We start from the raw sequence: 115,343 nt of genomic DNA, 5'->3' as shown, positions 1-115,343 counted from the left end.
ACTGCTATTGCGAAACAGATCGGCTTTAAAGGAATTGACCAAAATATTTCGGGTGCCGATTTAATGCAATTGTCCGATGAAGAACTGCAAGCAAAAGTGATGCAAATCAATATTTTTACACGAATGTTTCCGGAAGCAAAACTACGAATTATCAATGCATTAAAAGCGAATAATCAGATAGTAGCAATGACTGGCGATGGTGTAAATGACGGTCCGGCTTTGAAAGCAGCTCATATTGGAATTGCAATGGGAAAGAAAGGAACAGAAATTGCCAAACAAGCTGCTTCGCTAATTTTACTGGAAGACGATTTGTCTAAAATGGTGGATGCTGTCGCGATGGGAAGACGTATTTATACCAATTTGAAAAAAGCGATTCAATACATTATTTCAATTCACATCCCGATTATTCTTACAGTTTTTATTCCGTTAGTTTTAGGCTGGATTTATCCTAATATATTATCTCCGGTTCACGTTATATTTTTAGAATTAATAATGGGTCCAACGTGTTCTATTATTTTTGAAAACGAACCGATTGAGAAAAATACAATGCTTCAAAAACCACGACCTTATGGCACTTCATTTTTCAATTGGAAGGAATTAATTACGAGTATCATTCAAGGTTTAGCGATCACTGCTGGAGCTTTGTTTATCTATCAGTACTCGGTTTCACAAGGAATGGATCAAGCTCACACGCGTACAATGGTTTTCATCGTTTTAATTGTAGCGAATATTTTCTTGACTTTGGTAAATCGTTCGTTTTACTATTCTATTTTCACTACGATGCGTTACAAAAATAATTTAATTTCATTAATTATTGGAATCACACTTGCCATTACGGCACTGTTACTTTTTGTACCTGTTTTAAATAGTTTCTTTGAATTTGGAAATCTTACTGCTTACCAAATAATGATTGCTACTGGAGTAGGGTTTATCGCTGTAATTTGGTATGAGTTGGTAAAATTAAGTGCTAGAATTAAAAATAAAGTTAAGTGATGTTTTCAGCAGCTGACTTTCATAATCAAAACTTCAAGAAAAAAAATAGTAAAAAAAACTTAAAAATTGTTTCTATTTAAAATCTATATCGTAATATTGCAATATAGAATTTACGATACAATGGGAAGTACAAAATCAGAGCATTTTACAGCACAACAAAACGAAATGGCAATTCTTGCAAAAGCATTAGGTCATCCGGCAAGAATTGCTATTATGGAGTATTTACTAAGTGTAGATACTTGCATCTGTGGTGATATTGTCAACGAATTACCTTTGGCACAAGCCACAGTTTCGCAACATCTTAAGGAATTAAAAAAGGCAGGATTAATTCAAGGAACAATTGAAGGAAATGCGATTTGCTATTGCGTAAACGAAACGACTTTAGAAAAATTCAATAACTATTTGCAACAACTAACTTCTAAAATGGGAAGTAGAACGAGTTGCTGTTAATTAATACATCAAATACAATGGATACAAACGATCAGATTAAAGAAATGGTAAAGCAAAAATACAGTGAAATTGCTTTGCAAGACCAAGAAACTAATGCTTCATCTTGTTGTGGAAGTGGCGGTTGTAGTACAGAAGTTTATAATATTATGAGTGATGAATATGCTCATTTAGAAGGGTATAATCCGGATGCAGATTTGAAATTAGGTTGCGGTTTACCAACAGAATTTGCCAAAATTAAACCGGGTGATACGGTGGTTGATTTAGGGAGTGGTGCTGGAAATGACTGTTTTGTGGCAAGACACGAAGCAGGAATTACAGGAAAGGTAATTGGAATTGATTTTACCGAAAATATGATTGATAAAGCTCGAAATAATGCGGAGAAATTAGGCTTTAACAATGTAGAATTTCGATTAGGAGATATTGAAAAAATGCCAATAACTTCTGATGCTTCTGATGTAGTAGTCAGTAATTGCGTGATGAATTTAGTTCCGGATAAACCGAAAGCCTTTAAAGAAGTATTTCGTATTTTGAAAGCAGGCGGACACTTCAGTATTTCGGACATTGTTCTTACAGGTGATTTACCTGAGAAAATTAAAAATGCTGCAGAAATGTACGCAGGTTGCGTTGCCAGTGCGATTTTAAAAGAGGATTATTTACAAATCATAAAAGATGCTGGCTTCACAAATCTGACGCTTCAAAAGGAAAAACCAATCATTATTCCAACCGATATTTTAAAAGAATATTTAAACGAAGAAGAGATTACAGCTTATAATTCAAACAAAACTAATATTTATAGTATTACGGTTTATGGCGAAAAAGAAGCAGTTTGTTGTGCTCCAAATTGCTGTTAATTTTAAGTTTTGAATTTCATTGCATAAAAAAAGAGGACTTTTCTAAATCCTCTTTTTTTATTTGTATTTTATAGCATCGAACTAAAAAGTTAAAGTTCCCGCTAATTCTTTTAAATTGATTTCTGAAATTTTAGTGACATATTGTGCATTTGAATAACGAACCGATGCTTCAACATAATTTTGTTGAGCGGTTCTAAATTCAACTGTGGTAATTGTTCCAATTTTAAACTTCGCTAAAGTAATATCTAAGTTTTGCTTAGCAATTTCGATGTTTTTCTCTTCTACTTTTACCAATTCTAAGTTGGTTTGATAACTCGCATATAAAGAAGCCAGTTCCGTTTCTAAAGATAGCTTTTGCTGTTCTAAAACTAAACCAGCATTCTCCACTTGGTATTTAGCAATTTTTTCATTTTTATTTTGAAGAAAGCCATTAAAAATTGGAACAGAAGCCGTTACACCGTATACAAATCCTTTTCCTGAAGATTCCGTTACAAATCCTAATGAAGATTCTGAACGGGTGAAATTATAGCCAGAAGTTAATCGAACTGTCGGATAACGATTCCCTTTTACTTGCTTCAAATTTAAATCGGCCACCTTCTTCGTTAAGATTTGCGATTGGAGTACGGGATTTTGCTTTTGAGCCGTTTCTGTTAGTTCGGCAAAGTCTAAATTTTGTTCAAAGGTGATTTCTTCATTCACTTTAAAATCAGTTTGTAGCTCACGAATTAATAATTCGTTCATTCTAATTTTAGTAATGCGATATGCTTCTTTTTGCTTTAATAGTAAACTCAAATCGCTATTCAAATCTACTTGAGCATTTAAAACTTCTAATTTGGAAGCTTTTCCAATACTAAATCGGTTTTGAGCCGTATTCAAACGCTGATTTGAAATTACAATTGCAGTATCAATCGATGCTAAGACTTGTTGCTGTTGCACCAAATCAAAATACGTCACATAAACATCACTAATCTTATTCAAAATCGCAGTTTGCAATTCGGCTTTTCCTTGTTGTTCTAAAACGTTTAATTGTTCTTTTCGGGCAAACATACTTAAACCGTCAAAAATCGTCCAATCGAGCCCAACACCATAACTCAAGTTCATGTTTTTTGCACCGTCAACTTCTCTTACCGTTCCGTCGCCTTGTGTTTGTTTGGTATCTAAAATACTGTTGCTGTTGGTTAAATTAGCATTTAATGTTGGCAACATTCCGGCTCTAGCCAAAGAATTATTGGTGGCATCAATTTTTGAATTGTTTGTAGCAATTTTAATATCGTAATTATTTTCTAAAGCCATTTTTAACGCATCTTCTAACGACAGCACTTCTTGTGCTTGCGTTGAAAATCCTAGTAAAAGGAGTAAGGCTATTTTATATATCTTCTGCATATTATTATTTTTCTAAAGCATCTAAATTATCAAATTCAGGACGGTGTTTTCTGGCTCTTGACCAAAGCATATAAATCGAAGGAATAACGAATAATGTTAAGATTAACGAGAATAAAGTTCCTCCTACAATTACAACTCCCATTCCCATTCTACTTGTTGAAGCTGCTCCAAATGACATTGCAATTGGTAAAGCTCCTAAAGCAATTGCTAAACTCGTCATCAAAATAGGACGTAAACGTGCTACAGAAGCTTCGATAATTGCTTCATATTTTGGAATTCCTTGTTCTCTTAATTGGTTCGCAAATTCCACAATCAGAATTCCGTTTTTGGTTACCAATCCAATTAACATAATCGTTCCAATTTGACTAAATATATTCCAAGTTTGTCCAAATAACCAAAGCGAAAATAATGCTCCGGCTACAGCCAATGGAACTGTGATAATAATAATAAATGGATCGATAAAGCTTTCGAACTGAGCCGCTAAAATCAAGAAAATCAATAATAAAGCTAGTCCAAATGCGAAAGAAGTGTTAGAACTACTTTCCACGAAATCTCTAGATTCGCCACCTAAATCGGTAGTAAAAGTTTCATCTAATACTTTCGCTTTAATTTCGTCCATCGCATTAATCCCGTCAATCATACTCTTTCCTGGAGCTAAACCTGCGGAAACAGTGGCCGACATATAACGGTTGTTGTGAAATAACTGCGGTGGATTACTCTGTTCTTCAACTTCCACAACATTATCTAATTGGATTAGATTTCCATCCTTATTTTTTACAAAAATCGAAGTTAAATCTAAAGGAGCACTACGATCTTTTTGATCAAATTGACCGATGACTTGGTATTGTTTTCCATTCAACATAAAATAACCAAAACGCTGACCACTTAATGATAATTGAAGGGTTTGTGCCACATCAATTACTGAAACACCTAAACTCTCCGCTTTTTCACGATTAATAGATACGTTGATTTCAGGCTTATTGAATTTTAAGTTGACATCTACATTTGAGAACGTTTCATTTTTAGCAGCTTCTTCCATAAACAACGGAATTTTAGCTCTTAATTTCTCAAAGTTTGGTGCTTGAATAATATATTGAATTGGCAAACCACCACGTCTGTTTACAGAAATAGTAGGTTGTTCCGAAACGTTTACTTTGGCTTCTGGATATTTTTTGGTCCAATTGTTTAAGTTTTGCACAATTTCTTTTTGAGAACGTTCTCTTTCTCCCGGTGGCACTAAAGCCAAACGAACTCGACCTGAATTCACAGAAGAAGATAAAAATCCTGGAGAAGTAATTACAATAGCCACTTTTTTCTCTGGAATGGAATCATTTATTAAATTAGACAAATCTTGCATAAAGCGATCGGTATAATCATAAGTTGCACCTTCGGGCGTAGCAACACTTATAACCGCTAAACTTCTGTCATCATACGGAGCAGTTTCTTTCGGAAGAATGCTAAAAAAGAAAGCAATCAATCCAAAACAAAAAGCAATAATTGGAAAACTTATCCATTTTCGGCTTAAAAACTTAGTCAAATAATCACCATATCCTTTGTTTAAACTTACGAAGAAAGGTTCACTATAATTGTAGAATTTAGTTCTTCTTTGTTTACCGCTTTTCATTAAATAAGCATTCAACATTGGTGTTAACGTTAAGGATACGAAAGCCGAAATTAATACGGCAGCACCAATAACTACTCCAAACTCTCGGAAGAGTCGGCCCACAAAACCTTCCAGAAATATTACCGGTAAAAACACGGCTGCTAACGTCACAGAAATCGAAATAACGGCGAAGAAAATTTCATTCGAACCTTTAATTGCTGCTTCGATAGGAGACATTCCTTCTTCAACTTTCTTATAGATATTTTCGGTGACTACAATTCCATCATCAACCACTAATCCAGTGGCTAATACAATTGCTAAAAGAGTTAGTACATTAATGGAAAATCCAAAAAGATACATAATAAAAAATGTTGCAATTAGTGAAACCGGAATATCAATTAGCGGACGAATAGCAATCGACCAATCTCTAAAGAATAAAAAGATAATTATAATTACAAGAATTACTGAAATCATTAGTGTTTCCGCTACTTCAACTACCGATTGCTTTATAAATAAAGTGTTATCTAAAGCAATATTTAATTCAATATCTGCTGGTAAATCCTTTTTTAAACGCTCTAATTCTTTGTAAAATTGATCGGCAATTTCCAAGTAATTCGTTCCAGGTTGTGGAATAATCGCCACAGCAACCATCGGTTTTCCGTTCGATGTTAATTTTGTTTCTAAGTTTTCAGGCTCTAAAGCAACATTGGCAACATCGCTTAATCTTACGGTGCGATTGTCATCGGAAATAATTATAATCTCATTAAACTCTTTTTCTGTAGATAGATTCCCTACGGTTTTAACGGTTAATTCGGTATTAGCTCCTGTTAATTTTCCTGACGGAAGTTCTACATTTTGTTTGTCTAATGCTTTTTTAACATCACCAACCGTAACGCCATACGAATTCATTTTAAGTGGATCAATCCAAATACGCATTGCATATCTTTTTTGTCCCCAAATTTGAACACTACTTACGCCTGGAATCGTCTGAATTCGCTCACCAATTACGTTTTCGGCATAATCACTTAGTTCTAATACATTTTTTGTATTACTCTGAACCGTCATCGAAATTATCGCATCCGAATCGGCATCAGCCTTAGCTACGACTGGCGGTGCATCAATATCTTGAGGCAAACTTCGAATGGCTTGCGATACTTTATCACGTACATCATTCGCAGCTTCTTCAAGATTTTTTTCTAATTGAAATTCGATGGTAATATTACTAGAACCTTGATTACTCGAAGAAGTGATATTTCGAATACCATCAATCGAGTTAATTGCTTTTTCAAGCGGTTCTGTAATTTGCGATTCGATAATATCTGCGTTTGCTCCTGTATAATTTGTTCTAACGTTAATTACAGCAGGATCGATAGACGGATATTCGCGCACGCCTAAATAGTTGAACCCTAAAATACCAAATAATACAATTAATAGATTGATTACGATGGTAAAAACGGGTCTTTTTATACTTAATGTGGATAAACTCATTTGAAGTTATAATTTGTTCCGAAGCTTCGGAGTTGAAATTTTATAGTTGAATTTCCGTCATCCAATAGTGGGATTTGGAATTTAGATGTTGGGATTTTATTTTATCCTAACTTTTATGTCAGCATCATTTTTAATCGCCATTACACCAGAAACTACTAGAGTATCACCAGCTTTAATTCCGCTAGTGACCACAACATCTTTATCGGTTCGGGTTAAAGTTTCAATTTTTACTTCTTTTGCTTTTCCATTCGATGCGATATAAACTACTTTTCCATTTTGAATCGGAATTACGGCTTCGGTAGGAACTAATATTGCGTTTTTAATGTTTTTCAACGGAAGTTCCACAGTGGCGAAAGTTCCAGCAATTAATTTGTTTGAAGGATTATCCGCAATTGCTCTTACTTTCAAAGTTCTTGTAGCAATTTCAATTTCAGGATCGATGGCGTAGATTTTTGCCGAAAAAGATTCCGAACTATTTGGCATCGTAATTTTTACCGAAGTATTATTTTCAACTCCAGTAGCGTATTTTTCAGGAATCGAAAAACTGATTTTCACTTGATTAGAACTCACCAATTTTGTGATTAGAGTAGAAGGAGTAACATAGGTTCCAGGTGAAATATTTCGCAATCCGATTTTACCCGAAAATGGAGCTCTTATAGAAGTTTTAGCAATCTGAGCTTGAATCAATTGCGATTGTGCTTTCAAACTTCTGAATTCCGCACTAGCAATATCGTATTCTTCTTGACTAATTGCTTCCTTTTGAAGTAACAATTTAGCTCTTCTTTCATTTTCAGAAGCTAAGTTTTGTTTGGTTGTTGCTTGCGATAATTGAGCACGTAATTCAATATCATTCACTTTTAGTAAAACTTGTCCTTTGTTTACATTCGTACCTTCTGTGAAATAGATTTGCTCTACAATTCCAGAAACTTCACTTCTAATTTCCACATTTTCATTGGCTTCAATAGAACCAGAAAGTGATATTACATTAGAGAAATCCTTTTCAGAAAGTACAATACCGTCAACCATCGTTGGTGGTTTTTTATCACCTTTCTTGTTGTTTTTTCCCGATGCAGTGGTATTTGATGTAATTCGATACCCAATTAATCCAATTAAAATCAGGACGAATAAGGTAATAAGGATAGTTTTCAGTTTCATAATATAGAATAATACTTAAGCCTACAAATCTATGTTATACGAATTAAAAAAGCCAAAAAGTTATAAATTATTTAACATTATTTGTAGATACAAATGTTGTTTAGACTTATTTTATACAATACATTAAAAATAAATTATAAAAAAACGCTGTACTTTTAAGTAGAAGTACAGCGTTTTGTATAATGGAAATTGTATTATAAACTACTCAATACTATCAGTTATTGTAGTTGTATCAATGATTAAATCAGAATCTTTAGTTTTCTTTGCTTTGTTTTCACAACGAGTACAAAGATGATCGATGTTCTTTAATTCTCTTGCTTGAGCAACAGTTCCTTCAAAAATTTCAGTTGTTCTGTCCGAATTGATGTAACCACAATCATTATATAAATGATAACTTTTTCCTGATTTTGTCCAATAGACAAGATTTGTACCTGTTAAGTCTTTTACCTGTTCGGTTTGTTCAGTATATTGTTCCACTGAAGGCGGATTGAAATCAGTTCCTGTTATTCCAGCAATTAAAAGAGCTACAACGGCAATTCCTCCAATAATCCCTTTTTGTTTTCCATCCATATTTTTATTTGTGAATACAAAAATAACTAACGGTAGGAAAGCAATTACAGCTACGATTAAGCCCAATTGACTCTGCATGAAAAACATAAATTTATTTTTTTCTGAAGCTGGGTCTAATCGATTTGATTTTTTCCAAAAGTAAGAACCTAAAATAGCGAATGCCAAATCCACAACAATAAGCCCAATAATCCAAGGCATATTAATAGGTTGTGATAACACAAATTTTATTGCAAAAATTTGAGCCACAATAGCTACTGCCCAACTTAATAATGCAAATAATCGCAATTGGGTTGCTTTTCCTTTCGCTTCACTCGTTGGAACAAAAGTTGTTGACGATGAAGTTGAAGTCGGCGAGGGGCTGTCGCCTTCAATTTTAGTGATTTTTTTTGAGCTCATTTTTTTAGTTTTAGAATCAAGTTAATACAAACTTAATCATTTTTTTTAAGTCAACAATAGTGTGTTTTATTTTTTGCTTTGTAAGAAGCAATTCAGTTCCAATAGATTAAAAAAGAATTGTTTTGAAGTATAATTTTTGAGTTTAATTTAAAACTCATTATTTTAAAATTAGTAGCTTTTTTCTAACTAATATAATTCCAAATGGTTTTCTTTTTGCTGATTTCAATGAAAGCAACTCGCAATTTAGAATGTTCTGGTTTTTCCATCGGAGCGTCGTCTTTCAGTAATTTTATGGCGTGATGACGTGCTAATTGTAAAATATCTTTATCACGCACTAAATCAGCAATTTGAAGATTTAAAACACCGCTTTGTTGTTTCCCCATCAAATCGCCAGGACCACGTAATTTCAAATCAACTTCCGAAATTTCAAAGCCGTCATTCGTGCGAACCATTGTATCCATTCTGATTTTACTGTCGTTGCTTAATTTGTGACTGGTCATCAAAATACAATAACTTTGTTCGGCACCACGACCAACACGACCTCTTAACTGATGTAATTGGGATAATCCAAAGCGTTCAGCACTTTCAATTACCATTACCGAAGCATTTGGAATATTTACACCAACTTCAATCACAGTTGTCGCGACCATAATATTCGTTTTTCCTGCTGAAAAGCGTTGCATTTCTGCTTCTTTTTCCGCAGGTTTCATTTTTCCGTGCACAATTGAAATTGCATATTGTGGTAATGGAAAATCTCTTGAAACCCCTTCATAACCATCCATTAAATCTTTATAATCCATTTTTTCGGATTCCTGAATTAAAGGATAAACTATATAAATTTGGCGTCCTTTGGCTATTTCATCTTTCAGAAATTTCCAAACTTTCAAACGATTGCTATCAAAACGATGAACAGTTTGAATTGGTTTTCTGCCGGGTGGCAATTCATCAATCACTGAAATATCTAAATCACCATACAAACTCATCGCTAAAGTTCGAGGAATAGGAGTAGCAGTCATCACTAAAACGTGAGGAGGAATTACATTTTTCTTCCACAATTTACTTCGCTGTTCAACGCCAAAACGATGTTGCTCATCAATTATCGCTAAGCCTAAATTTTGAAATTTTACTTTATCTTCAAGTAAAGCGTGCGTTCCAATTAAGATATCTAAAGAACCGTTTTCTAAAGCTTCGTGAATGATTTTTCGTTCTGAAGTTTTAGTTGAACCTGTAAGTATTTTAATTGTGATATCTAGTTCATTAGCTAATTCTGAAATTCCGATAAAATGTTGATTAGCGAGGATTTCTGTCGGAGCCATTAAGCAACTTTGAAAGCCATTATCTTTGGCTAAAAGCATACACATTAAGGCTACAATAGTTTTTCCAGAACCCACATCTCCTTGTAGTAAACGATTCATTTGAGCGTTACTTCCTAAATCATTTCGAATTTCTTTTAGCACTCTTTTTTGAGCATTTGTCAAATCGAAAGGCAAATGATTGTTGTAGAAATCGGTAAAATAATTTCCTACTTTTTCAAAAGGCATTCCTTTGATTTTATGCTTTCGAATCAGGTTTTTGGTGATTAATTGGAGTTGGATGAAAAATAATTCTTCAAATTTCAATCGGAATTGGGCTTTAGCTAATAAATCTTGACTTTTTGGAAAATGAACGTTAAATAAGGCTTCATTTTTTGGAATCAACTTTAACTCCTCTAATAGATAATTGGGAATTGTTTCTTGAAATAAATTTTGTGTTTCTAAAAACAATTGTTGCATCATTTTATTGACCACTTTGTTGGTAATTCCTCTATTGGCAAGCTTTTCTGTACTTGGATAAACGGGTTGCATGGCAGAACGAAGACTTGCTTTATGCTCTTCTAACAATTCCATTTCAGGATGTGCCATATTAAAAGTAGCTCCAAATTGGCTCACTTTTCCAAAAATCACATAAACGGTATTGATTTTTAAACTTTCGCGAACCCATTTTTGGCCTTGAAACCAAACCAATTCCATTTGGCCTGTATCGTCTACAAAAGTTGCGACTAATCGGCCTCTTCCTTTGGCTTGTTCAACGGTTTTAATGTTGATTACTTTCCCAACAATTTGTACTTCTGAATTATTATTTTGTAATTCATTTACTTTGTAATAACGCGTTCTATCGATATATCGGTTGGGATATAAATTCAGTAAATCGCTATATTTGAAAATTCCCAATTCTTTGCGTAATAAATCGCCACGTTGTGGACCAACGCCTTTGAGATATTCTATTGGAGTTTCGAGTAAGTTCAAGTTTTGTAAATTGTAAATCTTATAAATTATATTGTTAAGCGAAGATAGTTTATAAATTGTTAATTTAGAAATGTCACCACTTGAAAATGCTTATATTCGTATCATAAATTAGAATGTATGAAAATGTTTCGTTTCCTTTTTATTGGTCTTTTCGGAATAACCGCTTTTGCACAACAAACCAATAAAGTTGATTTTATAAAATGTAATGCTTTAGTAATTCCAAATCCAGTCGAAAAATCGATTTCGGGAAGTATTACTTATGAATTTAAGTTAAAACAAGCGATTGATACTATTAAAATTGATGCAATTAATATGCAGTTTTCTGAAGTTTTTATTAATGGTATTTTGGTAAATTATAAGAATTCCGGCAAAACTTTAGATTTATTTGAAGGATATAAAAGAGGGAAAAACCGAATTTCATTCAATTATTCGGCTAAACCGAAACAGACTTTATATTTTACGGGAGAAGGTGAAAATTTACAAATATGGACTCAAGGACAAGGGAAATTCACTAGTTATTGGTTGCCAAGTTTTGATGATGTGAATGAAAAAGTGATTTTTAATCTGTCGGTTGAATTCGATAATAATTTTCAAACATTAGCAAACGGCTCTTTAAACCGAATTAGTACAAATGCCAAAGAAGGTAAAAAACAATGGCATTACCAGATGCAAAAACCGATGTCGTCTTATTTAGTGATGTTGGCGATTGGTAATTTCGAAAAGCAGTTTGAAACTTCAAAATCGGGTACGCCTTTAGAGTTTTATATTGATAAAAATGATGTCGATAAATTTGAACCCACGTTTCGCTATTCGAGACAAATGTTTGATTATTTGGAAAAAGAAATAGGAGTGAAGTATCCTTGGCATATTTACCGACAAGTTCCGGTTCGTGATTTCTTATATGCCGGAATGGAAAACACGACTTCTACGATTTTTGCACAAGATTTTGTGGTAGATCCCATAGGTTTCAATGATAGAAATTATATAAATGTGAATGCCCACGAATTAGCACATCAATGGTTTGGTGATTTAGTTACGGCAGAATCAAGTAAACATCATTGGTTGCAAGAAGGTTTTGCGACTTATTATGCCTTATTAGCGGAACGAAATTTATTTGGCGATGATTATTTCTATGATCAATTGAATACTTATGCTGAGCAGTTAAAACGAGCTTCCAAAACCGACATAATTCCGGTAATGAATGAAAAAGCGAGTTCTTTAACGTTTTACAAAAAAGGAGCTTGGGCTTTGCACGTAATGCGAGAAGATATTGGGCCGGAAAAATTTCAAAAAGCTGTTAAAAAGTATTTGAAGAAATACCAATATAAAAATGTAAATACGGATGATTTCTTGAAAATTTTAAAACAAGTTTCAGGATATGATGTGGAAAATTTTAAAAAGGTTTGGTTGGAACAATCCGGATTTGAGACAGAAATTGCACAGCGCTATTTGGACAAAAACAAATTTATTCAAGAATTCCAAGAACTTCGAAAATCGAAAAAATCATTAGCAGAATTGATAGAATTACTTGATTCATCTGCTTATTTTCCAATGAAAGAATACGTTATTTATCACACACAAAATTTACCTTTCGATGAGCGAAAAGCGTTGTTAGAAGTTGCAATGAATACTAATTCGGTGCAAGTTCGACAAGCTGTAGCTGAAACTGTAAAAGTAATTCCAATTGTTTTTAAATTACAATACGAGTCCTTATTAAATGATGCTTCATACAAAACTAAAGAAATAGCATTAGGTAATTTATGGCGAAATTTCCCTGAAGATCGCCTGAAGTATTTAGAACAAACTGAAGCAATTGAAGGAAATAATGATAAAAGTTTTAAATTAACTTGGTTGGCTTTAGCAATGAATACTGAAGATATTTCCGAACAAAGGCAATTTGAATGCTATGAAAAATTATTAGACTTCGCTTCTACAAATTATGAAAGCTCTGTAAGACAAAATGCTTTGGAATTATTATTACAGATGAATCCAAATGATGAAAAAGTAGTTGCGTTATTGTTTCAAACCACAATTCATCACAAATGGCAGTTTACCAAGTTTGGAAGAGAAGCTATCAGAAAATCACTTAAAAATGCAAAATATAGAGCGTTAGTAACTCAATTGGCAAGCAAAGCGACTGGCGATTTAAAAGAGTTGTATTTAAGATTTTTGAATGAGTAAGGAGATTTCAACTTTGTCAAAGTTTAAAATTTAAGAGAGCTTTAAATTTGGCGTATAAAAAAATCCTACATAAAGTAGGGTTTTAAATTTTGGTGGGCGATTGCTTGTGCCGATTCTATCGGCAAGGGGTTCGAACCCTCGACCCTCCCGATAGAATCGGGATGCTCTGAATAATCTGAGCTAATTATTTTATAAATCGGAAGTCGTAATCAATTCCTTTATTTTTATTTTGCTTTTCCAACTCTTAATTTGTTTTTCACGACTAATAGCATCATTTTTATGGTCAAACGTTTCGTAATATTTGAGTTCCCAATCATTAGTGGAACCTGTAAAACCTTTGCTTTTTTGATTGTGACGAATTATGCGTTCTTTTATATCAGAAGTATATCCAATGTAGAATTTATCCTTTGTTGGACTGTGAAGAATGTAAACGAAATAGTGCATATAATTTAAAATTTGGCGTATAAAAAAATCCTACATAAAGTAGGATTTTAAATTTTGGTGGGCGATTGCTTGTGCCGATTCTATCGGCAAGGGGTTCGAACCCCCAACCCTCCCGATAGAATCGGGATGCTCTTAATAAGCTGAGCTAATTATTTTATAAATCAGAAGTCGTAATTAATTCCTTGATTTTTATTTTGCTTTTCCAACTCTTAATTTGTTTTTCACGACTAATAGCATCATTTTTATTGTTAAACGTTTCGTAATATTTGAGTTCCCAATCATTAGTGGAACCTGTAAAACCTTTGCTTTTTTGATTGTGACGAATAATGCGTTCTTTTAGATCGGAAGTATATCCAATATAGAATTTGTCCTTTGTTGGACTGTGAAGAATGTAAACGAAATAGTGCATATAATTTAAATTTGGCGTATAAAAAAATCCTACATAAAGTAGGATTTTAAATTTCGGTGGGCGATGAGGGGTTCGAACCCCCGACCCCCTCGGTGTAAACGAGGTGCTCTGAACCAGCTGAGCTAATCGCCCCAATATTTTATTTGTTTTGGTTATTGAGGTTTGTTTCCCCAACCCTCCCGATAGAATCGGGATGCTCTGAACCAGCTGAGCTAATCGCCCCAATATTTTATTTGTTTTGGTTATTGAGGTTTGTTTCCCCAACCCTCCCGATAGAATCGGGATGCTCTGAACCAGCTGAGCTAATCGCCCCAATAAGTTGCTTTACTTCCGTATTGCGAGTGCAAATATAGGATGATTTTTTGTTTCTGCAAGCGTTTTTAAATAAAATATTATTTTTTCTCTATCTTTTCTAAAAGGACTTTATTGGTGTAATTGACCATTGTAATGGTAATTTCTTCATTACTAGCAGTTTTACCCTCAATAATGTAAATTTTACCTTTGCGGTAATCTTTATTACTTTTATCAAAATCAACATCACCATAGCGTAAACTGTTGCGAACATCGTCCATAGTGACTAATTTTTGATCGATTGAACGCTGAGCCAAGGTGTCAATTTCTAAAGATTTACTTCTTAAATCTTTTAAAACTCTACAATTTGGAAAATAACAAAATTCAACTCCTCTGTCAGTAGCTTTTGATTTTAAAAACCATATTACAAATACGCCTCCTAAAAACAAACCAAACATATAATAAGCTAAACGAAACTGAAACTTCATAAAAATATAATTTGTGCAAATTTACTATAAATTAAACACATAAACATATTGTTTGGCTTGTGTTTTAAAGTAATATTAGAAAACAATTAGATTAATATCTCGGTAATCCAAATTAAACCAATCAGCAATTGATTTATTAGTTAATAGTCCGTGGTAGCTGTAGATTCCATTTTTTAGGCCTTTATCGCAACGAATAGCACTTTCTATTCCTCCATCATCCGCAATTTGCAAGAGAGAAGGGGATATTATGTTACTAATAGACATCGAAGCTGTTTTTGAATAACGAGAAGGAATATTTGGAACGCAATAATGAATTACGTTATTTTTAATGAATGTTGGATTTTCATGAGTAGTTACTTCAGAACTTTCAAAACAACCGCCCGTATCAATGCTAACATCAACAATAACGGCTCCTTTTTTCATATGTTCCACCATTGTTTCGGTAACGATAATCGGTGCACGATCTTTTCCTTTCATAGCACCAATTGCGACATCACAACGGCGTAATGCCTTTAAAAGTGACTTTTCTTGAATGGTAGATGTAAAAATACGTTGATTTAAGGTGTTTTGTAAGCGACGTAATTTCGTAATTGAGTTATCAAAAACTTCTACGCTTGCTCCTAAACCTAAAGCAGTTCGCGCTGCATATTCTGCAACCGTTCCAGCTCCGATGATTACCACTTTTGTTGGCGGAACTCCAGTGATATTGCCGAATAACAATCCTTTTCCGAGATTATCTCCAATCATTAATTCAGACGCGATTAAAATAGAAGCGGTTCCTGCGATTTCTGATAAAGATTTGACTGCTGGATAAGAACCATCTTCATCTTTTATGAATTCAAATGCTAAAGCAGTAATCTTTTTTTTGGCCAATGCTTCAAAATATTCTTTTTTCTGTGTTTTTAATTGGATCGCAGAAATTAAGATGGTTTTTGGATTCATCATTTCAATCTCTGTAAGAGTAGGAGGCTCCACTTTTAAAATCATCGGGCAGCCCAATACTTTTTTGGTGTCGTTTGTAATTTCCGCACCATTATCACTGTATTCTTTGTCTGAATAACTAGAATTTGTTCCGGCTCCAGCTTCGACCATTACACGATGTCCGTGAGAAGTTAAAGATGAAACGGCATCGGGCGTTAAGCAAATACGACGTTCTTGATAAGAGGTCTCTTTTGGGATTCCAATGAACAATTCGCTTTTATGTCGTGCTACTTCAAGCTTTTCTTCTTGTGGAAGTAATTGAGAGGCAGAAAATGGACTATATATAGACATTGTGTGTGTTTTGAGCAACTAAATTAGTAATAATTTTGGGATGAAAAAAAAGAATAAAGAAAAAAGAGAATAGCAAGTGTTAATTTCTATTCTCTTTCACTTTTTATTAGTTTTTATTAGTTTTTTAAGGTCAATTCGCGCTTTCCATCGGGTAAAACTTTGATGGAAATTACTCCATGATCAATTGGAATTAAATTAGGTGTTTTTTCGGGCCATTCGATAAAGCACCAATCATCGGAATAAAAATATTCGTCTAAACCCATATCATATCCTTCTTCTTCCGAATTCAATCGGTATAAATCGAAATGATAAACAACTTCTCCATCGGAAGTTCGGTATTCGTTGACCAATGAAAATGTAGGACTACTCGAATTATCTTTCACACCTAATTCCTTCACCAATTCTTTAATTAAAGTCGTTTTTCCAGCACCCATTTCAGCGTGGAACGTAATTATTTTTTTTAAAGAAGGAGTTGCGATGATCTGTTTAGCAACCTTTGTTATTTCGTCTAATGAAAAAACTATTGTCATATAATACTCTAATTTTCTGAAAATTGATTACTAATTACTTTTTATCTAGGTTCAAAAACTAAAAACGGGATTACCATTTCTTCTAACGAAATTCCTCCGTGTTGATACGTATTTCGATAATAACTCACATAATGATTGTAGTTGTTTACGTAAGCCAAAAATAAATCGTTTTTCGCAAAAATAAAAGAACTGCTCATATTTAAAGTAGGCAATCCGATTTTTTTCGGATCTTTTACCGCATAAACATCTTTGTCTTCATACGTTAAACTTCTACCTGTTTTGTAGCGAAGATTCAAACTAGTGTTCTTATCTCCGATAACTTTTGAAGGATTCTTGCAATTAATAGTTCCGTGATCAGTTGTGATAATTAATCTAAAACCCATTTGTTGAGCTTGTTGAATCATATCCAATAAAGGTGAGTTCTTAAACCAACTCGCTGTTAATGAGCGATATGCTTTGTCATTTGATGCCAATTCTTTCACTACATCCATTTCGGTTTTAGCGTGTGACAGCATATCTACAAAATTGTAAACAATAGTCGTTAAATCGTTACTCTTCAAGGATTTGAAATTGTCAGCTAATTTTTTTCCCGAATTAAAATTGGTTATTTTATAATATTCTTGCTTTATGTTTAAACCCAAACGCTTTAATTGTTCCGTAAGGAATTCGCCTTCGTATAAATTCTTTCCACCTTCTTCGGGATCATTTTTCCAATATTGCGGAAATTTCTTTTCCATATCAGCCGGTAAAAGTCCTGAAAATATAGCATTTCTTGCATACTGAGTCGCCGTTGGTAAAATTGAGAAATAACTAACTTCTTTCTCTAATTTATAGTGATTGTTCACAATTCCTTCGAACGCCTTCCATTGATCATAGCGTAAATTATCAATTACGATGAAAAGAATTGGTTTATCTTTTTTACGGATTTCAGGAGCTACTAATTCTCCGAAAATTTCGTGCGAAAGAATCGGTTTATCAGCTTTTGGTTGGAACCAATCTTCATAATTACGTTCGATAAACTTCCCGAATTGCATATTGGCTTCAGCTTTCTGACTTTCCAAAATCTCAACCATACTTTGGTCTTCAATATTTTCCAGTTTTAGTTCCCAAAAGACTAACTTTTTATACAATTCCACCCATTCTTCATAAGTGCGAACCATCGACATATCCATCGCAATTTTTCTAAATTCCTTCTGATAATCTAAAGTTGTTTTCTCTGAAACTAAGCGAGAATGGTCTAAGTTTTTCTTCAAACTTAATAAAATCTGATTTGGATTTACAGGTTTTATCAAATAATCGGCAATTTTAGAACCAATTGCTTCTTCCATTATATATTCTTCTTCACTTTTCGTAATCATAATTACGGGAACGGAAGATTTCTTTTCTTTTATTTCTGCCAAAGTTTCTAAACCACTTAAACCAGGCATGTTTTCGTCTAAAAGTACGATATCGAAGTTCTCAGTATCAAATAAATCGATTGCATCTTGTCCATTGTTGCAAGTAGTTACGTGGTAATTTTTCTTTTCTAAAAAAAGAATATGTGGTTTTAATAAGTCAATTTCGTCATCAACCCATAGTATTTTTATTTGGCTCATTTTTACATTATTTGTGTGCAAGTTAGTATTTATTAAACGGCGTTTGTATTAAAATTAGTATAAAACTTTTCAATATTCCCATAAAAAAATCCTGAAATTATCAGGATTAAATTATTTTTTTAATAACACGTAATTTGTGTGTATGTCTGTTGGTGTCCGCGTTGTAAATTCCTAAGTGATCTAAACGGTCAATTCGAACTTGTCCAGAAGCGTGAATGATGTAATTATCTTCCATCATGATTCCGACGTGAACAATATTTCCCTCGTCATTATCGAAAAATGCCAAATCTCCAGGCTCGCTTTCTTCAATAAAACTTAGCGGTTCGCCTTGAGTAGCTTGTTGCGATGCATCTCGAAGTAAGTGATAGCCATTTATTTTATAAACCATTTGGGTAAACCCCGAACAATCAATACCAAAGGGCGATTTTCCTCCCCATAAATAAGGTGCATTCAAATACATAAATGCCGTTTTGACTAATTCCGATTTCGGTTTAGTGCCACAAACTTTCATTCCATCAAAGCTAAATTTACTGGTATTTATTTCTTCATTTTCTAAGAACGATAGGGACGAGCCTAGCGGAATTGGAAGTAAATAATTGTTTGGTGTGGAAATGTATTCGATTAAATCAGCATTTAAAACAATAGGTGCATCTTTTAAAAACGCATATTGTTCTTCAGTAATTGGATGAAATTGTTTGTTGTCAATCCATCCGATGTATCCATCAAAATCTAATTCTATTTGCGACCATTTTGCAGTAGCTTCAATAATTTTGAAATGTTCCCCAAATAACAATTGGGAAACCTGCTCGCTTTTATCGCTAGCTTCGGCTCTTAAAGGTACAATGGCTAAATTACAAATTCCAAACATAAACGGATACATAAAAAATGATGAATAATGAATTCCTTACAAATGTAATTAAAATTCAAAATTCATCATTAGTAAAAATTATAAATTATGCTCTTTCAATTACAATTGCTGAAGCACCACCACCACCATTACAAATAGCAGCTGCACCAATTTTAGCATTGTTTTGATTTAAAACATTAATTAATGTAACGATAATTCTTGCACCAGAACATCCAAGTGGATGACCTAATGAAACAGCACCTCCGTTTACGTTTATTTTAGAATCATCTATTTCTAAAATTTTAGCATTAGCCAAACCAACTACTGCGAAAGCTTCGTTAAATTCGAAATAATCTACATCACCAACTGATAAACCAGCTTTTGCTAATGCTTTTGGTAATGCTTTTGCAGGTGATGTCGTAAACCATTTTGGTTCTTGGGCCGCATCTGCATATGATTTAATATAAGCTAAAGGAGTTAATCCTAAAGATTTTGCTTTTTCTTCACTCATTAAAACTAATGCAGCAGCACCGTCATTAATTGTTGAAGCATTTGCTGCAGTAACTGTCCCGTCTTTTGTAAAAACAGGAGCTAATGAAGGAATTCTATCTAATTTTACGTTAGTATATTCTTCATCCTTAGAAACTACAATGGCATCACCTCTTCTCTGAGGCACTTCAACAGGCACAATCTCTGCATCAAATTTTCCAGCATCCCAAGCGTCAGAAGAACGTTTGTAAGATTGAATTGCAAAATTATCCTGATCTTCTCTTGAAAAATTATATTCAGTTGCGCATAAATCAGCACAAACACCCATTGCACTATTATCGTATGCATCAGTAAGTCCGTCTTTTTGCATTCCGTCTACTAATGATGTTGGGCCAAATTTCACACCATTTCTTAAATGAACATAATGTGGAATCAAACTCATGTTTTCCATACCACCAGCAACTACGATTTCAGCATCACCAGCCATAATAGCTTGTGCACCTTGCATAACTGCTTTCATTCCACTAGCACAAACTTTATTGATAGTTGTACAAGAAACGTTTTCAGATAAACCAGCATATAAAGCAGCTTGTCTAGCAGGTGCTTGACCATTTCCAGCCTGAACTACGTTCCCCATTAATACTTCATCAACTAATTTAGGATCTAAATTAATTCTACTCAAAGCGCCTTTGATGGCAGCAGCTCCTAATTTTGTAGCAGGTACACTTGATAAAGCACCCATAAAACTTCCAATTGGAGTTCTAACAGCAGAAACTATAACTACTTTCTTATTCATAATACTAATATTTTTATTTGAATTGCGAAATTACTAATTTTATTCTAATTTTGATTACGGTTTTTTATGTAATTACAATAAAATCGCAATGAAGATTTGTTTTTAGTATGTGTCCGATTTATAGTTATTTGATATGAAAAGTGAAATATTAATAAAAAATATTATTTGGTATCGTATTGAAAATAAGACGCTTTAAAGAATATTTAAAAAAATATGTAAAATAACTCTCATATTACTTGCATACTAAGGAATGTAATGCTACATTTGCAACCGCAAAAACGTTAGGATTTTGCTTGAATAAAAGGAGAGGTGCCGGAGTGGTAACGGAGCAGATTGCTAATCTGTCGACGGGTGACTGTCGCCAGGGTTCGAGTCCCTGTCTCTCCGCTTTTTATTCTCGGGGTGTAGCGTAGCCCGGTCATCGCGCCTGGTTTGGGACCAGGAGGTCGCAGGTTCGAATCCTGCCACCCCGACGAAAATAAATAATGGTTGCGTAGCTCAGCTGGATAGAGCAACTCACTTCTAATGAGTAGGTCCCAGGTTCGAATCCTGGCGCGATCACACAGAAACCACTGCAAATGCAGTGGTTTTTTTGGTTTTGATACTTTTTAAAAACTAATATTTTAGCTGAATTTTACTGAAACGTTAAAACTGTATTTATATTATATTGAAATTACTATTTCTTCAGCTATAATTCTTCTCAATAAAAAAGCTTCGCAAATTGCGAAGCTTCTTACTTTTATAATATTTGATATAATTCTTATTCAATACACTTTAAATAATCCATAAAATAACTCGCAGGATTAGAAGTTGTTTGTAGTGTTTCTGAAACTAATGAGGTCTTCAGTACATAATCTTTTGTTTCAGAGCCAAATTGAATGCGCATTAGCGAAACTGGGCTAGATTTGAATTCTTCATAGTTAGATTTTGTAAAATAATAGTAACCTGACAAAATTCTTATATTATTTTTTTCTGAAACATCATAACTTAAATCACTACAAGTTTCGTCAAATGCATTTATCAAAGTAATGAACTTTCCGTTTTCAAGTTGCAAAATGATCTTAGAACTTTTACTTACGCAAGTTATTTTAATAAAATCTTTACTTTTTTGTAATTGTTGTATGTTTAAGTACGGAACTCCATTTTCGTTTACCAAAGAAAAGAACAAGAATTCACTTGTGTTACCAAAAACTTTTTCATGCATTAATTTCTGGGGGAGGACTTTTATAGAAGTTGAATCTGTTTTGTCATCTATGTCATACTCACATTTTTTATTTTGAGCTAATGAAAACACAGGAATTAAAAGAAGTAGGGTAATTATATTTTTCATTGAATCTATATTTTGGTGCAAAGTAAAACTATTTTTTCGTTTTTTAAATTAGTTGTAAAAAAAGCAAACAGCGTGCCACCATCCTGGATTTTATACTTCTTTTTAATTTCTTCCGGTTTTAGCGGAAAATTCCGAGTGGAAACATTCATTTTTTGACTTTGAATGTATTGCTTTAAGTCGTTTTTTTGAAAAGAGATTTGTTGTATAATTTCAAATCTTCTACCTTGAAAATCTTTGATTTCATCCGATGTATAAAGGTGTGAGTGTTGGTGGAGCTTATCTATATCAAAAACCTCAGAAACGGCGTCAAAACCACCGGATTTCATTAAAGTGGCATTTGGTTCGTATAAGTATTTTTTTGGTAAACTAAAAGTTGGTCGATACTCTTTAGTCAAGTCAATTTTTGTAATAAATGGTTGCTGTTTTTCAATGTTTACGGCGAAAATATTTGGGCTTTCATTAAATCCTTTTTTAATCAACCATAAAACTTCTTTGACTTCATTGTCTACGGCGACAATATGAATTTCTGCAACATTTTTTAGCTCAACTAATCCAGCCTGAATGTCTAAAATCGGAGCTGTTTTAATTAAAATCTTGCTTGTGTATTCGTAGTAAAAATCTTGCAATTCAACTACATTTGGTAGACAATCAGCTAGTAGAAAAACTTTACCTTTCGCATTATTTCGTCTTGACGGATCGATATATATACAATCAAACGGTTGATTATTATTCTTTAATATTTCGGTGCTATCGCCCGATAAACAAGTAATGTTTTCAACTTTTAATTGCTTGAAATTATGTTGTACAATTTCCGATAGATCGTTATTAATTTCGCAATGAATTACGTTTTTAAAGTTTTTTGCAAAGTAATAATCATCAATCCCAAATCCACCAGTACAATCAATTAAACTACTACCAGATATAATTGATGCTTTGTATTTTGCCGTAATTTCAGAAGAAGTTTGCTCAATCGATATTTTTTCGGGATATATTATATTATGAGCTGAAAACCAAATAGGAAGCTTGTCTTTCGCCTTCTTTTTAGATGCAACTTGATGAATGATATCAGTATAATTAACTTCTGGAAATGGATTTTTCTTTAAAGCTAACTTTGTGGTATCGGAACTAAGATTGGTATCAATAAAATCTTGAATATCACTTTGAAGTAATTGTTTAATATCCAAATCTATAGGTTTTTTGTAAGTGCTTTAATAATTTTATTTTCGGGAAAAAATTCCTTTCCTATTACTTTTAATGAAGTATATAAAGGAACAGCGATTATCATCCCAATAATCCCAAACAACATTCCAGTAACTAAAATCACTAGGAAAATTTCTAATGGATGTGAATTGGTACTTTTTGAAAAAATAAGTGGACCGCTAAAATTATTATCAATCATTTGCACGCCAAACATTCCGATTAGGACATAAATAGTTGTTGGTAATGTTTCAGAACTAAAATCAGCTCCAGAGCCAATACTTCCGGTCATTATTAAAACACCTGCTAAAACTGTTGCTATAAGTGGTCCTATATATGGAATAACATTTAAAACCGCACACAAAAGTGCTATAATAAAGGCGTTTTGTACACCAAAAATTAAGAAAACTATAAAATATAAAACTAGAATAATAAACAACTGAAACAATAATCCTAAAAAGTACTTCGATAGCATTTCGTCAATTTTTACCAGCGAATTCAAAATTTTGTCCTTTTTATCTTCGGGAAGTAAATTCTTGATTCCTTTTGCAAAGGAATTTCGTTCCTTTAATAAGAAGAAGGTAATGAAAAGAACAGATGCTAGACCCATTCCAATATTTCCTACGGTGTTAAAGATGCCATTGATGAAGTTAGGAATAAAATGAAAGTTAGAAAAAGATGTCAATTTAGAATCATCAAGCAATTCGCTACTACTCATATTGTGCGAACTTAAATACGTTTCAATGGAATTTAATAATTGATTGTAATTACTTTCCAAAGCTTTAATATCAAGTAATGAGAGGTTTTGACCTTGTGAAATGAGTAACGGAACAAATAACATAATAAAGCCAAAAACAAACAAACTCACTATGAATAAGGTCGATATCACCGCGACGATGTTATTAAATTTTAGTTTTCTTTTAAAAAATTGAACCAACGGATAAAGTAGTAGTGTAAAAACTACAGATACTACAAGATAAATTAGCACTGCTGAGATTTGATACAAAAAATAAATAAGCACAAACGCTCCAGCTAATATCGCTACAGTTCTTAATAAGCCTTTAGATAATTCTTTCGCCGTCATTTTATTAGTTTTTGCTAAAATAAAAAAAACTCGCCAATAAATGGCGAGTTTTAAGATCTAAATTATTTTATTTAGAATTATCTGAATGATTTTCTAGGACCATTAGAGTTAAATATAGCAGCCATTCTTGAAACTTGACCTTTAGAGAACATATACATTCCTCTATCATCTGTATAATCCATATAGTTCATATACATTTCAAGTGGTTGACCTGAACAAGTACTTCTATGACCAACTGCAGGAACGCCTGAGTTTGGACCATTATGAGTAGGTGTGTCAGCAACTTGATCGTTTCCACAGTTAGCGTCTCCCCAAATATGACGTAAATTCATCCAGTGACCAACTTCGTGAGTTGCAGTTCTACCTTTGTTGAAAGGATATGTTGCACTTCCTGTTGTACCTGTATATTTAGAATCACAAACTACTCCGTCAGTTGCAGTAGCTCCACCTGGAAATTGAGCGTATCCTAAGATTCCTCCACCAATAGTACAAACCCAATAGTTTAACTTTGTAGTAGGAGATGATGCATCAATTCCACCTTGAGAAGATCTCTTCATTGCATCATTAGTTCCCCAAGATGATTTTGTAGTAGATTTTCTAACAACATTATCTAAAATAAATTTCACATTGATTGCACCTCTAACATTATTGAAAGGATTGTTTGAGTTGTAATCTGTGTTTGCTCCTCTAAAGTCAGCATTTAAAACATCAATTTGAGATTGTAATTGCGCTTGAGAAATATTTTCTGCAGCAGTTCTGTATAAAACGTTGAATACTACAGGAATTTCTAAAACACCATTAACAATTCTATTTTCAAGAACCGCTTCTTGTGTAATAGCTTCAATTTCAGCCATTTTTTGTGCTAATAAAGGATTTTCTTGTAAGTGTCTTTCATGTACTTCTTGAGAAGCACAACCTCTGTGAACTACTTCCGCTGTAGGTGCTTCAGTTGAATTTGTAGTCTCATCATTACTACATGATAATAAAAGTAGTAACGAAAACGCTGATAAAATGATTTTTTTCATAAAAATAAAATTTAGTTGAATTGTTTTTTTTACAATTAGCAATAATTTGTACATTTAATTTTTGTTTTCATATAGTAAATCAAAGTTTCTATAAAAAGGATTCTATTAAATGTTAATTTATTTGCTATTTGTTGAATTCAAAACTAAATAATTTTAATAGAAGTAGCGTTACAGATTTTCTGTACATTTACTTACTTTTTTATCAATGTTTACTGAGATCTTTCCGAAAAAGACTAAAAAAAATCAATTTCATAGATTTGAAATCCGCGAAATTGTGGAAAATCAGTTTTTAAAAACGTAATTTAAGATGTTTGCACCCATCTTAAGTGCTTTTTCTCTTATTGCTGGTGGATCATTGTGAACTTCTGGATCTTCCCAACCATCACCTAAGTCGGTTTCATACGTATAAAGCAACACAATTCGTCCTTCGATAATAATGGCAAAAGCTTGCGGTCTTTGATTATCATGCTCGTGAATTTTTGGTAATCCACCTGGAAAAGAAAATGGTTCTTGGAAAATAATATGGCTTGTAGGAATTTCTGTCAGCGGATTGTTAGGAAATAGTTTTTTAATTTCTTTGCGAACATATTGATCCATTCCATAATTATCATCGATATGTAAAAAACCACCTGATGCTAAGTAATTTTGAAGATTAACAACATCATTAGGACTAAAAACTACATTTCCATGCCCAGTCATATGTACAAAAGGATAATTTACTATTTCCGAACTTCCCACTTCAACAGTACCTATTTTAGTGTTTAATGTGGTGTTGATGTTTTGATTGCAGAATTTAACGAGATTAGGTAGAGAAGTAGGGTTTGCATACCAGTCGCCACCGCCACCATATTTACCAAGAGCGATTTCTTGGGCGAATCCCAAATGTAAAAAAAGTAAAATCCCGATTAAAAATAATTTATTCATTCAATAATGCAATTGTATGACAAGCCACTAAGGCTGCAGTTTCTGTTCGTAATCTTGTGTTTCCCAAAGTTACAGGAATAAATTGATTAGCAATCGCTAAATCAATTTCTTTTGTTGAAAAATCGCCTTCTGGACCAATTAAAATCGTAATCTTCTGCGCTTTTGTTACCTCTTTTGAAAACGATTTTCTGTCCGTTTCTTCACAATGTGCTATGAACTTTTGTCCGTCTAATTCTTTTTTTACAAATTCAGACATAGTAATAGGTTCATTGATTTTTGGTATGTAAAAATGCAACGATTGTTTCATTGCAGCCTGAATAATCTTTTCAGCACGATCAATTTTAAACACTTTTCGTTCCGAATGATCACAGATAATAGGTGTAATTTCGTGAATTCCTATTTCAGTAGCTTTCTCTAAAAACCATTCAATTCGTTCGTTCATTTTTGTAGGAGCAACCGCAATATGCGTGTAAAATGAATTGGGTTCATGAAATGTTTCTTTAGTGATTTTTACTTCACATTTCTTCTCGGAAGATAAGATTACTTCAGATTCAAATAAATAACCTAAACCATTTGTGATAAAAATGATATCTCCTTCTTTTTTGCGTAAAACTTTTACAATGTGCTTGCTCTCGTCTTTATCAAAAATGAAATTGATATCACCTTGTTTTATTTCGTAATTATAGAATAATTGCATAGTTTTTTAATTTGATTTTATCCATTTAAGCCAATCTTTTCCAACATTTTCCCAATTATAAATTTCGTGATTGGGTTCTAGTTTTTCGTTGACCGGAAAAAAATTGTGTTCTAAATCGATGTACGGTTTGAAAGTTACATTTTTCATTCCTAAATTAATGCTTTCAACATAAAATAAATCATTGTATTGTGCATTCCAATCTTTAGTTCCATAAGTAATTAGTATAGGAATTTCAAGTTCTTTCAATTGATTAGCCGGAGGTTGAGAAAAATCATAAGTAGCTTTGTAAGTATCTCCACCAGTTTATGCTAAGCTATTTTTATTACTTACAACTTTTTTCCAATAATCAATGCTATCATAATTTTTATCATAGTAAATTCCAGCTTGCAAAATGTTTAGTATTCTACCATAAGGATTTCCACTGGAATAAATTAAATGTGTTACTTTTTTATTCTTTCGTGCTAATTTTGCAGCAATCGTACTTCCTTTAGAATGTCCTGCCAAAACTAATTTGTTTTTAGCAACCCATTTTTCTTTTAGAAGTTTTTTAATAATGAAATCATTTCGATCTACATAATAATCTAAATAATGGTTATCAGAATAAATTTTCGGAGCACTATCCTTGTTAATTAAATATTGATAGTCCTTACCTAAATCATTTACATCTGAAATTACTGGAATACCGGGTTTTCCAATAATAACTAAATGATAATCTGTTAGAAAATCATTTTCATCGAAAGGAAAAGTTCCATACAAACCACTGTCATTATATTTTAAAACAGTTTGAGGCATACTTCCTTGACAGAAAAAAAATAATGGTTTTTGAATATTTTCCTCACCTATTTTAGATTTTACGATCACATTAACTTCTAATTTTTTATATTCGAAAACCAAGTGTTTGTAACCAAAATCTTCAGGCTTTTTTTGAGCAAATACAGTTAATGTTAAAAATAAAAATAAAATATTTTTCATAGGAATTAAAATTCAATTCTTGCTTTAGAAACAACGGCAGCTTCACTAAAATTTCCTTCTAAAAAGTTATAATAACCTACAATTCCTATCATTGCAGCATTATCTGTTGTGTATTCAAATTTTGGAATATAAGTGGTCCAACCATATTTCCTTTCAGCTTCTTTTAAAGTAGCTCTAATTCCTGAATTTGCTGAAACTCCGCCACCAATCGCAATTTTATTAATTCCTGTTTCTGCTACAGCTAATTTTAATTTGTCCATTAAAATTTGGACAATAGTATGTTGGATCGAAGCGCAGATGTCCGCTTTGTTTTCTTCAATAAAATTTGAGTTTATAGCAACGTTTTTTTGAATAAAATATAAAATTTGGGTCTTTAAACCACTAAAACTAAAGTCTAATCCTGGCATTTTTGGTTTGGTAAAAGGAAAAGCTTTCGGGTTTCCTTCTTGTGCAAATTTGTCAATTAGTGGACCACCAGGATAGGGAAGACCCATTATTTTCGCACTTTTATCAAACGCTTCACCAACTGCATCATCTGTCGTTTGACCAATAATTTCCATTTCAAAAAAACTTGTCAATTTTACAATTTGCGTATGACCGCCAGAAATTGTCAATGCTAAAAAAGGAAAAGTTGGTTTTTCATAACCTGCTTCATCAATGAAATGTGCTAATATATGCGCTTTCATATGGTTAACCGCAATTAATGGAATTCCTAATGCCATGCTCATTGATTTTGCAAAGGAACCGCCCACTAATAATGAACCCATTAATCCTGGACCTTGTGTAAAAGCAATGCAATCTAAATCTTCTTTTGTGATGCCTGCTTTTTTAATGGCAACATCCACAACTGGGACAATATTTTGTTGATGTGCTCTTGAGGCTAACTCAGGAACTACTCCTCCATATTCCTCATGAATAGCTTGACGCGCCACGATATTTGATAAAACTTTATCATTGCAAAGTATCGCCGCAGAAGTATCATCACACGAACTTTCTATTGCTAACGTATATATTTTTTTTTCAGTCATAATTAGGCATGAAATTTGAGTGAAAGATATTGCTAATATCGCACAAAAAACCTTATTTTTGTTCGGTTGCACTCATTCTATTAATTTTATGCAAATTTAAAACAAAAGACCGTATCAAAAAATTTAAAAAAATACTATTTCGCACCATAATTGCATTATTGTTGTTGTTGCTCTCTTTAGGGATTCTTTTGTCATTGCCATCCGTTCAAAGTTATTTAGGAAAATATGTTACAGATGAACTCAATAAAGCGTTTGGCACCAATCTTTCTATTGGTAAAATTGCGATATCTCCTTTCGGAAGTGTTAAACTTGGCGATTTAGTAATAGTAGATCATCACCAAGATACTTTGCTTTATGTTAAAAAACTAAATACGTCTATTTTAAGTTTTAAGAAAATTTACGATTCTGGTCATCCCTATTTAAAAGATGTAATCATGCATGGATTAGATGTTAGGATCGTCAACTACAAGGGTGAAAAAGGTACAAACTTAGATCGTTTTATTGAAGCATTTGACGATGGTTCTCCTTCCTCTGGAAAATTTAGAATGAAAGCAAATAAAATGACTATCTATAATAGTCGTTTTCAGTACATTGATCACAATTTAACAACGCCTAAAATGTTAGATTTCACCAAATTAGATGGTGTAATTGAAGATTTTTTCATCAAAGGAGCAACAGTTACCACTTTTATCGATGAGATTTCGTTTCATGATCATAGAGGTTTGGATGTAAAACATTTAACAACTGATTTTACTTATACAAAGCAAAATATTCTATTGGATAAATTGGAAATGTTTACCCCAAATTCTGAAATGAAAGGTAGAGTAGAATTAAAATACGAAAGAAAAGACTTTTCAGACTTCAATAATAAAGTTGTTTTTGATGTGCAGTTTGATAAAGCGTCGCTTGCTTCAAACGATTTAAATTATTTTTACAATGAATTCGGTAAAAATAATCATTTTTACATCGACACACATTTGACAGGAACGTTAAATAATTTCACTACTCACAATTTAAAACTTGTTGATAAAAACCAATCTGAAATCATTGGTACAATTAATTTTAAAAATTTATTTGGCAAAGGAGAGCAACGTTTTTATATGAAAGGTAGTTTTGACCGAGTGAGTTCTAATTATGAAAATTTAAAGAGCATTTTACCTAATATTCTAGGAAAGAGCCTTCCTTCAGTATTAGGGAAATTAGGCGATGTGATTTTGTCTGGTGATGTGGAATTAACTCAGAAATATATAATTACTAAGGTCAATTTGTTATCAAAATTAGGAATTGTAAACGGTGATTTAGCCATTCAAGACATTGATAATATAGATAATGCATCGTACAAAGGAAATATAAAACTCGATGATTTTGATTTAGGAACTTTGCTTGCGCAAAGTGAATTGCAACGAGCCACTTTGGATTTAGATGTGGATGGAAAGGGTTTTACTCAGAAATTACTTAATACTTCGATCGTTGGTTCCATTAATAAATTTTATTACAATGGCTATACTTACCAAAACATTACGGTAGATGGAAGTATGAAAATGCCTTATTATAAAGGATATTTTAATAGTAATGATCCCAATTTAAAAATGGATTTTGATGGTATAATTGACTTGAGCAAAAAAGCGAATAATTACGACTTTAAGGCCCAAATTGATTATGCAGACTTATATGTACTGAATTTTTACAAGAAAGATTCTCTAGCAATTTTTAAAGGAAATATTAATTTTAAAGCTAACGGAAATTCAATCGACAATTTAGTTGGAAAATTAGAAATTAATGATGTCTCCTACCAAAACAGTAAGGATTATTACTTTTTTGACGACTTCGAAATTAATTCCACTTTTGACGCGGCTAATGTTAGAACAATTACTATAAATTCACCCGATATTATTAGTGGTGAGATTGTTGGAAAATATAAAGTAAAAGAAGTTCAAAAAATTGTAGAAAATGCTTTGGGTAGTTTGTACGCCAACTATTCGCCAAATAAATTGGCACCCGATCAATTTTTAAATTTCGATTTTACGATCTATGATAAAATTGTAGAAGTTTTTGTTCCAGAAGTATCTATTTCAGAAAACACACGTTTAAAAGGTAGAATTAATGCCGATGAAGGTAAATTTGTGCTTGATTTTAAATCACCTGACATTGATGCATTTAAAAATCATATTCAAAATGTAAAAATTGAAATTGACAATAAGAATCCTTTATATAACGCGTATATTTCTGTTGATACCATTCACACAAAAAGTTATAAAATTGCAGATTTCAATTTGATTAATGTAACGCTTAATGATACTTTATTTGTTCGATCTGAGTTTAAAGGAGGTTCGAAAAGTCAAGATAGCTATGATTTGAACTTGTACCACACAATTGATGAAGAAAAGCAATCTGTAATAGGATTTAAAAAGTCGGAAATTGCTTTTAAAGAATATACTTGGTTCATCAATGAAAATGAAACAAATGATAATAAAATTGTCTTTGATAAACTATTTAGAGACTTTGATTTCCAAAAGATTAGCTTGTCGCATAACAATCAGAAAATGGATTTTTATGGAACGATGCGAGACTCAACATACAAAGACTTTCACTTGACATTTGAGGATATTGATTTAGAAAAAGTAACACCTAGTTTAGATAGTTTGTCCTTCGGTGGAAAGCTAAATGGAACGGTACAATATAAACAAGACAAAAATATTTACGATCCTATTTCGGACATAACGATTGATAATCTTGAAGTGAATCGAATATTACTAGGTGATTTAAAATTCGCGATAAAAGGAAATGAAAACTTCAACCAATTCAGCGTTAAATCGGGTATTAAAAAAGATGGAAGAGAACATTTCTTTCTAAATGGTGATGTCAACTTCGTGGGACAGCAATCGAGTTTAGTCTTAGAAGCAGGTTTTGAAAAATTTAATATGGCTCCCTTTGGACCTTTACTAGGAAATGTGCTTTCAGATGTGCGTGGAAATGCAACGGGACGAGCAACCATCAGAGGCTCTCTATCTGAACCTGATATTGATGGAAGATTATATTTAAATGATGCTGGAATGCGCGTTCCTTACTTGAATGTGGATTATGCTTTTGAGAAAAATGCTATTGTGGATCTGACTGAACAACAATTTGGTTTAAGAAAAATTGAAGTAACCGATACAAAATATAATACAAAAGGTATTTTAGATGGAAGTATTCGACATGAAAAATTTAGCAATTGGCAATTAAACTTACATTTAGATTCTAACAATATTTTAGCATTAGATACGGAGGATACAGAAGATGCCTATTATTATGGAACTGCTTTTATGAAAGGAGGCGCCAGCATAACAGGATCAGTTAACGCTTTAAATATTAAAGTTTCGGGCGAATCTGAAAAAGGAACTTCCATTAAAATTCCAGTGAATAATAGTGAGAATATTGGCGATAATTCCTTCATAAAATTTATGACGCAAGACGAGTATAAAAAGATGAAGGAGGGAAATGTAGTAGAAACTAATAAATACCAAGGAATTGAATTAGTATTGGATTTTGATATTGATCAAGATGCGAATATTGAAATTATTTTGGATCGTTCTTCGGGTCATGCCATGAAAGGCACTGGATATGGCTCTATTCTAATCGAAATTAATACCTTAGGTAAATTCTTAATGACAGGAGATTTCCAGATTGTTGATGGAGATTATAATTTCAAATATGGTGGTTTAATTGATAAGAAATTTAAAGTTGAAAAAGGAGGAACTATTCGTTGGGATGGAGATCCAATGGATGCGGTTTTAGACTTAGTTGCCACTTATAAAACTACAGCAAATCCTGGCGTTTTATTAGAAAGCTCTTCTTTTAATAAGAAAGTAGATACGAATGTTTCTATCCTATTAAATGGAAATTTACGAAACCCAGAACCCGATTTTGATATTGATTTTCCTAATGTAAGTTCGGTATTAAAAAGTGAAGTAGATTATAAATTGCAAGATAAAGATACTAGACAAGCACAAGCATTTGCTTTATTAGCAACAGGAGATTTCGTAACTTCTGAAACTGCTGGAAACGCTGCGTATGGACCTTTATTTGAACGTGCGAATTCTATTATTAATGGTTTGTTTGCCGATGAAGATAGTAAGTTGCAGTTGGGTGTGGATTATTCGCAGGGAGATCGTTTGAACGAAATTTCGGATCGTGTGGGTGTTACTTTAAGTACTCAAATCAATAATAGAATCTCGATTAATGGAAAAGTGGGAGTTCCGGTTGGAGGAGTTACCGAATCTGTAATTGTAGGAAATGTTGAAATTTTAATTCAATTGAATGAAGATGGAAGTTTGAATGCACACGTGTTTAATCGTGAAAACGACATCAATTATATAGGAGAAGGAATTGGCTATACGCAAGGTTTGGGCTTAACATATAATGTAGAATTCGATACTTTTAAAGAAATGCTTCGTAAGATTTTCAATAAAAAGAAGTTAAAAGAATCTACAAATTCGAGTAGTGATATCCCAGATTCAGATTTACCACCTGATTTTATGGACTACATAAACGATAGAAAGTCAAAGAAAGCAGAAACATCAAAAGAACAACCAGTTAAAGTTCCAGATGTAGATTAAAACTTCATTTTTTGCTGATAATTCAAGATTTATTGACGAAAATGTTTCAAATTGTTGCTAAGGTTAAATACTTAGTAAAAAGCGTCTTGTTTTGGCTTTTCGTTTCATAACTTTACATAAACAAAGAATATTTATATGACTTCAAAGATTAAAAAAATAGGTGTTCTAACTTCTGGAGGTGATGCTCCTGGAATGAATGCTGCTATCCGTTCTGTTGTTCGAACTTGTGCTTATCATAAAATAGAATGCGTAGGAATTTATAGAGGTTACCAAGGAATGATTGAAGGAGATTTTAAAGAAATGGGACCGCGATCTGTAAATAACATTATTAACAAAGGCGGTACAATTTTAAAGTCGGCTCGTTCTAGTGAATTTAGAACAGATGAAGGACAGCAAAAAGCATACGATAATTTGGTTGCTGGCGGAATTGACGCTTTGGTTGTAATTGGCGGTGATGGAAGTTTTTCCGGTGCTCAGTTTTTTAGTAATTCTTTTAATTTTCCCGTAATGGGAATTCCGGGAACAATTGATAATGATATTTTCGGAACCAGTCATACTTTAGGATTTGATACGGCTTTAAATACAGTAATTGATTGTATTGATAAAATTAGAGACACGGCGAGTTCGCACAACCGTTTATTTCTTGTCGAAGTAATGGGAAGAGATGCTGGACATATTGCACTAAATGCTGGAATTGGAGCAGGAGCAGAGGAGATTTTAATTCCTGAAGAAGATTTAGGATTAAAACGCTTATTAGAATCGCTTGAAAAAAGTAAAGCATCTGGAAAATCTTCAAGCATTGTAGTAATTGCCGAAGGAGATAAAATAGGTAAAACGGTATTTGAATTGAAAGATTACATTGAAGAAAACTTACCTGAATATGATACTCGAGTTTCAGTTTTAGGACATATGCAACGAGGTGGTTCGCCTTCTTGCTATGACAGAGTTTTAGCGAGTAGACTTGGTGTGAAAGCCGTGGAATCGCTTTTGGAAGGAAAATCTAACTTTATGGTTGGGATGATTAATGATAAAGTAGCTTTAACGCCCTTGATACAAGCAATTAAAGGACATACCCAAATCGACAGAGAATTATTGCGCGTTTCAGATATCATGTCGACCTAAGAGCGATAGTTTGCCAAAAAAAGTATACAGAGAAAATAAATATAACGGCAGGAGCGAGGTGCTATTTGCCAAAAAGAGAAAAAAATGTCAAAAGTAAAATTAGGAATTAACGGTTTCGGAAGAATCGGGAGATTAGTGTTAAGAGAAACGCTAAACAGAGATAATGTAGAAGTAGTAGCAATTAATGATTTATTAGGTGTAGATCATTTGGCTTATATGCTAAAATATGATTCTGTTCATGGACGTTTCGCTGGAAAAGTAGAAGTAAAAGAAGGAAAATTATACGTTAATGAGCGCTATATTAGAGTTACGGCAGAAAGAGATCCAAAACTAATCAACTGGGATGATAACGAAATTGATACAGATATAGTTGCAGAATGTACAGGTTTGTTCACAACTTTAGAAGCGGCTCAAGCTCATATTGATGGTGGTGCCAAAAAAGTGGTGATTTCTTCACCGTCGGCTGATGCACCAATGTTTGTAATGGGTGTAAATCATATGACTGCAAAAGCTTCGGACAAAATTGTTTCTAATGCTTCTTGTACTACAAATTGCTTAGCACCAGTCGCTAAAGTAATTCACGATAATTTCGAAATTGTAGAAGGTTTAATGACTACAATTCATGCGGTGACGGCAACTCAATTAACAGTTGATGGTCCTTCTAAAAAAGACTTCCGCGGAGGTCGTTCTGCTTTATTAAATATGATTCCATCTTCTACAGGTGCTGCAAAAGCAGTTGGAAAAGTTATTCCAGAATTAAACGGAAAATTAACAGGAATGTCAATGCGTGTTCCTACGGCGGATGTTTCTTGTGTAGATTTAACTGTAAAAGTTGCTAAAGAAACTACTTATGGCGAAATTATGGCAGTGCTGAAAAAAGCTTCAGAAAATGAATTGAAAGGCATTTTAGGATATACCGAAGATGATGTAGTTTCTCAAGATTTTATTTCAGACCCAAGAGCTTCAATTGTTGATTCGAAAGCTGGAATTGGCTTGAATTCAACCTTCTTTAAAATTATCGCTTGGTATGATAACGAATATGGTTATTCTTGTAAATTAATCGATTTATCAGTACATATTGCTGGTTTAAAATAATATTGTTTTTGAAAAATCCCGTTACATTTGTGTGCGGGATTTTTTCTATCTAACCAAATAAATACTAAATGAAATTAATTGTTGACAGTGGCTCTACAAAAGCCGATTGGATTGCTATCGATGCTAAGGGGACTGTGCTTTTTACAACCGAAACCTTAGGATTAAATCCAGAAGTTTTAGAGACAGCAGAAATACTCAAACGTTTAGGCGATAGTACGGATATTTTAGAGAATAAAGATAAAGTGACACATTTGTTTTTTTATGGCGCCGGCTGTGGCACAGATCGAATGAAAAATTACCTTACCGAACTTTTTCAAAATTATTTCACGAATGCAAAAGTGGTGGTGCAAGAAGATACTTATGCCGCAGTTTATGCTACAACACCAAAAAATGAAAAGGCAATTGTATGCATTTTAGGAACGGGTTCAAACTGTACTTATTTTGACGGAGAAGTATTGCATCAAAGATTTCAATCTTTGGGCTATATCGCTATGGATGATTGTTCGGGAAATCGTTTTGGTCGTCATTTAATTCGAGGTTATTATTTTAAGAAAATGCCAGCCGATTTGGCTACGCAATTTGAAAAAGACTACGATTTAGATGCTGATGTTATTAAGCAAAACTTATACAAAGAACCAAATCCTAATGCTTATTTAGCACGATTTGCCCAGTTTTTAATTCAGCACAAAGACCATCCGTATTGTAAAAAATATATTGATGAAGAAATGGAAGCTTTCGTTACTTATTACATTGAACAGTTTGAAGATTGCAAGGAAATTCCAGTTCATTTTATTGGTTCAATTGCATTCTATTTAAAAGATGAATTGACTGAACTTTTATCGAAAAGAGGCATTCATATTGGTAAAGTTTTGCGACGACCAATTGATGGTTTAATTGCATATCACATTTTGAATTAATTATTTTTTTATCTTATTTAGAAAGCACAAATTTATGGAAGTAGCAATTATTGCACACGACGGAAAGAAGGCAGATATAGTTCAGTTTTTAAATAAAAATAAAGCCATTCTGCTGAAAGAAAATATTAAAATTGTTGCCACCGGAACAACTGGTGGAAGAGCAGAAGCAGCCGGATTTAAAGTTAAGAAAATGTTATCTGGTCCACAAGGTGGCGATGCCCAAATTGCAGCAAGAGTTGCAGTTGGAAAAACGAAAATGGTTATCTTTTTTAAAGATCCAAATTCGAGTCACGCGCACGAAGTGGATATCAATATGTTGATCAGAATTTGTGATGTTCACAACGTGCCATTAGCTACCAATGAAGCTACTGCTCAGCTCTTATTATTAGGATTAGAAGATTAGTCTCGATTACTAATTTCAATTTTAGTATAAGAATTTCTTATCGCCATTTCAATCCAAAAAGTAAATATTTACGTAAATTTGAGAAAATACCAAACTATGAAAATTGTAATATCTCCTGCTAAATCATTAAACTACGAAAGTAAGTTACCAGTTGCAAACTATTCAGAATCAGCATTTATAAAGGATTCAGAAATTATTCAGAACACTTTAAAAAAGAAGCAACCTAAGGAATTAATGGAGCTGATGCACATTTCAGAAAAATTGGCAGATTTGAATTGGCAACGCAACCAAGAATGGACAGTTCCCTTTACAAAAGAAAATGCTAGACCAGCAGTTTATGCTTTTGATGGTGACGTTTATTCGGGATTAGATGTATATTCTTTATCTGCAGATAAAGTAAAAGTTCTTCAAGATAAATTACGCATACTTTCCGGTTTGTATGGGATCTTAAAACCTTTGGATTTGATGCAACCATACCGTTTAGAAATGGGGACGAAAATGCCAATTGGAGGCCACAAAAATCTATACGAATTTTGGAAAGAAACCATTACTGATTCCTTGAATAAAGAAATGAAAGCTGACGAATTATTTGTCAATTTAGCCAGTAAAGAATATTTCAGTGCAGTAGATACCAAAGCTTTAAAAGTGCCGGTTATTACACCTGACTTTAAAGATTACAAAGATGGAAAACTTAAAATAATTAGTTTCTACGCTAAAAAAGCGAGAGGTCAAATGGTGCGTTATATTATTGACAAAAATGCAGAAACAATTGAAGATTTAAAAGGATTCAATTATGACGGTTACGCTTTCGATGCCAATTTAAGTAAGGGAAATTCTTTAATTTTTACGAGATAGTTTTTTATTCTAAATTTAGAATTCCTTCTACCATTATTTTAGCATTACTTATTACTTCAAGTTCTTTATCGTTTACAATTTTAAGTTGCATTGAACCGCCACGTTTTGAAGCTTGAAAAGCAACCATTTCTTTTTTATTTAGAATCTTGCTCCAATATTTAGCTAAAATTGAATGCGATGAGCCTGTGACTGGATCTTCATCAATTCCAATCCACGAGCAAAAACATCGGGAATAGAAATCGTATGATACATCTTCTGACTTTGCAGTAACGATAACGGCTTTATACCTTTTTGAAGTATTTGCTAATTGTGCGAAATCAGGTTGTAATTTTAGTAATGCATCTTTATCAGCTACTTCAATTACTACCATATCTAATTCTTTTGCATATTTCGTTGCGACAGGATTAACAATTCCCAAAGCGTCATACAAATCTTCATTTGGACTATAAGCAACAGAATCATACAAAGGGAAGTTCATTTCAATAGTTGCACCAGAACTTTTCGCACTAATTTTTAAATTGTGAAGTGTCGTGAAGTTAACTTCTGAATTTCCCGTTTTCTGTAAAATAACTTTAGCTGCAGCTAATGTTGCGTGTCCGCAGAAATCTATTGGAACTGTTGGCGTAAAAAAACGAATTGAGTAGTCACTTTCGCTATCGTTGAACCGACTTATAAATGCCGTTTCTGATAGGTTTAGTTCGCTTGCTATAGATTGCATAGTTTCTACCAAAATTTCATCTTCTACGATACAAACTCCAGCCGGATTTCCTTTAAAAGCTTCTGTTGTAAAAGCGTCAATTATATATACTTTCATGATTTGATTTTAAGTTTTATCTGTTTTTATTCATTACACTTTTAACAGCTCTTAATAAATAGTATCTTCTTTCTTCTTTAAGACTTGAGCCAAATGAAATCCTTTTTGCTCCCTCCAAAACTAAACTAACTCCTTTCCCTCCAGGATAACGTAAATTAGCTTGACCTTCTTTTATAGAAGAAACATCGCTCCATAAAAAATGTTTAGTTATTCCGATAGTGCTAATTCCTGTAAATACTTTTCCACCTTTATTATCAAGCGATACTTCCACTTTTCCCCAAATGGCCATTAATGCCAAACTCCAGAAAAAAATAGAGCCAATTATAAAAGGTATTCCCGCTAGTGTCAATAGTAAATTAAATTCACCATTTGTAATTTGTGAGCCATAAATTCCGCCTAATGAGCCTCCCGACCAAACCAACATAAAAGGAACTAGAAAAAAAGCTATTGGAGAACGTGTTGACGCACCGATAATTGTTTTGTTAAAATCTGATTTATACCAAGTTCCATTTGGTTTATTATTAACAATAAAGTTATCATCAATAACATCCTCAATATTTTCTGATATTTTAAATATATTTTTGCATTTATTACATTGAGCAATATCAGCTTGGATATTTATGTTTTCTGTCTGTATTTCTGAATTACATTTTGGACATTTCATTTGGTATATTTTATAAATTTTTCGAAAGAGTAGACTACATTTTATCCGCTGTAATGATTCGGTTTGTAAAAGAATTGATTGTCAATCTGACCTTTTTTGTGTGATTTGTAATGTAAATGTTTTTACCTTTTTTAATAAATTCTGAAGGAGCTGTTTCGCTAATAATTTTAAGAATTAATTCTTCAATTTCAGGATTCGAAAGTGTTAAGTTCAGTTTCTTATTAATTCGTCCATAAACCAAGTCAGTATAACAAAATTTGTTTAAAATAACTTCTTTAAAATTGTTCATATGCAGCTGTTTCCTATTATTTTGACAAGTAAATATATCTTTTATTCTCCTTCTTTCTTAATGCATCTTCCTCTGGGTTCATCGCCTTCGTGAAGTACAATTTCAGAATGTAGGAATTGTGCTGCTGCTGCCGAATCTTTTACTTTTTTTGCACTTCGTTCTAACATTGCCGCTTCGAAATCAGTTAATATACTCGCTCTTAATCCTGCTATTTTCCAATTAGACAAAGGTTGGCAACCTTTTGAAATCGCTCTTGCTAAAGCTAAAGCATCTAATAAAGCTTGATTGGCACCTTGTCCTTTAAACGGACTCATGGGATGAGCTGCATCGCCAATTAATATTGTGCTTCCTGCTTTTTCGAACACTTCTGGTTTTAAAACTTCACGATCATAAACCGGATATCCAGAAACTTGTGCTTCCAAAGTTGCTTCTAAAATCTGTGGAATAGGAGCGTGCCAATTCGTTCTTCGGCAAGCTTCTTCTTTTAAGGCTTTTGGACCTTTGGCACTTAAAAATTTAGCCTCTACTTCGGACATTGGAAAGCTCAATTGCCACATCACTGAATCCGAATCGTAGGGCATTATGTAAATTCGTTCTTTACCATTTGCGGTTTGAAATACCGTAGCAGAATCGAGTAATTCACTTGAAATATTTTCCAGTTTACTCAAAGGACAAATTCCCAAAATTACAATGCAATCCAAATAACGCAAAGGATAAATGTCATCGCCAACTAGTATTTTCCGGACAGCACTACGAATTCCGTCTGCTCCAACGATAAGATCAGCTTTGGCATTTTTAGTCTTTCCGTCGACTTGAAAAGTTAAATTCATACTTTTATCTTCGGAGGTTTCAAAATTAACTAATTGATGTCCCCAATGAATGGAATCTTGTCCGCCAAGTTGTTCTACCAAAGCCAAACGCAAAGCTTGTCTTGCAATATGAATATTGGTACGTTTTGGATTGGTTTTTATTTCGGAAGGCAACCATTTTCGGATTCCCCATTCGCCAATTACTTTTCCTTCGGTCGTATGAACCAAATGTCTGGTAGAAATTACGCCTTTCTCTAATGAAAAAATTCCTAATCCTTCAATGGCTTTGCTGGCTTGTTGCAAAGTGAGTCCGTAACCTTGAGATCGCTCTTCAAAACTGTTATCGCGTTCATATATTGTGAAGGGAATTCCGCGATGCAAACAAGCTACAGCTAATGCAACACCACCAATTCCGCCACCAATAATGGCAACATGAGGAAAATTCTCATTATCGATTAAAGGTTTTGTTGTAGAATGAACTAATCCAGAACCCGAACAATTTAAGCACGAAGACAAATGTCCTGAAGGTCGAATTGGTGCTCTTCCTTCGGATTTTGATGCGTCAAACTGAGCTAATTCTCTTTGGTAATTTAGTCTTACTTTCTTTTGAAGACGTTGTTTTTTTTTGCCCGATCCTTTACATTCGGGGCAAATCGTCCAACAAAATTCTTCATTCTTTAACTTCTTCACTTCTTGTTTATTTTGCAAATCGCACTTATTAATTTCAAATCAAAAGTAAAGGTTTGATTTTACTTATTAGGTATAAAATTATTTAAAATACGACTGATTTAGTTGTTGTTTTAAAGGTTTATTATTTATTCGGATAATTCAGCTTGCCAATAATAAAAAGTTTTGGTTTCGCCTGTGTCTAACTTAAAATCGTGTGATATTTTAGTAATTCCAGAAATTTTGAAGTCGACTTTCGCCTTAAATAGTGGTCCATCATAAGCTAAGGAATGATATTCGCCGTTTTCTCCACAAATATCTAAACCTTCTGGATACGATTTTACGAAATCTTGATTGATGATTTTTCCAATATACTTGCTATCTAATTTAGACGCATCGGTCACGATAATTTTTGTTTTAATTCCCGAAAGTAAAAATTCATTCATTATTTGGTTCGAAGTTTTATCCCAAAGCGGTTCGATGACTTCAATTCCTAAAGGATTCAATTTACTTTCACGATACGCTTTTACATCAGATAGAAAAATGTCACCAAAAATAAAACTGCTAACATCTTGTTTTTTGAAATGTGTTACAACTTCAGCCATTTTCTCATCGTAGTTCTTTAATTCTTTAGAAAATGTTGTGGTATGCAAGGGAATTCCAAGACTTTCTGCTTGTTTCCGTAAGATTGCCAAAGGAATGGAATGCATAGAAGACTTTTGAGTTTCTTCATTTAAAGTGGTGAAGAGTGAAATTACTTCGTACTTATTTTCTTCGATTATTTTATGAAGTGCTAAAGCCGAATCTTTTCCGCCACTCCAATTAAATATTGCTTTTTTTCGTGTCATTATATTACTTATTTCAGCTTTAAATAATTCTTTAAAATTATGGATTAATTAATTGCAAAATCTAGTGTTCAAATATACTTAAATTTTAAATTGGGAGGTAAAGACTCATTTTTATCGTTTCAGAAAATTGTAATCTGTTCTAAAACTTCGGACAGAAAACACTTTGTAAAAACCACTCCTACGTGATAGTTTTATAACCATTTATAGTAATTGTGTAAAGCTAAAAGCAAGGTAATCGCGTAATTTTGTTTACAGATAGTATAAATATAAATACCAAAATAATGGAAAATTATAAAGTAAACATACAATCAATTCAAAAAGTAACACCTGACGTTTTGCGAATTGTTACAAATAAGCCTGATGGATTTGACTTCACACCTGGAAAAGCTACTGAATTAGCGATCAATAAAGTGGGCTGGGAATCACAGAAAAGACCTTTTACGATGACAAGTTTGCCGAAAGGAGATAAGTTAGAATTTATGATTAAAACTTATCCAAAGCGCGAAGGAGTTACGAATGAAATGCTGGACCTAAAACAAAATGACGAGCTATTAGTGGGAGATGTTTTTGGTGCAATTGACTATAAAGGTGAAGGCGTTTTTATCGCTGGTGGAGCAGGAGTGACGCCGTTTATTTCTATACTTCGCCAATTGAAAGCAAACAAAGAAATGGGTCATAATAAATTGATATTCGCAAATAAAACAAAATCGGATATTATTCTCGAACAAGAGTTTAATAGTTTATTAGGCGATTCATTTATTAATATTTTGTCTGACGAAGATGAAGAAGGTTATGCTTTCGGAAGAATTACCGAAGAATTCCTAAAAGAGAATATTCAGAATTTAAAACAGCATTTTTATTTATGTGGACCGCCACCAATGATTACTGCGATTGAAGCAATATTAATGGATTTAGGAATTGACGAGAAATTAATTATTAAAGAAGAATACTAAAAACGAAACAATATGGAAACTGAAAAAAAAATAAACGAACTAATTATAAACATAACAAACTGCATTCATAAAAATTATCCTGAATTAGTGGAGTATTTAGATGAGATGCCAATAACACTTCCCGATCAAAAACATCCCGAATTGACTGTTAAATCGTTAACTTCTTATTACAATTCGTTAGTAAATGTAGTGGAAGAATATGAAGAAAATCATAAAGAAAACGTGATGTGTGAGAGATTTGAAAAACTTTCTACCGAAGAATTTACAGAATTCGATAAACAAAAATCGCATCAAGATATTTACATAAATATTAATGATTTTAAAATTTCATACAACGATGTAGGAGAAGGAACTGTTCCAATTATATTTCTACATGGTTTTCCTTTCGATAAATCAATGTGGAACGGACAATTAGAGAGTTTAAAAGCTAACAATCGCGTAATCGCTGTTGACATTCGTGGTTTTGGTAAATCAGAGGATGAAAATACACATTTGAGTATGGAACTTTTTACTGAAGATCTACTACTTTTTATGGAGGAATTAAACATTGAACGAGCAGTTCTTTGTGGTCTCTCAATGGGAGGTTTCGTTGCGTTAGATGCAATTAAGAGATTTCCAGAACATTTTGATGCTTTGATTTTATGTGATACGCAATGTATTGCTGATACTTCAGAAGTTAAAGAAAAAAGATACGCTGCAATTGACGAAATTAACCGTAATGGAGCAGGAGCTTTTAATGATAAATTTGTAAAAAGTGTATTTCACACGGAGACATTAACTAACAAACCTGGATTAGTTGACGAATTGAGAGCTGTTGTAAATGCAAATTCTGATCGAATAATTAAAGCAGGTTTAGTAGCTTTAGCTGATCGATCTGAAACTTGTTCGATTTTGGAAGATATAACTGTTCCAACTTTGATTATTTGCGGAAGACAAGATGGAGTAACGCCGTTGGCTCAATCTGAAGCGATGCATAAAAGTATTCAAAATTCGGAGTTGAGAATTATTGATAATGCTGGTCACGTTTCAAATCTTGAGAGTCCAGTGGAATTCAATAGTTACATTAATGAGTTTTTAACAACATTAAGCGATTCACAAACTGTTGTACCAAATTCTGAACCATTAAGTCCGAAAATTTAACAAGATCATAAATTCGGTTTTTAAATAAAAAATCCAGCTATAAATAATTTGTAGCTGGATTTTTGTTTTTAATATTTTTTCTCTTTTGAAGAATAACCGAACTCGATACCAGCACATTCTTTATTTTGTTTAATATGAACTAATGTGTCGTTTTTTAGATAAAAAGCTTCATTACTAAAAATTTCATATTCGATTTCTGGGTCAGCTTGACAGTCTTCTATATTTTTTTTACGAGCTCTTTTTTTATCAATTTCTTCTTTCGTTTTACATAAAGTTCCAAATTCAGTCAAATAAAAGCAATCTCGTGCTGGAACACTATGTAAAATCAAGGTGTCATTTTTTAATTTCCCAAGTTCCTTCACTGAGTGACCTATAAGTGCAAGCACCACTAAAATATTCGAAGATATTATTTTGTTTAATCTTTAATTCAGATTGATAAGGATAGCCTTGAATAGTGTTGTACCAGCTATTAATGAAGTTAGAAGTATCTATTTTCAATGCTTTCACTTTCTCGCCACAACTCTTAAATAGTATCGTTAATAGCAATAAAAACAAACAGCTATATTTCATATTGAATTATTTACACTCGACTAAAGTACATAAAAAAAAATGTTGCTATTTCTTTTTACCATCACCAACCATAGCTTGCAATAAACCTTCTTTAATATTGATCCATAAATAGTTAAATACTGATTTGTTTTTAACCCTTTCAACATCTGATTTTGAGCCTTTTCTAAAATCATTTGAAACGTCTTCACTGTCTTTTGAAACAAATATATTTACGATGGTCGATAGTAATTTATTTTTCTTTTTCGTTTTGTCTTTTAAAATAATTACGTCAAATTCATCATATTTAATTTGTAAATCGATGTGAGAAGTATTGTCAGTTCCATTTATGGTGAAATAGGTTTGTTTAATAGCACCTTCCAGCTGAATATTCAAGTTAGGTTCCATAAATTGATTCATACTTTCAGCATTCAATCCACCCATTTTTGCTTTAAAAACAAATGAATCTTGCAAGTTGTTTACATCAAAACTCCAATCCACGTCTATTGGCGTGTTGTCCATAAAAACTGCCTTCACTTTTATTAATGTAATACTGTCTTTCGATTTATAAGTATTACTTAGATTTTGTATTTCCGCATTTAATTTCGAAAATAAAATTTTGCCACCTGAAGTTTCTTCTTTTGTTTTTTCGGTATAAACGATGGATGTATTATTTATGAAAACATTATTTAAAGTCAAGTCAAAGCCTAACTCTCTTAACATTTTGCTATAGAGTGGTTTAATACTCATATCATCCGTCACTAATTTGTTTCTGTAAATTTTAAAATTAGGCTGATAAAAATCGACACGTTTACTTTTGAAGTAGAAAACAGAATCTTGTTTAAAGCCAAAATCTTGATTTTTAATAGTGATGGAATCAATTGCCAAATCATAATGATCACGCTCCACTTTAATCATTTGAGTTAAAGCGTGTTTTGAATATTTCGTTTTTAGTTTAACTCCTGAAAATTTAGAACGGTCTGAACTAACATCCATACTTTCCAATAGTAAGTTTTCATACTCACCCAAACTATAAAAAGTGGAATTTGAAGTTAGTTTAAAATCTTCATAACTTACTGGATTCTTCTTTTTTGCTGGATCGATTTTAATACCGTCGAATTTGAAATTCAGATTGTCAGATTTCAGCATTAAACTGTCATTCGAACCATCAAAAATTGTAACAAAAGCTTCTTTCATTTCGATAGATTCAATTTGTACGATTTGCTTCAACTTATCGAATACATTTTTTGAACTATCTGATTTAGGAGCTTCATTTTTATAGTAAGTGATTTTTGCTTGCTTGAAAATAATGTCATCAACTGCAATTTTATCCTGAAATAAGTAATTAAAATAACTAAATCCTTCCACAGAAAATTTTTCTAATTCAATTGTAGCTGTTATCTTTTTTGTTTTTTCTTGGAAAATTGAAATTCGAGGTTTAACAAATTTCACATTACCGCTTAAAGCATTCACAGAAATAGTTTCGTACTGAATTTTAAGATGTTCCGGCGATTCAGCTATTTGTTTTTTAAGCTTGTTTTCAAGAAAATAATTAAGTCCCAAAAGCCCTAAAAATAGAACGACTGCGATACCAACTATTATAAGTACTATTTTTTTTGATTTTTTGTTCATATTTTAAAGATATATATTCAAATAATTTCAAACAAATAATATTGAATAATTGGTTTAATAAATAGGGAAGAAGGTAACTAAACTATGAATGTATAAGCTTACTTCAATACTTCTACAGGTACGATTTTTAAACCGTTTAATAATTTTCTAAAATTAACGATATCAGTTGCATCCATATCTCTTTTAGGAATAAGGATCGCCGACAAATTATTTTGGTACATTAAAAACCAATTTGGCTTTTCCACGATTTTAAATAATTTTTCCCACTCAATTTCCATATAATAAGATTCACCATTTATCTTTATCATTTCTGGTGCTAGCTCTATTTCTAAGTTTTCACTCAATTGATTGCTAGAATTATAATTACGCCAAATCGTTATAAATATAATCGCTGGTTGAGCAATTGCAATTAACGATAAGGTGATATATTGATAAATTAAAGGTTTTGGAAGATCGAAAACGTCAAAATTATAAAATAGAATCCAAAGCAAAAGTAGTAGCGCCACTAAAACTAGAAGTCGCAACATCGTTCTTTCATAAGCTAAACTGTAAAGCAACTTTACATATTCTTTAAATCGGATTTTAGTTTTTATAATCATTTGGTAGGCGGTTTAAGTATAAATGATGATTCAATGAAATCAACAAGTAACTGTTATATAATTCTTAAGTTTTCAAATATAACTAAAATTACACCTGTAAATTTAGAATCTTATAATCTTATAAAACAAATCGAAAATCTTACAAAAAAGAATAAGTTATAAAGTTGAAACCATTATTTTAGTTCAATTTTATCTAAAACGAGTTTAAAAGATTCTTTCTTTTTATTACCGAGTAGGAAAACAATTTCTTCAAACGAATTACTATTAAAATTAGGTAAATTTAATTTCTGACCTCTAAAAGATGGATATAAATCGGTTAACTTAATTTCAATAGTTTCCCATTCTCCCGATGTTTCAAATGTTGTGATATAAGAATAATAGGAATCAAATTTATCTTTTATCCGAAATTGATATTGTTTTCCATCGCCTTTTAATCGGATAATAATTTTACTGTCTTTATTAGTTAGTATTTTGTCAAATTGGTATCGTACAGACGAAAATCCTCCATTATTTTCTAACGAGATTGTTCCATAAAATACCCCATTTCCGTCGGAATCTATTAAGAATTCTCCTTGCGAAATGCCGCCCATAACGCCATCGTCAATTATGCGCCAATCTCTTTTTGAAGATTTCTTATTAAAATCATATATAATTGTTGTGTTCATAGTTGCCAATAGTATTAGTATGAATAATTTCATGTTATTATTATTTGTCTTCTAAATATAAGACAATAATAAATTGCATTTTAAGTATTTAACAACTGATTATTAACTGTTCAAGCTGAAGTTTAATACGTTTGAAATCTTAGTATCGAATTAATCCATTGAACCAATCATATCTTCTGGTTTTACCCATTTATCAAATTCTTCATTAGTTACTAAATTTAATTCTAAAGCTGCTTTACGTAATGTTATGTTTTCGGCGTAAGCTTTCTTCACAATTTTGGCTGCATTTTCATAACCAATGTGCGTATTTAAAGCGGTTACCAACATCAAAGAATTTTCCAGATGTTCTTTTATGATTGGTAAATTTGGCTCAATGCCGATAACACAATTCGCATTAAATGAAGCACAAGCATCGCCTAATAAACGAGCTGATTGTAAGACATTTGCGATAATAACAGGTTTAAAAGCATTCAATTCGAACTGGCCATTTGAACCACCAATAGATACGGCAACGTCATTACCAATTATCTGTGCACAAACCATTGTTAAAGCTTCCGATTGTGTTGGATTTACTTTTCCTGGCATAATTGAAGAACCTGGTTCGTTAGTTGGAATAATGATTTCACCTATCCCACATCGTGGACCCGAATTTAACATCCGAATATCATTTCCTATTTTCATTAACGAAACAGCACAACGCTTCATTGCTCCTGAAAGTTCGACCATTGCATCATGAGCTGCGAGCGATTCAAATTTATTTGGTGCTGTTATGAATGGCAAACCTGTGATTTCTGCAATTTTTTGAGCTACCAAAACGTCATAACCTTTCGGTGTATTTAATCCGGTACCAACTGCTGTTCCTCCTAAAGCTAGTTCCCGAACAACTTCCAATGCATTTTTAATTGCACGAATACTGTTTGTTAATTGTTGGGCATAACCCGAAAACTCTTGTCCTAAAGTCAGTGGAGTGGCGTCCATAAAGTGAGTTCGACCGGTTTTTACAATTGCTTTAAAATCATTTGATTTAATTTTCAATGTATCTCTCAAAGCTTCAATTCCAGGAACTGTGGTTTCTACAACCATTTTATAGGCGGAGATGTGCATCGCGGTTGGAAACGTATCGTTTGAAGATTGTGATTTATTAACATCGTCGTTCGGATGAACAAACAATTGTCCTTCACCTAATTTATTTCCTTGCAGTACATGAATTCGGTTGGAAATTACCTCGTTTACATTCATGTTTGTATGAGTTCCTGAGCCAGTTTGCCAAATTACCAACGGAAACTGATTGTCTAATTTACCTGCAAGAATTTCATTACAAACGGTACTAATCAAATCCTTTTTTTCAGTCTCTAAAACACCTAATTGATTGTTTGCTAATGCTGCTGCTTTCTTTATGTAGGCAAATGCATGAATAATTTCTAACGGCATTGAAGCGTGTGGTCCAATATTAAAATTAGTACGTGAACGTTCGGTTTGAGCTCCCCAATAAGCGTTTGCTGGAACTTTAATTTCACCCATTGTATCTTTTACTATTCTATATTCCATGATTTTTATATATTATATGAAAGCATTTTGTGTATGAACTACTTCGATTTAGTTTAAATTAACTTTAGCATTTAGATGCTTTATATTAAAAAGTAGCGTTTCTCAAATATACGAAAATTTAAAATTATAATAAATAAAATCCCAAACTCTCCTAGTGGAATTTGGGATTTTATAATAATTTTTGTAATAATAAAGCTATTTTTATAGTAGAAATAATGGATTATCCTAAAAAATAAATCAATGTAAATTAAATATTTAGCTCATTTTTAGTTAACTACATTTACGACTCTGCTTGATTGTAATTTTATTCGTAATACTCAAACGCATCAATGATGTCTAAATAAACGCCATCAAAACCGGCATTTAATACTTTTTTCAAGTAAGAAGAGTCATTTCCATAAATAATTTTTTGCCATTCTGGATTCCAGTACTTTACTTTAAAATTTCCTGTCCAATCCGGATTTTCGACATCTAACCAACTAGGTCTGTTTGTAGTCCAACTTGTTTGCCAATAATAGCGATAATCTTCAGCCTCACCAATAGACATATAAGAAATAACAAGACGTTTTCCACCGTTTGCTTTATTTTTTAATTGTGAGATTTCTGATGCGGAAAATGGAGTTCCATCAGTGAAAAATAAGTCCATTAGTACTAAGTCATAATTTGTGGCAGTAACTGCATCAATAAAACTACTTTTTGAGGAGTAATTTGCGGGATTTATCAAATATAGAAAATTCTTCACTTGTGACATTGAAGTTATCACCGCATTATTTTCTTGATGAATTGCTGCTGGATGGTTTGGGATATTATTCAATTCACGATGGTTTGCGGAAAAAGAAACATACCCTGCAGTATTGTTTTGAACATACGAATTTTCCATTTTAGAAGGAGTAAAGCAGTAATCCGAAACTAATATGGTTTTATTTGCATTTTTAGAAAGATTCAAAAAACCTTTTAGATACGAAATAGTTGTTGCCGGAGTTGCCTCGTCATCATTGTCATAGCCATAAAATAAATCTTCTTGTCCATTGGCATCAATTGCATTTAGATAAGCAATATGAGGTTGTGAACTATTTTCTCCATCAATACTTACTAATTCAATTCCATTTTGTGGTATTATATTAAAATTAGGGTTTATGGCTTTTGCGTAGGTACTAATTCCAATAACAAATTCACGCATATTCGCTTTGAATTCTGTTTCGTTGCCAGAGCTATCGTCTTCGTCTTTACTACAAGATGAACAAATAATCAGTAGTAATAAAATATAGGTTATGTTTTTCATTGATTTGTTTCGTTAACATTGTGCTACTTATTTTAAATCTGTCAATTTATAATTTTGGGGAATCATCAAATTATATTCTGATTTTTCAATTAAAATTTCGAGTAGTTTCTCCGTATCATCTATACAATATTCTCTTGTTTTGATGTAAATTTTAGATTTGTGTTTAAAACTAAGTATAAATTCTTTACTAAATCGATCATAGTTAATTTGAGTAAGTTCAGACAGGTTTCTTTTACGAATGTAATTTTGTTTTATTATCATTTCGTTGCCCTTTATAAAGAGCGTAAATGGTCTTTGAACTTTATATATAAAAAACACTATTATTTCCATTAAATTCGGTACCCATATAAGTGCTATAAAAAATGGAGCTTCTTCAATTTTACCTTTACTGAAGATGAGTAATGTCCAAAATATAGGAAAAATCCAAATGAGTAAAGACGTTTTTCTAGCAATACTTCGTATTTTATATTCGGATTCAAAATCCTTTTTCAAAAAAGAAAATTCAAAAAAGAAATGCTCTACAATTAATGTAAATAACAAGAAAATATTAACAGCCATCGGAAAATGAATTTCTCCAATTTGTCCATAGATTAGCGCTATAACCAGTATGATGTGTAAAATAAAGTGCTTCATTTAAGTGTTGCTAACTTATTTATATTATTTAATTGATAATATTAAATCTTAGTAGGTTGTAAAAAAATCTACATCTCTATAATAAAAAAGTTAGAAATTTATTTGTTTTCTAATTTTTTACTTGCTTCAATATGTTTTTCTACATCCCAAGTCAAATTCCAATGACTAATGTACTCTGAAATTGTACCAAGTCCAACAGCTTTTCTTCTGACATCTACATTTTCAGGATCTTCTAAAGGCATAACATAAAAAATTCCAGTTTCTGGATCACGTCCAATTTGGCTTCCGTAAATTTGCTTGCCACCTGTTCTTATAGCAACCCGATCTTCTAGTAGTGCTAAACTACTTCCATTTGCATTTCCGTTTTTTACAGCTTCGCGCATCATCGGTAGATATTTTTCTTGAAATTCTAAAGGAGAATGTTGAATAACTAAGAAAAATGTTGAATTACCTTTATTTCCAATAACATTCGGTGCCAACCAGCCTTTTTCGTCTAGAATTTTTTGTACTGTTATTAAATTAATCGAATCTTTTTTATTTATGAGTTCCCAATGTTTTTTCATCTCATCAGAATCGCGACCGTATTTTTTTTCAACTTCTTCGATTTGCTTTCTATATTTTTGATCTTCGTCATATACATTTTCTAAAATCGCAATAAGAGGTTTGTCAAAATTTTTTTCAATTTCGTCTTTATTAGCTTGGACTTTCTTTAATAATTTATGCCATTGCTTACTTTTATGAAGCGATTTTAAATCGGGATCAGTTGTTAAATGACCATAATTGCTATATTTTATCTTAGGATTTTCTGCCGAATACATCAAATGATAAAATGCTTTTTTTGAATCTCCCGTCAATGCAAAAACACAAGCTGCATTATAGCGATCAACTGGCATAGCTTTTCCTTCATTAGCGTCAAAGGCATTTTGATAGGCGACTGCCGTGTTCTTAAAGTCATTTAAATTATATAGTGAATCTGCTTTTTGTATAAATGAATTATACTTATCCATATTTTGCCCAATAGCATAATTGCTAATTAACAATGCTATAAAAGTCTTTAAAAATGTTGTTTTCATATTGTTTATTTCATGTTTTTCAAAGTTCGTGATGCACCGCGAAGTTTTGAAATTTAAGGAATTAGTTTTTCTATTTGTAATGATCGTAAAACTTGTTTTTAAAGATTTCGTTTGGGTCGTATTTTAATTTGAGTCTAAAAAATTATTCGCCTTGTGGATAAACGGTTTTAAATGTTTTTTTATCGACGTGTAATCTGTAAGGCAAATAATAAGTGCCTTCCATTTTAATAGCTATTTCAACTAATTCTATGGTTAACTTCTGCATTTCTTCTTCGTCTTTTTTAGACATTTTTTGATTAAATAAAAATACAAAACCGAAAACATTTTCTTTTGCATAGTTTAAAAAACTGTCTTTGTCTTGATAAACTCCTCTTATGGTTATATTTAAAAGGTCAATCTTTTTATTTGGAAGTACTTTTTTTAATTCATTGATATATTGTACGAAGTTTCGCTCTGGTATAAAATATTCATGTAAAATATCAGTTGAGTTCATACTTTTGTTTTCAATTAATGTCACATCATCGTTTAATAATTCATTACGCGAAATCACTACATTTTTGGATATTTTATTCATACCTGTTTCTAAATCCCAGCGTAATCTTTTACCATATTCATTATTTACGCTGTTTCGAAATACTACTCTTTTTGAATCTAAATTCTTTTGGTTTCGCGGCTGTAATACTAAAGGCTTACTTTCTATATTCTCGAAAAAATTAAGTGAAGCTTCTTCTAAAAAAAGCTTACTCGAAATGCGCAATCTTCCAAAAGCCATTTTTACATTTGGATTATCAGAAACGAATTTTTTATAATTTTCTATATAGTCTTCGGGTTTCAATCTTATGTTTTTAAATTCCAAAGCTTCGTTATCAACAATTTTCAATTTCACATCAAGAATAATTCCAAAAAGTCCGTAGCCACCAATTACTAAACTAAATAACTCTTGGTTTTCGGTGCGACTACAATTTACTATTTCACCATTATATTTCATGATCGTAAATGAAATTACACTTGAAGAAATAGGAGGTGAGTCCTTCTGCCATCCGTGTCCATTTGCACTAATTGAACCGCCAATTGAGAACGAGCTGAAGGCTTGCATAATAGCGACGGATTTATGAAATTTGTCCAAATAACTTATTGCATCTTCCCATAACGCTCCTGAACCAATCGTTAATGTATTTGTAATAGTATCAATTTGCATTTCTTTATAAGGGCGCATGTTTACAACAATTCCATCTGGATACATAGTGTGGCCACCCATAGTATGTTTTGCACCTGCAATAGAAATTGGTATTTTATTAGCAACCGAATATTCAAGAAGTTCTCTTAATTGATTGATTATTTCAATTCTAGAACTGCGAACATCAATAATTGAATCGACCTTTGTTAAACTTAGTCTACTTGCGTCGTTTGTATAGCCTTTTGGCGAATTATTTTCAATAGTTTCTTCATTTAAATACGTTTTGATTAATTGAAAAACAGGAACTGAAATGAAAGCAATTAGGCCTAATGCCAGCAAGTAAAAAATTTTTTTTCTATTCATTATTTTTGCGCTGTATATTTATGATGACTTTGGTAAAAAATGATTGAATGTTCTAAAATATATAATGAAGTAATTTGAAACTTTTTGAACGATATTTTCGCAATTATTTCGAGTTCAAATATACTTAAAATTAAACTTCGGTATTAAAAACCTTGTAATTATTATTGAAAAAAATCAATATCATTCGTATTTAATATTTTTCATTTTCAGACACTACTTTAGTTAAAAAGTGGAGTTGTAGCGTTAGTGTTTTCAATAAATAGCAAGGAATCAAAATATTTTAAAAGAGTAATAGTATAAATATCTTTACTTGATTCTTTGCCGTAGCCAATAAATTTTGATGAACCAATAATGTCATCAGTCTGAAGTTCTTTCTTTAGTGCTAAAAGGTTAAGATAGAATGCATTTCCGTTTAATGCTAATTTTTTTTCCCATAGCGGGAATTCTGAAGCCTCAATAGTACTTTTTTCAAGCTTTTCAGCATAAAGATGATCACCATTGATGAATTTTTCATCTATATAAGAGAAATTTCCTTTTAAAGTCATAAGACCAATTGAATGATAATCAGTACCAAACTCCTCTTTTAAGTCTCTACCCATTATTCCTATCTCATTGTCAACAAGAATTTTATTCGAAATATGAGCATTGTGCGCCCAAACAATAATTTTATTATCCTTGTTTTTTGCTAAATATGAAATGCGATCCGCCATTATTTCATCTCTGCTTTGGATTTTATTATTTTTGATATTTACAAAGTTGATATATGTGTTTTTTCCGTTAAATAGCGTTTCTTTAATTATGTCGTTTAGCTTGTTAGTAGATTCTAGATAATCTTCAATAGCAATAATTGTATTGTAAACGGCTGTATTAAAAATCGCTGCTTTTTTAAAACTTGCTTTTTCACCTTTTTTAATGTTCTTACTTAAATTTTTCATTAGAAGATCTAAGTTCTTATCACTAATGTTCGCAAGATTTTCTGATAAAACTTCATAAAACACCCAGTATGAATCATCACAACCTTTAAATTTAATACCGTATTTAGAGCGATTATCCTTATACCATTCTAGGAAAGATTTCATTTCTTTAGTTTGATAAATAGAAAATAAATGTTCTTTAATTAAAGCATCAATTGGTCTTGTTGATAAATCTCTATTGAACAATTCGATATCATCTTAGGGATTTTCTAAAATTATCATATTAAAACCCTTTTCTTCAATTAACTTCTTTGTAATAATTGCTCTCAGGCGATAAAATTCAGAAGTTCCATGAGTGCTTTCGCCAATAGAAACAATTCTCTTATTCGACAATTCCTCTATCAACGGACTTAGGCTTGAGGCTAAATCATTATCAGTTGAAAAGTTTATGGCATTTGACGATTGACGTAGTGCAACAGTTAGTTTTTCGGTATCAAAATCTTCTAAGTAAATTTTTGGAATTTCTTTAATATTTTCAATATTAACACCATCTATTTTAATTTTAAAATCGTCAAACCAAGCGGTGCCGTTGCGACCCACAATTCCACCAACGTATATATATTCGGCATTAGCGGGATAAGCTAATTTTATTGAATATTCTTTCCAATCGCTTGTTCCTCTTATTTTTAACGTTGACATTGTTGCAAATGCTAATGCTTGCTTCATATGAACACCTCCATCAATACGCATTAAAAGACCCACATATTCCTTAATATTTTCATATTTAATTCGGCCTGACAGCGTAATGGTGTCACCAACATAATTAGCTGGTATTTGATAAGTAATACAACCAAAATTACCATCCTTGTCTGAAATCACTTTCCCCGCATAATTAGTTCCATCAATTTTCTCTCCTATTACGTTTTTATAATTACCCCACTTAAACCAACCGTCAGGCATCATTTGCTCTTCTGTAGTAAATTTATCAAAATTTAAATTGAATTTATTCTGAGCAAAAAAACTAGAATTTGAAATTAAAATAGTTGCGAAGGTTAAAAGGATTTTAATATTTTTCATAAGTTGAGGCTGATTTATTGTGTGGTAGCTAAGTGGATAAGATCTTTTATTTTATAGAAAGTGAGTTTTTACCCTTTTACTGCAAGAAATTATAGTACGAATTATCGTAATGTGATTTATTGTTTTGTTATCAAATTAATGAGTAAATTAAGAGGTTCATCGTCCATCAGATAACAATGGGAATATCTCGTGTCTGGGATGCTACCAGGAGCAATTATTACAATTTTATAAAAGTCTTTTTTTGGAGTAATTAAAGTTCCAGAAAGGATAATTTTATCTTCCGGGTTCTGAAAATTAATTTCTGTAAAATGATAATTTTTATTATTTGTTATTTCTTTTTCATATTCAAAAATATCATGAGAATGTGATAGATAAGAATAAATTAGTAAACATATAAGAAATTCTTTATTCATAAAATGGTAGTAATTTAGTGTACAGAAAATGTTGATTTATTTATATTTCCGTGGGTAAATATAAAAAATCGCAGTTCGCTAAGATGCGTTGTTCACAAAAACTTAACTAAACAAGCTTTAATTATACCTTGAAACTTGAACATTTATGTAGGTTCTTGAAAAAACCAGTAAAGATTCAAACCCAACCAAGAAGTAGTTTTTTAGTCATTTTTTAAAAGGGGATAAATGCGACAGTATATTACCAATATGGATTTTATAAGGGCAGAGATTAGCAACTAGTTAAGATCTTTTTCGTTTTATTATAGCTAATTTACACTAGATCAACTATAAAAGGTGTTTTGTCAATTTTCGCTTCACTTTTTTTTAATCTTTTGAGATTTATTTTTAATAAAAGCCTAATAGAAAATGTTTCTCCTTTATAAAACTTATTTATATTTGGAGGTATGCTAGCTACTTTTTTTAATAAACATTTGCTTTTAACTTACGATTTTAGACTTTGAATATGGTTACGAAAGAAAATTTTACTCTATAATTTTTTATTTCTACACTGGTACTCATCAGTAATTTTAGTTATTTGAATTAATCTTTCTTTTCAACTAATTACAATTGATTAGATTGTTGTAGTGTGATTAATTATCCAGATAATCCGTATCAAAATTGTTTAGAAGAAATATTTGTAAGCCTGTAGTCCGTTCTAATTCGCGTATCATTCTATCTTTTTCAATTATACTATTTGGATAAGGTTCAATTGTAATGAATGCGGCTGTTCCTTGAACTGTAATCTTTTTGATAACAGGTGCGTTTTTTGACTGAACAAAAACTGTACCTGCTTGTTCATAAATGGCCGTTTGAAATTTCGCACTTGAACTAAACTTATCATAATTCAGTGCTAGTGGAAGTATGGTTGCCGCACCTAAAAGGACTACTATAATTGAACCCTTATAAAACCATTTACGATTTCTCTTGTGCTTCAAACCCAATAGAAAAAAGACAAGAATAGCTGAAAAAGCAACTGCTAATAAGTTAGTAACAAACATTAGAATACTTCCGCCTGCCAATATATAGTGCCCTTGCTCTAACATTAAACCACAAGCACATATTGGCGTTACTAGTGCTACAGCTATACCAACGCCAGCTAAAACTGTAGAGTATTCACTTCTATAGTACCCATAAGAACCTGCAGCACCCGCAAATAAAGCGATACCAAGGTCACGTAAGTCAGGTGCAGTTCTGATTAAAATCTGTTCATTAGGTGTTAAGTCTGGGAGGGTGAGACCGATGAGATAAGATACAATAATTGAGCAAATTGTGCCTATTATAATTATGCCCACCATTCTGAATGATTGTATGCGCCATCCCAAAGCAATTGCACCACCTAAAGCTACAATTGGCTGACCCAAAGGTGCAATTATCATTGCTCCAATTATTGTAGCTGTGGAATTTTCTGAAAGTCCGAGCGAAGCAATTCCAACACTTAAGAAAAGCATCAAAGCGAATGAACTTTGCCAATCTTTTTTGTAATGAAAAAAAAGCTTGTTAAAAACATATTTTCTTTCTTCGAATGGAATATCTTGAGAAAAGAAGTTGTTTTCTACAAATTTGTCAGTTTCATTTGGATCAATTTTCATATACTTTTAAACATTATATATTAACTTATTTATATAATTCATAAATAGCATAACTTTCAAATTGATTATGTACAAATGGTTTACTCTTCAAATATACTTATAATTACACTTCACTAGTAAAGAAAACATTTCTATTATTAAAAAAATCCCAAATACAATAATTTGCATTTGGGATTTATAATGAATTTTGAAATTATTTATTTTACTTATTCAGTAGGAGTGATGTCGTCATTAGGGAAAATTGATTTCGATTCTTCTACTTTGTCATTTCCTTTTAAGTACGTTGGTAAATTTAAACCAGCCATATTAAACAAGTCGTTTAATGGTGGAACAGTTTTCATCATTCCTGAAACGAAGTTAGCAGTCGAGCCGTTTCCATCTGCGTTATTTCCTGAATCCCAAACGGTAATTTTATCAATTTTGATGTTTTTAACTGCTTCAACTTGAGTTTTAACCAATTCTGGTAATTTTTCAATTAACAACAGTTGGAATGCTTTTGTAGGATCTCCACCTGCAGCATTTACCACCTCACGATATCCCGCAGCTTGTTTGGTTAGTATTTCATATAAACCTTTTGCTTCTGCTTCCATTTTTGCAAAGATTGCATCAGCTTCTCCTTTTGCTAACTCTCTTGTTTTTTCGGCTTCAGCTTGTGCATCAATAATTGCTTTTTGTTTCGCAATTTCTGCCGGAATTACAATATTAGCATTTTGTGTAGAACGTTCTCTTTCCGCACGCGCTTGTTCTGCTTTTTGTTCCGCTACATAAGATTCTTCTAACGCTTTTGCACTTTGTACTTTCTCAGATGCTAAAGCTAAACGCAATGCTTCTGCCTCACGCTCTCTTCTTGTTGCTTCTGACTGTGCAATAGCTATGCGCGCCTCATTTTCCCCTTGAATAGCAATTGCATTTGCTTCCGAAGTTTTAACACGCGTATCTCTTAAAGCCTCAGCTTTACCAATACTTTCATCTTTAAAAGCAGCAGCAATACTAACTTCTCTATCTTTATTAGTAATCGCAATTTTTACGTCACGATCTCTATGTGTTTCTGCAATTTGAACGTCTTTTTCACGATCAGCCATTGCTTTTCCAGTTTCTCCAATTTTTTCTTGTTCTGCTACCGAAATTTTAGCTTCGTTAATTGCTTTTGCAGCAGCTTCTTTTCCTAAAGCTTCAATATAACCTGACTCATCCTTAATATCGGTAACGTTAACGTTAATCAACTTCAAACCAATTTTCTTTAATTCTGAATCTACGTTTTTAGAGATATTTTCTAGAAATTTATCTCTATCGGAGTTAATTTCTTCAATAGTCATCGTTGCTACAACTAAACGCAATTGTCCAAAAAGAATATCTTTAGCCAATTCCTGAATTTGATCTGGCGAAAGTCCTAACAAACGCTCTGCAGCTGTATTCATACTATCACTTTCTGTAGAAATTGCAATTGTAAAACGACAAGGTACATCGACACGAATGTTTTGGCGCGAAAGTGCATTCATTAAGTTAGCCTCAATAGAAATCGGTTTTAAATCTAAAAACTGATAGTCTTGAATAACAGGCCAAATAAACGCTCCACCACCGTGAACACATTTTGCAGAAGTACCGCCTGTACGACCATATATTACTAAGATTTTATCCGAAGGACATCTTTTGTAACGCGAAATTAAGGTCACAAGAGTTACGAAAACCACAACTGCGGCTACAACAATAATAATTAATTCAAACATAGTGGGTATAATAAAAGGATTAAAGTTTTTCTACAATAAGGATGTTATTTTCAACAGCAATTACTTTGATAACATTTCCAGAAGTTATTTTTTCTAAGCTTAAAGTCATTGCGTCTAACTCGTGAAAACTACCATTGACACTGATTTGCACTTTCCCTTTTCCTGATTTGTTTGCAGGAATTGACAAATATACATCTGCCGTTTTATGGATCGTATTTTCAATTCTAAAGCTGTTATCCTCAGATAGTTTAAGTATTTGTTTTATTAAAATGAAAAACAAAGCTACAAAAACCACTCCTACTGCGATGGACAAAACAATCAAAATGGTTTTGTTCTCAAATCGTTCATAAAAAGAAATTCCAGTCCAGCTAAATCCAAGTAAGAAGTTGATCAAATTACGTAAGGTAAAAACTTCAAAAGGCATTTCACCTCCGTCACTTCCATCTGAATCAATATCCGATTCGCTACCACTTAAACCAATAAAAGTTGTGATAGTTTGCAAGCTAAAGAATATGCTGACCGGTATCGCAATGTACCAAAATGCCTTAAGCAACGGATCGTAGTTTTCTAGAAAGTTCATGATTATTGGTTAGTTTTCATACAATTATACGTTTACTTTTACAAAAAGTTACAAAATAATATAGAAATTTTAACATAATAAGGAATTTAGATTTAATACTATATTCTTATTTTCTGATAGTTGCTATAAAGTTTTTAATCGTAGCCATGGAATTCGATGCAATGAATTTTATGAAAGCACTTCCGATTATAGCTCCGTTTTGATGTTTTGTAGCTTCTAAAAATGTTTGATTGTCTTTAATTCCAAAACCAACGATTTGTGGATTTTTCAAATTTAAAGCTGCAATTCGCTTGAAATAATCCATTTGCTCTGCACCGAAACCCGATTGGCTTCCTGTAACAGCGGCTGAACTCACCATATAAATAAAACTATCCGAAATTTTGTCAATTTGTTGAATACGTTCATTAGTAGTTTGTGGAGTAATTAAGAAAATGTTTTTCAAACCATATTTTTCAAAAATAGATTTGTATTCCGTTTCATAAACGTGCAAAGGTAAATCGGGAATGATTAAACCATCGATACCCACTTCCACACCTTTCTGACAAAATTTTTCGATTCCAAATTGCATCATCGGATTAAAATAACCCATAATTAATAAAGGAATTTTTACATTTTCACGAATGTTTGCCAATTGCTCAAATAGGAGTGAAGTGGTCATTCCGTTTTCAATTGCCTTAGTTGAACTTTCCTGAATCGTAGGCCCATCAGCCAACGGATCAGAAAAAGGTAAACCAATCTCAATCATATCTACACCATTTTTTTCCAATTCTTCAATGATCGAAACCGTATCGTTTAAGTTCGGAAATCCTGCTGTAAAGTAAATTGAAAGCAGTTTTTTGTTTTCTTGGAGTTTTGTGTTTATTCTGTTCATTTTTATTTTTTTTGACCACAAAGGCACAAAGTTTTTTTTCACTAAGAGCACTAAGTTTTTATAATTTATTTTACTATTATTTCAATTTATATAAGACAAAAATAATTGGTGAACTTCGTGCCTTCTTTGTGTACTTAGCGGTTATTCTTTTAAAATTTAAAATAGTCAATGTAAGTATTCAAATCTTTATCGCCTCTTCCTGATAAGTTAATTACGACAATATCAGTTGGTTTGAATTTTTTTTGATCCAAAACGGCAAAAGCGTGAGCCGTTTCAATTGCCGGAATTATACCTTCCATTTTAGAAAGTGCTAAGCCAGATTCCATTGCGTCAGCGTCAGTAATTGCAATAAATTCGGCTCTTTTTGTATCGTGAAGATGTGCGTGAAGTGGCCCAACACCCGGATAATCTAATCCAGCCGAAATAGAATAAGGTTCAGTTATTTGTCCGTCTTCGGTTTGCATTAATAAGGTTTTGCTTCCGTGAATAATACCGATTTTACCCAAAACCGAAGTTGCTGCACTTTCACCCGAATTTACTCCGTGACCAGCTGCTTCAACCGCAATTAATTTAACTGATTCTTCGTCTAAAAATTCGTAAAAAGCTCCGGCTGCATTACTTCCGCCACCAACACAAGCGATTACATAATCCGGATTTTCTTTGCCTTCTTGTGCTAGTAATTGGGTTTTAATTTCCTTCGAAATCACACTTTGAAATCGGGCAACCATATCTGGATAAGGATGTGGACCAACCACAGAACCAATAATATAAAAAGTGTCAACCGGATTATTAATCCAATCTCTAATGGCTTCATTAGTAGCATCTTTTAAGGTTTTTGAACCCGAAGTAGCTGGGATAACTTCAGCACCAAGCATTTTCATTCGTGCTACATTTGGCGCTTGTCTTTCAATATCCACTTCGCCCATATAAACGATACATTGCAAACCCATTAAAGCACAAACCGTAGCCGTTGCAACGCCGTGTTGACCCGCTCCAGTTTCTGCTATAATTCTAGTTTTACCTAGTTTTTTGGCTACTAAAATTTGTCCGATCGTATTGTTGATTTTATGAGCTCCAGTGTGACATAAATCTTCGCGTTTTAAATAGATTTTTGTATTGTATTTTTCTGATAATCTTTTAGCAAAATAAAGGGGCGTTGGTCGTCCAACATATTGCTTCAATAATTCATCAAATTCTTCTTTAAAGCTTGGTTCTGACGTAATATCAAGGTAATTATTTTTTAATTCTTCAACATTTGGATATAACATTTCAGGAATAAAAGCACCTCCGAATTGTCCATAAAATCCATTTTCGTCTACATTAAATTTAGTTTTCATAAAGTGATTTTTTAAATTTTCTTAATTTGTTTTCATTTTTATAACCCGATTTTAGTTCAAATCGACTGTTGACATCAATAGCCACACAGTTTTTTCCTGCCTTTGTCTTTATAAATTGTTTTACTGCTTCTAGTTCGGTGCTTCCAATTCCACCGCTCAAGAAGTAAGGGATTTCATAGGAATAATTCTCCAAAATTTTCCAGTCAAATGTAATTCCGTTGCCGCCCGGAAGTTTTCCTTTGGTATCAAATAAAAAATAGTCGACATAAGGAATATATTGTTTTAATTTACTGAAATCAAACTGATTATTTATTGAAAAAGCTTTGATTATTTTAATATTTTGCTCTTGTAATTCTTCACAAATAGCTACAGATTCACTTCCGTGCAATTGAATTAGGTCCAAATCAAATTGATTTTTTCGAGCTATGATTTCGTTTATTTTTGCATCAACAAAAACGCCTACTTTCTTAATTTTAGAATCCAATTGAGGAATTTCCTCCGAATCAAATCTTCTTTTTGAGTTTTCCCAAAAAATAAATCCTAAATAATCAGGTTGAAGTTCGGCAATAGCTTCGATATTCTCGGAATATTTCATCCCACAAATTTTTAATTGCATGGGTTTCATAAAATTACTTTTTTTATAAAATCGGCTGTTGCTGCACCTGGATTTTTAGTTTTCATAAAATGCTCGCCCATTAAAAAACCTTTATACCCATATTTTTGCAATTCTTTTACGGCTTCTACCGAACTAATACCACTTTCCGAAATTTTCACAAAATCATCTGGAATTTTTGATGCCAATTGTTTGCTGTAATCTAAATTGACTTCGAATGTCTTTAAATTTCTATTGTTGACACCAATCATATCTAAACTCGGTAGTATCGATTTTTCTAATTCTTCTAAATTATGGACTTCAAGTAAGATTTCTAAACATAAACTTTGTCCAAATTCTGATAAATTCTTAATTTCTTCACGAGTTAGAACCGAAGCAATTAATAAAATTACATCGGCTCCGTGAGCTTTTGCTTCTAAAATTTGGTATTCGTCCACAATAAATTCTTTTCGCAAAAGTGGAATGTTTACAGCGGCTTTCGCCAGAAGTAAATCGTCTAAACTTCCACCAAAATACTTTCCGTCTGTTAATACTGAAATACCACAAACACCCGCATTTTGATACCCTATAACTACATCTTCGACTGAATGATTATTGTTGATGATATCTTTAGATGGTGAACGACGTTTGTGTTCTGCAATGATTCCAACTGGACTGTTTTTTATTAATTTACTCATTGAATAAGTACGCGAATTGAATAGGACAGAAGCTTCCAATTGAGAAACTGGAATGATACTTTTCTTAAGTTTAACCTCTCTTCTTTTATCAATAATAATTTTATCTAATATGTTCATGCTTAATAATATTAGTTGCTTAACTTAATTAGTTTATTTAAAGCTTCGAAACCTCTTCCGCTAGCTAAGCTTTCCTGTGCTTTTGCAAGAGCATCTTCGTAATTTGACTTTTCTACCGTTTGAATTGCAACGGCTGCATTGGCACAAACTACATTATTTTGTTCGGTAGATCCTTTCCCAGAAATGACCGTGTGAAAGATTTTCGCTGCTTCTTCAACAGTTGTTCCGCCTTTTATTTGTTCTAATTTGATACTTGGAAATTTAAAGTCGGAAGGTTTTAAAATCTGTTCGGTTGCGTTTGAAATTATTTTCACATCATCGGAAAGCGAGACTTCATCAAAACCATTTAATCCATATAAAATACTGTAATTGGTTGAAGTATTTTGGTACAAATACGCATACATTCTGGCTAATTCTAAACTGAAAACACCAACCATTTGATTTTTTGGAAAAGATGGATTTACCATCGGACCTAACATATTGAAAAAGGTTTTCACGCCTAGTTCTTTACGAATTGGTCCCACATTTTTCATGGCAGGATGGAAAAGAGGAGCGTGTAAAATGGCGATATTTGTTTGTTCTATGGATTTCTGAAGAAAATCGGCATCATTAGTAAATTTCACACCCATTTTCTCCATAACATTACTCGAGCCTGAAATTGAGGACACGCCGTAATTTCCATGCTTCGCTACTTTAATTCCTGCACCAGCTACAATAAATGACGCTAAAGTTGAAATATTGAAAGTGTCTTTTCCGTCGCCACCAGTTCCACATAAATCGACTGTGTTATAAGCTGAAAAATCAACTGGAATACACAATTCTAATAAGGCTTCTCTGAATCCTGCTAATTCTTCGATCGTAATGCTTCGCATCATATAAACGGTCATAAAAGACGCGATTTGACTTTGATTGTAATTTCCCGAAGAAATATTAACTAATACGTCTTTAGCCTCAACTTTGGAAAGTATTTCGTGATTGATTAATCTATTTAAGATGGTTTTCATTTTACATTATTTTATTGACTGAACACTAATTTCTTTATATGGTACACTAGTTCTTGAGCCAATTTTCTAAGATTTTTTTTCCAAAAGGAGTCAGTAAGCTTTCTGGATGATATTGCACACCGCGAACATCAAAACGAGCGTGTTTCATTGACATTATTTGTCCGTTCGCATCGGTTGAAGTGATTATTAATTCTTCTGGCAGATTTTCATTAGAAACGACCCATGAATGATAGCGTCCCACTTCAATTTCATCAGGTAAATCGTTGAAAATGAAATCGTCTTCGGTTTTCGAGACTTTAGTGGCAACTCCATGATACACTTTTTCTAAATTGGTTAATTGTCCGCCAAATACTTCGCCAATGGCTTGTAAACCCAAGCAAACTCCAAAGATACTTTTGGTTGAAGCGAATTTTTTAATCACATCTTTTAACAATCCAGCTTCGCTAGGAAGGCCGGGACCAGGAGAAAGTAAAATTTTATCGAACTTTTCTAATTCACTCAATTCGAATTCATCGTTTCTAAAAACGGTTACTTCGGCATTCAAATCTTCTAAATAATGCACCAAATTGTAGGTGAAACTATCGTAATTATCTATAACTGCTACTTTCATATGTTATGTATATTGTAAATTGTATTTTTATATTGAACTAAATTGTTTCTGCTAAATCTAGTGCTTTTTGCAACGCGCCAAGTTTATTGTAGACTTCTTGCATTTCGTTTTCTTCCGAAGAACTTTCCACAATTCCGGCTCCAGCTTGATAGTATAAGAAGTGATTTTTACTTAAAAAGCTTCGAATCATAATGGCGTGGTTGAAATTTCCTTCAAAGTCTAAAACTCCGATGGCACCTCCATAAAAACTCCGATTTGTTTTTTCTATTTGTTCAATTAATTGCATTGCTTTTATTTTCGGAGCTCCTGATAAAGTTCCTGCTGGAAATGTTTTAGCTACTAATTCCATGAAAGTATGATTTTGCTTTAATTTCCCAGTTACTTTTGAAACCAGATGAATTACGTGCGAGAAAAATTGGACTTGCTTATACTGTTCCACTTTTACTTCATTACAGCTTCTGCTTAAGTCATTTCGAGCCAAATCGACTAACATAACGTGTTCGCTATTTTCCTTTTCGTCTTGCACTAATTTCTTAGCTAATTCCGCATCTTGTTCGTCATTTCCTGTTCGCTTGAAGGTTCCTGCGATGGGATGAATTTCGGCGATATTGTTTTTAATCACCAATTGTGCTTCGGGCGAAGACCCAAATATTTTAAAATTCCCATAATCGAAATAAAACAAATAGGGTGAAGGGTTGATACTTCGTAAAGCACGATAAACATTGAATTCATCGCCTTTAAATTCTTGCGAAAACCTTCTTGATAAAACCAATTGAAAAACATCACCTAAATGACAGTGTTTTTTTGCTTTCGTAACATAATCTTTAAAATCATTATCTGTTAAATTTGACGTTGGATTACCTTTTTTCTTAAAGGAAAAAGAAGCGAAGTTTTTAGCTTGAAGCAATTGTTCAATTTCTAGGACATTACTTTTTCCGTCTAAATTGTGACAAAAGATATACGCTTCGTTTTTAAAATGATTTATTGCAATTACATTTTGGTAAACGGCATAATAAACTTCAGGAATTTCATTCTCTTTTGATTTTTTCGCAATTGAAATTTTTTCAAAATACTGAATCGCATCGTAAGCGATATAACCAAATAAACCTTGTGAAATAAACTTAAAATCAGATTTTTCTGTAATGAATTGGCTGGAGAACTCCTCAATAGCTTTGGCAACATTTACATTGGCATCAATTGGAGTAGTTTCCGAAAATCCATCTGGAAAATTAGTTTCTATTGCATTATTTTCGACTTTAATAGAAGCAATCGGATTGAAACAGATGTAAGAAAAACTGTTATCGTTGGCATGATAATCTGAACTTTCCAACAAAATACTATTCGGGAATTTATCACGAATTTTCAGGTAAACACTTACTGGAGTGATTGTGTCGGCAAGAATTTGCTTGTAATTGGTATGTAATTTATAAGTTTTCATTTGATTTTTTTGAGTTTAGGCAATAAAAAAAGGCTTGTCGTGAATGACAAGCCTTTTCTATGTATTTGAATTTTAAATTATACTATAGCAGGTTTCGCTCACGAGTTTCGACGTAAGTTAGACCACCACCAAGCATTATTTAAAAATGTTTTCATATCTCTAATTGAATTATGCAAATGTAACAAATAGTTTATTTAATATCCTAATAAATTAATATAAACTTGGAAATTTTGTTGGATTTGCCTCATTCATAATCGCATATACTTTCTCAAAGATGTCTTCTGCTGAAGGTTTACAAAAATAGTCACCATCCGTTCCGTAAGCTGGTCGGTGTGCTTTTGCAGCTAACGTTTGAGGTGCGCTATCTAAATGTTTATAAGCCGATTGATTTTCTATAACTTCTTGTAAAATATAGGCTGATGCTCCACCTGGAACGTCTTCGTCAATAACTAATAAACGATTAGTTTTAGCTACCGATTTTACAATATCATGATTGATATCAAAAGGTAATAACGATTGAATATCAATGATTTCAGCGCTAATTCCAACTGCTTCTAACTCATTTGCAGCTTGTTCCACTAAACGTAATGTTGACCCGTAAGAAACCAATGTAATGTCAGAACCTTGTTTGATGGTTTCAACCACCCCAATAGGGGTTTTAAATTCTCCTAAATTGGTAGGCATTTTCTCTTTCAAACGGTATCCGTTTAAGCATTCTACTACTAATGCAGGTTCGTCAGTTTCCAATAATGTGTTATAAAAACCAGCTGCTTTAGTCATATTTCTAGGGACTAAAACGTGAATTCCTCTAATCGCATTGATGATCATTCCCATTGGTGAACCCGAATGCCAAACACCTTCTAAACGATGACCACGCGTTCTAATAATTAACGGTGCTTTTTGACGACCAGCCGTTCTGTATTGTAAAGTCGCTAAATCATCACTCATAATTTGGATCGCATACAATAAGTAATCTAAATACTGGATTTCAGCAATTGGGCGTAAGCCTCTCATTGCCATTCCAATACCTTGACCTAAAATTGTAGCTTCACGAATTCCGACATCGGCAACACGTAATTCTCCATATTTTTCTTGCATTCCTTCTAAACCTTGGTTTACATCACCAATAGTTCCTGCATCTTCACCAAAAATTAAAGTTTCTGGATATTTTGCAAAAATAGCATCGAAGTTATCTCTTAATACTAAACGCGCATCTACATCTTCTGCAGTTTCGTCAAATGTTGGTAAAACTTCTTTTGTATTAAAAATCGTTTTATCTGATTCAGAAAATAAATGAGAGCTGAATTTAGGTTGAATTTTCGCGGTATAGTTCTCAATCCAAGTTGCTAATGTAGCACGAGAATTTTCTTTTACTATCATTCGCAATACTTTACGAGCAGCGATTAAAAGATCTTTACGAATTGGTTCTTTTATTGAAGAAATTTCATTTGCTATTTTCTCGATAAATACTTTATTGTCACTTTGTGAAGCAATTGTATTTAATAAGCCAACTAATTCTTGTTGTTCTGCCTTAACAGGCGAAGTGAAGTTAATCCAAGCCGTTTTTTTACCTTCTAAAACGTCTTTCTTAGCTTGGTTATCAATTGCGTCTAATTCTTCTTGCGTGGCAATATTATTTTCTAGCAACCAACTGTGCATTTTCGCTAAACAATCGAATTCAACTTCCCATGCTAATCGATCTGCGTTTTTATAACGCTCGTGACTTCCAGAAGTAGAGTGACCTTGTGGTTGTGTTAATTCTTGAACGTGAATTAAAACAGGAACATGTTCTTCTCTTGCAATTTGCGATGCTTTTTGATACGTATCCACTAAAGATGGATAATCCCAACCTTTAACTCTTAAAATTTCGTATCCCTTATTATCTTCATCACGTTGGAAACCTTTTAAAATTTCAGAAATATTTTCTTTGGTTGTTTGATGACGTGCGTGAACCGAAATTCCGTATTCGTCATCCCAAACGCTCATTACCATTGGCACTTGTAAAACACCAGCAGCATTAATTGTTTCGAAAAATAATCCTTCTGAAGTCGAAGCGTTTCCGATAGTTCCCCAAGCTACTTCATTTCCTTTGTCAGAAAAATTAGTTTGGTTGATACCTGCAACATTTCTATATATTTTTGAAGCTTGCGCCAATCCTAATAAACGCGGCATTTGCCCGCCAGTAGGAGAGATGTCAGAACTTGAGTTTTTTTGTTGTGTTAAGTTTTTCCAATTTCCGTTTTCATCTAACGAATGCGTTGCAAAGTGACCGCCCATTTGACGACCAGCACTCATTGGATCAAAATTAATATCAGTATGTCCGTATAAACCAGCGAAAAATTGTTCTATGTTCATAGCGCCAATAGCCATCATAAAGGTTTGGTCACGATAATATCCTGAACGGAAATCACCATTCTTAAACGCTTTTGCTAAGGCCAATTGAGGTACTTCTTTACCATCGCCAAAAATCCCGAATTTTGCTTTTCCAGTTAGAACTTCTTTTCTTCCTAATAAGCTACATTCTCTGCTGATTTTTGCAATTTTATAATCGTTAATAACTTCTTTTTTGAAATCTTCAAAAGATACTACTTCCGATGTGGCTACATTTTTCATAAACTATATATAAAATTGATAATTCCACAAATTTAATTAAAAGGAATTAGAAAACAATAAAGTCGTCTTTATTTTAAAGATTATTATCGTTTTATCAGTTGATTTCATTAAAAAATCATAATAATTTGATTTGTTAGGCGTATTTTAGTGCGAAATTCGTAAAAAAATTAACACTTTAACATCAAAGCCATTTTCTTGTAAAGAGTGATACTAATGTTTTAGGACTCAAGGTAACCACAAATCGAATTTTTTCGCGATAATTATTGCTGTTTAGTTCAAATCCGTTAGAAGAATAAACGGGTAAAAACAATTCGAAATAATCAGGAACTAAATTCAAATGCAAACCAGAATCGTATACAAATTTAGCGTTTGAGTATTTGTTTTTTAACATTCCTACATCGGTATAAATTTCAATCCAATTCCAGACATTAAAAGTTCCATTAATCGTTGTAATCCATTGATTTGCAAAGCGCGTATCTAATTTAGATTTAAAACCACCTTCACCATAAACATATTGTTGGCTGTAAATCCCAGTAGATTCACTTCGGCCTAAAAGACTGTAATCAAACATATAATCGTTTGGTCGATCTAATCCAAAATTGAAGAAATCAGAAGATGTGCTTCGATACATAAATGCTCCAGCGTATAATCTAAAACTGATTTGTCTGTTATTTTCAAATAGTTTTTTGTATTTTATTTCGGTTGATATTTTTCCAAAAGAACTAGCAATCTGTAAATCGTTTAGCAATGAGAAATGCTTAGTTATTTCTGATTGAAAATTTCCATATCTCGCATTAAAAACGTTATAATTTTCAGTTTTTACATCTGTAATAAACGGTGAACTATCCCGATTTACATAAACTTGGCGTAACTGAATAAGTTCACTTTTATTTTTTCTCAGATTTTCATCTCTAAATCTAAACTGAATATTTGGCGAGAAATTGGTGTAAAATGCATCTTTAGTGTAATGAAAGCGATTTCCTGATAAACTATATTTTATATTGAATAATTTACCCTTTTCGCGAATGTTATCTTCGACAGTTGCAGAAAATTTCCCCACGAACGTTCCAGTATTTGTGGAATACATCGGCGTAGCGCTAAAGGTGAAAGGCTTATTCAAAATAGAACGATTGTTGAGTTTTAAACCTAAAGCAACTCCATCGTATGCATTAAATTCAACTTCCGGCACATAGAAAATTTGATTGTAAAAAGGTTCTTCTAAATCTTTAAAAAAGTTAAATTTCAGAGGACGATTGTTGAAGAAAAAACCTTTTAATGATTTCCAGTTATTTTTTAAATTGTATTCTGGCACTTCATTATTATAATTTAATACGATTTTATCTGCTTCCAATCTTGGAATTACAAAAGTAGAATCAGTGGTGATGTTCGTTAACCAAATTTTATTAACTACTTCATCATTTTTTAATTGATACAATGAAATAGGCGCATTTGAGTTGGTTTTATTAATAACGTTAACCGTAATGGAATCCTTCGTTTTTTTAACTTTACCGAATTTATAATCAATTAAATCACGTGTTTCAACTACAGTTCTAAAAAACCAATTGATATCCTCCTTGGTATTTTTTTCTAGAATAGTTTCAAATTGACGTTGGTTTGATTCTAAATATTGATTTTCTTGAATAAATTCTTTAATACTAGAAAGTACTATGTCGTTTCCAAGATAACTATTCAGGTAATTCAGACTTAAACCAGCTCTGTATTTACTAGCGATTTGTTCATTGAATTTAATTAATCTGTTTTTTGTTTCGTTTAAAGGTTGGTCCAAATTTTTTCGAGCCATCAACATATACAAATAATTATATTGCTGATTAAAGGGAAGATTAATAAAATGGTATGATTTTAAAATTTTGAAGCTTGATAAATTTCCAGTCATAGTCATATCTGGATAATTCTCATCGATATATTGCATCATTAGAAACACCTGAATACCATCGTAAATCCACGCATCTTTCCTTGGGTTCAATTGTAGGTTTTCTTTTAAATAATTGTTTAAATAGGTTTTTAGAAACTTCAATTCAAACATAAATTCATCTGGAAAGGGACTTAAAAATCCGGGTAATTGATTTAAACCATAAAAAGGCTGTCGCTGATAATCTACTTGTGAAACTTGAATTTTCGAGGTTAAAGGATTGCCTAATTTGGAAGCCGTGAAGCGTGTAATTTTATCAATTAGGATTGCTTTTTGAATATCAGTCACTTTATTGTAATCTATGCCACAGCTAACTTCGATGATTTCATTTTTATAGCTAGCAAAACTATTTATTTGTTCTAAATGCAGTGTAACATCGTTTTTATTAGAGCCCTCTAAGAAATATAATTTTTTAGACTCAACATTTTCCATTTTTATTGCAGCTAAATTACTTGCGATGCTGTAATTATTAGAAATTTCAATTTCAATTTCAAAGTCGCTAAATGAATTAGGAATATCGTCTAAATTTTCATTGCTCTGTTCTACAAATTGCTTATTTTCAAAGCGCGCCGGATTTAAAAACCAATTTTTTAGTATAAAATTCCCGTTGGATTCAAAACCATATCTGGTGAATTTTGCATTTGGGACTTTTATAATATAAAGCAATTGAATTGTATCTTTTGAACACGGTGGAAGAGGAGTGTTTAATGTAATTTTTACTAAGTCTACTTTGTTTAGGGGGCGTTCCCAATTTAGATTGTTAAAATCAGTATCTACGATTGACTTAATAGTTGTATTCCCTCTGTCTTCATCTTTTGCTAAATGGAAAGCTCTTGAAAATTCGTCGGAAAATCTTTTTGCTAAGGCTGATGATTTAGAAGAATAAGCATTATTCCAATCGTTTAAAACCAGTTGCTTAATCGTATCATTTGAGATATTATTGTAGACTAAAGTATGTTTTATATATAGTAACTTCTGATCTACATCTACTTTTACATTCATTTTTGAAGAATGTTGTGCAGCTACAGACAGAGTAAATAAGGAGAAAAGTAGGTGGGAAATTTTAAGTTTCAATGATGAATTTTTGAATAAGATTACTTTACTGATGAAATGGTTGCGTCTGGAAATACTAATTTATAAAAATACATAAATATAATCCTACTAATTCTTAATTTCTGATTAATATTAACACAATAATAATTTAAATATCCTATAAAACGCATTTTATAGTGTTATATTTGATAAAACTTAATATTATGCCCCTAAAATTACTTTTTAACCTAATTATTTTATTGGGTTTTTCCGCCACTGCACAAGTAGTTATCAACGAAATAGATGCAGATACTCCAAGTAGTGATGAATTAGAATTTGTAGAATTAAAATCTAGTACCCCTAATTTTCCATTAGATGGTTATGTGCTAGTTTTCTTTAATGAAACGAACTCGTCGAGCTACTTTACGATAGATCTAGATGGTTATACAACGGATGTTAATGGAATTGCATTATTTGGAAATAGTCTAGTTTCTCCTTCTCCGATGGGGATTTTTTCAAATTCATCAATTCAAAACGGTCCTGATGTTGTGGCGCTGTATTTAGGTAATGCCTCTGATTTCCCTTATACAACTTATCCTTCAGCATCTGGGACATTAGCGACAACAAATAATTTAATTGACGCTGTTGCTTATAAAACCGTTAATTCACATTTAAATCCCGTAAATTTAATGTCTATTTTGGGATTAACTTACTGCATTAACGAAAATCTATACGGTCTTAATACTTCTCATTCTATTCAAAGAAAAAATGATGGAACATATGAAGTAAAATTACCTACACCCGGCGTCAATAACGATGGAAGCGGTACTGTTTTAAATTATATTACCGTTTCAACTTCTCAAACTAGTTACATTGAAGGTGAGAGTTTTAATATTGTCTTTACTACTAGCCAACCTGTTACTGGTTCAAATTTAGTTTTTAACTTTACTTTAGATAACGGAAATTTTATGGTTAATGATTTTTCTGGAACAAATTTAACAGTAATGATTCCAGTGGGTTCATCAACTGCTCAAAATACAGTTTATTTATTTGATGATATAACAGATGAAGGTGACGAAGAAATGTTAATAAAGGTTCAAACGCTACCAGCAGGTTATGTTGCAAATAATAATAATATAATTATAAGAATTTATGATAACGATTTTGTCGTTCAAAGCTATGGAACTCCATTAAATCCTACTTATGGATTAGTTACACCAACAATTCCAGCTGGATATTATTCTTCGTTAGAAGGTCTGGCAGGAAACTCATTAAAGCAGGCACTTCAAGATATTATTGCAAATCCAGCAGTTGTTCGTGCTCACAGTTATGGCGATATTTGGGAAATTTTAAAACAAGCAGATCAAAATCCGGCTAATAGTAATGAGGTTTGGATGCATTATGTAGAAGCTCCACGGGCTAAATTAGATCAACAAGTAGGTAATAGTGGAATAGGAAAATGGGTGAGAGAACATGTGTTTGCTCAGTCTAGAGGTGGATTTTCTGGTGGAACATCGTCCACTGCAGACGGAATTAATGTGTGGTTAACAACTAATGCTAATGATATTGCTTCGGCTCATGCGGATGCACATCATCTTCATGCGGAAGATGGACAAGAGAATATTTTAAAAAGTAATAAGGATTTTGGTTTAGATTATAATGGTCCAGTTGGCACGCAAGGAAAGTGGAGAGGCGATGTTGCAAGAGCACTGTTTTATATGGCTGTTAGATATAATGGTTTAACGCTTGTTGATGGAAATCCTTCAGATGCTTCTGGAAATAAAATTATGGGTGACTTAGCTTCTCTATTAACATGGAACGTAACTGATGCTAGAGATGATTTTGAAATGAATCGTAATAACTATATTTATACGTGGCAAATGAATCGTAATCCTTTTGTGGATTATCCGAATTTAGCTGATTATATTTATGGAGCTAGTTTTGGTCAACAATGGTTTTCTACTTTATCCACGCCTTCACCAATTGAAAACAGCGTTTTAGTTTATCCAAATCCAACTACAGATTATATTACAGTGTCAGGCTTGGAAGGAAAATCGAAAGTCGAAATTTATACGATTACTGGACAATTACTTCAAGAAACTACTTTTGATTCTGAAATTAGATTAAATATTGATTTAAATTCAGGATTATATTTAGTAAAAGTATCAGCTAACAATCAAACGATTACTAAAAAAATCGTAGTAAAATAGGCTTTTTTTAATGTTTGAAGGGAAGTTAATATCATAAAGTAAATCTCTTTTGGCATCCTTCTTGAATACTACTTGATTAATAATTATTAAAATAAAAAATTATGAAGTCAAATAGTAAAATGACAATATTTATTGGAGCTTTAGTTTTAGTTTTTATGTTGGTAGTGCCAACTGATGCGTTTTCACAAGGACCGCCACCATGGGCAAAAGGGCATTCTTACAAGACTAAAACAAGATATGTATATTTCCCAGATGAAAATATGTATTATGATATGCAACGAAAATCGTATATCTATGCTTCAAATAATAAGTGGGAGGTAAGGTCTCAAGTTCCTTCAGTGCATGTTGGGATTAACTTAGGGAAAAGTACGCAGATTGAACTAGACTTTAATGGTAATGCACCGCAAAGATATAATACTTCGCACAGAACAGTTTACAAGACTAAAGTAGTTTACGTAGATCGTTATCATGATAAAGATCATCATAAACACTATCATAAGCATCATAAGAAACAATATAAAAAACAACAAAAAAGAAGAAAAGAGCATTACAAAAAGCATCATAAAAACAGATATGATCATGATTGTGATTAACGATAAACAAAAAAGTCAGATTTTAAAATCTGACTTTTTTTATTCTTTAGAAGTTTGGAGATAAGTTGTATTTCTTATAGAATGTATCTAAAGCTTCAACTACTTCATCCGCAGTATCAACTACTTTTATCAAGTTCATATCTTCTGGACTTGCGTTTTTCATTTTGTCAATCATCACAGTCCTAATCCAATCTAATAATCCTGACCAGAATTCTGATCCTACTAGTATAATTGGGAATTTACCAATTTTCTTAGTCTGAATTAAAGTTACAGCTTCAAATAATTCGTCTAACGTTCCAAATCCTCCTGGCATTACAACGAAACCTTGTGAATATTTTACAAACATTACTTTTCTTACGAAGAAGTAATCAAAATTCAAGTTTTTATCTTTATCAATATACGGATTAAAGTGCTGTTCGAAAGGCAATTCGATATTTAAACCTACAGAAGTTCCTCCACCAAAATGAGCTCCTTTGTTTCCTGCTTCCATAATTCCAGGACCACCACCAGTAATTACACCATAACCAGCTTTACTAATTTTATAAGCAATTTTTTCCGCTAATAAATAGTATTTATCTTCAGGTTGAGTTCTTGCAGAACCAAAAACGGTTACACTCGGGCCAATTCTTCCCATAGCTTCGTATCCGTTTACGAATTCGGACATGATTTTAAAAATTGCCCAAGAATCGTTAGTTCTTATTTCATTCCAAGTTTTTTGTTTTAATCTTTCTTGAAGTTCTAAGTCTTCATTTTGTAATTGATTTTCTGCCATAACAATTTTAGTTAATTTGTAGCTAAACAAATTATAAGTTAAACAATAAATTTAAGGAGTGTTGTTGTTGCAAAGTAGTTGAACCGCTAAGATAACTCTTTTTTCAGAAATTGTGCGGTGTAACTCTTTTTGTTTTTTATCAATTCCTCTGGCGTTCCTTTTGCTACCACTTCGCCACCGCCTTTTCCACCCTCATAACCAATATCAATTATATAGTCTGAAAGTTTGACAACGTCAAGATTATGCTCGATGATTAAAACCGTATTTCCTTTGTCAACAATTACATTAATTACGTCCATCAACACCCGAATATCTTCAAAATGAAGTCCGGTTGTAGGTTCGTCTAAAATATAAAAAGTATTTCCAGTATCTTTTTTAGATAACTCTGTTGCCAATTTAATACGCTGTGCTTCACCACCTGAAAGTGTTGTACTTTGCTGACCTAAAGTGATATAACCCAATCCAACATCTTGAATTGTTTTAACTTTTCTATAAATCTTAGGAATCATTACAAAGAAATCAACTGCTTCATCAATAGTCATATTCAATACATCAGAAATTGATTTTCCTTTGTATCTGATTTCCAAAGTTTCTCTATTGAAACGTTTTCCCATACAGGTTTCGCATTCCACATAAACATCAGGTAAAAAACTCATTTCAATAGTTCTAACGCCCGAACCTTCGCAGGTTTCACATCTTCCGCCTTTCACATTAAAACTAAATCTTCCGGGTTTATAACCACGAATCATCGCTTCTGGAACCATTGTAAACAAACTTCTAATTTCCGAAAATACTTCGGTATAAGTTGCTGGATTACTTCTTGGGGTTCTTCCAATCGGACTCTGATCGATTTCGATAACCTTATCAATATGTTCTAAACCTTCAATTTTTTTGTAAGGTTGTGGTTTTTTTACACCATTGAAAAAATGGGCGTTTAAAATAGGGTAGAGCGTTCCATTAATTAAAGTCGATTTTCCACTTCCTGAAACTCCTGTTACACAAACCAATTTTCCTAAAGGAATTTCGATTGTTACATTTTTTAAATTATTTCCCGTTGCTCCTGATAATTTGATTGATTTTCCATTTCCAGCTCTTCTTTCTTTCGGAATTTCCAATTTCATTTTACCATTAAGATATTGAGCAGTAATTGTATCTTGTTCCAATAATTCTTTGGGCGTTCCACAACTAATAATTTCACCACCAAATCGTCCAGCTTTTGGACCGATATCAATCACATAATCAGCACTTTCAATCATATCTTTATCGTGTTCCACCACAATAACGGAATTTCCAATATCGCGTAAACTTTCTAAGGATTTAATCAAACGTTCGTTGTCTCTCTGGTGCAAACCAATACTTGGTTCATCTAAAATATAAAGAACACCAACCAATTGTGATCCAATTTGAGTGGCTAATCTAATACGTTGTGCTTCACCACCAGAAAGTGATTTTGAACTTCGGTTTAAGGATAAATAATTTAAACCAACATCCAATAAAAACTGAACTCTTGTCGAAATTTCTTTGATAACTTCAACAGCAATAACTTGTTGTTTATCAGTGATATGATTGTGTAAATCTGCAAACCATTCTGATAATTCAGTGATGTCCATTTGAACTAATTCACCAATATTTTTACCATTTAATTTGAAATATAACGACTCTTTTCTTAAACGTGTTCCGTGGCAATCTGAACAATCGTTTTCGTCCATAAATTCCTTTGCCCAACGTTTGATGCTTGCTGAATCAGAATTATCAAATTGGTTTTTGATGAAATTTGAAATTCCTTCAAAATCGATTTTATAGTCTTTAGTAATTCCCATAACCTTTGAAATTACTGAGAATTTTTCATTACCACCTTTCAAAATCATTTCCATTGCGTCTTGAGGAATATCTTCAATTGCATCCGTAATTTTGAAATCATATTTTTGAGCAATAATCTCTAATTGCTTGAAAATCCAAGTATTTTTATAATCGCCCAAAGGAGCAAAACCACCATTTTTAATGGATAATTTAGGATTTGGGATGATTTTATGAATGTTAATTTCATTCACCGTTCCTAATCCATTACAAGCCGGACAAGCACCTTTTGGCGAGTTGAACGAGAAGTTATTTGGTTCCGGATTTGGATAAGAAATTCCAGAAGACGGACACATTAAATTACGACTGTAGAAACGAACTTCCTGACTTTCTTGTTCGATAACCATCATTACGTCATCACCGTGATACATTGCAGTTTTGATACTTTCCGATAAACGTTTGTCTGTATCTTCTTGCAAATCAATTTCCATTCGGTCGATTACAATTTCGATTTCGTGTGTCTTATAACGATCGACTTTCATTCCAAATTCTAAATCCTTAATCTTTCCATCGACACGAACTTTCAAGAAGCCTTGTTTAGCAATTTGTTCGAATAATTCACGATAATGTCCTTTACGCGAGCGAATTACAGGTGCTAAAATATTAATGCGTTTTCCGTCGAAATCTTGTAGAATAAGCGATTTAATTTGCTCATCCGAATAAGAAACCATTTTTTCGCCCGAATTATAGCTGTAAGCATCTGAAGCTCTTGCATATAAAAGACGAAGGAAATCGTAAATTTCAGTAATAGTTCCTACAGTAGAACGAGGCGATTTGCTTGTGGTTTTTTGCTCAATTGCAATTACAGGCGAAAGTCCGTCAATTTTATCTACATCAGGACGTTCTAAACCTCCTAAAAATTGGCGTGCATAAGCAGAAAAGGTTTCAATATAACGACGTTGTCCTTCGGCATAAATGGTATCAAAAGCCAAGGACGATTTTCCCGACCCTGATAAACCCGTAATAACAACGAGTTTTTCACGCGGAATGCTTACGTCTATATTTTTAAGATTGTGAACGCGAGCTCCAATAATTTCGATAGTATCTTCAGTGTGTTGCATAATTTTTTGGCAAAACGCAAAGTTACTGATTTCTAACCAATTTTCAGGTTATACAAAGTTAAAGAAAACAATAAAAAAACGAAAGCATTATAATAAACGCTTTCGTTGTCTGTTGTTGATATAATCGTTAATCGCTTTTTTTGTGGTTACCCAATTTCTACCTTCTTTATAAGCATCAATTTTACCTTGACGTGCTAATAAACTAACATATTCTTGACTATAGGGAGAATTTGGTTCGCTAACAATATTTGCAATTGATTGATATTCTTCATCATTTTCACTTGGAATGGAAGTTAAATAAATATTTACAGTACGTTCCAAGGCTTGACACATTAATAAAGTTAATTTTTGATAATTACCTTTATTTGCTTGGTTTAGTGCTTCGTAATACTTTTTTCTATCATTTTTTAAAATAATCGCGGGTGGAAAACCTTTTCGCATTAACAATAAATTCATTGCTAAACGAACAGTTCTTCCATTTCCATCAAAAAAAGGATGAATCCAAACTAATTTATGGTGAAAAATCGTAGCTAACTCAATATCATTCAATTGTAATGGATTTTCGTTTACAAATTGAATTAATTCATCTAATAGGTCTGAAATTTTATTAGCATTTGGTGGTACAAAATTTGCTCCGGAAATACGGACACCAGCATTTCTGATTCTTCCTGCAAAATCATCTTCAATCGTGCGTAAAACTAAATTGTGAAGTGATAAAATATCAATACTTCTTAATGTATAATTATCATTTACAATTTCATTTAGATAATAAATCGCTTTTTCGTGATTTTTGGCCTCAAAATGTTCTCTAAGGGATTTTCCTCGGATCGTAATTCCATCTTGAAGAACCATTTGAGTTTCTCGTAACGAAAGTGTATTTCCTTCAATACTGTTAGAATTATAAGTCCATTCTATGGTTAACGCTTCTTTAATTTTTGAAATAGCAATGCCAGGCAATGGTCTGTTTTGATTGAGCACAGCTAGTTTATCATACAATCTTTCGAAAGTTGGTTGAAATTCTTCGCGATAGGATAGGTCAATATTCCACATAGTATTTCTATTTCAACCACAAATATAATACTATCGGATGGGATAAAAAAAAATTCTATCCGATATTAAGAAATTATATAAAAAAATGTAAAATATTGAAAAATAGTTATTTACTCAATAACCATTGATTTCAAACGCATTCTATATTTTTCTAAAATCAATTGCTTGTTGATAAAACCAAGGAAAACACCTTCCTGTAAAACGGGTAAAACTTTACAACCTGAAGTATCAAATTTTTCCATAATAGTTTCTAAGGTTTCATCGTAAAAGATAATTTCTTTTGGCGGATGCATAACTTCATTAGTTGTTGTATACTTAACTTTAAAGGGTGAAAATACAATAGGACGAATTTCATCTAAAAATATTAGTCCCAATAATTTGTTTTCTTCATCCAAAACAGGAAAAATAGCATCATCCGATTCTTGAATTTTCTGCACCAATTCGTCTAAATTCGGGCTAACCGAAATAGCTTTATAATCAGATTGAATTAGTTTAGACACATCAATCGAATTCAAAATATTTGTATCTCGATTATCAGTAAAAACTTCGCCTTTATCGGCCAAATTTTTAATATCGAATGAATGTGGTTCAAAACGTTTAGAAATAGCAAAACTCACCGAAGAAACAATCATTAATGGAACCATTAGACTGTAACCTCCTGTAATCTCGGCAATTAAGAAAATAGCAGTTAAAGGAGCGTGAAATAATCCACTAAGAATTCCCGCCATTCCTACTAATGTGAAATTTCCGATTGGTAGTTTTGTTAATCCTGTTAGGTTTAAAAAAGAAGCTAATGTAAAGCCTAAATAGGAACCAACAAATAGAGAAGGAGCGAAGTTTCCACCATTTCCACCCGCGCTTAACGTTAAACTTGTCGCGTAGACTTTTACCAACATTGTTGCACTGATCACTAACAGCAATATCCAGGAAGAATCACTGAATCTTTCAAAAACAGTGTTTTTCACCATTTGTTCCGGATGATTATCAGCTAGAATTTTAATATTTTCATAACCTTCACCAAAAAGCGATGGAAAAAAGAATATTAAAACGCCTAAAATTCCGGCACCGAAAAGTGCTTTATTGATGGCATTAAATTTTAAACTTGCAATATAATGCTCTACTTTACGAAAAGTTCGAGCATAATTTATAGAAACTAGTCCGCTTAAAACTCCTAGTAAAATATAATAAGGGATATTATGAAAATCATAAAATTCTACATTTTTAAAGGAAAATAAAATATCTTCATTTAAAACTACTGTTGAAATTAGCGCTCCAGTTGCGGCACTTATCATAATTGGAATAAAAGCTGTAATACTGATTTCGGCTAAAATTACTTCACTGGCGAACAAAACTCCAGCAATTGGAGCGTTGAAAGCGGCGGCAATTCCGGCGGCAACTCCGCAAGCTAATAACAAGGTGCGGTCTTTATAACTTAATCTGTAATTTTGAGCAAAGTTACTTCCAAAAGCGGCTCCGGTAACTGTAATTGGTGATTCTAAGCCGGCGCTTCCACCCATTCCCACGGTAAAAGAGCTCGTTATAATTTGGGCAAACATTTGTTTTCTAGGAATAATACCACGTTTTTTCGCAACAGCATACATAATTTGCGAAGTTCCTTTTTCGATAGAACCACCTAAAAGTCTTTTGGTAATGATTACCGTAATAACGATGCCGATTATGGGTAACGTACTATTACTATATGGTAAATGGAAAAAAGCATCTAATCTTTGCGAAGATTTAAAAACCCAATGTGCGAAGGTTTTTAGAATAATAACCGCTAAGGCTGAAGACATTCCTACTAAAATGCAAGACAAATAAATAAACTGTCTTGGTGTTAGCAGTTCTTTCAAAAGAAATATCAATTTCTCAAGTTTACTGAAAGTTCTTTTCAGGAATCGTTTAAATAGAAATGATTTGGCTTTTGGCATAATTATTTTAAAAATGCGAAGTTAGTTTTTTTTGATCTCAAATAAAAAGATCAGCCTAAAGCATTTATTTTTTCTTGGCAAGATTCAATTAATTCATCAAAGAACATAAAAAACTCCACTTCAAATTCTGAATAAAAAGCTTTTAATTCCACCATTACCTCTTGCATATGAACGCGGTGCTTTGTTTTATAATCCATCTGAAAAAGTATCATTTCAATTCCGGCAAGGGAAGAGTAGCTTATAAACCAATTTTTTTCAATCATATATGGAATCATTCCTTTGATTTTTTCGGTCAAAATTGCGTCGTTATTTTGGAGTAGTTGATAGAAATTAGCAGCATAATCTTCAAGTGACTCGTCAGAATACCGACTCCAGTTTTTAGCTAAAAAATGATCATATAAAATGTCCATTATCACACCAGAATAATGTCCATATTTTTCGTGTAAACGATGCTTGCTTTTTCGATATATAGGATGAGCGTCTGTAAAACTATCAATATGGCGATGCAGTAAAATCCCTTTCATTATTTCTTTCTGAAATAATTTGTAACTATTCCCTTTAATACTATCAGCCATAAAATTCCCGATTTTTAGTAAATCGTTAGTTCCTGATAAATAAACATGAGCGAGATAGTTCATAAGTTTTTTAGTGTTCTTTTTGTAAATATATAAAAAATACTGCCACTTTTAAATCTTTTTGAAGTCTCTCCTTGTAAAAAAATCTTAAAATTGAGATCAGAAGCAATAAAAATAAGAAGGCGAATTTCGAATGATCTTCGGGTAAATTTGTAAAAATTATGTAGGTTTGTAGGATAAAATTTAAATTACAAATGACATTAATAAAATCTATATCAGGAATTCGAGGCACTATTGGTGGTGTGGTTGGTGAAAACTTAACCCCTGTTGATGCAGTAAAATATGCTGCAGCTTATGGAACATTTTTAAAAGTAAAAAACTTAGGAATAAAGACTGGAAAATTAAAAGTAGTTGTTGGAAGAGATGCAAGAATTTCTGGTCCAATGATTCATAATTTAGTAGTTAATACGTTAGTTGGCTTAGGAATTGATGTAGTTGATTTGGGTTTGTCGACAACGCCAACGGTTGAAATCGCTGTTCCTATGGAGAAGGCAGATGGTGGAATCATTTTAACAGCTTCACACAATCCAAAGCAATGGAATGCATTGAAATTATTGAATGAAAAGGGCGAATTTTTAAACGGACACGAAGGTGAATTAATTTTAGAAATTGCCGATAAAGAAGCTTTTGATTTTTCTGAGGTTGATGATTTAGGTGAAATTTTCGAGAACAGCGCTTATATGGACATTCATATTGATGAAGTTTTAGCTTTACCATTAGTAGATGCTGCTTTGGTTAAAACTAAAAAATATAAAGTAGTAGTAGATGGTGTAAATTCTTCAGGAGGAATTATTATCCCGAATTTATTAGAACAAATGGGCGTTGAAGTCGTGAAATTATATTGCGAGCCAACGGGAGATTTTCCTCACAATCCAGAACCATTAAAAGAACATTTAGGAGATATCTGTAAGTTAGTTTTGGAAGAAAAAGCAGATTTTGGAATTGTAGTTGATCCCGATGTAGATCGCCTGGCTTTTATTTCTAATGATGGCGAGATGTTTGGCGAGGAATATACATTAGTAGCAATTTCCGATTATGTATTGAGTAAAACACCAGGAAATACGGTTTCAAATATGTCTTCTTCTCGTGCTTTGCGCGATATTACTGAGAAACATGGCGGAACATATCAAGCAAGTGCTGTAGGTGAAGTAAATGTGGTTGAATTAATGAAGAAAACCAACGCAATTATTGGTGGTGAAGGAAATGGAGGAATAATTTATCCAGAATCGCACTATGGAAGAGATAGTATGGTTGGAGTCGCTTTGTTTTTAACTTATTTAGCAAACCAAGATAAATCAGTTGCCGAAATAAGAGCGAGTTATCCGCAGTATTATATGAGTAAAAATAAAATTGAATTAACGCCTCAAATAGATGTTGATCACGTTTTAGCTGCGTTGACTGAAAAATACAAATCAGAAAATTTAACTACAATTGATGGAGTGAAAATTGATTTTCCAACGGAATGGGTACATTTAAGAAAATCGAATACCGAACCAATTATTAGAATTTATACGGAAGGACCAACGCAAGCAGAAGCCGATAATTTAGCGGAACGATTTGTGAAAGAGTTGAAAGAAATAGCAGGAATTTAATATAAAAAAGGTCAGATTTTAATCTGACCTTTTTTATTTGTTTTTATTTAATTGCAATCATTGAGATTTCGATATTTACGTTTCTTGGCAAGCAAGCCACTTGAACCGTTTCTCTTGCAGGTGCGGTAGCTTCATCAAAATAAGCGCCATAAACAGAATTGATACGAGTAAAATCGCCCATATTCATTATGAAAATAGTAGTTTTCACTACATTGTCAAAAGTCATATCAGCTGCTTCTAAAACAGCTTTTAGATTTTCCATGACTTGTTTTGTTTCCGCTTCAATGTTTTCTAAAACCAATTCCATTGTCGCTGGATTAAGAGCAACTTGGCCTGAAGTATAAAGAGTGTCATTAATTAAAACTGCTTGGTTATATGGACCAATAGGAGCAGGTGCTTTGTCTGTAAAGATTATTTTTTTCATTATAAATATTTTTAAAAAACTCGATCAGGAATTTGACGTTTATCCCATTTGATATCACTAAGAATTGAAGATGAAATTCCGATGAAAAATCCCCAATAAGTATTTGTCCCTATTGGAACCCAATTGAAACTCATTCGCCAGCTTTCTAAATCTCTCTCAAAACGCAATTGCGTAAAAGTAATTCCTTCTTGTTTAAAATCATATCCAGAAGAAAAACCAACTTTCCATCTCGGTGCTAATTCTATATTTCCTGAAGCCATTAATGAATTAGAAGAAATTTCATTTTGACGATTTGAATTGTTATACGTTACACTATAAGCTAAAACCAAATCCCAAGGTAATTTCGTTGCATACCATTCATTTGTAGAAGGCTTTTCATCTTCATCTCCGTCTTTTTTAAACAGACTTTGTCTCGAATCACTTAAATCAGTGCTTGTACCAAATAAATCATCACCAGTCCCTCCGTTTTGCAGGTTTTGGTCATTCGTTTTCTTCTGAGTATCTGTGCTTGAAAAAGAGTAATTTAGAGTCATATTTGAACTAGTAATTCGAAATAAGCCACCACCGTTATCAATGTTGAATTTATCAAATCTTCTTCCTGAATTATCAATAGCGTACGGATCCAAAGTGGTAGCAAAATTGACATTCATTTTCTGTTTGAAAAACTGCGTTCCACCTGAAATTCGCAACGGCGACCAAGCTAAAGAATCAGCTGCCATATTATAATTTGTCGCAAAATTTAAGTTATTTAACAACATTACTTTCTTAGTTTCGTCTTTCTTACTCTCTTTATCTTTCACCTTAGCTTCAAAAGTATTACTTAATGAAAAGCCTAAATTATTAGCGTAGCTTTTACCAGGTGAACCAAATAATCCTCCATCAAATTTTGTATATTCGGCAGTAGTTAAACCTGTTGCATCAATTGCATAAGTATCATAATATTTCTCAAAACTTGGAGTGTATCCATAAGAAACATTAGGACGTAAAACGTGGCGAATAGCTTGAATCTTACTATCTTTTCCAAATTCAAATGTTCCGTAGATTGTTGTACCTACACCAGCATTTAGATTATATGTTCTGAACGATTCGAAACCACTTTGATCTTGGGTAATTATTTTATTTTCTAGAGCGCTGAACTTCTTTTGTATTGTGTTAAGTGCCCAAACTTCATTATAAGCAGCACCCATAGTAACGCTAAAGTATTTTAATACTTTGAAATTTGTAGCTAACGGAATGCTATGTTGGAAACCCGCTTTTGCGTCTCTAAACATTTGTGGTTTAAAAAATAATGAGTCAGCTGTTTTAATTCTGTTTTCTCCTCTAACGTTGTATTGGAAATTGATGTTTTTGAAAAAACCTTTTTTAATACCGTCTTTTGGAGCAAATGGAAATATTCGATCTACGCTTGCTTGAAAAGTAGGTAAAGTCATGTCAACCTGCTGTGTATTTGTGTTTTGTGAATGTGTTGCTGTAACTGACATATTCACTTGAGGCACAGTTTGAAAAGTTTTTGAATAAGAAACAGATGAACTTAAATTGTTATTTAAACTAGAACCTACATTGTTCATGTTTACTGACTGTCTAAAATACTGGCTACTTCCTAAATTTACCGAAGCAGAAAAACGTGAATTTGCTGATGCTTTTGCATCTTGTGAATGAGACCATTGAATATTATATTGCTTCGATCTTAAATAATCTGGAAATCCTTTTTCACTCTGGATGTTATTTTCTAATCTTAAGTTAAATCGTCCGTTGAATTTGTAACGTTTAGCATAACTACTCTCTGCCCGAAGTCCATAACTTCCGTTGGTATAATAATCACCTAAAACAGCTAAATCATAATATTCACTAAGTGCAAAATAATATCCTCCGTTTTGTAAGAAATAGCCTTGTCGATTATTTTGACCGGGCGTTGGAATTATAAATCCTGAAGTACTAGTTTCGCTCATTGGGAAATAAGCAAAAGGTAGAAAAATAGGAGTGGGAACATCTGCTATTACAAGATTTGTGGGACCAACAATTACTTTTTTCTTCGGTACAAATTTAACTTTAGTTACGTAAAAATAATATTCGGGATCATCAATATCTTTTGCCGTAGTTAAACGAGCCGATTTCATAAAAACAACGGAATCATTTTCCCTTTTCGAAATAGCAGCTTTTATATTCATTTCGCCTTGTTTGGTTCTTGAATTCCAAATCAATGCTTTACCACTTTGAGTATTATAAACGATTGAATCAGGTTCAACCACATTAGAGCCTTGTGTAAACACTGGTCTTTGAATGTAATTTCCGGCAGAATCTTTTAACCTACCAGCGTAGACTTGTTTTTTATCGAAATCATAAACAATCTTTCCTGCTTTGATGTCAAAATCAGTATATTTTATAGAAGCTTCATTTTGTAAGGTCAATTGCTTCTTCTTTTGATCCATTTTTTCGAAATCTTTCGCTTTCATGTACACGATACCTTCTAAGAAAGGTTTCGCTTTTTTAGAAGAATCTTTAGCGGTCGAATCTTTAACTTTAATCAGATCTACAGCACTAATTTTGACGGAATCCGTTAACTTAATTTCCTGAGAAAAAACAGTCGTAGATCCTATTGTTAGTAAAATTACTGAAAAAACGATATGAAATAACTTTGTATACAATGCTTTTAATAGTATTTTTGTAAAAATTCGGCTCACTTTTTGAAGTGTCAAACTTACATATATTTTTTTGCAAAAATAATGTTTTAATATAAATATAACTTATAAACTTTCTTAATAATACTATGGGGTATCAAATTTGTTTCAAAAAAATAATTTTACTTGTGTTTTTGTTTGTCTCATCGACTAATTTCGCTCAAAATAACTCAAAATTTAAAGTTGTTTTAGATGCAGGTCATGGTGGCAAAGATCCAGGAACAACCCGTGGTTCTATTAAGGAGAAGGATATTGTTCTAGACGTAGTATTAAGATTAGGTAAAATTTTAGAAAAGAATAAAGATATTACTGTTGTTTATACTCGTAAAACTGATGTATTTATTGAGTTAAGAGAACGAGCTAATATTGCAAATAAAGCAAAAGCCAACTTATTTATATCAGTGCATTGTAACGGCGTTGCAAACAAGGCAGCCAAAGGGACAGAAACATTTGTAATGGGAATGTCTAGAACAGATACAAATTTAGATATTGCAAAAAAAGAAAATGGTGTAATATTTTTAGAAGATAATTATAGCGAAAAATATAAAGGTTTCGACCCCAATAACCCGGAAACACTATTAGGATTAAGAATTTTACAAGAGGAATTTCTAGGTCAAAGTATTGAATTAGCATCGGAAATAGAGAAAAATTTCATTACTAAAAACAGTCGATCTTCGCGAGGAGTAAAGCAACAACCTATTTGGGTTTTAGATGCAACGGTAATGCCAGGGGTTTTAATTGAATTGGGTTTTGTATCACATCAGGAAGAAGGTAATTATATTAGTTCAGATGGTGGCAAGCAAGAGATGGCGAAATCTATTTCGGACGCTATAGTTTCTTATAAAGATAATTTTTTCAGTACTTCTGGTTCAAATTCAAGTATAAATAGTGAAGCAACTAAAGAAGTAGAGCCTGCAAAAACGGCATCAAAAAATAGTAAAAAGACAACTTCAAAAACGTTTTATAAAGTACAATTAGAAGCAGGAAGCAGAAAGATAGAAACAAAACCTGCTAATTTTAAAGGATTGAAGAACGTTTCTTTTAAAAAAGAGAACAACTTATACAAGTATTATTATGGTAATGAATCCACTTATGAATCTTGTAAAAAACTACTAGAAGAGGCAAAATCAAAAGGATATAAGACGGCTTACATTGTAACTTTTGGAAAAAAATAAAAATGATGATAAAAAATATTTTAAGTATTCTATGTTTAATAAACGTTGTATTTACTTACGGCCAAAACTCAAAATTTAAAGTTGTTTTAGATGCGGGTCATGGTGGTAAGGATTATGGCGCGGTCTATCACGGGAATATTGAAAAAAACATTGCTTTAAAAACAATGTTAAAAGTGGGAGAGTTGCTAGAAAAAGACCCTCAAGTTGATGTTGTATATACCCGTAAAACAGATGTTTTCATTGAACTGCAGCAACGTGCTACAATTGCAAACAAGTCTAAAGGGAGTATTTTTGTTTCAATGCATTGCAATGCAAGTAAAAACCAAGCTGCCTCTGGAACTGAAACCTACGTAATGGGGATTACCCGAAATACATCCAATTTAGAAGTTGCTAAAATGGAAAATGAAGTAGTTACTTTAGAAGCTGATTATAAGGTGAAGTACGATGGATTTGATCCAAATTCGCCTGAATCTATAATAGGTATTTCCATTTTACAAGAAGAGCATTTAGATCAGAGTATTGAATTAGCGGGAAGAGTGCAGCAATTTTTCACAAAAAAAGCAGATTATAGAAATAGAGGTGTGAAACAAGCTGGATTTTTAGTGTTACGCCAGATAACGATGCCGAGAGTTTTAGTAGAGATGGGATTTGTTTCCAATAAAGAGGAGGGTGCTTTTTTAAACTCCGATCAAGGTCAGGAAATTTTAGCGGAAGCAATTGCAGGTGCTATTTTAGATTATAAAAATGAGTTCTTTTTACCTTCAAAAAATGACATAAGAGAAGAAAAAGAAGTGCCAGTGGTTTCAGAAAAACCTGCACCAGTAGTAAAAGAAGAAGTTGTAGAAAAAGTGGAAAAAAGCGCTCCAGCGCAAAAAGGAATCGTTTTTAAAGTGCAACTTTCGGCCAGTTCTGCTAAAATTGACACAACACCTTCTAATTTTAATGGATTACAAGCCATATCTTTGGAACACCAGGGAAAGTTGTATAAGTACTTTTATGGTGCTGAAAACAAGTATGATGACGCTAAGAAAAATTTAGAAGAAGCCAAGAAAAAGGGATATTCTACTGCTTTTATAGTGGCTTATAAAGACGGATTAAAAATAAGCATTTCAGATGCCATTAAATAAAATAAAAGTTTAATTTTGTTAAAAATTTTTGATTTGAAACTAACTAGAGAAATTAAAACCGCCATATTAGTAATTATATCCATCTTATTATTCATTTGGGGATATAGCTTTTTAAAAGGTAAAAACTTATTTGACAACAGTAATAAGTTATTTGTAATTTATGAAAATGTTGCTGGTTTAGCACCTTCAGCACCTGTAACGCTAAATGGACTGACAATTGGTAAAGTAAATGCTATTAATATTCAAACTGATGGGAAGCTATTAGTTGAGTTGAATATCACTACTGATTTTCCAATTTCTAAATCAAGTATTGCAGAAATCTATGATTCTGGATTAGTTGGTGGAAGACAAATTGCAATTAAACCGAACTTAGAAGATACTAATTATACTGTTTCAGGAGATTATCTTCATGCTTCAAGTAAATTAGGATTAACTGACGCTTTGGCACAACAGCTGGAGCCACTTCAATCTAAATTACAAGAAGTTTTGGAAAATGCTAACTTGTTATTTACAAATGTAAATGATGTATTAGATGCTAAGGCAAAACAAGATTTAAAAGGAAGCATTTCAGAATTAAATAAAACATTAGCAGAATTTAGTGTTGCTTCTAAAAGCGTAAACGAGCTAATTACTGATAATAAAACGAAATTAAGTTCTACTTTAACTAATTTCGATAAAACTTCAAAAAACTTTGCGAAAATGTCCGACTCTTTGGCTAGTGCTAATTTGGGGCAAACCGTTAAAAACTTAGAAAAAACATTAGGAAATGTTGATAAGTTGATGAAGGATATGGAGCAAGGTAAAGGTACTATTGGAAAATTAATGAAGGATGAAACGATGTATAATAACTTCACAAATACTTCTAAAGAACTAGAGTTGTTGCTAAAAGATTTAAGATTAAACCCTACAAGATATGTAAATGTTTCTCTTTTTGGAAAGAAAAACAAGCCGTATGTGGCACCAGTAAATGATTCAATTAAAAAGTAAAAATATCCGTTATGAGTTTTATATATAATATCTTATTTGCAGTGATTTTGGCTATTGGTGGCGGTTATTTCGCAATCAATGTAAAGAAATTAGTTCGTAATATAAAATTAGGACGTGATGTAAATCGTACTGATAATGCTCCAGCACGCTGGAAAAATATGGCTATGATTGCTTTAGGACAAACCAAAATGATAAAGCGTCCAATCCCTGCATTTTTGCACTTTATTGTATATGTTGGTTTTATCATCATCAATATTGAAGTAATTGAAATTGTAATAGACGGACTTTTTGGAACACATCGTGTGTTATCATTTATGGGTCCTGTATATGATTTCTTAATTGGTTCATTCGAGATTTTAGCTGTACTTGTTTTAGTAGCTGTTATTATTTTTTGGATTCGAAGAAATGTTATAAAACTAAAACGTTTTATGAATCCAGAAATGAAAGGATGGCCTAAGAGTGATGCAAATTACATTTTATATTTTGAAGTTGTATTGATGTCGTTGTTCTTATTAATGAACGCAGCAGATTTACATTTGCAAGCAGTAGGTCATGGGCATTATAATCAAGTAGGAAGTTTTCCAATTTCTCAATTCATTGCCCCGATGTTTAACGGAATGAATGCAGGAGTTGTTGTTATCGTTGAAAGAGCAGCTTGGTGGTTACACATTACAGGAATTTTAGTTTTCTTAAATTACTTATATTTCTCAAAACACTTACATATTTTATTAGCTTTCCCTAATACTTATTTTGCTGATTTAAATCCCTTAGGAGAATTAGATAATTTAGAAAGTGTTACAAATGAAGTAAAATTAATGATGGATCCGAGTGCAGATCCTTTTGCTGCCCCAACAAATCCTGAAGAAGTTCCGGCTAAATTTGGTGCTTCAGATGTGCAGGATTTAAACTGGGTTCAGTTGTTAAATGCTTATAGTTGTACCGAATGTGGTAGATGTACTTCATCGTGTCCTGCAAATCAAACCGGTAAAAAATTGTCTCCACGTAAAATTATGATGGATACAAGAGATCGTTTAGAAGAAGTAGGTAAAAATATCGACTTAAATAAAGGCGTTTTTGTAGATGACGGTAAATCATTATTAAACGATTATATAACTTCGGAAGAATTATGGGCTTGCACCACATGTAATGCATGCGTTGAAGAATGTCCTATCAATATTAGTCCACTTTCTATTATTATGGATATGCGTCGTTATTTAGTAATGGAACAAAGTGCTGCTCCTACAGAATTAAATAATATGATGACAAATATTGAAAATAACGGAGCACCGTGGCAGTATAACCAAATGGATAGATTAAACTGGGCTAACGAAGATTAGATCACTTATTGTAAAATATAAATATGATGAAGAAAGAAGAAATTGAAGGCAAATTACAGGCTATCTCAGTAAACGGAGAATACTTGAGCCCAATTTTACCGGAAGGAATCAAAAACTATCTTATTGATATTGACGGAACAATTTGTGATGATATTCCAAATGAAGAGCCAGAACGAATGGTTACAGCTGCAATTTATCCAGATGCTTTAGACACTTTGAATAAATGGTATGATGAAGGACATATAATTTTCTTCTTTACTTCAAGAACAGAAGCACACAGAGAAGTAACGGAAGCGTGGTTGAAAAACCACGGGTTCAAATATCACGGAATGTTGATGGGCAAACCAAGAGGGGGCAATTATCACTGGATTGATAATCATTTGGTAAAAGCCACTCGTTATAAAGGAAAATTTACCGATTTAATAGATAAAGAAGTTACAATTCAAGTATTTGACGACGAAAATCAGGATTAATTCTTGATAGTTACTAGTATACAGAATTGTTTTTAACAGTTCAATAATAAATAAATAATTTAACATATAATAATATGTCTGAAAATTTAACAGTACCTACGATGGCCGAAATGATGGCGCAAGGAAAACAACCAGATGTTTTGTTTTGGGTAGGATGCGCAGGAAGTTTTGATGATAGAGCAAAAAAAATCACAAAAGCTTTCGTTAAAATATTAAATAGAGCTAACGTTTCATTTGCTGTTTTAGGCACAGAAGAAAGTTGCACAGGAGATCCAGCTAAAAGAGCAGGAAATGAATTTTTATTTCAAATGCAAGCCATGACAAATATTGAAGTCATGAATGCTTACGAAGTAAAAAGAATTGTTACAGCTTGTCCTCATTGCTTTAATACCATAAAGAATGAATATCCAGAACTGGGTGGGAAGTATGAAATTATGCACCACACGCAATTTATCAAAGCGTTGTTAGACGAAGGTAAATTGACCATTGAAGGAGGGCAATTTAAAGGAAAACGTATCACTTTTCATGATCCATGTTATTTAGGGAGAGCGAATAATGTGTATGAAGCACCAAGAGAATTAATTCAGAAATTAGATGCAGAGTTAGTTGAAATGAAACGATCTCGTGCTAATGGATTATGTTGTGGAGCTGGTGGCGCTCAGATGTTTAAAGATGCAGAAAAAGGGGATAAGGAAATCAATGTTGAAAGAACAGAAGATGCTTTAGAATTAGAGCCAGAAATTATCGCCGCTGGTTGTCCTTTCTGTAACACCATGTTGACAGATGGAATCAAAGTGAAAGAAAAAGAAAGTTCTGTTAAAGTAATGGATATCGCCGAATTAATTGCAAACGCTCAAGATTTATAAAATGAATAAAATTATATTAAGTGTTTTACTTTTGGCATTTTCAATGTCATTTGGTCAAAAATTATCGAAGACGCAACTTACTGATAAATTAGCAGAAACTGCTTGTGCTTGTACTGACAAGCGACAACTTAACAAAAATAATTTAGAACTAGCTTTAGGTTTATGTATAATTGAGGCTATTAATAAATACGATAAAGATGTTGAAAAACATTACGGAAAAAATGTAGTTACTAACAAACCCAAGATGGAAGAGTTAGGATACGACGTGGGGTTGAAAATGGGTTTAAAATGCCCAATAGTTTTTCAATTTATGATTGACAAGGAAAGTGATGACGAAGCTGAAGAAGCCGTTGAGGAAGAATACGCAATGATTAGTGGTACAATTTTCGGAATTAAAGCGGAACAATTCATTACTTTTTCTGTAAAAGAAACTACAGGTAAAAATCATCATTTTATACTATTAAGTAACTTCGAAAATGCATTTCTTTTAACTGATAAGGTTTTGAAAGCGAACGACAATGTGGAGGTCTATTTCTACGAATTAGAATTATACGATGCTAAACTTGGTAAATTTGTTACCTACAGTGTAATAACAGATATTATAAAAAAATAAAAATGTACGTACCATTTGATACATTACCGCAAGAATCTAAGATTTGGATCTATCAATCCAACAGAAAGTTTTCTGACGAAGAAATGAAAGATATTGAGACAGATTTGACTTCATTTTTAGAAGGCTGGTCAGCTCATGGACAGCAGTTAGAAGCTTCTTTTGTAACGAAATACAATCGTTTCATAATTATTGCGATTAATCAGGAAACTCAAGCAGCAACTGGATGTTCTATTGATTCTTCAGTGGCATTTATACAAACTTTAGAGCAAAAATATAATGTAGATTTATTAGACAAAATGAATGTTACATTTAAAATCGGAGAACATATTGCTTTCAAACCATTAATTGAATTTAAAAAATTAGTGAAAGAAAAAGCGGTTTCTGCAAATACAATAGTTTTCAATAATTTATTGAATACATTAGGAGAATGGCAAGATTTTTGGGAAGTTCCTGCTAGCGAAAGTTGGCATAATAGATTTTTCTAAAACGAATATTTAAACTATATTTGAAAATCATCATTAATTCAATTTTAATGGTGATTTTTTTATTTTTCAAACCCCACATATCATGCGATACATACTCCTTTTTATACTTTTTTCAATAGTAACTTTTGGACAAAAAAAAGCCAATCTTTCTCAAGAAATTTGGGTAGATAGTGTTTACAATCAACTTTCATTTAATGAAAAAGTAGGACAATTGTTTATGGTAGCGGTATATTCTAATAAAAATGAAGCGCACAATAAATCAATTGATAAATTAGTAGAAGAAAATAAAATTGGAGGATTAATATTTTTTCAAGGTGGACCAGTTCGTCAAGCAACGTTAACCAATCGTTATCAGGCTAAAGCCAAAGTGCCATTATTTGTTGGGATTGATGCAGAATGGGGTTTGAGCATGCGTTTAGACTCTACGTATCGTTATCCATGGAATATGACGCTTGGTGCTATTCAAGATATGAAGTTAATTGAAAAAACGGGGAATCAAATGGGAAAACAATCGAAACGAATGGGAATTCATTTCAATTTTGCTCCGGTTGTTGATATTAATACAAATCCAAAAAATCCTATTATTGGAAATCGTTCTTTCGGGGAAACTAAAGAAATTGTTGCTTTGAGAGCTTCGGCTTTAATGATTGGTTTGCAAAACGAAGGCGTTTTTGCTACTGCGAAACATTTTCCAGGGCACGGAGATACTTCGACCGATTCACATCATACGTTACCTGTTGTTAAATTCGATAAAAACAGATTAGATGACGTTGAGTTATATCCTTATAGAGAATTAATTAGAAATGGTTTAGCTAGTGTTATGGTGGCGCATTTAAATGTACCAAGTATTGAACCGAGAGAAAATTATCCCACATCAATATCATATAATGTTGTAACAAATATTCTTAAAAACGAGTTGCAGTTTAATGGTTTAATTTTTACTGATGCTCTGAATATGAAGGGAGCAAGTAATTTCAAAAAACCCGGAGATATTGATCTTGAAGCTTTTTTAGCTGGAAACGATGTTCTATTATTTTCTGAGAATGTTCCTGTTGCTATTAAAAAATTTAATGAAGCTAAGGACGACGGACGTTTGACTGAGCAACGATTGGCTTATTCCGTAAAGAAAATTTTAGCTTACAAATACAAAGCAAATTTGCAAAATTATCAACCGATTGCTTTAGATAATTTATACAAAGATTTAAATAAAGTTGAATATGATGCATTAAATTATCAGTTGTATGAATACGCAGTTACGGTAGTAAAAAATGATAAAAAATCAGTTCCAATTGTACAGTTAGAAAAGGAAAAAATCGCGTACGTTAAATTGGGAAACGATACTTCTGATGTCTTTTTAAGCCAATTAAAAAATTATGCAGATGTTACCGAAATAACCTCAAAAAATTTAGACTCGGTTTTAGTACAACTGCAAAAGTATACTAAAGTTATTGTAGGCTATCATAAAGCAGATGGTGCTTGGAAAAATCACGATTTAACCTTCAGAGAATTACTTTGGATTAACCAAATAGCCAAGCAGAATGAAATTATTTTAACATTTTTCACTAAGCCATACTCGCTTTTGGGAATTAAGAATTTTGAAACTATTGATACCATTATTTTAGGCTATCAAAATAATGAAATTGCTCAAACTGTTGTTCCACAAGTTATTTTTGGATCCATTGGCTCAAAAGGAAAATTACCAGTTTCTATTGATGACTATTTCAAAGTTGGAGAAGGAATTGAAACCTTGGCCATACAGCGATTAGGTTTTGAAATGCCTGAAAATGTAGGAATGAGTTCTGAAATTTTAACTAAGATTGATTCTATTGCCAATTATGCGATTGAAAAAAAGATAACACCAGGAATGCAAATTTTGGTAGCAAGAAAAGGAAAAGTTATTTACCAAAAAGCATTCGGGAAGCAAACGTACGAAAATGAATCTCCAAAAGTAAAAAATACTGATTTGTACGATATTGCATCGTTGACAAAAATTATCGGTACTTTACCTAATGTCATGCAGGAATTTGACAAAGGAAATTTAGAATTGGAAACAAAATTAAAAAACATGTTGCCTGTTTTCAAAGGTTCTAATAAAGAAAATGCTACTGTTTTAGACATGCTAACGCATCAAGCTCGTTTTCAGCCATGGATTGCTTTTTACAAGTCTACATTGGACAGTGTTAAAAAACCAAGTTTAAATTATTACCGCAATAGACCATCAGTTCAATTCCAACTGAAAGTAGCAGAAGATTTATATCTAAGAACGGATTACAACGATACCATTATCAAAATTATCGCAAACAGCGATTTACTGCCAAAAAAACAATATAAATACAGTGATTTTCCATTTATATTATTTAAAGAATACTTGGAGAAAGAAAATGGAAAATCTTTAGATTATATAGCTAAAAACAATTTTTATACTCCTTTAGGTGCAACATCATTAACGTATAATCCGTTGCGTCAATTTGACAAAAGTGTTATAATTCCGACTGAAAATGACACTTATTACAGACATCAAATCATTCAAGGTTATGTTCATGATATGGCTGCGGCAATGCAAGGTGGAGTTTCTGGACATGCCGGTTTGTTTTCAAATGCTTTGGATGTTGCTAAAGTAATGCAGATGTATTTACAAAAAGGCAACTACGGTGGGAGAGAGTATATTAAAGAAGAAACAATTCAGAAATTTAATACGTGCTATTTTTGTAAGGATGGCAATAGAAGAGGAGTAGGGTTTGATAAACCGCAATTAGGAACGGAAGGACCAACATGTGGTTGTGTTTCACTAACTAGTTTTGGACATACAGGTTTCACAGGTGCAATGACTTGGGCCGACCCAGAAAAAGAAATTGTATATGTTTTCTTATCTAATAGAACATATCCAGATGCAAATGCTTCTAATAGATTATCAAAAGAGAATATCAGAGAAAATATTCAAAAAGTTATATATGATAGTATAGTTGAATAATCATGAAATCCACTGCCACATCAGTTGAACACTATATTAATGAAATTACTCTTGAAAGAAAAGAAGGCATAGAAAAATTAAGAGCTATAATTCTTGAAAATTTGCCTAATGGATTTGAAGAAGGAATGAGTTATGGAATGATTGGCTATTATGTTCCGCACAGAATTTATCCACCTGGATATCATTGTAATTCAAAATTACCACTGCCTTTTATGTCTTTTGCAAATCAAAAGAACAGTATTAATTTCTATCATATGGAACTTTATGTAAATCCAGATCTATACCAATTGGTTTGTTAAAGAATTTCCAAAACATTGTAGCCAAAAATTAGATATGGGCAAAAGTTGCATTCGATTTAAAAAATCTGAAGATATTCCTTTCGCATTAATAGCTGAATTGGTAAGGAAAGTAACTGTTCAAGATTGGATTAAAAGTTACGAATCAAAATTCAAACAATAATTTAACATTTGTTTTATAAAAGCTCGAGTTAGAAATAGTAATTTTAATACAAAATAAGAAAATAAATGAAAATTGCTATAGTTTGTTACCCTACATTTGGCGGAAGTGGCGTAGTTGCTACTGAATTAGGTTTAGAATTAGCCAGAAGAGGACACGAAATTCACTTTATAACTTACAGTCAGCCTGTGCGTTTGGCTTTGTTGAATCCAAATGTACATTATCATGAAGTTCATGTACCAGAATATCCCTTATTTCATTATCAACCTTACGAATTAGCACTTTCGAGCAAATTAGTAGACATGGTAAAGTTGTATAAAATTGATGTTTTGCATGTTCATTATGCCATTCCTCATGCTTATGCGGGATATATGGCGAAACAAATGCTTGCTGATGAAGGAATTTGTATTCCGATGGTTACAACATTACACGGAACCGATATTACTTTAGTTGGAAATCATCCGTTTTACAAACCTGCAGTAAATTTTAGCATTAATAAATCTGATGTTGTTACTAGTGTTTCTCAAAGTTTAAAAGACGATACCAATCGCTTATTTGATATTACAAATGATATTGTAGTTATTCCAAATTTTATAGAATTATATAAGGAGAAATCAAATGAAAATAGTCCTTGCCAGCGTTCGTTAATTGCTTCTGAAGATGAAGTTATTATCACGCACATCTCAAACTTTAGAAAGGTAAAACGAATTGATGATATTATTCGAATTTTCTATGAAGTTCAAAAAGAAATACCGTCAAAATTAATGATGGTAGGAGAAGGCCCAGAAAAAGAAAATGCCGAAAGAATGTGTGACGAATTAGGCATTCAAAGTAAAGTAATTTTCTTTGGTAATAGTAATGAAATTGATGAAATTTTATGTTTTTCAGATTTGTTTTTATTGCCATCTGAGACTGAAAGCTTCGGTTTAGCTGCTTTAGAAGCTATGGCTTGTGGCGTTCCTGTAATTTCTAGTAATTCGGGAGGATTACCCGAAGTAAATAAGGATGGATTTTCTGGCTATTTAAGTGATGTAGGAGATGTGGCTAAAATGAGTCGTGATGCTATTTCATTATTAAAAGACAAAGAGCAGTTAAAACAATTTAAGGCTAATGCTTTAGCAACAGCAAAATTATTTGATATTAAAGAAATAGTTCCTATGTATGAGCAAGTTTATAACCAAGCAATAGATTCAAAAAAATGTTTAAAATAATACCTTTTTTCCTAGTACTAGTGTTGTCATGTTCAACTCCTAAATCTGCAACTTTGAAAACTTCATTTCAGACCATTTATACAAGTGCTTACGGCGGCGAAGATCGATCAGGTTCTTTACATATAACTACCAATGAGGACTTTATCAAGCTAATTGAAAAATTAAAAATTGACGAATCAGAATTTAATACGCTAGCAACTATTGATTTTAAAGAAAATGATATCGTTGTATTATATCAAGGCCAGAAAATGTCTGGAGGATATGCAATTGATGTTGAGTCGGTTTCATGGGAAAACGATATTCTTATAATTAAGAAAGCAGAAAAAAGTCCTGCTAAAGGAGCAATGGTCACAATGGCTTTAACATCTCCTTATTGTATCACTAGTATTCCAAAAACAAAAGAAATTAAAATTATTCAATAAAAAAATGGCTCTTGAAAAAGAGCCATTTTTACTATTTATTAGTTGAATCTGTAACGGATACCTAAAGCGATATCTGGTCCAAAATTATCACTTCTATAATCATCTGAATTGAAATAAAGCTCAGGACGAATGTCTAATGACAACTGAATTGGTGCCTCTTTGAAATTATACTCAATTCCTAAATCACCCGCTACAAAAAGAATAGTTCCGCTTCCGTCACCATATTCTTTATCCACGCTCCAAGAACCAATTCCACCACCAACACCAGCGTACCAGTTGAATCCACCTTCAATATTCCAAACCCATTGATACAATCCAGTTAATTTGAATGCGTCAACATGCTTGCTGTTTCTCCATCCTAAATCTAATTCCAGACGGTTATTGTCACCTAAACCTCTTTGGTAAGATAATTCACCTCCAAAACCATCATTGTCACCTAAACGTAAACCTAGTGCATTTTTAGAAATGTCCTGTGCTTGCGCGCTAAATGCTAAACCTAATAGCATAAAAGCAGATAAAATTACTTTTTTCATAAATATGTATTTTCGTAAATGTACGCAAAAAATCGACAAATTGTGTGCCAAAGAATATTTAATCGTTGAAATAAAAAAATTAAAATGATCTAATTTTCGCATTAAAACATAGTTAAATGATGTTTTTTTTAAATAAATGTCTAATTCCATATTGATAACCTATAATAGATACTCTGTACGAAATGCAAGAGGAAAATTTTTTTATTTTACACATTTTTATAGTCTACAATAATGTCAAAGTTTTATTTTTTAGTAATAAGAAAATACTTATCTAAATGCATTAACTTTGCTTTAAATGTAATTATTTAAATTATGGCTGGAAATACCTTTGGAAAATTATTTAAACTTACTACTTTCGGAGAATCACATGGTGAAGCCTTAGGCGGAATCATCGATGGTTGTCCTGCTGGAATTCAGTTAGATTTTGATGCGATTCAGCATGAAATGCAAAGAAGAAAACCAGGGCAATCAAGTATTGTTACCCAAAGAAAAGAAGCTGACGAAGTACAGTTTTTATCCGGAATTTTTGAAGGAAAAACCACAGGAACTCCGATTGGATTCATTATTCCAAATACCAATCAAAAATCAGATGATTATTCTCATATAAAAGATAGTTACCGCCCTAGCCATGCTGATTATGTATATGAAAAGAAATACGGTATTCGCGATTATCGTGGCGGTGGTCGAAGTTCAGCTCGTGAAACTGCTAGTAGAGTAGTAGGAGGCGCAGTAGCTAAGCAGCTTATTCCTGAAATTAAAATTAATGCCTTCGTTTCTTCAGTTGGTGAATTGTTTGTTAGTAAACCTTATCAAGATTTAGATTTTTCGTTAATAGAAAGTAATCCAGTAAGATGTCCAGATTTGGATACCGCCAAAAAAATGGAAGCATATATTAAAGAAGTGAAAAAACAAGGCGATACCGTTGGTGGAACAGTTACATGCGTAATTCAAAATGTACCAATAGGTTTAGGCGAACCAGTATTTGACAAACTCCATGCTGCACTTGGACAAGCTATGCTTTCAATTAATGCTGTAAAAGGTTTTGAATATGGTAGTGGTTTCTGCGGTGCAAAAATGAAAGGAAGCGATCATAATGATTTATATAATGCGGACGGAACTACAAAATCAAATCTTTCTGGTGGAATTCAAGGTGGAATTTCAAATGGAATGGATATTTACTTCCGAGTTGCTTTTAAACCCGTAGCTACTTTAATTCAAAAGCAAGAAGTGCTAACCAATACAGGAGAACTTATTGAACAACAAGGAAAAGGACGTCATGATCCCTGCGTTGTTCCAAGAGCTGTGCCAATTGTAGAAGCTATGGCTGCCTTAGTTTTAGCGGATTATTTCTTGTTTTCAAAAATAAATATTTAAAAGTTAATAATTGTGAATTTAAAGAACTTTGAATTCTCTGCATTTTCGATAATTTGATAGCGTAGCAAGAGCTTTTTTTTTAATATTCGTAATTAAATTTCATTTAATTACGAATATTATGTAAATAACTGCTAATTAATTGCTGATATGTTTTTTCAGGAAAATTTTGTGTATTTTTATTTAAACTAAAAAACATAATAAAATGAAAAAAACTTTACTATTAACCTCTTTACTTTTTTCAACTGTTATTTATTCCCAAATCCTTCAAAATGAAAATTTTGATGGTCTAAATGTAGGTAATGTTGGAACAAATCTTGAAGGAGTACTTCCTGGTCAAGGCGATTTTTTAACGTATATAGCGTTAGCTGGTGATAATTCAAATTTTCAAATTGTCACAGAAGGTAGCGGAAAAGCACTACAAATTACAGGGTCCACTAATGCATCTAATGCACGATTTATGTGGAAGAATGGCTTGGCTGATGTTTGGGAGACACGGACTACTGGTAATGATGTCATAAACATAGAATTTGACTTACACACAGGAGCAGCAACGACTAGTAAAAGTAGTCAAAATCTTTACCTTTATGATGAAAGTGGAATGAAGACCTTAGTAGGTCTTACATTTACAGCCGCTACAAAAACGCTGAGAGGTGTTTGTTATTTGGATAATGCAGGAACATTAGGCAATTATTCACTTAATTTGGGTGCTACTCCACTTGTTCTACCATCAAATCAGTGGGTAAGAATTGGAATGAGTTATAATAAAATAACAGGACAAGTAAAGTGGAAAGGACCAGGATTTTATGGTTCATTTGATGGAGCAGCAACTGGAACTGACCCAGCTGAAATTGATTTTATACTCTCGCCAGGAACTGGTAATACAGTTGCCTATGTTGGTAAATTTGATAATTTTATCGCGTTTGCTGATGATGTCGAAGATCTTTTGGGAGCTACCGATTTTGCTGAACCAAGTAAATTAGAGCTTATTAGTTTATTCCCTAATCCTGCTTCTACTGTTATAAATTTATCATCTACTAACAATTTAAGTCTTGAAAAATTTACTATTATTGATATTAATGGAAGAACAATAAAGTCAATTGACGCGAGTGGGGTTGATGCATCAATTGATGTTTCAGATCTAAATGCCGGAGTTTATTTTTTAAACATTCAAACAACTGAAGGTAATTCTACTAAAAAGTTTATCAAACAATAAGTTATTTTCATATCGCAACTAAAATGAATATTTTAAAGAGACTATTATTTACAATAGTCTCTTTTTTGTTTTAAAAATTTTATCTGATTCAATATGCCTTATTTTTCCTGAATCTCTTACTCTATTGATCAGCAGTAAATCATTCGAATATTTTGCCCAATTATTTATGAGCTTATATATATAATTTCTTTATAAATAAATTCCATAACGAAATATAATTACGTCTGTATTATATAATTTACTAAATTTATATTGTTTTGTTTTTAAATCATTAAATTGTAGCTATGAAAAATTTACTTCCGAATGAATATGCATCTTATTACGCTTCTTACATCGATTTAGTGCCAGAGCAAGATATTGTGAAAGGATTAAATAGACAAAAAGAGGAACTATTGCATTTTTTTAAGGCTATTCCTGTATTTAAGCAAGAGTACGCTTATGCAGAAGGTAAATGGACCATTAAAGATATTTTGTTGCATCAGATAGACACTGAAAGGATTTTTGCGTACAGAGCTTTGCGAATAGCAAGAAATGATAAAGCGGCTTTGAGTGGTTTTGATGAGAATGATTATGTAAGATTTGCAAAAGCAAATGATAGAGAATACGAAAGTTTACTTCAGGAGTATGCTTTAGTTAGAGATGTAACTATAAACTTATTTAAAAACTTTGATAAAAATACTTTGTTAAATACTGGAACAGCATCTAATAGTAATTTTTCGGTGCGAGCAATAGGTTATATTATATTAGGACATCAATTGCACCATAAAAATGTCATAATTGAACGATATTTATAATAAAATAGGGAATTCTAGTGAATTCCCTATTTTATATATTTAATCTTCGTCCTCGTCTTCATCTGGATCGTCTGAACTTTCCTCTTCATCATCTTCTTCGTCTTCGTCATCTTCAAGATCCAGATCCAGATCTTTTAAGCCAGGAATTTTGTCCACTACAACTTCTTCTTCGATAATATCATCTTCGTCGTAATTTTCAATTCTATCGGCTAATTTAGTGCTGACTTTTACTAAATAAATAGTATCGTCTGTACGAACTTCAACAGCTTCAATTGTTTCGTTCTTAGCATTTTTAAATCGGATGATATCTGAATCATCATAACTATCAGGAAATTTCTCAACTAGTAAGGCTAAGATTTCGTTTGTTAATTTAGCGTAATCAACAATAACTCTTTTCATTGGGTGGAATTTTATTCTTGGATTTTCGTCAAATGTAATATCCTTAATTTATATTTTCAAGGAAATTCGAATATTTTTTCTAAAAATTTTACCAACCTAAAATGTAAGCAAACATTAAAGGCGCAACTATCGTAGCGTCAGACTCTACGATGAATTTTGGTGTGTCAATATCCAATTTTCCCCAAGTGATTTTTTCGTTTGGAACTGCTCCAGAGTATGAACCATAGCTCGTTGTTGAGTCAGAAATCTGACAGAAGTAACTCCAAAACGGCACATTCTCTACTTCTAGGTCTTGATCTAACATCGGAACTACACAAATAGGGAAGTCTCCTGCGATACCACCACCAATTTGGAAGAAACCAATTCCTTTACCAGCACAGTTTTTTGGATACCAATCTGCTAACCACATCATGTATTCAATTCCACTTTTCATTGTAGTAGGTTTGAATTCTCCTTTGATACAATATGAAGCAAAAATATTACCCATTGTACTATCTTCCCATCCTGGAACTACTATTGGAATGTTTTTCGCAGCAGCAGCTAACATCCAAGAATTTACTGGATCAATTTCATAATATTGCTCTAAAACACCAGAATTTAGCATTTGATACATAAATTCATGTGGAAAAAAGCGTTCACCACTTTTATCTGCTTTGTTCCAAATATCAAATAAATGCTGTTGTAATCTTCTGAATGCTTCTTCTTCTGGTATACAAGTATCAGTTACACGATTAAAGTGATTGTCTAACAATTCTCTTTCTTGTGCAGGCGTTAAATCTCTGTAGTTTGGAATTCTTTTGTAAGATTTATGAGCAACTAAGTTCATAATGTCTTCCTCAAGATTTGCTCCTGTACAAGATATAATGTGCACTTTGTCTTGGCGAATCATTTCGGCTAAAGATTTTCCTAATTCAGCAGTACTCATTGCACCTGCCAAAGTAATCATCATTTTTCCGTTATCTAATAAATGCTCTTCATATCCTTTTGCAGCATCTACTAAAGCTGCAGAGTTAAAATGAAGATAATGTTCTTCAATAAACTGACTAACTGGTCCTTTACTCATTATATTTTGTTTTTATTGTTCTTTCTTTCTATTATATCCTAAAATTGATAAGACGTCTTCGGCTTTTTGTTGCTCAGAGAAAACTTCTGTTGCAATAATACCATTTTTATCTTTATCAATCAATATATGTTTTGGTTGTGGTAAAATACAGTGGCTTAATCCACCAAATCCACCGATTGTTTCTTGATAGGCGCCCGTATTAAAGAATCCAATATATAAAGGTTTCTCTTTGTTGTATTTTGGCAAATAAACAGCATTCATATGTTGTTCAGAGTTGTAATAATCATCTCCATCACAGGTTAATCCTCCTAAAAGAACACGCTCGTAAGTTTCATTCCAACGGTTTAAAGCAAGCATAACAAAGCGTTTGTTAATTGCCCACGTATCTGGAAGCGTGGTAATAAATGACGAATCAATCATGTTCCAGTTTTCTCTGTCGTTTTGTTTCTTCTGATATAAAATTTGGTACAAAGCACCACCAGCTTCGCCAACAGTAAATGATCCAAATTCCGTAAAAATGTGAGGAACCGGAATTTCCGCATCATCACAAGCAATTTTAATTTGATTTAAGATCTCATCTACCATGTACTGGTAATCATAATCGAAAGCTAATGTATTTTTAATTGGAAATCCACCACCAATATTCAAGCTGTCTAGTGAAGGACATTCTTTTTTTAATGCGATATATACTTTCAAACATTTTAAAAGTTCATTCCAGTAGTAAGCTGTATCTCTAATTCCTGCATTAATAAAAAAGTGTAACATTTTTAGTTCTACTTTCTTATTTTCTTGAATTTGTTTTCTGTAAAATGGAACAATGTCCTTATAACCAATCCCTAAACGAGACGTGTAGAATTCAAATTTAGGCTCTTCTTCCGCAGCAATACGAATTCCGATTTTGAATTTACCATCAATTTGTTCTTGTAATAAATCTAATTCCTCGTAATTATCAATTACTGGAATTGTGTTTTTGTGGCCATTGTTAATTAAACGAGCAATGTTTGTAACATATTGAGCACGTTTAAAACCGTTACAAACTACAAAAGTGTTTTTGTTGATTTTTCCTTCTGCCATTAAATTTTCAACAATGTCAATGTCAAAAGCAGAAGAAGTTTCAATGTGAATATTATTTTTTAAAGCTTCATTCAAAATGAATTCAAAATGAGAACTTTTTGTACAATAGCAATAGAAATACTTAGCATCGTAATTATGCTTTTCCATTGAATTTCTAAACCACATTTTAGCTCTATTGATATTTTGAGATATCTTAGGTAAATAAGTGAATTTCAATGGCGTACCATATTGTTCAACTAATTTCATCATGTCGATGCCGTGAAACTGAAGTTCATCTTTGTTTAACGTAAATTCTTCTTGAGGAAAGTAAAAAGTTTGATTGATTAAATCGTAGTATTTAGTGTTCATTTTGAATAGTAATAATTATGAATAAAAAAAATTGAAACATTGTATTGCTAATTACAATATTCAAACCCTAAGATTTGCATATCGAATGGGTAATTTACCACTAAACATCTTCGATAGCTGAAATAAATCATTAATATGTGTTGCGAAAATAGAAAAAATAAAACGTCCGATAAAAGAAATGTCACCACTTCCATTATTCATCGTTCTTGTCCGATTCGTGTTATTTCTACTTTCTTTCATTCCTGCAAAGTTAAAAAAATAAAATAGCAAAAAAAGTAAAGTTGAAGCAAAAATATTTTATTGCAAATAATCTTCAAATGCTTTATGAATCAAAGCGTTGTCTGCTTCTTCATTGATTTTTATTTCACCTATTCCAGACAATAATGCAAATTGAACTTTTCCGAACTCATTTTTCTTATCATAAATCAATAATTCAATGATTTTTTCGAGATCAGATTCAGTAAAATCAATACGTTCAAAGATATCGCTAATAACGTATTTTATTTCTTGATATTCTTCATTAGTTAGTAATCCTTTTTCCTTTGAGATGTAACTTTCTAATATCATTCCTACAGCAATTGCTTCACCATGTAAGAGTGTAGTTTTAGTTTCATCTTCTAAGAAATAACTTTCAATAGCATGACCTAAAGTATGGCCAAAATTCAATGCTTTTCGAATTCCTTGTTCTGTTAAGTCCTCAGAAACAATATTATTTTTTATTTGAATAGATTGATGAATTAACGCGTTCAAATCATCTGTATCTAAATCTTTTAAGTTTTTGAATTTATCCCAATATGCTTTATCGAAAATCAATCCGTGTTTCAACATTTCAGCTAAACCAGAACGCATTTCGTTTTGCGGTAACGTGCTTAAAAAATGAGTGTCAACTACAACTGCTTTTGGTTCGCGAATTATTCCGATTTGATTTTTTAGGTTACCTAAATCAACTCCATTTTTTCCACCGATTGAAGCATCGACCATCGACAATAATGTAGTAGGAATATTTATAAAATCAATACCTCTTTTAAATGTACAAGCTACAAATCCACCTAAATCTGAAACAACGCCACCACCTAAATTTAAGATCATACTTTTGCGATCTGCTCCTAAGTCAGATAATGCACCCCAAACTTCAGTACAAGTAGCAATGTTTTTGTTGATTTCACCTGCTTCAAGTTCAATAATTTCAATTGCAACTTCTGTCGCCAAATTATTTAGCAAATGTGGTAAGCAATGTTCTGATGTATTTTCATCGACTATAATAAATAGTTTAGAATATTGAGTTGGAACAAGCATCGAAGCTAATATTTCATAACCTGATGAATCAAAATAAACACTATAATTAGTTGCGTCAATAGTTTGCATGATAAAGCTTAAATTTTATTGCAAAATAAGGTCTTTTTTATTTAAATTCACAAAAACTGCTGTATATTTGTGTCACTTTTTATTAAAAACACAATGGATAAAATATTTAACAATACAGAAATCGCTTTTTCCCTAAAAAGTGATACCGAATTAGAAAGAGCCTCATTTCTATTCAAACTTATTGCCAGCCAACCTCTTGTTAAAATAGGCACTGCAGTTACAAATTTTGCTTTAAAAGCGCATTTGCCAGTTGAAGGATTAATTCGTTCAACGGTTTTCGATCATTTTTGTGGTGGAATAAACGAAAATGACTGTCTTAGAGTTGTTGACAATATGTTTACTAAAGGCGTTTCGTCTGTTTTAGATTACTCGGTAGAAGGTAAAGAAGAAGACGCTCAGTTCGATGCTGCTTTGGCGATGACTTTAAAAACTATTGAATTTGCGAAAGAACGTGAAGCAATTCCATTCGCAGTTTTCAAACCAACAGGTTTTGGTCGTACTGATTTATATATTAAAGTGGGTGAAAAAGCTACTTTAACTCCTGCAGAACAAGAAGATTGGAATCGAGTAGTGGCAAGATTTGATTTGGCATGTAAGACAGCTTTCGAAAAAGATGTTTTATTATTAATTGATGCGGAAGAGAGTTGGATGCAAGATGCAGCAGATGCAATTGTTACCAACATGATGCAAAAATATAACAAAGAAAAAGCGATCGTTTTCAATACGTTACAATTATACCGTTGGGATCGATTAGATTATTTAAAAGAGTTACACAAGAAAGCAACTGCTGAAGGTTTTTACATCGGAATGAAGTTAGTTCGTGGTGCTTATTTAGAGAAAGAAAATGAAAAAGCAGCAGAAAAAGGAGTTAAATCACCAATCTGTGTAACTAAAGAAGCAACAGATATAAATTATGATGCAACCGTTTTATACATGATTGAAAATCTAGATAGAATGTCCATTTTTGCTGGAACGCATAATGAAGAAAGCTCGTATATGTTAATGGAATTGATGCAACAAAGAGGAATTGCAAAGAATGATAAACGTATCTTTTTTGGTCAATTACTTGGAATGAGTGATAATATTAGTTTCAATTTAGCTGCTAATGGTTACAATGTTGCGAAGTATTTACCATTTGGTCCTGTTAGAGATGTTATGCCGTACTTAATTAGAAGAGCTGAAGAAAATACTTCTGTAGCTGGACAAACTAGTAGAGAGTTGACATTAATTAAGAAAGAGAAAGAGAGAAGAAAACTATAATTTTCTGCTATAATTTCATTGAAAATCAAAAAAAACGCTGGTAATAACCAGCGTTTTTCGTTTATATATTATTTTAATTTAGTGGGATTTACTTAATTACTTTGCCTTAAGAATAATATCGATTTCATCCATTATTTTAGTTTCCGGTGAATAATTTGGATAAATTAGAACTTCATCTTTAAAATAATATTTCATTTCACGGTTTCTATTGCCACGCCACTTAATTATTTCCACATAAATAATTTTTGAATCTTTTATATAGATGTGCCAATCTTCTATTTTTTTTCTTTGCAATTGTCTATAGCAAACTCTTATTGTCTGATTATTATATTTTGTAGTTTGGGTGAAGCTATATAATGGATTCTGCGGTTTTGTTCTTTTAGAATGGGAAGCTAGCGTTATTCCATACTGTAACTCATCGTCACTATCATTAGCGATGCTATCTGTTAGTTGGACGTAAATATCTATAATGTTTATTTCGGGCGAGACTTTGTTGTTCTGAGCAACTATAAACAAGGGTAATAAGAATACTAAAACTTTTAGTTTTATTATTTTATATTATTATTTTTTTCTGTAAAAAAGCACTTAGTTAATTCTTTCTAAATTTCGGTATAAAAACAAATTACTATTCAAATGTAATTATAATTTCATTTTACAATCATTTTTTAATAGTAATTTATGAATTTAGAATTGTTCTCAAAAAAAAGCCAAAAAAAAACGCTGGTTAATACCAACGTTTCTTGTTTTTCTTAGAAGCTTCCGATTTTCTTGATTTTGAATCCGGATTCATCTTATTTTTATCTTTATTTCTTAAATCGGGTTTTGCATCCGGATTTACTTCTTCATCTTTCCAAGTATATTCGTGATCTGTAACCACTTTGACTTTCATTCGAATTAATTTCTCGATATCTTGCCAATATTCTTTCTCGTCTTTTCCACAAAATGAAATTGCCAATCCTGAATTTCCAGCACGACCGGTACGACCGATTCGGTGAACGTAAGTCTCAGAAATATTAGGAATATCAAAATTAATTACAAACGGAAGTTGTTCAATGTCAATTCCTCTAGCCGCAATATCAGTTGCTACTAAAATATCAATTTCTTGGTTTTTAAATTGCTCTAAAACACGTTGTCTCGCATTTTGAGATTTATCTCCGTGAATTGCTTCGGCTTTGATATGAGCTTTCTTTAATACTTTTACAATATTATCAGCGCCATGTTTGGTTCTTGTAAAAACCAAAGCATTACTCAAACTTTCTTGAATTATTAATTGTTTTAACAACAAACGTTTGTCGTCTTTGTTTACAAAATAAACTTTTTGAGCTACGTTTTCAGCTGTACTAGAAACAGGAGTTACCGAAATATATTTAGGTTTAGTTAATATCGTATCAGCTAATTCTCTAATTGCTAAAGGCATAGTTGCTGAAAACAACAACGTTTGTCTGTTATCCGGAGTTAATTTAATGATCTTTTTTACATCATTAATGAAACCCATATCTAACATTTGATCCGCTTCATCTAACACTAAATGGTGTAAGTGATCTAAATCAATAAAGCCTTGTTTGTGTAAATCTAATAGTCTTCCTGGAGTTGCGATTAAAACATCAACACCATTTTTTAATTCGTTTACTTGTGACATTTGGTTTACACCACCAAAAATAACTAATGATTTCACATTGGTATATTTTCCGTAAGTCTTGAAACTTTCGTCAATTTGAATCGCTAACTCACGAGTAGGCGTAACCACAAGTGTGCGAATGTGTTTTGCTTTTTTTGCTGAACCCACAATGCGGTGGATTAAATTTAAGATTGGAATAGCAAATGCGCCAGTTTTTCCTGTTCCGGTTTGGGCACACGCTACTAAATCTTGTCCCAATAAAATTTCGGGAATTGCTTGCTCTTGAATAGGTGTTGGGTTTGTATAACCTTCTTCTTCTAAAGCTTGCTGAATGGTAGGATATAATTTTAAATCGTTAAATGTCATATAATATAATTAGTCTTATTGAATATTTTCAATAATTGTACAAAGGTAGTATTATTTTAGTTATTCTTTTAAACTGATTTTGCTTTCATAAAATCAGTAATCATCGCGGCAATTAATTTTCCGGTCAAATGGTTGTTTTTTGAATCGTCTAAATCGGGCGCGCCTTCACATATATGCAAATAGGAAGCATTTTGATGTTTCCCGAAGTAATATAAGTAATGTCTTGCTTTATCAACACTAAATCCACTTAATGTCATGGCGCTAGACGGAATATTTGGAATTGCATCCAAATCCAACTCTACTCCAAAAGGTTCATTTTTAATGAATTCTAGCGCATTTTCTAATTCGGCTTCAAAAGATTTTTCTCGTTTTACTTCAATCTCTTCATATGTTACGTATTTAACTCTTGAATTAAGATCTTTTAACGTGTTAAAAACACTTTTTGAAACGAAGTTTTCATGCAACCCGAAAACAAAATATTTTTTCAAAAATCCATCTTCATAAGCATAACTAAAGCCGTTACCGGAATGTCTGCCTTCCATGGTTCTAAAGTCGGTATGGGCGTCGAAGTTGATTGCATTTACAGGTTTTCCTTTGGCAAGAGCCAAACCTTTTATATTTCCGTAAGCGTTGTTATGTCCGCCACCTATTATGATAGGAATTTTTCCAGCTTTTACGATTTGGTGAACAATATGCGAAACTTCGATATCAATTTTTTCCACTAAATCAAAAAGCTCTTTTCTTTCTTCTTTATTTTTTGGATCTAAATCATTTGCGATTTTCATCTCTTCGGACCAATCCAAATGACCTAAAATTAGTAAATTACTGCCTTTACAGAATTTATTATGCTGAATATTTACTAAATTTTTTAACGCACTTTCGTAAGCAGAAGCAGCGCCAGCACGACCTAAATTTGCTCTAATTCCTATGTCTTCAGGAATACCAATAAGGACAAATTTAGCATCACACGAACTCATAAATTCAACAATATCAGCGTCTTTAGGTACAGTTATTATTTTCTCTCCAAACTTAATTTCACCACTGCGATGATTTGTAATTTTGGCTAATTCGTTTTGGCTTAGTAGGATTATTTTTTCCATAAAATGTAGTAATAGGCTTATCAAATGTACTATTTTAAAATAAATTCCGTTATATAAAATAAAAATACTTTATTAATTGTATTTTTGAAAATCAAATTAATCTACCAATAAAAAATTAAAATGGAAAACAATTCAAACGATTCAAAAAATTCAGGACTTAAGGCTGCCATTGTAGTTTTAGCTTTATTACTTTTAGGAAGCGCTGGCTACATTTACAAATTAACCTCAGACAACAAAGAAATCATCAACGGACTACATACTGAAAAAAGTGTATTAGCAGATGAATTAAAAGCTAAAATTGCAGAATATGATATCATGATTTCTGACAATACAGCATTGAAAGAAGAATTACAAGCTGAGCAGCTTAAAATGGTTGAACTTTTAGGAGAAGTTGAAAAATCTAAAGGCGACGCTGCATCAATGGCAAAATACAAGGGATCATACCTTAAATTAAAAGGTGAAATGGATAATTTAGTTGCAGAGAACAAATTGTTAAAAGCACAAAATGTTACCTTAACTTCAAGTTTAGATAGTACTAATGTAGTATTAGACGATGCAAAAAGATTTAATGACACATTGTTAACGCAAAACGAAAGCTTAACTAGAACAGTGGAGAAAGCTGCTAAATTAGCCGTATTGAACTTAAAAGTTTTAGCAGTAAAAGAAAGAAGTTCAGGAAAACAAGTGGAAACAACGAAAGCTAAGAAAGCTGACAAATTGAAAGTAAGTTTCTTAATTGCTGAAAATCAAATTGCTAAAAATGGTAGTAGAGATTATTATGTTCAAATCATTGATACTAAAGGAAATATTATTGGCGAAAAAGCTACAATTCCTGCAGGAAATCAAACTTTAACGTATAGCTTTATTTCTACAGTAAAATATGATAACAAGTCAGTGCAAGTAAACGAAGAAGTGGCTGGTGAAGATTTTGCACCAGGAACGTATTTTGTAAATGTATTTGACAAATATTTCGAATTAGTTTCAAAAACAAGTTTCAATTTAAAATAATAAATTAAGCAGTTTTTAAAAATACAAAATCCCGATAAGTTTCATGCTTATCGGGATTTTTTTTTGATCAAATTTTAAATTCGTATACTATATTTAGGATTAAATAAATTTTCCTTCAATCATTACTTTATCTATTAAATTAGTGCCGAAAGAATAAGGTAACTCATAATAACTAGTTAAAGGTTGTGTTAATAAAATATTAGCCTTTTTCCCTTTTGTGATACTTCCATGAGTAGCGGAGATTCCCATCGCGTAAGCCCCATTTATAGTTGCAGCGTTAATTGCCTCTTCGGGTGTCATTTTCATTTTGATACAAGCTGTAGCCACTACAAAATTCATGTTTCCAGATGGAGTAGTGCCGGGATTGTAATCTGAGGCTAAAGCTAAAGGCAATCCTGCATTCATCATTTTTCGTGCTGGTGTATAAGGAATACTAATAAAATAGGAACAACTAGGTAAAGCAACCGGCATGGTATTGCTATCTTTTAAAACAGCAATATCTTCATCCGTTACAATTTCTAAATGGTCAACTGACAAAGCGCCTTGTTCCACACATGCTTTAATACCACCTATTGCAGTAAATTGATTGACATGAATTTTCGAAATTAAGCCGTATTTTTTTCCAACTTCCATAATTTTAATGGTTTCTTCCACAGAAAAATAGCCCGTTTCTAAAAATGCGTCAATGTAATCGGCTAATCCTTCTGTAGCAATTTTAGGAAGCATTTCGTTGATGATTAAATCAATATAAGCTTTATGATCTTCTTTATATGCTTCAGGAAATGCATGAGCTCCTAGAAAAGTGGCTTTAATGGCAATTGGATAATTTTCTTTCAAACGTTTGATTACGCGAAGCATTTTTAATTCGCCTTCAACCGTTAAACCATAACCCGATTTAATTTCAACCGCTCCAGTTCCTTGTTGCATTACTTCTTCCAACCGTAATTTTGATTGTTCGTAAATTTCATCTTCTAAAGTTTCATTTAGTTTTGTTGCTGAATTTAAAATTCCACCACCACGGTTAAAAATTTCTTCATAGCTTAAACCATTAATTCGATCCACGAACTCTTGAATTCTGTTTCCGGCATAAACAATATGAGTGTGACTGTCAACCCAAGTAGGAAGAATAACGCGTCCCGAAGCATCGATAATAGTCGCATCAGTAGTTTTCGGGCAGTTTTCCATTGGACCAAAATCAACAATCAGATCATTCTCTATTAGTAAGAAAGCATTATCAATTTTCGGTAAGATAGCCATTGCTGAACCCGATACTTTATCAATATTTGCGGGTCTAACTTGTAAAAGTTCTTTTATATTGGTGAATAACGTTTGCATTTTGAAATATTTTTCAGTAAAAATACTGCTCCTTTTTAAAAACTCCTATCTTTATATAAAATTTGTTCGTTTTGAGAAAAATCAGATATAAAAAGGGAAGAAAAGTACAACCAAGTACTTTAGAATATACAGGAATCCATAGAGATACGGTTACTGAAATGCAATTATTTTTATATAATGCAGATACAATTAAAGAAATCAAACATTTAAAATTATCAGAAATTGATGGTTTAAATGATGTTTCAAAAACGACATGGATTAATGTGCACGGTTTGAATAATCCAGAAGTAATTGACGCAATATGTCAAAAGTTTGAAGCTGATAGTTTTATAATTGGGGATATTTTAAACACCACAAAACGTACTAAATTAGAGGAATATCAGGATATTTTATTTTTCAATGTAAAATCAATTTTGCCATTAAAAGATTCAGATGCAATTGGTTTTGAACAGATTAGTTTTATATTAAAAGACAACGTTTTATTATCCTTTCAAGAAAAAAGAAGTGATTATTTCACGCACATACGCGAACGTATTGTAAGTAACTCGGGTGTTGTTCGTGCAAAAAAAGCAGATTATTTGCTGTATCTGTTACTGGATGCGATTATTGAAAATTTTTATATTACGATAGAAAGCGAAGAAGAAAATGTAGATGAAATAATAATTTTATCAAAAACCAGCACAAAACCCGAAGTATTAGAAATGATTGAGAAACATCGTGATAATTTTAATTTCTTAAAACGCTCAATCATTCCATTAAGAGATTCGTTGTATTTGATTAAAAGCATGAAAGATGATCACGTATTCAATGATATTGAACCTCAGAATTATTCATACTTTGCGCGTTTGCACCAAAAGTGTTTGGAATTGCTTGAGCAAATTGAATCTGATTTAATTACTTTAGAAAGTGCTTCGAGTTACTTTTTTTCAGCACAAAATCATAAAATGAATCAGGTAATGAAGACATTAACATTAGTTTCAATGTTTTTCTTACCCTTAACTTTTATTGTTGGTGTTTACGGAATGAACTTCAAAAATTTTCCTGAACTAGAGTGGGAGTATGGCTATTATATTATTTGGGGAATTATGATTGCAATAGTACTATTTATGTTTGTCTATTTCAAAAAGAAGAATTGGTTTTAAAGCTTATAAAATAATTAGTGTTTATATTGGTATAAATAAATATTACGCTTACCTTTGAAAAAATTCATAAATTCCGGAAAAAATTATGTTTGAATTTCAACAGTACCTAGGGTTTTTACTTTTCTTAACCGTTTTAACAATCGGTTTTTGGTTGATGATTTTCTTAGTAGGATTTGTTCAATATTGGTTGGGCGGTGCTATTGTAGAATTGATCAAAGAGAAAAGAGCAAAAAAACGAGCTGAACAAGAAAATTAAATTTTTTAGTTCTTAAAAATAAGGTCCCGATAATTCGGGACTTTTTTATTTTATATATTTGTCTTGTCCTGAAATAGCGATACACAAAAAGTATCCTTATGAAAGCACAAGAAGAACCACGCTATGT

The 115,343-nt window shown here is 32.3% G+C and carries 103 protein-coding genes and 4 tRNA genes (1 of these 107 running past the window's edge); 38 read left to right on the top strand and 69 right to left on the bottom strand.

Going from position 1 to position 115,343, the window contains the following annotated elements; genetic code table 11:
- The 3 genes from ACFSX9_RS10355 to ACFSX9_RS10345 form a co-directional block, all read left to right on the top strand.
- Positions 1 to 993: the 3' portion of a cation-translocating P-type ATPase gene (locus ACFSX9_RS10355; RefSeq protein WP_379807363.1), read on the top strand. 1,512 nt of this gene lie to the left of the window's left edge; only the last 993 of its 2,505 coding nucleotides appear in the window; its start codon lies beyond the left edge, outside the window; it ends in the stop codon at positions 991 to 993.
- 120 nt (positions 994 to 1,113) lie between these two features.
- Positions 1,114 to 1,443 carry an ArsR/SmtB family transcription factor gene (locus ACFSX9_RS10350; RefSeq protein WP_379808323.1) on the top strand — a complete coding sequence of 110 codons (330 nt, stop codon included), beginning with the start codon at positions 1,114 to 1,116 and terminating at the stop codon, positions 1,441 to 1,443.
- 17 nt (positions 1,444 to 1,460) lie between these two features.
- Positions 1,461 to 2,294: an arsenite methyltransferase gene (locus tag ACFSX9_RS10345; protein WP_379807361.1), complete on the top strand. Its 834-nt coding sequence runs from the start codon at positions 1,461 to 1,463 to the stop codon at positions 2,292 to 2,294.
- An 81-nt stretch (positions 2,295 to 2,375) separates the two neighbouring features.
- On the opposite strand, the gene ACFSX9_RS10340 is transcribed toward ACFSX9_RS10345, so the two are convergent.
- The 5 genes from ACFSX9_RS10340 to recG all read right to left on the bottom strand — a co-directional run bounded on the left by ACFSX9_RS10340 (position 2,376) and on the right by recG (position 11,174).
- A complete protein-coding gene (locus ACFSX9_RS10340; protein WP_379807359.1) occupies positions 2,376 to 3,677 on the bottom strand; it encodes a TolC family protein in 1,302 nt (433 codons plus the stop codon).
- A gap of 4 nt (positions 3,678 to 3,681) precedes the next feature.
- Complete coding sequence (locus tag ACFSX9_RS10335) at positions 3,682 to 6,768, bottom strand: efflux RND transporter permease subunit (RefSeq protein ID WP_379807357.1); 3,087 nt, start codon at positions 6,766 to 6,768, stop codon at positions 3,682 to 3,684.
- 96 nt (positions 6,769 to 6,864) lie between these two features.
- Positions 6,865 to 7,923 carry an efflux RND transporter periplasmic adaptor subunit gene (locus ACFSX9_RS10330; protein ID WP_379807355.1) on the bottom strand — a complete coding sequence of 353 codons (1,059 nt, stop codon included), beginning with the start codon at positions 7,921 to 7,923 and terminating at the stop codon, positions 6,865 to 6,867.
- Between the two features lie 201 nt (positions 7,924 to 8,124).
- Complete coding sequence (locus tag ACFSX9_RS10325; protein WP_379807353.1) at positions 8,125 to 8,889, bottom strand: hypothetical protein; 765 nt, start codon at positions 8,887 to 8,889, stop codon at positions 8,125 to 8,127.
- 182 nt (positions 8,890 to 9,071) lie between these two features.
- Positions 9,072 to 11,174 (bottom strand): ATP-dependent DNA helicase RecG, encoded by a 2,103-nt coding sequence (gene recG, locus ACFSX9_RS10320; protein WP_379807351.1) that lies wholly within the window; start codon positions 11,172 to 11,174, stop codon positions 9,072 to 9,074.
- A 117-nt stretch (positions 11,175 to 11,291) separates the two neighbouring features.
- On the opposite strand from recG, the gene ACFSX9_RS10315 reads away from it, so the two are divergent.
- Entirely contained in the window at positions 11,292 to 13,355 is a 2,064-nt protein-coding gene (locus ACFSX9_RS10315; RefSeq protein WP_379807349.1) for a M1 family metallopeptidase, read from the top strand.
- A 189-nt stretch (positions 13,356 to 13,544) separates the two neighbouring features.
- Here ACFSX9_RS10315 and ACFSX9_RS10310 read toward each other — a convergent pair whose 3' ends face one another.
- From ACFSX9_RS10310 to ACFSX9_RS10270, 9 genes are all read right to left on the bottom strand, one after another.
- A complete protein-coding gene (locus tag ACFSX9_RS10310) occupies positions 13,545 to 13,799 on the bottom strand; it encodes a GIY-YIG nuclease family protein (RefSeq protein WP_379807347.1) in 255 nt (84 codons plus the stop codon).
- A 154-nt stretch (positions 13,800 to 13,953) separates the two neighbouring features.
- Positions 13,954 to 14,208, bottom strand: a complete 255-nt coding sequence (locus tag ACFSX9_RS10305) for a GIY-YIG nuclease family protein (protein WP_379807345.1) — start codon at positions 14,206 to 14,208, stop codon at positions 13,954 to 13,956.
- 57 nt (positions 14,209 to 14,265) lie between these two features.
- Positions 14,266 to 14,340, bottom strand: a tRNA-Val gene (locus ACFSX9_RS10300).
- Positions 14,341 to 14,600: 260 nt separating this feature from the next.
- Positions 14,601 to 14,987: a DUF4258 domain-containing protein gene (locus tag ACFSX9_RS10295; protein ID WP_379807343.1), complete on the bottom strand. Its 387-nt coding sequence runs from the start codon at positions 14,985 to 14,987 to the stop codon at positions 14,601 to 14,603.
- 75 nt (positions 14,988 to 15,062) lie between these two features.
- Positions 15,063 to 16,259, bottom strand: a complete 1,197-nt coding sequence (locus tag ACFSX9_RS10290; protein ID WP_379807341.1) for an alanine dehydrogenase — start codon at positions 16,257 to 16,259, stop codon at positions 15,063 to 15,065.
- 116 nt (positions 16,260 to 16,375) lie between these two features.
- Entirely contained in the window at positions 16,376 to 16,789 is a 414-nt protein-coding gene (gene tsaE / locus ACFSX9_RS10285) for a tRNA (adenosine(37)-N6)-threonylcarbamoyltransferase complex ATPase subunit type 1 TsaE (protein WP_379807339.1), read from the bottom strand.
- 41 nt (positions 16,790 to 16,830) lie between these two features.
- Positions 16,831 to 18,384, bottom strand: a complete 1,554-nt coding sequence (porX, locus tag ACFSX9_RS10280; RefSeq protein ID WP_379807337.1) for a T9SS response regulator signal transducer PorX — start codon at positions 18,382 to 18,384, stop codon at positions 16,831 to 16,833.
- Between the two features lie 106 nt (positions 18,385 to 18,490).
- A complete protein-coding gene (locus tag ACFSX9_RS10275; protein ID WP_379807335.1) occupies positions 18,491 to 19,252 on the bottom strand; it encodes a C40 family peptidase in 762 nt (253 codons plus the stop codon).
- 85 nt (positions 19,253 to 19,337) lie between these two features.
- Entirely contained in the window at positions 19,338 to 20,516 is a 1,179-nt protein-coding gene (locus ACFSX9_RS10270) for an acetyl-CoA C-acyltransferase (RefSeq protein WP_379807333.1), read from the bottom strand.
- Positions 20,517 to 20,819: 303 nt separating this feature from the next.
- Here ACFSX9_RS10270 and ACFSX9_RS10265 point away from each other — a divergent pair.
- The 3 genes from ACFSX9_RS10265 (at position 20,820) to ACFSX9_RS10255 (ending at position 21,077) form a co-directional block, all read left to right on the top strand.
- A tRNA-Ser gene (locus ACFSX9_RS10265) sits at positions 20,820 to 20,903 on the top strand.
- Positions 20,904 to 20,914: 11 nt separating this feature from the next.
- A tRNA-Pro gene (locus ACFSX9_RS10260) sits at positions 20,915 to 20,989 on the top strand.
- A 14-nt stretch (positions 20,990 to 21,003) separates the two neighbouring features.
- Positions 21,004 to 21,077 (top strand) — tRNA-Arg (locus ACFSX9_RS10255).
- A gap of 199 nt (positions 21,078 to 21,276) precedes the next feature.
- Here the strand turns inward: ACFSX9_RS10255 and ACFSX9_RS10250 are convergent.
- From ACFSX9_RS10250 to tsaD, 9 genes are all read right to left on the bottom strand, one after another.
- Positions 21,277 to 21,846 carry a hypothetical protein gene (locus tag ACFSX9_RS10250; RefSeq protein WP_379807331.1) on the bottom strand — a complete coding sequence of 190 codons (570 nt, stop codon included), beginning with the start codon at positions 21,844 to 21,846 and terminating at the stop codon, positions 21,277 to 21,279.
- 5 nt (positions 21,847 to 21,851) lie between these two features.
- Positions 21,852 to 23,030 (bottom strand): class I SAM-dependent methyltransferase, encoded by a 1,179-nt coding sequence (locus tag ACFSX9_RS10245; protein WP_379807329.1) that lies wholly within the window; start codon positions 23,028 to 23,030, stop codon positions 21,852 to 21,854.
- Positions 23,031 to 23,032: 2 nt separating this feature from the next.
- Positions 23,033 to 24,127 carry an AI-2E family transporter gene (locus ACFSX9_RS10240; protein ID WP_379807327.1) on the bottom strand — a complete coding sequence of 365 codons (1,095 nt, stop codon included), beginning with the start codon at positions 24,125 to 24,127 and terminating at the stop codon, positions 23,033 to 23,035.
- 77 nt (positions 24,128 to 24,204) lie between these two features.
- Positions 24,205 to 25,152 (bottom strand): zinc metalloprotease, encoded by a 948-nt coding sequence (locus ACFSX9_RS10235; protein ID WP_379807325.1) that lies wholly within the window; start codon positions 25,150 to 25,152, stop codon positions 24,205 to 24,207.
- A gap of 282 nt (positions 25,153 to 25,434) precedes the next feature.
- Positions 25,435 to 26,076 (bottom strand): DUF4159 domain-containing protein, encoded by a 642-nt coding sequence (locus ACFSX9_RS10230; RefSeq protein WP_379807323.1) that lies wholly within the window; start codon positions 26,074 to 26,076, stop codon positions 25,435 to 25,437.
- Complete coding sequence (locus tag ACFSX9_RS10225) at positions 26,069 to 26,773, bottom strand: 16S rRNA (uracil(1498)-N(3))-methyltransferase (protein ID WP_379807321.1); 705 nt, start codon at positions 26,771 to 26,773, stop codon at positions 26,069 to 26,071. The genes ACFSX9_RS10230 and ACFSX9_RS10225 overlap by 8 nt, the downstream gene beginning before the upstream one ends.
- Positions 26,774 to 26,779: 6 nt before the next feature.
- On the bottom strand, positions 26,780 to 27,019 hold the full coding sequence (locus tag ACFSX9_RS10220) for a hypothetical protein (protein ID WP_379807319.1): 240 nt from the start codon (positions 27,017 to 27,019) through the stop codon (positions 26,780 to 26,782).
- Between the two features lie 57 nt (positions 27,020 to 27,076).
- The gene (locus tag ACFSX9_RS10215) at positions 27,077 to 27,745 is read right to left on the bottom strand and encodes a hypothetical protein (protein ID WP_379807317.1); all 669 of its coding nucleotides are present in this window, start codon (positions 27,743 to 27,745) and stop codon (positions 27,077 to 27,079) included.
- 5 nt (positions 27,746 to 27,750) lie between these two features.
- On the bottom strand, positions 27,751 to 28,773 hold the full coding sequence (gene tsaD, locus ACFSX9_RS10210) for a tRNA (adenosine(37)-N6)-threonylcarbamoyltransferase complex transferase subunit TsaD (RefSeq protein ID WP_379807315.1): 1,023 nt from the start codon (positions 28,771 to 28,773) through the stop codon (positions 27,751 to 27,753).
- Between the two features lie 188 nt (positions 28,774 to 28,961).
- Here tsaD and ACFSX9_RS10205 point away from each other — a divergent pair, with 188 nt between their 5' ends.
- The 6 genes from ACFSX9_RS10205 (at position 28,962) to yaaA (ending at position 37,763) form a co-directional block, all read left to right on the top strand.
- Complete coding sequence (locus ACFSX9_RS10205; RefSeq protein ID WP_379807313.1) at positions 28,962 to 33,371, top strand: translocation/assembly module TamB domain-containing protein; 4,410 nt, start codon at positions 28,962 to 28,964, stop codon at positions 33,369 to 33,371.
- Between the two features lie 135 nt (positions 33,372 to 33,506).
- Complete coding sequence (gene pfkA / locus ACFSX9_RS10200; protein ID WP_379807311.1) at positions 33,507 to 34,493, top strand: 6-phosphofructokinase; 987 nt, start codon at positions 33,507 to 33,509, stop codon at positions 34,491 to 34,493.
- 84 nt (positions 34,494 to 34,577) lie between these two features.
- Complete coding sequence (gene gap / locus ACFSX9_RS10195; RefSeq protein ID WP_379807309.1) at positions 34,578 to 35,588, top strand: type I glyceraldehyde-3-phosphate dehydrogenase; 1,011 nt, start codon at positions 34,578 to 34,580, stop codon at positions 35,586 to 35,588.
- 68 nt (positions 35,589 to 35,656) lie between these two features.
- Positions 35,657 to 36,505, top strand: coding sequence for an N-acetylglucosamine kinase (locus tag ACFSX9_RS10190; protein ID WP_379807307.1), 849 nt, complete (start codon positions 35,657 to 35,659; stop codon positions 36,503 to 36,505).
- Positions 36,506 to 36,539: 34 nt separating this feature from the next.
- On the top strand, positions 36,540 to 36,908 hold the full coding sequence (locus ACFSX9_RS10185) for a methylglyoxal synthase (protein ID WP_379807305.1): 369 nt from the start codon (positions 36,540 to 36,542) through the stop codon (positions 36,906 to 36,908).
- 96 nt (positions 36,909 to 37,004) lie between these two features.
- Entirely contained in the window at positions 37,005 to 37,763 is a 759-nt protein-coding gene (gene yaaA, locus ACFSX9_RS10180) for a peroxide stress protein YaaA (protein WP_379807303.1), read from the top strand.
- 4 nt (positions 37,764 to 37,767) lie between these two features.
- Here yaaA and ACFSX9_RS10175 read toward each other — a convergent pair whose 3' ends face one another.
- The 5 genes from ACFSX9_RS10175 to ACFSX9_RS10155 form a co-directional block, all read right to left on the bottom strand.
- Positions 37,768 to 38,577 carry a PhzF family phenazine biosynthesis protein gene (locus tag ACFSX9_RS10175; protein WP_379807301.1) on the bottom strand — a complete coding sequence of 270 codons (810 nt, stop codon included), beginning with the start codon at positions 38,575 to 38,577 and terminating at the stop codon, positions 37,768 to 37,770.
- Positions 38,578 to 38,593: 16 nt separating this feature from the next.
- Complete coding sequence (locus tag ACFSX9_RS10170; protein ID WP_379807299.1) at positions 38,594 to 39,241, bottom strand: hypothetical protein; 648 nt, start codon at positions 39,239 to 39,241, stop codon at positions 38,594 to 38,596.
- A 34-nt stretch (positions 39,242 to 39,275) separates the two neighbouring features.
- A complete protein-coding gene (locus tag ACFSX9_RS10165) occupies positions 39,276 to 39,530 on the bottom strand; it encodes a DUF3781 domain-containing protein (protein WP_379807297.1) in 255 nt (84 codons plus the stop codon).
- Between the two features lie 41 nt (positions 39,531 to 39,571).
- A complete protein-coding gene (locus tag ACFSX9_RS10160) occupies positions 39,572 to 41,029 on the bottom strand; it encodes an FAD-dependent monooxygenase (protein ID WP_379808321.1) in 1,458 nt (485 codons plus the stop codon).
- Between the two features lie 125 nt (positions 41,030 to 41,154).
- Entirely contained in the window at positions 41,155 to 41,853 is a 699-nt protein-coding gene (locus tag ACFSX9_RS10155; protein ID WP_379807295.1) for a Dph6-related ATP pyrophosphatase, read from the bottom strand.
- A 281-nt stretch (positions 41,854 to 42,134) separates the two neighbouring features.
- On the opposite strand from ACFSX9_RS10155, the gene ACFSX9_RS10150 reads away from it, so the two are divergent.
- Together ACFSX9_RS10150 and ACFSX9_RS10145 are read left to right on the top strand one after the other, a co-directional pair.
- On the top strand, positions 42,135 to 42,806 hold the full coding sequence (locus ACFSX9_RS10150) for a ferredoxin reductase domain-containing protein (RefSeq protein ID WP_379807293.1): 672 nt from the start codon (positions 42,135 to 42,137) through the stop codon (positions 42,804 to 42,806).
- Positions 42,807 to 42,818: 12 nt separating this feature from the next.
- Positions 42,819 to 43,946: an alpha/beta fold hydrolase gene (locus ACFSX9_RS10145; RefSeq protein WP_379807291.1), complete on the top strand. Its 1,128-nt coding sequence runs from the start codon at positions 42,819 to 42,821 to the stop codon at positions 43,944 to 43,946.
- A gap of 68 nt (positions 43,947 to 44,014) precedes the next feature.
- On the opposite strand, the gene ACFSX9_RS10140 is transcribed toward ACFSX9_RS10145, so the two are convergent.
- The 25 genes from ACFSX9_RS10140 to ACFSX9_RS10020 form a co-directional block, all read right to left on the bottom strand.
- On the bottom strand, positions 44,015 to 44,275 hold the full coding sequence (locus tag ACFSX9_RS10140; RefSeq protein ID WP_379807289.1) for a hypothetical protein: 261 nt from the start codon (positions 44,273 to 44,275) through the stop codon (positions 44,015 to 44,017).
- A gap of 4 nt (positions 44,276 to 44,279) precedes the next feature.
- The gene (locus ACFSX9_RS10135; RefSeq protein ID WP_379807287.1) at positions 44,280 to 44,516 is read right to left on the bottom strand and encodes a hypothetical protein; all 237 of its coding nucleotides are present in this window, start codon (positions 44,514 to 44,516) and stop codon (positions 44,280 to 44,282) included.
- A 45-nt stretch (positions 44,517 to 44,561) separates the two neighbouring features.
- Positions 44,562 to 46,124, bottom strand: a complete 1,563-nt coding sequence (locus ACFSX9_RS10130; RefSeq protein WP_379807285.1) for a hypothetical protein — start codon at positions 46,122 to 46,124, stop codon at positions 44,562 to 44,564.
- A gap of 98 nt (positions 46,125 to 46,222) precedes the next feature.
- Positions 46,223 to 46,723 (bottom strand): YcxB family protein, encoded by a 501-nt coding sequence (locus ACFSX9_RS10125; RefSeq protein WP_379807283.1) that lies wholly within the window; start codon positions 46,721 to 46,723, stop codon positions 46,223 to 46,225.
- A gap of 173 nt (positions 46,724 to 46,896) precedes the next feature.
- The gene (locus ACFSX9_RS10120; protein ID WP_379807281.1) at positions 46,897 to 47,421 is read right to left on the bottom strand and encodes a CIA30 family protein; all 525 of its coding nucleotides are present in this window, start codon (positions 47,419 to 47,421) and stop codon (positions 46,897 to 46,899) included.
- A gap of 117 nt (positions 47,422 to 47,538) precedes the next feature.
- Positions 47,539 to 48,936, bottom strand: a complete 1,398-nt coding sequence (fumC, locus tag ACFSX9_RS10115; protein ID WP_379807279.1) for a class II fumarate hydratase — start codon at positions 48,934 to 48,936, stop codon at positions 47,539 to 47,541.
- 304 nt (positions 48,937 to 49,240) lie between these two features.
- Positions 49,241 to 50,218 carry an endo alpha-1,4 polygalactosaminidase gene (locus ACFSX9_RS10110; RefSeq protein WP_379807277.1) on the bottom strand — a complete coding sequence of 326 codons (978 nt, stop codon included), beginning with the start codon at positions 50,216 to 50,218 and terminating at the stop codon, positions 49,241 to 49,243.
- Between the two features lie 27 nt (positions 50,219 to 50,245).
- Positions 50,246 to 50,776 (bottom strand): hypothetical protein, encoded by a 531-nt coding sequence (locus tag ACFSX9_RS10105; protein ID WP_379807275.1) that lies wholly within the window; start codon positions 50,774 to 50,776, stop codon positions 50,246 to 50,248.
- Between the two features lie 173 nt (positions 50,777 to 50,949).
- The gene (locus tag ACFSX9_RS10100) at positions 50,950 to 51,924 is read right to left on the bottom strand and encodes a DUF6624 domain-containing protein (protein WP_379807273.1); all 975 of its coding nucleotides are present in this window, start codon (positions 51,922 to 51,924) and stop codon (positions 50,950 to 50,952) included.
- Between the two features lie 142 nt (positions 51,925 to 52,066).
- The gene (locus tag ACFSX9_RS10095; RefSeq protein WP_379807271.1) at positions 52,067 to 53,464 is read right to left on the bottom strand and encodes an FAD-binding protein; all 1,398 of its coding nucleotides are present in this window, start codon (positions 53,462 to 53,464) and stop codon (positions 52,067 to 52,069) included.
- 218 nt (positions 53,465 to 53,682) lie between these two features.
- Complete coding sequence (locus tag ACFSX9_RS10090) at positions 53,683 to 54,624, bottom strand: erythromycin esterase family protein (RefSeq protein WP_379807269.1); 942 nt, start codon at positions 54,622 to 54,624, stop codon at positions 53,683 to 53,685.
- A 12-nt stretch (positions 54,625 to 54,636) separates the two neighbouring features.
- Entirely contained in the window at positions 54,637 to 55,455 is an 819-nt protein-coding gene (locus ACFSX9_RS10085; RefSeq protein ID WP_379807267.1) for a hypothetical protein, read from the bottom strand.
- Positions 55,456 to 55,571: 116 nt separating this feature from the next.
- Positions 55,572 to 55,868 carry a hypothetical protein gene (locus ACFSX9_RS10080; RefSeq protein ID WP_379807265.1) on the bottom strand — a complete coding sequence of 99 codons (297 nt, stop codon included), beginning with the start codon at positions 55,866 to 55,868 and terminating at the stop codon, positions 55,572 to 55,574.
- Between the two features lie 629 nt (positions 55,869 to 56,497).
- Entirely contained in the window at positions 56,498 to 57,496 is a 999-nt protein-coding gene (locus ACFSX9_RS10075; RefSeq protein ID WP_379807263.1) for a DUF389 domain-containing protein, read from the bottom strand.
- A 206-nt stretch (positions 57,497 to 57,702) separates the two neighbouring features.
- The gene (locus ACFSX9_RS10070) at positions 57,703 to 59,223 is read right to left on the bottom strand and encodes a flotillin family protein (protein ID WP_379807261.1); all 1,521 of its coding nucleotides are present in this window, start codon (positions 59,221 to 59,223) and stop codon (positions 57,703 to 57,705) included.
- A gap of 19 nt (positions 59,224 to 59,242) precedes the next feature.
- The gene (locus ACFSX9_RS10065) at positions 59,243 to 59,803 is read right to left on the bottom strand and encodes a serine protease (RefSeq protein WP_379807259.1); all 561 of its coding nucleotides are present in this window, start codon (positions 59,801 to 59,803) and stop codon (positions 59,243 to 59,245) included.
- A gap of 106 nt (positions 59,804 to 59,909) precedes the next feature.
- Positions 59,910 to 60,674, bottom strand: coding sequence for a tryptophan synthase subunit alpha (trpA, locus tag ACFSX9_RS10060; protein WP_379807257.1), 765 nt, complete (start codon positions 60,672 to 60,674; stop codon positions 59,910 to 59,912).
- 149 nt (positions 60,675 to 60,823) lie between these two features.
- A complete protein-coding gene (gene trpB / locus ACFSX9_RS10055; protein ID WP_379807255.1) occupies positions 60,824 to 62,011 on the bottom strand; it encodes a tryptophan synthase subunit beta in 1,188 nt (395 codons plus the stop codon).
- Positions 62,001 to 62,606, bottom strand: coding sequence for a phosphoribosylanthranilate isomerase (locus ACFSX9_RS10050; protein WP_379807253.1), 606 nt, complete (start codon positions 62,604 to 62,606; stop codon positions 62,001 to 62,003). Before ACFSX9_RS10050 ends, trpB begins: the two co-directional genes overlap by 11 nt.
- Positions 62,607 to 62,632: 26 nt before the next feature.
- Positions 62,633 to 63,418: an indole-3-glycerol phosphate synthase TrpC gene (gene trpC, locus ACFSX9_RS10045; protein ID WP_379807251.1), complete on the bottom strand. Its 786-nt coding sequence runs from the start codon at positions 63,416 to 63,418 to the stop codon at positions 62,633 to 62,635.
- An 11-nt stretch (positions 63,419 to 63,429) separates the two neighbouring features.
- Complete coding sequence (gene trpD / locus ACFSX9_RS10040; RefSeq protein ID WP_379807249.1) at positions 63,430 to 64,422, bottom strand: anthranilate phosphoribosyltransferase; 993 nt, start codon at positions 64,420 to 64,422, stop codon at positions 63,430 to 63,432.
- A gap of 46 nt (positions 64,423 to 64,468) precedes the next feature.
- Positions 64,469 to 65,032 carry an anthranilate synthase component II gene (locus ACFSX9_RS10035; RefSeq protein WP_379807247.1) on the bottom strand — a complete coding sequence of 188 codons (564 nt, stop codon included), beginning with the start codon at positions 65,030 to 65,032 and terminating at the stop codon, positions 64,469 to 64,471.
- A 37-nt stretch (positions 65,033 to 65,069) separates the two neighbouring features.
- Positions 65,070 to 66,470 carry an anthranilate synthase component I family protein gene (locus tag ACFSX9_RS10030; RefSeq protein WP_379807245.1) on the bottom strand — a complete coding sequence of 467 codons (1,401 nt, stop codon included), beginning with the start codon at positions 66,468 to 66,470 and terminating at the stop codon, positions 65,070 to 65,072.
- A 210-nt stretch (positions 66,471 to 66,680) separates the two neighbouring features.
- Entirely contained in the window at positions 66,681 to 69,083 is a 2,403-nt protein-coding gene (locus ACFSX9_RS10025; RefSeq protein WP_379807243.1) for an alpha-ketoacid dehydrogenase subunit alpha/beta, read from the bottom strand.
- Positions 69,084 to 69,264: 181 nt separating this feature from the next.
- Positions 69,265 to 72,015, bottom strand: coding sequence for an aminopeptidase (locus tag ACFSX9_RS10020; RefSeq protein ID WP_379807241.1), 2,751 nt, complete (start codon positions 72,013 to 72,015; stop codon positions 69,265 to 69,267).
- Positions 72,016 to 72,269: 254 nt separating this feature from the next.
- Between ACFSX9_RS10020 and ACFSX9_RS10015 the strand changes: the two genes are divergently transcribed.
- Both ACFSX9_RS10015 and ACFSX9_RS10010 read left to right on the top strand, forming a co-directional pair.
- Entirely contained in the window at positions 72,270 to 74,255 is a 1,986-nt protein-coding gene (locus ACFSX9_RS10015) for an endonuclease (RefSeq protein ID WP_379807239.1), read from the top strand.
- Between the two features lie 101 nt (positions 74,256 to 74,356).
- A complete protein-coding gene (locus tag ACFSX9_RS10010; protein ID WP_379807237.1) occupies positions 74,357 to 74,848 on the top strand; it encodes a hypothetical protein in 492 nt (163 codons plus the stop codon).
- 46 nt (positions 74,849 to 74,894) lie between these two features.
- On the opposite strand, the gene ACFSX9_RS10005 is transcribed toward ACFSX9_RS10010, so the two are convergent.
- The 5 genes from ACFSX9_RS10005 to ACFSX9_RS09985 form a co-directional block, all read right to left on the bottom strand.
- On the bottom strand, positions 74,895 to 75,620 hold the full coding sequence (locus ACFSX9_RS10005) for an LOG family protein (protein ID WP_379807235.1): 726 nt from the start codon (positions 75,618 to 75,620) through the stop codon (positions 74,895 to 74,897).
- A gap of 86 nt (positions 75,621 to 75,706) precedes the next feature.
- Positions 75,707 to 78,538 (bottom strand): excinuclease ABC subunit UvrA, encoded by a 2,832-nt coding sequence (gene uvrA, locus ACFSX9_RS10000; RefSeq protein WP_379807233.1) that lies wholly within the window; start codon positions 78,536 to 78,538, stop codon positions 75,707 to 75,709.
- Positions 78,539 to 78,625: 87 nt separating this feature from the next.
- On the bottom strand, positions 78,626 to 79,588 hold the full coding sequence (locus ACFSX9_RS09995; protein ID WP_379807231.1) for a Fic family protein: 963 nt from the start codon (positions 79,586 to 79,588) through the stop codon (positions 78,626 to 78,628).
- 110 nt (positions 79,589 to 79,698) lie between these two features.
- A complete protein-coding gene (locus ACFSX9_RS09990; RefSeq protein ID WP_379807229.1) occupies positions 79,699 to 81,516 on the bottom strand; it encodes a chloride channel protein in 1,818 nt (605 codons plus the stop codon).
- 50 nt (positions 81,517 to 81,566) lie between these two features.
- Entirely contained in the window at positions 81,567 to 82,154 is a 588-nt protein-coding gene (locus tag ACFSX9_RS09985; protein WP_379807227.1) for an acyl carrier protein phosphodiesterase, read from the bottom strand.
- 191 nt (positions 82,155 to 82,345) lie between these two features.
- Here ACFSX9_RS09985 and glmM point away from each other — a divergent pair, with 191 nt between their 5' ends.
- Positions 82,346 to 83,743 carry a phosphoglucosamine mutase gene (gene glmM, locus ACFSX9_RS09980; RefSeq protein ID WP_379807225.1) on the top strand — a complete coding sequence of 466 codons (1,398 nt, stop codon included), beginning with the start codon at positions 82,346 to 82,348 and terminating at the stop codon, positions 83,741 to 83,743.
- 43 nt (positions 83,744 to 83,786) lie between these two features.
- Here the strand turns inward: glmM and ACFSX9_RS09975 are convergent, their stop codons facing one another.
- Complete coding sequence (locus tag ACFSX9_RS09975; protein ID WP_379807223.1) at positions 83,787 to 84,167, bottom strand: RidA family protein; 381 nt, start codon at positions 84,165 to 84,167, stop codon at positions 83,787 to 83,789.
- 11 nt (positions 84,168 to 84,178) lie between these two features.
- Entirely contained in the window at positions 84,179 to 86,812 is a 2,634-nt protein-coding gene (locus ACFSX9_RS09970) for a putative LPS assembly protein LptD (protein WP_379808319.1), read from the bottom strand.
- 161 nt (positions 86,813 to 86,973) lie between these two features.
- Here ACFSX9_RS09970 and ACFSX9_RS09965 point away from each other — a divergent pair, with 161 nt between their 5' ends.
- The 13 genes from ACFSX9_RS09965 to ACFSX9_RS09905 all read left to right on the top strand — a co-directional run bounded on the left by ACFSX9_RS09965 (position 86,974) and on the right by ACFSX9_RS09905 (position 98,968).
- The gene (locus ACFSX9_RS09965) at positions 86,974 to 88,020 is read left to right on the top strand and encodes an N-acetylmuramoyl-L-alanine amidase family protein (protein WP_379807221.1); all 1,047 of its coding nucleotides are present in this window, start codon (positions 86,974 to 86,976) and stop codon (positions 88,018 to 88,020) included.
- Between the two features lie 2 nt (positions 88,021 to 88,022).
- Positions 88,023 to 89,147 (top strand): N-acetylmuramoyl-L-alanine amidase family protein, encoded by a 1,125-nt coding sequence (locus tag ACFSX9_RS09960; RefSeq protein ID WP_379807219.1) that lies wholly within the window; start codon positions 88,023 to 88,025, stop codon positions 89,145 to 89,147.
- 33 nt (positions 89,148 to 89,180) lie between these two features.
- Entirely contained in the window at positions 89,181 to 90,134 is a 954-nt protein-coding gene (locus ACFSX9_RS09955) for an MlaD family protein (protein WP_379807217.1), read from the top strand.
- A gap of 11 nt (positions 90,135 to 90,145) precedes the next feature.
- On the top strand, positions 90,146 to 91,471 hold the full coding sequence (locus ACFSX9_RS09950; protein WP_379807215.1) for a 4Fe-4S dicluster domain-containing protein: 1,326 nt from the start codon (positions 90,146 to 90,148) through the stop codon (positions 91,469 to 91,471).
- A gap of 26 nt (positions 91,472 to 91,497) precedes the next feature.
- A complete protein-coding gene (locus ACFSX9_RS09945; RefSeq protein WP_379808317.1) occupies positions 91,498 to 91,944 on the top strand; it encodes an LNS2 domain-containing protein in 447 nt (148 codons plus the stop codon).
- A 74-nt stretch (positions 91,945 to 92,018) separates the two neighbouring features.
- Positions 92,019 to 92,810: a (Fe-S)-binding protein gene (locus ACFSX9_RS09940; protein ID WP_379807213.1), complete on the top strand. Its 792-nt coding sequence runs from the start codon at positions 92,019 to 92,021 to the stop codon at positions 92,808 to 92,810.
- Position 92,811: 1 nt separating this feature from the next.
- A complete protein-coding gene (locus ACFSX9_RS09935) occupies positions 92,812 to 93,423 on the top strand; it encodes a hypothetical protein (RefSeq protein ID WP_379807211.1) in 612 nt (203 codons plus the stop codon).
- 2 nt (positions 93,424 to 93,425) lie between these two features.
- On the top strand, positions 93,426 to 93,908 hold the full coding sequence (locus ACFSX9_RS09930) for an ABC transporter ATPase (protein ID WP_379807209.1): 483 nt from the start codon (positions 93,426 to 93,428) through the stop codon (positions 93,906 to 93,908).
- Positions 93,909 to 93,990: 82 nt separating this feature from the next.
- Positions 93,991 to 96,879 (top strand): glycoside hydrolase family 3 N-terminal domain-containing protein, encoded by a 2,889-nt coding sequence (locus ACFSX9_RS09925; protein ID WP_379807207.1) that lies wholly within the window; start codon positions 93,991 to 93,993, stop codon positions 96,877 to 96,879.
- 2 nt (positions 96,880 to 96,881) lie between these two features.
- Positions 96,882 to 97,178, top strand: coding sequence for a DUF1801 domain-containing protein (locus tag ACFSX9_RS09920; RefSeq protein WP_379807205.1), 297 nt, complete (start codon positions 96,882 to 96,884; stop codon positions 97,176 to 97,178).
- Positions 97,179 to 97,212: 34 nt separating this feature from the next.
- On the top strand, positions 97,213 to 97,338 hold the full coding sequence (locus ACFSX9_RS09915) for a hypothetical protein (RefSeq protein WP_379807203.1): 126 nt from the start codon (positions 97,213 to 97,215) through the stop codon (positions 97,336 to 97,338).
- 65 nt (positions 97,339 to 97,403) lie between these two features.
- The gene (gene bshA / locus ACFSX9_RS09910; RefSeq protein ID WP_379807201.1) at positions 97,404 to 98,546 is read left to right on the top strand and encodes an N-acetyl-alpha-D-glucosaminyl L-malate synthase BshA; all 1,143 of its coding nucleotides are present in this window, start codon (positions 97,404 to 97,406) and stop codon (positions 98,544 to 98,546) included.
- Entirely contained in the window at positions 98,534 to 98,968 is a 435-nt protein-coding gene (locus ACFSX9_RS09905; RefSeq protein ID WP_379807199.1) for a protease complex subunit PrcB family protein, read from the top strand. Before bshA ends, ACFSX9_RS09905 begins: the two co-directional genes overlap by 13 nt.
- 38 nt (positions 98,969 to 99,006) lie before the next feature.
- On the opposite strand, the gene ACFSX9_RS09900 is transcribed toward ACFSX9_RS09905, so the two are convergent.
- Complete coding sequence (locus ACFSX9_RS09900; RefSeq protein ID WP_379807197.1) at positions 99,007 to 99,501, bottom strand: hypothetical protein; 495 nt, start codon at positions 99,499 to 99,501, stop codon at positions 99,007 to 99,009.
- 312 nt (positions 99,502 to 99,813) lie between these two features.
- On the opposite strand from ACFSX9_RS09900, the gene aroC reads away from it, so the two are divergent.
- From aroC to ACFSX9_RS09885, 3 genes are all read left to right on the top strand, one after another.
- Entirely contained in the window at positions 99,814 to 100,875 is a 1,062-nt protein-coding gene (aroC, locus tag ACFSX9_RS09895) for a chorismate synthase (RefSeq protein WP_379807195.1), read from the top strand.
- Between the two features lie 202 nt (positions 100,876 to 101,077).
- Complete coding sequence (locus ACFSX9_RS09890) at positions 101,078 to 102,088, top strand: T9SS type A sorting domain-containing protein (protein ID WP_379807193.1); 1,011 nt, start codon at positions 101,078 to 101,080, stop codon at positions 102,086 to 102,088.
- Positions 102,089 to 102,372: 284 nt separating this feature from the next.
- Complete coding sequence (locus ACFSX9_RS09885) at positions 102,373 to 102,882, top strand: DinB family protein (protein WP_379807191.1); 510 nt, start codon at positions 102,373 to 102,375, stop codon at positions 102,880 to 102,882.
- A gap of 39 nt (positions 102,883 to 102,921) precedes the next feature.
- Here ACFSX9_RS09885 and ACFSX9_RS09880 read toward each other — a convergent pair whose 3' ends face one another.
- The 4 genes from ACFSX9_RS09880 to aroB form a co-directional block, all read right to left on the bottom strand.
- Positions 102,922 to 103,281: a DNA primase gene (locus tag ACFSX9_RS09880; protein ID WP_379807189.1), complete on the bottom strand. Its 360-nt coding sequence runs from the start codon at positions 103,279 to 103,281 to the stop codon at positions 102,922 to 102,924.
- An 88-nt stretch (positions 103,282 to 103,369) separates the two neighbouring features.
- On the bottom strand, positions 103,370 to 104,344 hold the full coding sequence (locus ACFSX9_RS09875) for a deoxyhypusine synthase family protein (RefSeq protein WP_379807187.1): 975 nt from the start codon (positions 104,342 to 104,344) through the stop codon (positions 103,370 to 103,372).
- Between the two features lie 12 nt (positions 104,345 to 104,356).
- Positions 104,357 to 105,766, bottom strand: coding sequence for a type III PLP-dependent enzyme domain-containing protein (locus ACFSX9_RS09870; protein WP_379807185.1), 1,410 nt, complete (start codon positions 105,764 to 105,766; stop codon positions 104,357 to 104,359).
- 297 nt (positions 105,767 to 106,063) lie between these two features.
- Complete coding sequence (gene aroB / locus ACFSX9_RS09865) at positions 106,064 to 107,131, bottom strand: 3-dehydroquinate synthase (protein WP_379807183.1); 1,068 nt, start codon at positions 107,129 to 107,131, stop codon at positions 106,064 to 106,066.
- Positions 107,132 to 107,224: 93 nt separating this feature from the next.
- Between aroB and ACFSX9_RS09860 the strand changes: the two genes are divergently transcribed.
- Complete coding sequence (locus ACFSX9_RS09860) at positions 107,225 to 108,391, top strand: proline dehydrogenase family protein (RefSeq protein WP_379807181.1); 1,167 nt, start codon at positions 107,225 to 107,227, stop codon at positions 108,389 to 108,391.
- 96 nt (positions 108,392 to 108,487) lie between these two features.
- Here the strand turns inward: ACFSX9_RS09860 and ACFSX9_RS09855 are convergent, their stop codons facing one another.
- The 3 genes from ACFSX9_RS09855 to ACFSX9_RS09845 form a co-directional block, all read right to left on the bottom strand.
- A complete protein-coding gene (locus tag ACFSX9_RS09855; RefSeq protein WP_379807179.1) occupies positions 108,488 to 108,907 on the bottom strand; it encodes a hypothetical protein in 420 nt (139 codons plus the stop codon).
- A gap of 208 nt (positions 108,908 to 109,115) precedes the next feature.
- Complete coding sequence (locus ACFSX9_RS09850; protein WP_379807177.1) at positions 109,116 to 110,375, bottom strand: DEAD/DEAH box helicase; 1,260 nt, start codon at positions 110,373 to 110,375, stop codon at positions 109,116 to 109,118.
- A gap of 68 nt (positions 110,376 to 110,443) precedes the next feature.
- Positions 110,444 to 111,475 (bottom strand): formimidoylglutamase, encoded by a 1,032-nt coding sequence (locus tag ACFSX9_RS09845; protein WP_379807175.1) that lies wholly within the window; start codon positions 111,473 to 111,475, stop codon positions 110,444 to 110,446.
- Positions 111,476 to 111,595: 120 nt separating this feature from the next.
- Between ACFSX9_RS09845 and ACFSX9_RS09840 the strand changes: the two genes are divergently transcribed.
- Positions 111,596 to 112,483 carry a hypothetical protein gene (locus ACFSX9_RS09840; protein ID WP_379807173.1) on the top strand — a complete coding sequence of 296 codons (888 nt, stop codon included), beginning with the start codon at positions 111,596 to 111,598 and terminating at the stop codon, positions 112,481 to 112,483.
- Positions 112,484 to 112,582: 99 nt separating this feature from the next.
- On the opposite strand, the gene hutI is transcribed toward ACFSX9_RS09840, so the two are convergent.
- Positions 112,583 to 113,818 carry an imidazolonepropionase gene (gene hutI, locus ACFSX9_RS09835; RefSeq protein ID WP_379807171.1) on the bottom strand — a complete coding sequence of 412 codons (1,236 nt, stop codon included), beginning with the start codon at positions 113,816 to 113,818 and terminating at the stop codon, positions 112,583 to 112,585.
- Positions 113,819 to 113,889: 71 nt separating this feature from the next.
- Between hutI and corA the strand changes: the two genes are divergently transcribed.
- Both corA and ACFSX9_RS09825 read left to right on the top strand, forming a co-directional pair.
- Entirely contained in the window at positions 113,890 to 114,960 is a 1,071-nt protein-coding gene (gene corA / locus ACFSX9_RS09830; RefSeq protein WP_379807169.1) for a magnesium/cobalt transporter CorA, read from the top strand.
- A gap of 85 nt (positions 114,961 to 115,045) precedes the next feature.
- Positions 115,046 to 115,216 (top strand): hypothetical protein, encoded by a 171-nt coding sequence (locus ACFSX9_RS09825; RefSeq protein ID WP_379807167.1) that lies wholly within the window; start codon positions 115,046 to 115,048, stop codon positions 115,214 to 115,216.
- Positions 115,217 to 115,343 lie beyond the last annotated feature (127 nt).

The sequence above is a fragment of the Flavobacterium ardleyense genome, from assembly GCF_042686085.1.
Taxonomy (GTDB): Bacteria; Bacteroidota; Bacteroidia; order Flavobacteriales; family Flavobacteriaceae; genus Flavobacterium; species Flavobacterium ardleyense.
The sequence above is the reverse complement of the archived record's forward strand: the minus strand, read 5'-3'. Positions and strand labels throughout refer to the sequence as shown.

Bases quoted from the DNA above. Each gene is read 5' to 3' on its own strand.
- ACFSX9_RS09825 (WP_379807167.1), top strand. From the start codon at position 115,046: ATGTTTGAATTTCAACAGTACCTAGGGTTTTTACTTTTCTTAACCGTT.
- ACFSX9_RS10085 (WP_379807267.1), bottom strand. From the start codon at position 55,455: ATGAAAAATATTAAAATCCTTTTAACCTTCGCAACTATTTTAATTTCA.
- ACFSX9_RS09950 (WP_379807215.1), top strand. From the start codon at position 90,146: ATGAGTTTTATATATAATATCTTATTTGCAGTGATTTTGGCTATTGGT.
- gap (WP_379807309.1), top strand. From the start codon at position 34,578: ATGTCAAAAGTAAAATTAGGAATTAACGGTTTCGGAAGAATCGGGAGA.
- ACFSX9_RS10215 (WP_379807317.1), bottom strand. From the start codon at position 27,745: ATGAAAAATATTTTATTTTTATTTTTAACATTAACTGTATTTGCTCAA.
- ACFSX9_RS10125 (WP_379807283.1), bottom strand. From the start codon at position 46,723: ATGATTATAAAAACTAAAATCCGATTTAAAGAATATGTAAAGTTGCTT.
- ACFSX9_RS10275 (WP_379807335.1), bottom strand. From the start codon at position 19,252: ATGTTTGGAATTTGTAATTTAGCCATTGTACCTTTAAGAGCCGAAGCT.
- bshA (WP_379807201.1), top strand. From the start codon at position 97,404: ATGAAAATTGCTATAGTTTGTTACCCTACATTTGGCGGAAGTGGCGTA.
- ACFSX9_RS09925 (WP_379807207.1), top strand. From the start codon at position 93,991: ATGCGATACATACTCCTTTTTATACTTTTTTCAATAGTAACTTTTGGA.
- ACFSX9_RS09935 (WP_379807211.1), top strand. From the start codon at position 92,812: ATGAATAAAATTATATTAAGTGTTTTACTTTTGGCATTTTCAATGTCA.
- ACFSX9_RS10095 (WP_379807271.1), bottom strand. From the start codon at position 53,464: ATGAATAGAAAAAAAATTTTTTACTTGCTGGCATTAGGCCTAATTGCT.
- ACFSX9_RS10175 (WP_379807301.1), bottom strand. From the start codon at position 38,577: ATGAAAGTATATATAATTGACGCTTTTACAACAGAAGCTTTTAAAGGA.
- ACFSX9_RS10130 (WP_379807285.1), bottom strand. From the start codon at position 46,124: ATGAACAAAAAATCAAAAAAAATAGTACTTATAATAGTTGGTATCGCA.
- ACFSX9_RS09890 (WP_379807193.1), top strand. From the start codon at position 101,078: ATGAAAAAAACTTTACTATTAACCTCTTTACTTTTTTCAACTGTTATT.
- ACFSX9_RS10190 (WP_379807307.1), top strand. From the start codon at position 35,657: ATGAAATTAATTGTTGACAGTGGCTCTACAAAAGCCGATTGGATTGCT.
- ACFSX9_RS10065 (WP_379807259.1), bottom strand. From the start codon at position 59,803: ATGAACTTTCTAGAAAACTACGATCCGTTGCTTAAGGCATTTTGGTAC.
- ACFSX9_RS10075 (WP_379807263.1), bottom strand. From the start codon at position 57,496: ATGAAAATTGATCCAAATGAAACTGACAAATTTGTAGAAAACAACTTC.
- ACFSX9_RS10295 (WP_379807343.1), bottom strand. From the start codon at position 14,987: ATGAAGTTTCAGTTTCGTTTAGCTTATTATATGTTTGGTTTGTTTTTA.
- ACFSX9_RS09885 (WP_379807191.1), top strand. From the start codon at position 102,373: ATGAAAAATTTACTTCCGAATGAATATGCATCTTATTACGCTTCTTAC.
- yaaA (WP_379807303.1), top strand. From the start codon at position 37,005: ATGAAAATTGTAATATCTCCTGCTAAATCATTAAACTACGAAAGTAAG.
- ACFSX9_RS09960 (WP_379807219.1), top strand. From the start codon at position 88,023: ATGATGATAAAAAATATTTTAAGTATTCTATGTTTAATAAACGTTGTA.
- ACFSX9_RS10015 (WP_379807239.1), top strand. From the start codon at position 72,270: ATGCCCCTAAAATTACTTTTTAACCTAATTATTTTATTGGGTTTTTCC.
- ACFSX9_RS10100 (WP_379807273.1), bottom strand. From the start codon at position 51,924: ATGAAAACAACATTTTTAAAGACTTTTATAGCATTGTTAATTAGCAAT.
- ACFSX9_RS09900 (WP_379807197.1), bottom strand. From the start codon at position 99,501: ATGAAAAAAGTAATTTTATCTGCTTTTATGCTATTAGGTTTAGCATTT.
- ACFSX9_RS10165 (WP_379807297.1), bottom strand. From the start codon at position 39,530: ATGAACAATTTTAAAGAAGTTATTTTAAACAAATTTTGTTATACTGAC.
- aroC (WP_379807195.1), top strand. From the start codon at position 99,814: ATGGCTGGAAATACCTTTGGAAAATTATTTAAACTTACTACTTTCGGA.
- ACFSX9_RS09940 (WP_379807213.1), top strand. From the start codon at position 92,019: ATGTCTGAAAATTTAACAGTACCTACGATGGCCGAAATGATGGCGCAA.
- ACFSX9_RS10110 (WP_379807277.1), bottom strand. From the start codon at position 50,218: ATGAAAAACATAACCTATATTTTATTACTACTGATTATTTGTTCATCT.
- tsaD (WP_379807315.1), bottom strand. From the start codon at position 28,773: ATGACTGAAAAAAAAATATATACGTTAGCAATAGAAAGTTCGTGTGAT.
- ACFSX9_RS10035 (WP_379807247.1), bottom strand. From the start codon at position 65,032: ATGAAAGTAGCAGTTATAGATAATTACGATAGTTTCACCTACAATTTG.
- ACFSX9_RS09850 (WP_379807177.1), bottom strand. From the start codon at position 110,375: ATGACATTTAACGATTTAAAATTATATCCTACCATTCAGCAAGCTTTA.
- aroB (WP_379807183.1), bottom strand. From the start codon at position 107,131: ATGCAAACTATTGACGCAACTAATTATAGTGTTTATTTTGATTCATCA.
- ACFSX9_RS09875 (WP_379807187.1), bottom strand. From the start codon at position 104,344: ATGAGTAAAGGACCAGTTAGTCAGTTTATTGAAGAACATTATCTTCAT.
- ACFSX9_RS10145 (WP_379807291.1), top strand. From the start codon at position 42,819: ATGGAAACTGAAAAAAAAATAAACGAACTAATTATAAACATAACAAAC.
- ACFSX9_RS09995 (WP_379807231.1), bottom strand. From the start codon at position 79,588: ATGTGGAATATTGACCTATCCTATCGCGAAGAATTTCAACCAACTTTC.
- ACFSX9_RS09905 (WP_379807199.1), top strand. From the start codon at position 98,534: ATGTTTAAAATAATACCTTTTTTCCTAGTACTAGTGTTGTCATGTTCA.
- trpD (WP_379807249.1), bottom strand. From the start codon at position 64,422: ATGAAAACCATCTTAAATAGATTAATCAATCACGAAATACTTTCCAAA.
- ACFSX9_RS10345 (WP_379807361.1), top strand. From the start codon at position 1,461: ATGGATACAAACGATCAGATTAAAGAAATGGTAAAGCAAAAATACAGT.
- ACFSX9_RS10080 (WP_379807265.1), bottom strand. From the start codon at position 55,868: ATGAATAAAGAATTTCTTATATGTTTACTAATTTATTCTTATCTATCA.
- ACFSX9_RS10270 (WP_379807333.1), bottom strand. From the start codon at position 20,516: ATGAATAAGAAAGTAGTTATAGTTTCTGCTGTTAGAACTCCAATTGGA.
- ACFSX9_RS10155 (WP_379807295.1), bottom strand. From the start codon at position 41,853: ATGACACGAAAAAAAGCAATATTTAATTGGAGTGGCGGAAAAGATTCG.
- ACFSX9_RS09915 (WP_379807203.1), top strand. From the start codon at position 97,213: ATGGGCAAAAGTTGCATTCGATTTAAAAAATCTGAAGATATTCCTTTC.
- ACFSX9_RS09880 (WP_379807189.1), bottom strand. From the start codon at position 103,281: ATGAAAAGAGTTATTGTTGATTACGCTAAATTAACAAACGAAATCTTA.
- ACFSX9_RS10150 (WP_379807293.1), top strand. From the start codon at position 42,135: ATGGAAAATTATAAAGTAAACATACAATCAATTCAAAAAGTAACACCT.
- ACFSX9_RS09985 (WP_379807227.1), bottom strand. From the start codon at position 82,154: ATGAACTATCTCGCTCATGTTTATTTATCAGGAACTAACGATTTACTA.
- ACFSX9_RS10050 (WP_379807253.1), bottom strand. From the start codon at position 62,606: ATGAAATATTCCGAGAATATCGAAGCTATTGCCGAACTTCAACCTGAT.
- ACFSX9_RS10005 (WP_379807235.1), bottom strand. From the start codon at position 75,620: ATGGCAGAAAATCAATTACAAAATGAAGACTTAGAACTTCAAGAAAGA.
- ACFSX9_RS10325 (WP_379807353.1), bottom strand. From the start codon at position 8,889: ATGAGCTCAAAAAAAATCACTAAAATTGAAGGCGACAGCCCCTCGCCG.
- trpC (WP_379807251.1), bottom strand. From the start codon at position 63,418: ATGAACATATTAGATAAAATTATTATTGATAAAAGAAGAGAGGTTAAA.
- ACFSX9_RS10010 (WP_379807237.1), top strand. From the start codon at position 74,357: ATGAAGTCAAATAGTAAAATGACAATATTTATTGGAGCTTTAGTTTTA.
- pfkA (WP_379807311.1), top strand. From the start codon at position 33,507: ATGACTTCAAAGATTAAAAAAATAGGTGTTCTAACTTCTGGAGGTGAT.
- ACFSX9_RS10310 (WP_379807347.1), bottom strand. From the start codon at position 13,799: ATGCACTATTTCGTTTACATTCTTCACAGTCCAACAAAGGATAAATTC.
- ACFSX9_RS10025 (WP_379807243.1), bottom strand. From the start codon at position 69,083: ATGAAAAATGTAGCCACATCGGAAGTAGTATCTTTTGAAGATTTCAAA.
- ACFSX9_RS10315 (WP_379807349.1), top strand. From the start codon at position 11,292: ATGAAAATGTTTCGTTTCCTTTTTATTGGTCTTTTCGGAATAACCGCT.
- trpB (WP_379807255.1), bottom strand. From the start codon at position 62,011: ATGAAAACTAAATTTAATGTAGACGAAAATGGATTTTATGGACAATTC.
- ACFSX9_RS09845 (WP_379807175.1), bottom strand. From the start codon at position 111,475: ATGGAAAAAATAATCCTACTAAGCCAAAACGAATTAGCCAAAATTACA.
- ACFSX9_RS09870 (WP_379807185.1), bottom strand. From the start codon at position 105,766: ATGAACACTAAATACTACGATTTAATCAATCAAACTTTTTACTTTCCT.
- ACFSX9_RS09990 (WP_379807229.1), bottom strand. From the start codon at position 81,516: ATGCCAAAAGCCAAATCATTTCTATTTAAACGATTCCTGAAAAGAACT.
- ACFSX9_RS10340 (WP_379807359.1), bottom strand. From the start codon at position 3,677: ATGCAGAAGATATATAAAATAGCCTTACTCCTTTTACTAGGATTTTCA.
- ACFSX9_RS10105 (WP_379807275.1), bottom strand. From the start codon at position 50,776: ATGGCTGTTAATATTTTCTTGTTATTTACATTAATTGTAGAGCATTTC.
- ACFSX9_RS09975 (WP_379807223.1), bottom strand. From the start codon at position 84,167: ATGAAAAAAATAATCTTTACAGACAAAGCACCTGCTCCTATTGGTCCA.
- glmM (WP_379807225.1), top strand. From the start codon at position 82,346: ATGACATTAATAAAATCTATATCAGGAATTCGAGGCACTATTGGTGGT.
- ACFSX9_RS09920 (WP_379807205.1), top strand. From the start codon at position 96,882: ATGAAATCCACTGCCACATCAGTTGAACACTATATTAATGAAATTACT.
- fumC (WP_379807279.1), bottom strand. From the start codon at position 48,936: ATGGAATATAGAATAGTAAAAGATACAATGGGTGAAATTAAAGTTCCA.
- porX (WP_379807337.1), bottom strand. From the start codon at position 18,384: ATGAGCCAAATAAAAATACTATGGGTTGATGACGAAATTGACTTATTA.
- ACFSX9_RS09840 (WP_379807173.1), top strand. From the start codon at position 111,596: ATGGAAAACAATTCAAACGATTCAAAAAATTCAGGACTTAAGGCTGCC.
- ACFSX9_RS09860 (WP_379807181.1), top strand. From the start codon at position 107,225: ATGGATAAAATATTTAACAATACAGAAATCGCTTTTTCCCTAAAAAGT.
- ACFSX9_RS10305 (WP_379807345.1), bottom strand. From the start codon at position 14,208: ATGCACTATTTCGTTTACATTCTTCACAGTCCAACAAAGGACAAATTC.
- ACFSX9_RS10350 (WP_379808323.1), top strand. From the start codon at position 1,114: ATGGGAAGTACAAAATCAGAGCATTTTACAGCACAACAAAACGAAATG.
- ACFSX9_RS10230 (WP_379807323.1), bottom strand. From the start codon at position 26,076: ATGAATAAATTATTTTTAATCGGGATTTTACTTTTTTTACATTTGGGA.
- ACFSX9_RS10240 (WP_379807327.1), bottom strand. From the start codon at position 24,127: ATGACGGCGAAAGAATTATCTAAAGGCTTATTAAGAACTGTAGCGATA.
- hutI (WP_379807171.1), bottom strand. From the start codon at position 113,818: ATGCAAACGTTATTCACCAATATAAAAGAACTTTTACAAGTTAGACCC.
- ACFSX9_RS10330 (WP_379807355.1), bottom strand. From the start codon at position 7,923: ATGAAACTGAAAACTATCCTTATTACCTTATTCGTCCTGATTTTAATT.
- ACFSX9_RS10070 (WP_379807261.1), bottom strand. From the start codon at position 59,223: ATGTTTGAATTAATTATTATTGTTGTAGCCGCAGTTGTGGTTTTCGTA.
- ACFSX9_RS10335 (WP_379807357.1), bottom strand. From the start codon at position 6,768: ATGAGTTTATCCACATTAAGTATAAAAAGACCCGTTTTTACCATCGTA.
- ACFSX9_RS10030 (WP_379807245.1), bottom strand. From the start codon at position 66,470: ATGAAAACTTATAAATTACATACCAATTACAAGCAAATTCTTGCCGAC.
- ACFSX9_RS10170 (WP_379807299.1), bottom strand. From the start codon at position 39,241: ATGAAATGTCCAAAATGTAATTCAGAAATACAGACAGAAAACATAAAT.
- ACFSX9_RS10135 (WP_379807287.1), bottom strand. From the start codon at position 44,516: ATGAAATATAGCTGTTTGTTTTTATTGCTATTAACGATACTATTTAAG.
- ACFSX9_RS09945 (WP_379808317.1), top strand. From the start codon at position 91,498: ATGAAGAAAGAAGAAATTGAAGGCAAATTACAGGCTATCTCAGTAAAC.
- ACFSX9_RS09930 (WP_379807209.1), top strand. From the start codon at position 93,426: ATGTACGTACCATTTGATACATTACCGCAAGAATCTAAGATTTGGATC.
- ACFSX9_RS10120 (WP_379807281.1), bottom strand. From the start codon at position 47,421: ATGAAATTATTCATACTAATACTATTGGCAACTATGAACACAACAATT.
- trpA (WP_379807257.1), bottom strand. From the start codon at position 60,674: ATGAACAGAATAAACACAAAACTCCAAGAAAACAAAAAACTGCTTTCA.
- ACFSX9_RS10185 (WP_379807305.1), top strand. From the start codon at position 36,540: ATGGAAGTAGCAATTATTGCACACGACGGAAAGAAGGCAGATATAGTT.
- ACFSX9_RS10250 (WP_379807331.1), bottom strand. From the start codon at position 21,846: ATGAAAAATATAATTACCCTACTTCTTTTAATTCCTGTGTTTTCATTA.
- ACFSX9_RS10225 (WP_379807321.1), bottom strand. From the start codon at position 26,773: ATGCAATTATTCTATAATTACGAAATAAAACAAGGTGATATCAATTTC.
- tsaE (WP_379807339.1), bottom strand. From the start codon at position 16,789: ATGACAATAGTTTTTTCATTAGACGAAATAACAAAGGTTGCTAAACAG.
- uvrA (WP_379807233.1), bottom strand. From the start codon at position 78,538: ATGCAACACACTGAAGATACTATCGAAATTATTGGAGCTCGCGTTCAC.
- ACFSX9_RS10235 (WP_379807325.1), bottom strand. From the start codon at position 25,152: ATGAAAAAAATCATTTTATCAGCGTTTTCGTTACTACTTTTATTATCA.
- ACFSX9_RS10020 (WP_379807241.1), bottom strand. From the start codon at position 72,015: ATGAATGTAAAAGTAGATGTAGATCAGAAGTTACTATATATAAAACAT.
- ACFSX9_RS10290 (WP_379807341.1), bottom strand. From the start codon at position 16,259: ATGTCTATATATAGTCCATTTTCTGCCTCTCAATTACTTCCACAAGAA.